Below are 91,434 nucleotides of genomic sequence, written 5' to 3'. Positions count from 1 at the left end.
CGAATTTCGTGACCTTCAACACCTTTCCGAACCGTTTGGCAATCCCCCTTTTCAGGAAAATCACCAGTTCGCAGCGCGAAGGATTTCGTCGCCAGCGGCACCGCCGCCGTCGTTGGAGCGGTTTATAAGGGGGGCCCGGCGCCCCGTCAACAGCCATCTCGAAGTTTTTTGCGCCGCATCGAAGATTTCTCGGCGAACATGAAAAATCGCACGAAATCAAAAGGTTGTCTCTGTGGATAAATTCTGCGCTCGAAGACGCCCCCGATCGCGGCACGAAATCCGGGCTTTTCACCCCTGCTCGGCCCCTCCCCCGTCCGGTCCTCTCTCCCGCTCTCCCCCGTGACGAGGTGTCGCCGCCCCGCCCCTCGCGCATACGCGTGCAGGCGCACGTTTCGTTCCTCCCTCTCCCCGGGTTCGCATTGACGGATCGTCCCCCAGGGGCCAATTTGGGTCCTGCTTCGCCACGAGTTCGCCCCATCCGCTTGCGATCCGTGACGCCGGCACCGAGCCCGCCGCTCTCACCTCGTCCGCATTCGAACGGCCGACGCTCGCACGAGAGAACGGGACAGACCCGCCACCGACGAGACGAGATGCGATACCGCCGACACGCCCACCCGCGCGACACCATCGACCTGGGATCCGAACTGCCGTTGCTCGTCGACGGCGGCGTCGGCCGTCTCGATCGGCGCGCCCTGTCGCTGCGCTGGCTGGCCGGCACTCTCCTGACGGCCTGCACCTCGACCTTCCTGATGGGCGGCGCGCTCTATGTCGCGCTCGACGGACGCCATACGCTCGCCGCCGTTCCGCGTGAGCTCGTCGCGCGCCCGGTCGATGCCCCCCCGGCGCTCGAGCGCACCGTCAATGCCGACACCGGCGTCCTCGCCAAGGGCGATCGTCTGCGCATCGGCCCCGACAAGGGCGTCACCCGACAGGTCCTCAACCTCTCGACCATGACCCGCATCGGCGACCGCGACCTCGTCCGCGTCCGTCCCTTCGTGCGCATCGCCGCCGGCCTCAGCCTGAAGAAGACCGAGGCGACGGCGGACATTCCGCCCTTCAATCCGCTGAAGGTCTTCGCCGACACCGAGATCCTCTCCGGCCGCGGCTCGACCGCGCGCAACCCCGCCTTCTACGACGCGACCGTCGAGGGCGAGATCACCCTGCGCACCCGCGATCTGCCGATGGACCCCGCCTCCTTCGATCCCGACGTGATCATGGCCTCCAACGAGGTCGAGCTGATCGTCGGCGATCAGGCGCGCTTCCTCTCCGACGGCTCGATCCAGGTCGCCTCGCTTCCGGTGATGTCGGACGCGGCCTTCTCCACAGCCACCGGCCCCGGCGGCATCGCCTCGGCGCTCGCCATGCGGATCGTGCCGGAGAACGTGTCCTTCTTCCCGAAGTCCGACGTCGAGCGCGCCGGCGCCGCCACCGGCAACGGCCTCGACGAGAAGACCTCGACCATCGACAAGGGCGACACGCTGCGCGCGCTCCTCAAGGATGCCGGCGCCGACGAGAAGACGATCACCGACGCGCTGCGCGCCCTCGCCAAGAGCATCGAGCTGAAGTCGATCGAGCCGGGCTATCGCATCCGCATCGGCACCGCCAAGATCGACACGACCGACAAGCTGAAGCCGGTCCGCATCACCCTCTACGGCAAGGACAACGCCCACATCGCCACCATCGCCCTCGACGACTACGGCAATTTCGTCACCGCTCAGGAGCCCGGTCTCGGCGAGGACGACATCACGCCCGAGGAGGAGGACGAGACCGTGGCCGCGGCGAGCGGCGTGCCCTCACTCTATTACAGCCTCTATCAGACCGCGATCGACAATCAGATTCCCCGCGCCCTGATCAAGAAGCTCGTCGAGATCTATTCCTTCGACGTCGACTTCAATCAGCGCGTCCGCCACGGCGATCAGTTCGAGGTTCTCTACGCGGCCGAGGACGAGAACGACCCGAAGGCGGGTCAGGAGATCCTCTACGCGGCGATCAACACCAATGGCATCCCGAAGCGATACTATCGCTACCGCTCCCCCGACGACGGGACCGTCGATTACTACGACGAGAGCGGCAAGAGCGCGAAGAAGTTCCTGATGCGCAAGCCGATGGACGGCGGCGTGTTCCGCTCCGGCTTCGGCGGCCGCCGCCACCCGGTTCTCGGCTATTATCGCATGCACACCGGCGTCGACTGGGCCGCCCCCACCGGCACCCCGATCTTCGCCTCGGGTAACGGCACCGTCACCGAAGCCGGCTGGAAGGGGGGCTACGGCCGCTACGTCCGCATCCAGCACGCCAACGGCTACGAGACCGGCTACGGCCACATGTCCGGCTTCGGCAAGGGCATCGAGAAGGGCGTCCGCGTCCGCCAGGGCCAGATCATCGGCTATGTCGGCTCGACCGGCGTCTCCACCGGCCCGCATTGCCACTACGAGGTGCTGATCAACTCCGCCTTCGTCGACCCGATGCGCGTGAAACTGCCGCGCGGCAAGGAACTCGGCGGCGGCATGCTCGCCGAATTCGGCCGTGAGCGCGATCGCATCGACGCGCTGATGGCCAAGTCGAGCACCACCAAGACCGCCGCGAACTGATCATACCGATCACGGGAAATTCCGACTCGTCGGAATTTCCCGTGGTTGCGGCCTGACCGGCCGACGCCCGTTCGGGCTTGCCTTCGCCTACGAAATTTCGAACAGGTCGAAACTTCGTAGGCTCGGTATCAAAACCCGAGATAGCGCCCGGCGCGGTGATTGACGGCGAGCACCAGGTTCATCGTCACCGCCCCGAGCAGCGACAGCGCCACGTGCGGCGCGTCGAGCACGAACACCGTGCCCGAGAGGATCACCGCGTCGATCGCCATCTGCACCTTGCCGGCCGACCAGCCGCGCCGCTCCTGCAGCCACAGCGCGACGATGCCGACGCCGCCGAGGCTCGCCTTGTGGCGGATCAGGATCAAGAGCCCGACCCCGACCAGGAGCCCGCCGAACCCCGCCCCGAAGATCGGCTCGAGCCGCGCGATCTCGAGCAGGCGCGGCAACCCCCAGGTCTCGGCCGCGAGCAGGCTCACCGCCGCCACCGTCTTCAGCGTGAACCGCCACCCCATCCGCCAGATCGAGAAGAGGTAGAATGGCAGATTGACCAGCAGCAGCGCCACCGGAAGACTCACCCCGCCGGCATAGGTGACGAGAAAGGCGAGCCCGGGCGCGCCACCCGTGCCGACCCCGGTGCGATGGAACATCTCGAGCCCGGCCGCCACCAGCAGGGTTCCCGTCACCAGCGCGAAGAGATCCTCGACCGGCGTGTGGCGCACCGCTCCCGCGTCCGTCATCTGCGAGGATCCTCCGCTCGCGACGGCGTCCCCACTTCGGATCGCCTCGTCGCGGCAGTCCTATCGGCTCGGCGCCCTCCCGTCGACCGTCCTGAACGCGAGGAGGCCGCGCCTCTCGCGAAGCGCGGCCTCCTCTTCTCTCCTGGATCTTCCGATCACGCCGCCTCGGCCACCGGCCCGGCGACGTGGAACTGCAGACGATCGCCGCCGGTCGTGACGTCGACGCGCACGCCTTCGCCGATCTCGCCCATCAGAATCTTCTCGGCGAGCGGATCCTGCACCTCGCGCTGGATCACCCGCTTCAACGGCCGCGCCCCATAGGCCGGGTCGTATCCGCGATCGGCGAGCCACTCCCGCGCGCCCGGCTCCAGCTCGAGCTCGATGCGCCGATCGGCGATCAGCTTCTGCAACCGCGCGAACTGGATGTCGACGATCCGGCCCATCTCCGACCGCTTCAGGCGGTGGAACAGCAGGATGTCGTCGAGCCGGTTCAGGAACTCGGGCCGGAAGTGGGCCCGGACCATCGCCATGACGTCGTCGCGCGCCTTGTCGACGTCGTCGAGTTCACCCAACTCGACCAGGAACTCCGCCCCGATGTTCGAGGTGAGCACGATGATCGTGTTGCGGAAATCGACCGTGCGTCCCTGCCCGTCGGTGAGCCGCCCGTCGTCGAGCACCTGGAGGAGCACGTTGAAGACGTCGCCGTGCGCCTTTTCGACCTCGTCGAACAAGATCACCTGATAGGGCCGCCGCCGCACCGCTTCGGTGAGCGCGCCGCCCTCCTCGTAGCCGACGTAGCCCGGAGGGGCGCCGATCAGCCGGGCGACCGAGTGCTTCTCCATGTATTCCGACATGTCGATGCGCACCATCGCCTGATCGTCGTCGAAGAGGAACGCCGCCAAGGCCTTGGTCAGCTCGGTCTTGCCGACGCCGGTCGGGCCGAGGAACATGAACGAGCCGATCGGCCGGTTCGGATCCTGGAGCCCGGCACGGGCGCGCCGCACGGCGGTGGAGACCGCGTGCACCGCCTCCGCCTGGCCGACCACCCGCTTGGCGAGTTCGTCTTCCATGCGCAGCAGCTTGTCCTTCTCCCCCTCGAGCATCTTGTCGACCGGGACCCCGGTCCAGCGCGAGACGACCTGCGCCACCATGTCGGCGGTGACCGCCTCCTGCGCCGGCTTGCCGCCGTCCTCGCCCTTGGCCTCGATCTCCTTCAGCTTGGTCTCGAGGCCCGGGATCACGCCATAGGCGAGCTCACCCGCCCGGTCGAACCGGCCGGTGCGCTGCGCCTGCTCGAGCTCGAGGCGGGCCTGATCGAGGCTCTCCTTGAGCTTGGTGGCCGAAGCCATCTGGTCCTTCTCGCTCTGCCATTTCGAGGTGAGTTCGGCCGATTCCTCCTCGAGGTCGGAGAGTTCCCGCTCGAGCCGCGCGAGCCGATCCTTGGAGGCCTGATCGGTCTCCTTCTTCAGCGCCTCGCGCTCGATCTTGAGCTGGATCACCCGGCGATCGAGTTCGTCGAGTTCCTCGGGCTTCGAATCGACCTGCATCCGAAGCCGCGCCGAGGCCTCGTCGACCAGATCGATCGCCTTGTCGGGCAGGAAGCGATCGGTGATGTAGCGGTTCGAAAGCGTCGCGGCGGCGACGATCGCCGAATCCGCGATCCGGACGCCGTGATGCAGCTCGTACTTCTCCTTCAGGCCGCGCAGGATCGAGATCGTGTCCTCGACCGTCGGCTCGGAGACGAAGACCGGCTGGAACCGGCGGGCGAGCGCGGCGTCCTTCTCGACGTGCTTGCGATATTCGTCGAGCGTGGTCGCGCCGACGCAGTGGAGTTCACCGCGCGCGAGCGCCGGCTTCAAGAGGTTGGAGGCGTCCATCGCCCCGTCCGACTTGCCGGCACCGACCAGCGTGTGCATCTCGTCGATGAACAGGATCACGCCACCCTCGGCCGCCTGAACCTCGTTCAAGACGCCCTTCAACCGCTCCTCGAACTCGCCGCGATATTTCGCGCCGGCGATCAGCGCGCCCATGTCGAGCGCCATCAGGGTCTTGTCCTTGAGGCTCTCGGGCACGTCGCCGTTGAGAATGCGCAGCGCCAACCCCTCGACGATCGCCGTCTTGCCGACGCCGGGCTCGCCGATGAGGACCGGATTGTTCTTGGTACGCCGACTCAGAACCTGGATGGTCCGACGGATCTCCTCGTCGCGGCCGATCACCGGGTCGAGCTTGCCGTCACGTGCCGCCTGGGTCAGGTCACGACAGTATTTCTTGAGTGCGTCGTACTGGTTCTCGGCCGAGGCGGTGTCGGCGGTGCGGCCCTTGCGCAGATCGTTGATCGCGGCATTGAGCGCGTTCGGGGTGACCCCGGCGGCGGTGAGGATCTTGCCGGCCTCGCTCTCCTTGTCGAGCGCGACCGCGACCAGCAGCCGCTCCACGGTGACGAAGCTGTCGCCCGCCTTGTCGGCGATCTTCTCGGCATTCTCGAAGATGCGCGCCGTCGCCGGCGCCATGTAGAGCTGGCCGGATCCGCCCGAGACCTTGGGCAGCTTGTCGAGCGCCTTCTGCGTCGCGGCGAGCGCCTCGCGCGAACGGCCGCCGGCGCGGTCGATGAGACCGGCGCAGAGCCCCTGATCGTCGTCGAGCAGGACCTTGAGGACGTGCTCCGGCGTGAACTGCTGATGACCGGCCGAAAGAGCGGCGGTCTGCGCCGACTGGAGGAAGCCGCGGGCGCGTTCGGTATATTTCTCGAGATTCATGGTTGCCCTCCTGGCCCGCCGCCTCACCGCCCCTCTGGGCACGGTCCGCGCGGCGTCTGGATTCTGGGGTGGCGCCTCCCGCTCCCCCGGGGCGGAGACGGGAAACGACCTTCGTCTCCCATGTGGGAAGCCTTCACCGCTCTGTGAAGAGGGGAATTGCGCGAACTCTGCTTGACGCCTCGTCCGGCCGGTCGGACAACCGGCCACCGACGACCGTCGATCCTCGAGAGGACCCCGCATGAGCGCTCGCGTCACCACCTTGTGGCGGTATCCCGTCAAGGGCTTCTCGCCCGACACGCTCGCCGCCGTCGACCTCGTCCCCGGCGAGACCATGCCCTTCGATCGCGCCTACGCGGTCGAGAACGGCCCCTCCGGCTTCGACCCGGCCGCGCCGGTGCACATGCCGAAGATCAAATTCCTCTGCCTGATGCGCAACGAGGGACTGGCGCGGCTCGCGACCCGTTTCGACCCCGAAACGACCCTCTTCACCATCGCCGAGGCCGGCGCGACCCTCGCCGAGGGGCGCCTCGACACCGAGGAGGGGCGCACGGCCATCGAGACCTTCCTCGCCGCCCGCTTCGCCGACGTCCTGCGCGGTCCCCCGAAGGTGCTCCGCGCCTCTGGCCATTCCTTCTCCGACGTGGCGAAGAAGGTGCTGCATCTCGTCAATCGCGAGACCGTGCGGGCCCTCGGCGCGGAGCTGGGCGTCACCCTCGCCCCCTTGCGCTTCCGCCCCAACCTCGTCGTCGACGGCCTCGCCCCCGGCGCCGAGCTCGGCTGGCCGCGCGACATGCCGCTCTCGATCGGCGGGATCGACTTCGAGGTGGTCAAGCGCACCGAACGCTGCGCCGCCACCAACGTCGATCCGGCGACCGGCCTCCGCGATCTCCAGATCCCACGCCATCTGATGCAGACCGTCGGCCATGCCGACTGCGGCGTCTATCTGCGCGTCCTCTCCCCCGGCCGCCTCGCCGTCGGCGACGAACTCGCCGTGTGAGACCGAACTCACGACCGCCGGACGCCTTCGAATTTCCTGAGCCCGCAAGACCCCCGAAACGACGAAGGCCCGAACCGTCGCCGGTCCGGGCCTTGGAACGTGCCTTCCGCGACGATCACTCGTCGGCGGCCACCGTCGGCGCGGGCGTCGGGGTCTCCGCGGCGGGGGCCTCGCCCGCCTCGTATTCGGGCCGGCGACCACGGCCGCGCCCACCACGGGTGCGCTTGCGCGGCGCCTCGTCCGCGACCTCGCCGGGGGCGGCTTCGGGCACCGGGGTCTCGGCCGCCACCGGCGCCTCGACCGGGGTCGGGGCCGGAGCGGGGGCCGGAGCCGGCGTCGCGGCGCGGGTCGGAGCGGCGGTCAGGAAGGCCGGCAGCGCCGCCAGATCGGTCTCGACCTCGGCCTCGACGCGGGCGGCCTCGACGCGCGGCGCGCGCTCGGCCCGGGGCGGACGCGACGGCGCCTCGTGACGGTTGTCGCGCGGCTCACGGGCTTCGCGAGGCTCGCGCGCCTCACGCGCCGGCAGATCCGGACGATCGCCGCGTGTCCCGGAGCGAAAGCCCCGGCCGCGATTGCGATCGCCGCCGCGATCCTGCAGGCGCTCGGGACGATCGCCACGCGGACGCTCGTCGCGGCTCCGTCCCTCGACCGGACGGTCGCCGACGGGCAGATCGTCGACGAAGGGCTGCGGCATGTCGGCCGACATGAAGCCGTCCTCGCCGATCGCCGGACGCGGCTCGCCGCGCATTTCGAACCGAGCCTCCTGCTGAGCCTCCTCGAAATCCTCCTCGTCCTCCTCGACCTGAATGTCGGAGCGGACGATCGCCACCGGCTGCGGCGACGACGCCTGGGCGGCGGCGATGATGCGATAATAGTGTTCGGCGTGCTGGAGATAGTTCTCGGCCAAGACGGGATCGCCGCTCGACTGGGCGTCGCGCGCCAGGGCGACGTACTTCTCGGCGATGTGCAGCGCCGTGCCGCGGATCTTGACGTCGGGACCCGTCGATTCGTAGCTGCGGCTCAGCGGATTGGGACCCTTGCGGCCACCGCCACCATTGCCGCCGTTGTTGCCACCGCCACCACGACCGCGCATGCGCTTGTTGGAATTTCCCTGTCTCATACCCGTGCGATCTTTGCCGAGGAACATGTTACGTGATCTCATCCGTCCGAGGGGTATGGCGGTTCCGCTCCCGAGCCCCTGCCCCGGGCGCCGACGCTTCCATCCGTTCCGTATTTCGATCGAGCCGCGCCGCGACGACGTCACGCGCCCGGCGAAGACACCGTTGCCGGTGGATCGATACGTTTCGGATCAATTCGGGCGTTCCAGCCCCTGGAAGTGTTGGACGGACCGAAGATCAGGGGACCAGTCCGCTTCGGATCTCGCCCCCACGTCCGACGGGATCGGACCCACTGGAGCATTCTCCAGGGAGAGCGTGAATGACGCTCCTCGGATCCCCATCCGTCGACGATTTGCTTCGGTGCTCGGAAACTAGCGATTTCTCGGTCGCATTCCAAGATTTATTTTACGGTGACGCTCGAGAACCCGGCGCCCGCGCGCTGACCACCCGGTCGCGACCGGCGAGATCGGCCGTCGTCTCGACCGCGACGAAGCCCGCCGCCGAGAAGAGCGCCGCGACGCTTCTCCCCTGTTCGTGACCGATCTCCACCGCCAGGAGCCCGCCCGGCCGCAGCGCCGCGCGCGCCTCCTCGACGATCACCCGATAGGCGTCGAGCCCGTCGGCGCCCCCGTCGAGCGCGGCGAGCGGATCATGGAGACGCACCTCCTCGTCGAGCTGCGCGATCGCCGCCGTCTCGATATAGGGCGGGTTGGAGACGATCGCGTCGAAGGCCCGCGGCGCCAGCATCGAGGCATAGGAGCCGCGGACGAAGAGCGCCCGCGCCGCCACCCCGTGACGCTCGGCATTGCCGCGCGCGGTCGCGAGAGCCTCGCCGAAAAGATCGCTCGCCACCCCCCGGGCATCGCTGCGGACATGGAGCAGCGCCACCAGGATCGCCCCCGATCCGACCCCGAGATCGGCGAGGACCGGCGCCGAAACCCCCTCGAGCCGCGCCAGGACCGCCTCGACCAGCGTCTCCGTATCCGGCCGTGGCACCAGCGTTTCCGGCGTCAGAGCGAAGGCGAGACCGTAGAAGTCCGCCTCGCCGATCAGCCGCTGCACCGGCTCGCCGTCGAGCCGCCGAGAGGCGAGTTCGACGATGCGGGCGAGCGCGGCGCTCTCGATCACCCGGTCGCCGCCGAGGATCAGCCCGCCGAGATCGAGCCCGAGCACATGGCCGACGATCATCCGCGCCTCCGCCCGCGCCCCCTCGCCCGATCCGGCGAAGACCGCGCGCAGCGCCCGCAGCGTCGCCTCGACGGTCGGCGCCGGCTCCGCCGTCAGCCGCTCCAGCATCGCCCGGCTCACGTCTCCGCCTCCGCCAAGAGGGCCGCGCGATGGTCGGTGATCAGCGCGTCGATGATCTCGTCGAGCGCCCCCCCCTCAAGCACCTCCGGCAACTTGTACAAGGTGAGGTCGATGCGGTGATCGGTGACCCGACCTTGCGGGAAATTGTAGGTGCGGATCCGCTCCGACCGATCCCCCGACCCGACTTGGCCGCGACGATCCGCCGCGCGCGCCGAGGCCGCCTTCTCCCGCTCGATCTCGAAGAGACGGGTGCGCAGCAGGGCCAGCGCCTTGGCGCGATTCTGATGCTGCGACCGCTCCTCTTGGACCGCGACCGCGATCCCCGTCGGCAGATGGGTCACCCGGACCGCGCTGTCGGTCTTGTTGACGTGCTGGCCGCCGGCCCCGGAGGCGCGGAACGTGTCGAAGGAGAGATCGGACGGGGCGATCGTCACATCGACCTCCTCCGCCTCCGGCAACACCGCCACGGTCGCGGCCGAGGTGTGGATCCGCCCGCCCGATTCGGTCGCCGGCACCCGCTGCACCCGGTGCACCCCGGATTCGAACTTGAGCCGCCCATAGGCGCCGGCGCCGGAAATCTCGGCGATGATCTCCTTGTAGCCGCCGAGTTCGCTCTCGCTCGCCGAGAGGATGGTCATCCCCCAGCCGTGCGCGGCGGCGTGGCGGGCATACATCCGAAAGAGATCGCCGGCGAAGAGCGCCGCCTCGTCGCCGCCGGTTCCGGCCCGCACCTCGAGGATGACGTTGCGCGCGTCGGCCGTGTCCTTCGGCAGCAGGGCCAGCCGCACCGCCTGATCGAGCGCCTCGACCCGCGCCACGGCGGCGGCGCGCTCCTCGGCCGCCAACGCCCGCATCTCCGCGTCCGTGCCGGGATCGGCCAGCAACTGATCGAGCCCGGCGAGCTCGCTCTCCGCCGCCCGCAACGCCTGGATCTCCTCCACGAGCGGCTCCAACTCGGCCCGGTCGCGGGCGAGCGCCACATAGTCGCCGCCGCCGGCGCCCATGCGCGCGTCGAGAACGGCGAAACGATCGAGGACCGCGTCGAGTTTGGCGGAAAGGGACATCGGGACCGAGGCGCGTGGAGGAAGGGAGCGGGCGGGGGCGATCGAACCACCCCGCTAGGGCTGGACCGGCACGCCCTGCTCCTCGGCGAAGGTGCGCAGCATCGCCCGGATGTCCTCGTTCGGCCGCCCCGGCTCGAGCCGCGGCAGGAGCCGCGCCCTGAGCTTCGCCACGTCGAGTTCGAGCAGCATCGTCTTGACCGGACCGACCGACGACGACGACATCGACAAGGAGCGATAACCGAGCGCGATCAGCGCCATCGCCTCGAGCGGCCGGCCCGAGAGCTCGCCGCACAGCGTCAGCGGCACGTGATGCTCGTTCGCCTTGTCCTGGATCAGCTTGAGCACCCGGAGGAACGACAGCGACATGGCGTCGTAGCGCCCGGTCATCCGCGTGTTGCCGCGATCGGAGGCATAGGCGAACTGGAAGAGATCGTTCGACCCGACCGAGGCGAAATGCACCTTGCCGAACAGCTCGTCGAGCTGGAACAGGAGCGACGGCACCTCGATCATCACGCCGAGCTTGATCGTCTCCGGCAATTCGTAGTCGAGACGCTTGAGGAAGTTCTTCTCCCGCTCGACCAGCGCCTGGGCCCGCTCGAACTCGGAGATGTCGGCGACCATCGGGAACATCAGCCGAAGCTCGCGCCCGGCCGCCGCCTTCAGGAGCGCGCGCACCTGGATGCGCAGGAGCCCCGGCCGGTCGAGCCCGATGCGGATCGCCCGCCAGCCCATCGCCGGGTTCTCCTCCTCCTCGAGCCGCTGGGCATAGGGCAGCACCTTGTCGCCGCCGATGTCGAGCGAGCGGAAGGTGACCGGCTTGCCGCCGGCCGATTCCAGCACCCGGGCGTAGAGCGCCTCCTGTTCGCCGATGCGCGGGAACGCCGTCGCCACCATGAACTGGAGTTCGGTGCGGAAGAGGCCGATGCCCGATGCGCCGCTCTCCTCCAGATGCGGCAGGTCGAGGAAGAGACCGGAATTCAGCAGAAGCTGGACGTGGTGCCCATCCTTGGTGATCGACGGCCGCGACTTCAGGCGCCGATACTGCGCCTGCTTGCGCGCGCGGAACCGCACCTTCTCCGCGAAGGCGCTCTCCACGTCCGGTGCCGGGCGGAGATGGACCGCCCCGCTCTCGCCGTCGACGATGATCGAATCGCCGGTCTCCACCAGCGAGACCACGCCCTCGACCTGCCCGACCACCGGAATGCCCATCGACCGCGCCACGATCGAGATGTGGCTGGTCGGCGCGCCCTCCTCGAGCACCAGACCCTTGATGCGGTCGCGGTCGTAGTCGAAGAGATCGGCCGCGCCCATGTTGCGGGCGACGATCACCGCGTCCTTGGGCAATTCGCCCGCCATCGGCCCGTGCGGCCGTCCCATCAACTCGCGGATCAGCCGGTTGGCGAGCGCGTCGAAGTCGTGCAGCCGTTCGCGCAAGTAAGGGTCGGTCTGGCGCAGCATCCGCGCGCGGGTGTCCGACTGGACCTTCTCGACGGCGGCCTCGGCGGTCAGGCCGTTCTTGACCGCTTCTTCCATCTTGCGCACCCAGCCGCGATCATAGGCGAACATGCGATAGGCCTCGAGCACGTCGCGGTGCTCGCCGACCTGATCGAGTTCGGAGCGCGACAGGAGCGCGTCGACCGAGAGCCGCAGCTTCTCGATCGCCGTGTCGAGCCGGTTCGCCTCGCGCGGCACGTCGTCGGCGATCAGCGCCGAAACGACGATGCGCGGCTCGTGCAGGACCACGTGACCGAGCCCGACGCCCTCGCCGAGGCCGACGCCCTTCAACTGCATCGGCCGCTTCACGTCGAGCGACGACCCCGGCTTCAGGAGCCGTTCGAGCCCACCGGCGGCGATCATCTCGGCGATGATCATCGCCGTCGTCTGGAGGATCTCGACCTCGTCTTCCTGATAGGTGCGATGCGCCTTGTTCTGCACCACCAGGACGCCGAGGATGCGGCCGGCGCGCAGGATCGGCACGCCGAGGAAGGCGTTGAACATTTCCTCGCCCGTCTCCGGCTTGTAGGCGAAGGCGGGATGGGACTGGGCGTTGGGCAGGTTGAGGCAGCGCGCCTCCGAGGCGATCAGGCCGACCAGACCCTCGCCGACCTTGAGGCTGGTCTGATGCACCGCCTCGCGCTTGAGGCCGACGGTGGCGGCGAGTTCGAGCACGTTGTCGTCGCGCAGAACGTAGACCGAGCACACCTCGGCGACCACGTTGGTGGCGATCTGCTCGACGATCTTGTCGAGGCGTTCCTGCGGATTGATGGGTTCGGCCATCAACTCGCGGAGCTTGCGGAGAAGAATGCGCGGCGCGCCCAGAGATCCACGCATCTCCGTTCTCCTACTCGACGGGTCCGCTCGAGGCGACACACCCCGGTCGGCACCAGCATGTCACCGAACCGTCCGAAAAATCAATCGGATCGGTACACCCAGGTGAAGACGGACGGGCGTCGTCGCCCGTCCGCGCCGTTCACGCCTTGTCGAGACCGTAGGCGGTGTGCAGCGTGCGCACCGCCAGTTCGGTATAGGCGGCGTCGATCAGCACGGAGATCTTGATCTCCGAGGTGGTGATCGCGCGAATGTTGATGCCCTTGGAGGCGAGCGCGGTGAAGGCCTGGGAGGCGACGCCTGCATGGCTGCGCATGCCGATGCCGATCACCGAGACCTTGACCACGTCGGCGGAGGACTCGATCAGCGTCGGGCCGATCTCGGCCTGGGCCGCCTCCAGCACCGAACGGGCGCGCGCCTCGTCGATCGCCGGCACCGTGAAGGTGAGGTCGGTCGTCGAGCCGTCGGCGGAGGTGTTCTGCACGATCATGTCGACGTTGATGTTGGCCTCGGCCAGGGCGCCGAACACGGCCGCCGCGACGCCCGGCTTGTCGGCGACGCGACGCAGCGAAATCTGGGCTTCGTCCTTGGAATAGGCGATCCCGGTGACGACCTGAGTTTCCACGATCTCGTCCTCGTCGCAAATGAGAGTTCCCGGCGGATTGCCGTGGGCATCGACCCCGACGGTGTCGGGATCGTCGAAGCTCGAGCGGACGAAGGTGCGCACCTTCTTGACCATCGCGAGCTCGACGGAGCGGACCTGCAGCACCTTGGCGCCGAGCGAGGCCATCTCCAGCATTTCCTCGAAGGCGACCTTCTCCAACCGCCGCGCCTTCGGCACGATGCGCGGATCGGTCGTGTAGACGCCGTCGACGTCGGTATAGATGTCGCAGCGATCCGCGTTCACCGCGGCGGCGATCGCCACCGCGCTGGTGTCGGAGCCGCCGCGCCCCAGCGTCGCGATGCGGCCGGTCGGGCCGACGCCCTGGAAGCCGGCGATCACCGCGACCTCGCCGCGGCTCATCACCTCGATCATCTTGGCACCGTCGATGTCCATGATCCGGGCCGAGCCGTGGGCGTCGTCGGTGGTGAGCGGGATCTGCCAACCCTGGAACGAGCGCGCCGGAATGCCCATCGCCTGCAGAACGATGGCGAGGAGGCCCGACGTCACCTGTTCGCCGGAGGCGACCACGGCGTCGTATTCCATCTGATCGAAGATGTGGCCGTCGCGGTTGCCGGTCGAGGCGGCGTCCTGGACGTAGCCGACCAGCGTGTTGGTGACGCCCGACATCGCCGAAACCACGACCGCGACCTGATGGCCGGCCTTGACCTCGCGCGCGACATGGCGCGCCACGTTGCGGATGCGTTCGACGTTGGCGACGGAGGTGCCGCCGAATTTCAGGACCAGACGGGCCATCGTGCCACTCGAGATCTGTACCGAAGACGGAAGAGCCGCGACGGGAGGGCCCGCACGGCTCGGATCGCGCGCTTGATACTGGAAAGCCGGGGCCCGCGCAACGCCGCCGACCCTCGTGAGAACCCGAGGTCGCACGCATTTCGCCGCCGGCCCGAACCCGCTCTTGACCGGGAACCCGCGCCGGATACCTTGACGCTCGACACGAGGATCCATCCATGACCATCCCCCATGCCCACGGCACCGTCGATTCCACCGAGATCGGCAATTTCGAAGCCATGGCCGCCGACTGGTGGGACCCGAACGGCCGTCTCCGGCCGCTGCACGACCTCAACCCGGTCCGCCTCTCCTATCTGAAGCGCGAGATCTGCCGCCGCTTCGGCCGCGACGAGACCGACACGCGCGCCCTCGAGGGGCTCGGGATCCTCGACATCGGCTGCGGCGGCGGCCTCCTGACGATCCCGCTCGCCCGCCTCGGCGCCGCCATGGTCGGCGCCGATGCCGGTGCCGCCAACGTCGAGGCCGCCCGGGTCCAGGCGGAGAAGGTCGGCGTCGAGGTCGACTGGCGCTCCACCACCGCGGAAGCGATCGCCGAGGCCGGCGAGACCTTCGACGTGGTGATCGCCATGGAGATCGTCGAGCACGTCGCCGACCTGCCGCTCTTCCTGCGCGAGATCGCCAAGCTCGTGCGCCCCGGCGGGCTCCTCTTCCTCGCCACCATGAACCGCACGCTGAAGAGCTTCGCGCTCGCCATCGTCGGCGCCGAATACGTCCTGCGCTGGCTGCCGCCCGGCACCCACACCTGGTCGAAGTTCGTCACCCCGAAGGAGCTGGAGCGCGCCGTCGAGGCGACCGGGCTCGAGGTCCTCGACGCCTGCGGCATGGTGTTCGATCCGCTGCGCGGATCGTGGTCGCTGAGGAACGGCGATCTCGACGTCAATTATCTGATGCTGGCCGAACGGCCCGCCTGATCCCTGCCTTCTCTTCCGCCTTCCCACCTTCTCCCCGAGAGGAGACGAGCATGACGAGATCCCGTATCTTCGCCACGATCGCCGCCGTGTGTCTCGTCGCCTCGGGCGCGGCGCGGGCGCAACAGGTCGGCAAACCGATCAAGACCATCGGCCAGTGGTCGATCGAGCACGTCACCGAAAACGGCAAGTTCTTCGGCTGCCGCGCCAACACCAAGACCCCGACCGGCATCGTCGGCGTCCTGCAATATGCCAACGGCTCCTGGGTCGTCACCCTGCCCGACATGAACTTCCCCGACGGGCAGAAGCTCTCCGGCATGCTGGAGATGAACCGCGCCTCCGAGCCCTTCACCCTGACGGTGTCGCGCAAGGGTCTGCGCGAGGCGATCAAGATCAATGCCGGCATTCTCGACGCGCTGCGCCAGGGCGGCAATCTCATGGCGAACGTCGGCGGCAAGACCTTCAGCTGGCGGATGGACAACGGCGCCGGCGCCATCGGCGCCGTTCAGGATTGCCGCAATCTCGGCGCCGCCGGCGGCGGCCCCGCCGCGGCGCCAACTCCCACCCGCGCCAAGGAGGTCTACACGCCGTGGCGAGACGTCGGTCCGTGGAAGGTCTCCACCGTGACCGTCGGCCCGAAGTTCAACCGCTGCCGCGCCGGACTGAAGACCAGGGACGGCGAGCTCTCCCTGATCCAATGGGAGAACGGCAAATGGTCGATCGGCATCCCCAACCTGGGCTGGCCGACCGGCCGGAAATTCGACGGGATGCTCGAGTTCAATCGCGCCTCGCTGCCCTTCGAGATCACCACCACCGCGGGGCTCCGCCCGACCGTCACCATCGACGACGGGATGCTCTCCGCGCTGCGCGACGGCGGTTTCCTCCAGGTGAACGTCGGCGGCCAATCGCGCTCCTGGCGCCTCGATCAGACCGCCTCCGCCATGGGCGGCGTCCAGGACTGCCGCAGGGAGGGCGTGAACCGCTGATCCCCGGCCGAGCGGCCCGTCAGAACCGGCCGAAATGCCGGGCGATCAGAAGCCCGATCAGGATCGCCGCCAGAAGTCCCGACACCGCCTTCCAGAACAGCACCGGATGGCGGGTCATCAACGGTGGCGGCCCGGCGCGCAGAGGGATCGCCCGGGGGTGGCGCAGATCCTCGACGAATTCCGACAGCGCCTCCTGGCGCCGCGACGGATCGGGATCGACCGCCCGCTCCAGCACCCCGTCGATCCACAGCGGGATCCGCCCCTGCGGATCGAGCGCCGAGACGTAGCGCAGCCGCCGCTGCTCGGCCCGGGTCCGCGCCCGCGCCACCTCCGCCCCGCAGGGCAATCGTCCGGTCAGCATCTGATAGGTGACGACCCCGAGCGAGAACAGGTCCGACCGGGTCGTGCCGCGCTCTCCGAGGAAATATTCCGGCGCCGTATATTGCGCCGTGCCGAGGATCTCCTCGTCCTCGATCGGCGAGATCTCGGCGAGCCCTGCCACCCGGGTCGAGCCGAAGTCGATGATCTTCACCGTCCCCGCCGCGTCGATCATGACGTTGTCGGGACGCAGATCCTGATGCAGCATCTCCTTGCGATGAGACGCCCGGAGCCCCTTGGCGATCTGCTCGACGATGCCGCGCACCGTCTCGAGATCGGGGTGCGGATGGTCGATCATCCACTGGGTCAGGGTCCGCCCTCGAGCGGCTCCATCACCACGTAGAGATGATCGCGCCGCCGGTCCGGCGCCCGCGCCTTCACCACATGGGCACTGTCGATCCGCCGGGCGATCCACTCCTCCATCATGAACCGCTTGAGCCGCTCCGGCTCGGCGCCCGCGTCGACCGACGGCGTCTTGAGCACCACCGTCTCGCCGGTCTCGACGTCCTCGGCGAGAAGGATGTGACTGCGATGGGTCGCCTTCAGCTCGCGCAGGATCCGGTAGCCCTCGAAGACCATCCGCGCCGAGAGCGGCGGCGGCGGCGCCAGATCCGCCGCCCGCCCCAACACCTCCTCGGCGTGCCCGTCCGACAGCGCGTCGACGCGCACGACCTGCACCGTCAGATTGTCCGGACTGCCGCGCGCGAAGGGCCTCCTCGACGATCGCCCGCGCCGCGCCGTCGAGATCGCCACCCGCGGCCTGGATCGCATCGGCGACGAACCCGGCGGCGACGTGTTCATGGACCCCGTCGGTCGCCAGCACGAAGACGTCGCCGATCTCGACCGGCACCGCCCGCGTCTCCACCTCGACGAAGGGATCCGACCCCAGCCCCGCGCGAGCAGGCTCTCGCCGCCGGCGACGATGCGATGATCGGTCGTCAGGGGGTCGAGCGACCGCCCCTCGAGCCTGAGGATGCGCGCGTCGCCGACGTGGAAGAGATGCGCCGTCCGCGACTTCACCACCATCGCCGAGAAGGCGCAGACGTGACCGCAATCGCGATCGACGCGGGCACGCTGGGTCTCGGCATGGAGCCACGCGTTGGTCGCGGCCAGCACTCTGAGCCCCGAGGACTTCACCGACCAGGCCTCGGAGGTGCAGTAATAGTCGGAAAGAAAGCTCTTCACCGCCGTCTCGGCGGCGATCCGACCATGGAGCGACGTCGAGATGCCGTCGGCGAGCGCGATCGCCACGCCCTTGGTCGCCGCGAGCGGCGGCTCCGGCACCACGAAACCGTCGAAATCCTGATTGGACGCCTTGGCGCCGGCCGCGGAATGGCGGCCGATCGAAAGGGAGAGGATTGCGGCCATCGACGCCCCCGGCGCATGGAGCGAGGCCCCGCCGTCGGCGGGACCTCGCGTCGCTCGATCAGCCGATCGCGCGCTTCGGCGCCGTCTTCACGTGGGTCGAATAGAGAGTCAACCCGACGAAGGTCAGACCTCCGACGAGATTGCCCACGACCGTCGGGATCTCGTTCCAGATCATGTAGTCCATGATCGAGAACTTGCCCCCCAGCATCAGCCCCGACGGGAACAGGAACATGTTCACGATCGAATGCTCGAACCCCATGTAGAAGAACAGCATGATCGGCATCCACATGGCCATGATCTTGCCGGACACCGAGGTCGACATGATCGCCGCGACGACGCCGGTCGACACCATCCAGTTGCAGAGCACGCCACGAATGAACAGCGTCAGCATGCCGGCCGCCCCATGCGCCGCATAGCCGACCGTGCGCCCCTCGCCGATGTGGCCGATCGCCTTGCCGACCGCGTTGGGTTCCGTGTCGAAGCCGAAGGTGAAGATGATCGCCATGAACAGCGCCACCGTCAGCGCCCCGGCGAAATTGCCGACGAAGACGAGTCCCCAGTTGCGCAGCACCCCGCCGATGGTCACCCCCGGCCGCTTGTCGATCAGGGCGAGCGGCGTCAGCGTGAAGACGCCGGTGAGCAGATCGAAGCCGAGCAGATAGAGCAGGCAGAAGCCGACCGGGAACAAGATCGCGCCCGCCAGCGGCTGGCCGGTCTGGACGTTGATCGTGACCGCGAAGGCGGCGGCGAGCGCCAGGATGGCCCCGGCCATATAGGCCCGGATCACCGTGTCCCGCGTCGACATGAGGACTTTCGATTCCCCCGCGTCCACCATTTTGGCGACGAATTCCGAAGGCGCGAGATAAGCCATGTGAGACCCCCGATTGCACATCGGCGAAATCACCCGACCGAAGTGTTCGTCACCGCCCTGCACGACGGTGACCCGATGAACACCTTCGCTTCGAGCGACCTCCCCCAGAGAGATACGTCGATGGCTCGATCCGTCCCCGATCGAACGTGACGCTCTTCATCAAGCTTCGTGCCATCTCGGGAAGGCGCGGAAATCATGCACTTTCCCGTAGGGTCACCTTCGGCAGCATATTGCACCTGCTCATTCGCGATGCAGCGCACATAGAGTTTCATCGCGGCCGTCGGGAACGCCGCCCGCCGACGACCCGTGGAAACGAAGACGGCCCCGGATCGCTCCGGGGCCGTCGAAGATCGGATCGCGAGAAAGCCTCGGATCAGTCCTGCAGTTCCCACACCGCCGGCGAGCGCTCGAGGCGCGCCGCGAAGAGCTGACGATGCAGCTCCATTTCCTTCGGCAGCTTGGCGCCGAACTGAGCGAAGTGCGCGACCTGCTCCTCGGCTTCCGCCAGACCCTTCTCCCGGTCGACCTTGACGATGGCGTCGTACTTGGCCTTCGGGAAGTCGAGACCCTTCCAGTTCAGGTCGGAATAGCGCGGCACCCAGCCGTAGGGGCTCTCGACCGCCTCGGCGTGACCGTGGACGCGCGCGACGATCCACTCGAGGGCACGCATGTTGTCGCCGTAGCCCGGCCAGATGAACTTGCCGTTCTCGTCCTTACGGAACCAGTTGACCCGGAAGATGCCCGGCGCGCTCGGCAGGTTGCGGCCGAGATCGAGCCAATGCGCCCAGTAGTCGCCCATGTTGTAGCCGCAGAACGGCAGCATGGCGAAGGGATCGCGACGCATCGCCGCCTGACCGACGGCCGCGGCGGTGGCTTCCGAGCCCATGGTGGCGGCGAGATAGACGCCGTGGCTCCAGTCGAACGCCTGGAACACCAGCGGGAACGCCTTGGAGACGCGGCCACCGACGATGAAGGCCGAGATCGGCACGCCCGCCGGATCTTCCCAGGCCGGGTCGATCGAGGGAACCTGGCTCGCCGGCGCGGTGAAGCGGGAGTTCGGATGCGCCGCCGGACGGCCGCAGCCCGGGGTCCAGTCCTGGCCGGTCCAGTCGATGAGGTGCGAGGGCGCCTCGTCGGTCAGACCTTCCCACCACACGTCGCCGTCATGGGTCATCGCCACGTTGGTGAAGATGCAGTTGGCGTAGAGCGTGGCGAGGGCGTTCGGGTTGGAGACGTCGTTGGTGCCGGGAGCGACGCCGAAGAGGCCGTTCTCCGGGTTGATCGCATGCAGCACGCCCTTGGCGTCCGGCTTGATCCAGGCGATGTCGTCGCCGATCGTCGTGACTTCCCAGCCCTCGTAGCCCTTGGGCGGGATCAGCATGGAGAAGTTGGTCTTGCCGCAGGCCGACGGGAAGGCGGCCGCCACGTAGGTCTTCTCGCCCTGCGGGTTCTTCACGCCGAGGATGAGCATGTGCTCGGCGAGCCAGCCCTCGTCGCGCGCCATCACCGAGGCGATGCGCAGCGCGAAGCACTTCTTGCCGAGCAGCGCGTTGCCGCCGTAGCCCGAGCCGTAGGACCAGATCTCACGGGTCTCGGGGAAGTGGACGATGTACTTGGTGTCGTTGCAGGGCCAGGTGGAATCCTTCTGACCCGGCTCGAGCGGCGCGCCGACCGAGTGGATCGCCGGAACGAAATCGTCGTCGCCGAGCACGTCGAGCACCTTCTGACCCATCCGGGTCATGATGCGCATGTGGACCGCGACATAAGCCGAGTCGGTCAGTTCCACGCCGATCTGGGCGATCTTGGAGCCGAGCGGACCCATGGAGAAGGGGATGACGTACATGGTACGCCCCTTCATGCAGCCGTCGAACAGGCCGGTCATGGTCGCGCGCATCTCGTCCGGATCCGCCCAGTTGTTGGTCGGGCCGGCGTCTTCCTTGAGCTTCGAGCAGATGAAGGTGCGATCCTCGACACGCGCCACGTCGGACGGCGACGAGCGCGCCAGGAAGCTGTTCGGGCGCTTGTCGGGGTTGAGGCGCGTGAACACGCCCGCATCCACCAGTTCCTGGCAGAGAGCGTCGTATTCTTCCTGCGAACCGTCACACCAATGGATCTTGGCGGGCTTGGTCAGCTTGGCGACCTCGTCGACCCAGGCGATCAATTTGGCGTTCATGGTGGGAGCTCGAGACATCAAGGTTCTCCGGTGGAGGTGTCGCGCTCTCGCCCCGCCCGGGCTTCGACCTGACGGGGACCGGGAGCGCGTGTCGATAGGGCTTGCGATTCGCCGGTGGAGGCAAACGACTTCGGAGGGCGGCACGAAGACCACCCGAGGACGGAAACGCCCCTATTCGAGATGGATTCTGCTCGGGCTCACGAGGCGTTCGCGATGGAACGCTCCCCCCTCGACCCCCGAACGCGATCCCCCGATCCGCATCAAAAAAACGACTCCACCCTGAACAGCGACGTCGGTTCGGCGCCCTTTTTCGAAGTCTTCGAAATCGGGGCTCGGCCCACGCCCTGTCGGTTGACTATCCTTTTGCGCTCGTTCCATCGAGCGCGCGCAAAATACTACATCGTTCCCGATGTAAACAAGGGAGTCGTAAGTCGGATCGAATGCGTAGTGCGAACTACAACGATTTAAGAAATTTATTGCAAGATACTGGATTCTTCCCAACGACGCAGCGCCGCCTCGAAATCCGCGCCCGTGTGCGCGATTTCGCCGAAGGTGAGGCGTCGAAACGCTCGATACGGCCCATCGCCGGTGGCGAGATCGAGCCCCTCGGGGTCGAGACCCACGACGTGCCAATCGCCGGCCGGCGCCCCGAGCCTCGCCGCCAGGCGCGACGCGCCCCGCCTCCGCCTCGATCGCCGCCACCACCGCCGCCTCCGCCGCGACGAGCGCCTCACAGCCGGTCGGATCGAGCAGCAGATCCTCGCGCCGCACCCGCATCGCCCGGCCGAATCCGGCGACGAGATGGGCCTCCTCCACCACCAGCCGGAAGAAGGCGAAATCGCCGAATCCGGCATAGAGCGCCGCCTCCGGCAGTCGCGCCAGATAGCGCCGCGCCGCCTCCGTCGCCGCCTCGATCCGCTCGATCCGTCCGACCACGGTGACGCGGCCACCCTGCTGCGGATCCGGCACGGTGCGATCCTCGTAGAGGAGCGAGGCGCGCGGATCCTCGGCGAGATTGCGCGAATGCGCCGCCAGCGTCGACATCAGCAGGATCGGCGTTCCGTCCGGCTCGCAGGCGACCGAGACCATCGATCCGAACGGATGGCCGGTGCGCCGCGCGATCGTCGCCAGCGCGGCGGTGCGCGCCTGCCGGATCAGGCGGCGCGAGGTCTCGACGGGAGAGAAGGCGGGCTCGGTCATCGGACGTCCTCGAAGCGAAGCGGGCGGCGTCCATGTCGGACGAGGCGCGCCCCCGCGTCAATCCGCGCGGGGGCGAGGCCCGTCCCGGCCCGCAACCGATTCTCGCGGCGGTGGCGGGACTTGACGGTCTCGGTTATGATCACCGCCATGATTTGCGCGCATTCGCCGTGGTATTGGGCCCCGAATGACGCCCCCCGCACGGAGATCGGCATACCCATGCCCACCATCGCCCTCGTCGACGACGACCGCAACATCCTGACCTCCGTCTCCATCGCGCTCGAGTCCGAAGGCTACCGGGTCCAGACCTATACCGACGGCGCCTCCGCGCTCGACGGTCTCAAGGCCAATCCGCCCGACCTCGCCATCTTCGACATCAAGATGCCGCGCATGGACGGCATGGAGCTTCTGCGCCGCCTGCGCCAGAAGTCCGAGCTGCCGGTGATCTTCCTCACCTCCAAGGACGACGAGATCGACGAGCTGTTCGGCCTCAAGATGGGCGCCGACGACTTCATCCGGAAGCCCTTCTCCCAGCGGCTTCTGGTCGAGCGGGTCAAGGCGGTTCTGCGCCGGGTCGCTCCGAAGGGCGAGGGCGCGGTCAAGCCGACCGACGCCGCCCGGATCCTGGAGCGCGGCCCGCTGTCGATGGACCAGGAGCGCCACACCTGCACCTGGAAGGGCGAGCCGGTGGTGCTCACCGTCACCGAGTTCCTCATTCTCTATTCTCTCGCCCAACGCCCCGGCGTGGTGAAGAGCCGCAACGCCCTGATGGATGCCGCCTACGACGATCAGGTCTACGTCGACGACCGCACCATCGACAGCCACATCAAGCGGCTGCGCAAGAAGTTCAAGGCGGTCGACGACGACTTCGAGATGATCGAGACGCTCTATGGCGTCGGCTACCGCTTCAAGGAGATGTGACGGTCCAGTGGCGGTCGAGATCGACGACGACCCGGCGGCGACGCTCCCGCGGCCTCGACGTGGCACGCGGGTGTTGCGGCTGCTCGCCCGCCGCCTCCTGCGCCTGTTCGGCGACACCGCCTTCTCGAGCCTGACCCGCCGCATCGTTCTCCTGAACTTCACCGGCCTCTTCGCGCTGGTGCTGGCGATCCTCTATCTCAATCAGTTCCGCGCCGGCCTGACCGACGCCCGCATCGAGAGCCTCCAGACCCAGGGCGAGATCATCGCCGCCGCGATCGGCGCCTCCTCTCAGAAGGAATCGGGCGCCTCCGGCATCGATCTCGACGCCCTGCTCCGGGCCGAGATCGGCGACAAGAGCGAACAACCCGACACCGGCGACGAGATCTCGCCGCTCGAATTCCCGATCGACCCGATGCGCGTCGCGCCGATCCTGCGCCGCCTCATCTCCCCGGCCAAGACCCCGGCCCGCGTCTGGGACCGCGACGGCTTCCTGGTGCTCGACAGCCGCACGCTCTACCGCGCCGGCGGCTTCTTCTCGCCCGAACTGGTGGCGCCGGCGCCGGCGCCCGATCCCGGCCTCTTCCACCGCACCCTCGAGGTGGTCTCGCGCTGGATGCGCGGCGGTCACGATCTGCCGGTCTATCGCGAATTGGGCATCTCCGCCGGCAAGGACTATCCGGAGGTCGCCGCCGCCCTCGCCGGCACGACCACACCGATCGTCCGCGTCACCACCCACGGCGAGATGATCGTCACCGTGGCGGTGCCGATCCGCCGCGGCCGCACCATCCTCGGCGCCCTTCAACTCTCCACCCCCGGCGGCGACATCGACGCGATCGTGCGCAACGAGCGCATGGCGATCCTGCGCGTCTTCCTGGTCGCCGCGATCGTCATCGTGCTCCTGTCGACCCTGCTCGCCGGCACCATCGCCGCGCCGCTGCGCCGCCTCGCCGCCGCCGCCGACCGGGTCCGCCGCTCGGTCAAGGCGCGCGAGGAGATCCCCGACTTCTCCGAGCGCAGCGACGAGATCGGCCATCTCTCGCGGGCGCTGCGCGACATGACCAATTCGCTCTATGGCCGCATGGACGCGATCGAGAGTTTCGCCGCCGACGTCGCCCACGAATTGAAGAACCCGCTGACCTCGCTCAGGAGCGCCGTCGAGACCCTGCCGCTCGCCCGCAACGACACCTCGCGCGCCCGCCTGATCGAGATCGTCCAGCACGACGTCAAACGCCTCGACCGCCTGATCACCGACATTTCCGACGCCTCCCGCCTCGATGCCGAACTCGCCCGCCAGGACAGCGCCCCGGTCGACGTCCAGGCTCTGGTCGAGGCGGTCGTGTCGCTGCAGAACGACCTCGCCGCCAAGCGCGATCAGAAGGTGACGCTCTCCGCCCGTCCGCTCGGCGCGCCCCATCTCGCCTTCTTCGTGATGGGCCACGACAGCCGCCTCGGTCAGGTGCTGACCAATCTCGTCGACAACGCCCGCTCCTTCTCGCCCGACGGCGGCGAGGTGCGGGTCGAACTGGTCGCCACCGGCGGCCGCGTCGAGATCGTCGTCGACGACGACGGCCCCGGCATCCGCCCCGATCAGGCCGAGCGCATCTTCGAGCGCTTCTACACCGACCGCCCCGACAGCGAGGGCTTCGGCAACAACTCCGGCCTCGGCCTCGCCATCTCCCGCCAGATCGTCGAGGCGCACGGCGGCACGCTGATCGCCCGCAACCGCACCGCCGCCGACGGCACCGTCTCCGGCGCCCGCTTCACCGTGTCCCTTCCCGGCGGAGCGGTGACCTGACATGGCCGACGGCGCGACCATCCATGCCTGCGCCGTTCTCTACGAGGGGCGCGGCGTGCTGGTACGCGGGGCCTCCGGCGCCGGCAAGTCGTGCCTGGTGCTCGATCTCCTCGACGACGCCCTGGCGCGCGGCCGCGACGCCGCGCTGATCGCCGACGACCGCGTCGTGGTCGGCGCCGCCCACGGGCGCCTCGTCGCCCGCACGCCGACGACCATCGCCGGCCTGATCGAACTGCGCGGTCTCGGCATCGTCACCCTGCCCTACGAGCCGGCCGCCGTGATCGCCCTGGTGGTCGACATCGAGGCGACCCTGCCGCCGCGCATGCCCGAGGACGAGGCGCGATTCGCCGTGCTCGACGGCCTCCGCCTGCCCTGTCTCAGGCTCTGGCGCGACGATCGCCGCGCGGTTTTGCGTGTGCGAAACGCCCTGCGCGCGCTCGACGAAAACCCGTGACGCACTGCAGGATTTTGCAATATCCGAACATTCTCACTTGAACTTCGCGCTCGTCCCGCCCATTTTTGCGCGCTACCCGGAAGCGGGTGTGGCGTGGTCCTCTCGCGAGAGAGACGCGCCGGCTCGCCTCCCCGTCGGCCCGCAGGAGCGCACTCCATGATCGGTCTCGTCCTCGTCACGCACGGGGATCTCGCCAAAGAGTTCGTCAAGGCTCTGGAACACGTCGTAGGCCCTCAACGCCAGATCGCCACGATCTGCATCGGCCCGGAGGACGACATGGAGCAGCGGCGCGGCGACATCCTCGCCGCCGTGACCTCCGTCGACACCGGCGAGGGCGTCGCCATTCTCACCGACATGTTCGGCGGCACGCCTTCCAACATGGCGATCTCGGTGATGAACGGCGGTTCGATCGAAGTGGTCGCCGGCATGAATCTGCCGCTCCTGGTCAAGCTCGCCAAGGTCCGCAGCGAGCGCAAGTTGCTCGACGCGGTGATCGAGGCCAAGGAGGCCGGTCGCAAGTACATCAACGTGGCCAGTCAGGTTCTCCAGGGCTGAGGAACGCATGAGCGCAGACGCGACGGCCGGCATCGAACGCGACATCCCCATCACCAACAAGCGAGGCCTCCACGCCCGCGCCTCGGCCAAATTCGTCCAGACGGTCGAATCCTTCGACGCCGAGGTCGAGGTCTCCAAGGACAATCAGTCGGTCTGCGGCACCTCGATCATGGGTCTGATGATGCTCGCCGCCTCGATCGGCACCTCGATCCACGTGACCACCCGCGGCCCCCAGGCCGCCGAGGCGATGCAGGCCATCGTCGATCTGGTCGAGGCCCGCTTCCACGAGGAATGAGGCGGCGGAGGCGACGCGCTCCCGCGCGGCCGGACCGTCTCGCAAACCTGGGTTCGCCATGACCGTCTTCACTCTCGATCCGCGCCTCGCCGCCGACACCCGGCCGCTCTGCGATCTCGCCCTCTCACGCGTGCTGGCGATGCGGCCGAGCGATCACCCCTGGCTGATCCTGGTGCCGCGCCGCGCCGATCTGGTCGAGATCCTCGACCTCGAGCCGGCCGACCGCGCCCTCCTCTTCGACGAGATCACTCGCGTCGCCGACGCCCTGCGCGCCGAGACCGGCGCCCACAAGCTCAACGTCGCCGCCCTCGGCAACGTCGTCGCCCAGCTCCACGTTCACGTGATCGCCCGCTTCCGCGACGATCCCGCCTGGCCGAACCCGGTCTGGGGGCGCCCACTCGCGCGTCCGCTCGCCGACGCCGCGCTCGACGATCTCGCCGACCGCCTCACCCGCCGGCTCGCCTGAGCCGCCCGACGCGAAGAGGTCGACGCATGCTCCCGCCCGCTCCGCCGTCCGAGCCGTCGCTCGACTTCCGCTTCGCCCGCACGGCGCTCGACCGCCGCGCCGACCTGCGCGACGACGTTCCCGCCCTCGCCGCGCTCGCCGCCGACCGCCGCGCCCGAACCCTGGTGACCTCCGGCAGCCGCGTCGTCGTCGCCCGCCGCTCGGACGGTGGCCTCGACGCCGCCCTCGACGGCGACCTCGCCGCCCGCCTCGCCCCCTCCGACGCCGAGCCGATCTTCCTCGGCACCGACGCCGGTGTCGGCTGGTTCGCCCTGCCTCTCGCCGACCCCGACCGCGCGGCAGCCGCCGGCCTCGAACTGATCGAACTGCGCGCCCTGGCGATCGCCGGCACGCTCCCCGACACGCATTACGGCGCCCTCGCCGCCGCCCGCGCCCTCCACCATTGGCACGAGGGACATCGCTTCTGCGCCCGTTGCGGCGCCGCCTCGCGGCCGACCTCGGCCGGGTGGAAACGCGTCTGCCCGTCGTGCTCGACCGAGCATTTCCCGCGCACCGACCCGGTGGTGATCATGCTGGTGGAGGACGGCGAGCGCTGCCTGCTCGGACGCGGCCACGCCTTTCCGGAGGGGATGTGGTCCTGCCTCGCCGGGTTCATGGAACCGGGCGAGACCATCGAGGGGGCGGTGCGCCGCGAGACCCTCGAGGAGGCCGGCATCGCCGTCGGCGCGATCGCCTATGTCGCCAGCGAACCCTGGCCCTTTCCCGGCTCGCTCATGATCGGCGTGCGCGCCCACGCCCTCGACCGCACGATCCGGATCGATCCGAAGGAACTGGCCGATTGCCGCTGGTTCGACCGCGACGAGGCCCGCCTCCTCCTCGACCGGCGCCATCCCGACGGCCTCGTCGCGCCGCCGCCGATCGCCATCGCCCACCACCTGTTGCGGACGTTCGTCGAAACGCGGTGAACGTTTCCTCAACCATACGTGCCCCTACCCCGACGCAACCCACCCTTGGAAAGGGCTCCTTAAATGGTCGCGGCGTAGAACGGACCGGATCGGTCGTGGAACGTGCCGCGACGCGAGGAGCCCGCTCGATGAGTCGTCTGAAGTCCGTCCTCGTACCGTCCGGAAGACGATCGCTCTCGGCGACCGGCGAACGGATCGTCCTGCTCGGCATCATCGCGCTGCTCTTCTTACTCGACTACCGCTTCGGAGTTCTTCACCGAACCGTCGCCATGCTCGAATCCGCCGACACGACGCTGGGTTCGGCGTTGATGGCGCTGTTCGTCGCCTCCTGGGCCGGTGTCTTCTCCTATGCCTTCCGCCGCCGCCACGAGCTGAACCAGGCGATGGTGGCGAAGGCCGAGGCCGAGCAGAACGCCGAGACCGCCGAGATCTGCGATCGCCTGACCGGGCTGCCCAATCGCGTCGGCCTGAAGGCGGCGCTGCGCGCCCGCCTCGCCGCCCCCGTCGCGTCCGGCGACCTCGGCTGCGTCGTCGCCATCGACATCGTCCGCTTCAAGTCCCTGAACGAGGTGAGCGGCCACCTCGTCGCCGATCGCGTCCTGATCGAATTCTCAGATCGCCTCGCCATGGCGGTCGGCCCCGAGGATTTCGTCGCGCGGGTCGGCCCCGACGAGTTCCACATCCTGACCACCGTGCCGGACGTCGAGACCGCCGAGGCCCGCGCCGCCCGTCTGGTGGCCGCGGTCGCCATGCGGCTCGAGGATTTCGACCCGCCGCTGCCGATCACCGCCGACGCCGGCGTCACCCTCTGGGGCGGCGCCTACGGCACCGCCGAGGTCGACGTGATCATGCGCCGCGCCGACATCGCCCTGCAGAACGCCAAGAAGCGCGAGAATTCGATCGCCGTCTTCGAGCCGGAGATGGAAGAGGCGATCCGCGAGCGCGCCGAGCTCGAGACCGCGCTCGAATCGGCCATCGATTCCGGGCAGATCACCCCGCATTTCCAGCCCGTCATCGATCTCTCGTCGAGCCGCCTGACCGGCTTCGAGGTGCTGGCGCGCTGGGCCCATCCGACGCGCGGCCAGATCCCGCCCGGCGTCTTCATTCCGATCGCCGAGGAGACCGGGCTGCTCTCGCGCCTGACCACCTCGCTCCTGCGTCAGGCCTGCACCAGCGCCCGCGACTGGCCGGACCACATCAAGATCGCCGTCAACATCTCCCCGGTGGACTTCAAGAACCCCTGGCTCGCCCAGGAGATCCTGGCGATCCTGGTCGAGGTCGGCTTCCCCCCGCGCCGTCTCGAGATCGAGATCACCGAGAGCGCCCTCGTCGTCGACCACGATCAGGCCACCCAGACCCTGCTGTCCCTGAAGAACCAGGATCTCGATCGCCCTCGACGACTTCGGCACCGGCTATGCCAGCCTCCATCAGCTGCGCATGCTGCCGTTCGACAAGATCAAGATCGACCAGTCCTTCGTGAAGACCATGCGCGAGAATTCCGACAGCCGCATGATCGTCAAGGCGATCATCGGCCTGTCCGGCAGTCTCGGTCTGCCGACCACCGCCGAGGGCATCGAATCCTCCGGCAACGCCGACATCCTCCGGGATTTCGGCTGCACCCTCGGCCAGGGCTTCCTCTATTCCGAGGCGGTGCCCGCCCAGGCCGTCCCCGGTCTGATGGCCGAGATCGAAGGTCAGGTCGAGCACATCGCCGACGCCGAGGGACTGGGCGAACACGCCATCGTCCTGACCCGCGCCCAGCCGGCCGAAACGCCGAAGGCCGCGGCCGAGACTCCGGCGGTGGACGCCACCGCCGAAGGCGAGACCGAGGCGCTCGAGATGAGCGCCTGAGGCCGCCCCCCGTCGTCCGGGGGCGGCCCTGGGCGAGCGATCAGGCCGCCCGCTTCAGCACTTCGGTGAGCTTGCCGAACAGTTCGTCGATCTCCGCCTTCTCGATGATCAGCGGCGGCGACAGCGCGATGATGTCGCCGGTGGTGCGGATCAGCAGGCCGCTCTCGAACGCGTCGAGGAAGCAGGAGAAGGCCCGCTTGGTCGGCTCGCCGGCGATCGGCTCCAGCTCGATCGCGCCGATCAGGCCCGTGTTGCGCAGATCGATCACGTGCGGCAGGCCCTTCAGCGAGAACAGCGCGTCCTCCCAATAGCCGGCGAGCTCGGAGGCGCGCGTCAGAAGCCCCTCCTCGGCATAGGTGTCGAGTGTGGCGATGCCGGCGGCGCAGGCGATCGGGTTGCCCGAATAGGTGTAACCGTGGGCGAACTCGATCATGTGCTCGGGGCCGGACATGAAGGCGTCGTGGATCTTCGACGACACGAATACGCCGCCCATCGGGATGACGCCGTTGGTCATGCCCTTGGCGACGGTGAAGAGATCCGGCTTCACGCCGTAGTGGTCGACCGCGAAGGGGCTGCCGAGACGGCCGAAGCCGGTGATGACCTCGTCGAAGATCAACAGGAAGCCGTACTTGTCGCAGATCGCCCGGAGCCGCTCGAGATAGCCCTTCGGCGGCATCAGCACGCCGGTCGAGCCGGCCATCGGTTCCACCATCACGGCGGCGATGGTGGAGGGGTCGTGCAGCGCGCAGATCCGCTCGAGCTCGTCGGCGAATTCCGCGCCGTACTCGGGCTGGCCGCGCGTGAAGGCGTTGCGGGCGGGATCGTGGGTGTGGCGGATATGGTCGACGCCCGGCAGCAGCTGTCCGAACATCTTGCGATTGCCGCCGATGCCGCCGACCGACATGCCGCCGAAGTTGACGCCGTGATAGCCGCGCTCGCGGCCGATCAGGCGGGTGCGCTGCGCCTCGCCGCGCATGCGGTGATAGGCGAGCGCCATCTTCAGCGCGGTGTCGGCCGATTCCGAACCCGAATTGGTGAAGAAGACGTGATCGAACCCGTCCGGCGCGATCGAGGTCAGCCGGTTGGCGAATTCGAACGCCTTCGGATGACCCATCTGGAAGGCCGGGGCATAGTCGAGCTCACCCGCCTGGGCGCGGATCGCCTCGACGATCTTCGGCCGGTTGTGGCCGGCGTTGCAGCACCACAGACCCGCGGTGCCGTCGAGGACCTCGCGTCCGTCGTCGGTGCGATAGCGCATCCGGTCGGCGCTCACGAACATGCGCGGCGCCTTCTTGAACTGCCGGTTGGCGGTGTAGGGCATCCAGAAGGAGGCGAGATCGTTGGGGCGCGGCATGTCGGTCATGAAGAACCTCGGGGTCGAAACAGTTCGCTAAATCGAACGTTAGAAGCCTCTCGGCCCCCCGACAATCCCTGGACGCTGTTCGATCCGTTCCGTATTCTGAACATATGAACACACCCTCGGACATCGACGTCGGCCTCCGCCTGAAGGAGCTGCGCCTCGCGCGCGGCCTGTCGCAACGCGCGCTCGCCAAGCGGGCCGGCGTCTCCAACGCCACCGTCTCGATGATCGAGGCGAACCGCGTCAGCCCCTCGGTGGCCGCGCTGAAACAGATCCTCGCCGGTTTCCCGATCGGCCTCTCCGCGTTCTTCTCGACCGAGGAGGCCGAGCACGAGAAGGTGGTGTGGCGCGCCGACGAACTGACCGAGATCGCCGGCGGCCCGATCTCCTACCGCCAGGTCGGCGGCGACCTCAGCGGACGCTCGCTGCAGATGCTGCACGAACGCTACAAACCCGGCGCCGTCTCCGGCCGGGCCCTCCTCTCCCACCAGGGCGAGGAGGCCGGACTGGTGGTGCGCGGTCTGCTCGAGCTCGAAGTCGACGGGGTCCGCCACACGTTGCGCACCGGCGACGCCTATTTCTTCGACAGCCGCCGCCCCCATGCCTTCCGCAATCTCGGCGACGACGATCTGGTGGTGGTCTCCGCCTGCACACCGCCGAGCTTCTGAGCGCGACGAAACGTCCCGAGAGCGCGTTGGCGCGACGAGACGCTCGACGAGAGCGCGTCGGCGCGACGAAACGTCCGAGAAGAGCGCTTTTTCGTCCGGTCACGCGCTCGTGACGTGGACAGGGGCTCGAACCCGGCCTAAGGACGCCGATTGCGGGCCGAGCGCCGTCCCGCCCGTGCCTCCCCCCCGACCTGCGGACGACGACGATGAGACGCGAGCAGCTGATCGCGGAGGTGATCCGCAATCTCGAGACCCCGCCGGGGGTCCTCGCCTTTTCGCCGACGCTCGAGGAACACTACCGCACCGCCATTTCCGACCGCCGCCGCCGCTCGATGATCATCGCCTCGAGCATCGGTCTCTCGGTCCTCGCCGCCTTCGTCGTTCAGCGCGCCTTCTTCACCGACACCTCCGCCGATCCCGAGACCTTCCGGCGCTGGCTGGCGACGATGGCGGCGATCGGCGCCGTGAGTTTCCTCACCCTCGTCGTCACGGCGCTGTCGCGCACCCATCGCGCCATCGATCGGGCCACGATCTCCGGCGTCGTCGCGGTCGGCGCCCTGGTCTGCGTCGGTTTCCGGGTCGAGAGCGGCGCCGCCGCGACCGTCGGCATCTATTGTTTCATGATGGTGCCGCTCGCCGCCGCCGACCTCGCCTCGCTGCATTTCCGGCAGGCGCTGACGGCCATCGTCGTCGTCGACGTGATCTACGCGGTCGCGCTCGTCGGCGATCCCGAATTCGACATGACGCTGCACGTGCCGGCGTTGCTCCTGGTGATCTCGGTCAGCGCCATGACGCTCTGGGGCAACTGGCGCGACGATCGCGACCACCGCGCCCTCTTCCTGTTCCTCACGCGCGAGCGCCTGCTCTCGGAGGACACGGCCGAACGGAACGCCGAGCTGCGCGAGATGACGACGCTCGACCCCCTGACCGGCATTCCCAACCGCCGCGCCTTCGAGGAGCGCTTCGCCGAGACGATGGCCGCCCCGCACGACGCCACCCTCGCCGTGGTGATGATCGACATCGATCACTTCAAGGCGTTCAACGACCATTACGGCCATGTCGAGGGGGATCGCTGCCTGATCGCCGTGGCGCGCGCGCTCGCCGCCGAGATGCGCGGCAACGCCGACTTCATCGCCCGCCTCGGCGGCGAGGAGTTCGTGGCGCTCGCCCCCGGCCTCGGCCGCGACGACGTCGTGACCGTGCTGGAGCGTCTGCGCCGCGCCGTGGAGAAACTGTCGATCCCCCACGCCGGCATCGACGGCGCGGACGGCCTCGTCACCGTCTCGCTCGGCTGCGCCCTCGTCGAGAACGGCGACCCGCGCGCGCGACGCCGGGTGCTGGAGCGCGCCGATGCCGCGCTCTACGCCGCCAAACACGCCGGGCGCAATCGTTGGACGATCGCTCCCGACGCCGCCGCCGATCAGACCGGAAAGCCGGCCTGACGCACGAGATCGGCGAGATCGGACTGCGAGCGCGCGCCGATGTGGCCGATGATCTCCGCCGCCAGCAGGCCGCCGAGCTCGGCGCAGGTGGCGTGATCGAAACCGTGGGTGAGACCGTAGAGGAAGCCGGCCGCGTAGAGATCGCCCGCGCCGGTGGTGTCGACCACCGCCGCGGCCGGCGCGGCGGCGACCCGCACCACCCCGTCGCGGCTCGCCACCAGCGACCCTTCTTCCGACAGCGTCACCGCCGCCAGACCGACGTCGGCCCGAAGCGCCGCCACGCCCGCGTCGATGTCGGCGGTCTCGTAGAGCGCCTTCACCTCCGCCTGATTGGCGAAGACCACGTCGACGAAACCGCCGCGCATCAGTTCCAGGAACTCGGGGCGCCAGCGCTCGACGCAGAAACTGTCGGAGAGCGTCAGCGCCACCCGCCGGTCATGGGCATGGGCGATGCGCGAGGCCTCGCGGAACGCCTCCTTGGCCGCCGGCGGATCCCACAGATAGCCCTCGAGATAGACGATCTTCGAGGCGGCGACCGTCTCCACGTCGATGTCGGCCGGCGTCAGATGGGTGCAGGCGCCGAGGAACGTGTTCATGGTGCGCTCGCCGTCGGGCGTCACCAGGATCATCGACCGTGCGGTCGGCGCGTGATCGGGGGCGATCCGCATCAGCGGCGCGGTCTCGAAATGGACGCCGACGGCGCGAATGTCGTGGGCGAAGGCCTTGCCGAGATGATCGTCCGAGACCTTGCCGAAATAGGCCGCCTTCCCGCCGAGCCCCGCCAGCGCGGCGATGGTGTTGCCGGCCGATCCGCCCGAGACCTCCTTGGTCGGCCCCATGTGCTCGTAGAGGCGTTCGGCCTCCTCCGCGTCGATCAGGCGCATCGACCCTTTGACCAACCCCTCGCGCACCAGGAAGTCGTCCGTCGTGCGGGAGATGACGTCGACGATGGCATTGCCGATGCCGAGAACGTCGAAACGGGTGTCGGTCATGAGGGGAACCTACCGGCGCAAGGGACTGGGAACGGGACCGTCCGAGCCGGAGCGACGACCGTCGACCGCCGTGGTACAAGGAAAAGCGATCCCCATGCAACCACGCCTCACCCGACGGGAGGAACGCGGATTGCGGACCGGATGACCTTGAGTTCGCGCCGCCCCTGCCCTATTTCGCGAGGGTGGCCGTAGAGACGAGCGCCGAAGAGGAAGCGATCATGGGCAGAGAAGGGTCGTTCCCGTCGGCCGACACCACGCAGCGCTTCGTCGCCCGGACCGGGCTCGCCGCCGAATTGGCCGCCCTCGAGGAGGCCGGCGGCGCGATCCGCATCGGCCTCGTCGGCGTCGGCGAGATGGGGACCGACATCGTCACCCAGGTCGCGCTGATGAAGGGTCTCCGGATCACCGTCATCGCCGTGCGCGACCCCGCCAAGCGTCACGCCGAACACGCCCATGTGATCGCCGGGCTCGACCCGGAGCGTGTCCGCGTCGTCGAGAGCCGCCCGGCGATCGCCCGCGCCGTCGAGGCCGGTTACACCGCCGTCACCACCGACGTCGAGGCGCTCTACACGTCCGATCACGTCGACGTCGTCATCGACGCCACCGGCAAGCCGGAGATGGGCGCGATCATCGCGCTGGGCGCCATCGAGGCCGGCAAGCACGTCGTGATGATGAACGTCGAGGCCGACGTGACCGTCGGCGCCTGGTTGCAGAACCGCGCCCGCGAGGCCGGGGTGGTCTACACGGTCGGCGCCGGCGACGAGCCCTCCTCGACCATGGAACTGATCGAATTCGTCACCGCGCTCGGCTATCCCGTGATCGCCGCCGGCAAGGGCAAGAACAACCCGCTCGACATCACCGCCACCCCCGACCAGTACGTCGAGGAGGCGACCCGCCGCAACATGAACCCGCGCATGCTCGTGGAGTTCATCGACGGGTCGAAGACCATGGTGGAGATGGCCAACATCGCCAACGCCACCGGCCTCGTCCCCGACGTCGCCGGCATGCACGGCCCCGAGGCGACGCTCGAGAACCTCCACACCATCCTCTGCCCGAGGCAAGACGGCGGCATTCTCTCGCGCAAGGGCGTGGTCGACTACACCATCGGCAAGGGCGTCGCGCCGGGCGTCTTCGTCGTCGCCGAGATGAGCCACCCGCGCCTGCGCGAGCGCATGAACGACCTGAAGCTCGGCCCCGGCCCCTATTACACCTTCTACCGGCCCTATCACCTGACCAGCCTCGAGGTGCCGCTGTCGGCCGCCCGCGCGGTGCTCCACGGCCGCGTCGACATGCGCGCGCTCGCCAAGCCCTCGGCCGAGGTCTCCGCCCTCGCCAAGCGCGACCTCGCCCCCGGTGAGAAGCTCGATGCGATCGGCGAATGGTGCTACCGCGCCTTCACCCTCGAATACGAGGCGGCCCGCGCGGCCGGCGCCATGCCGATCGGCCTGATCGAGGGCGGCACGGTGGTGAAACCGATCAAGCGCGGCGAATTGCTGACCCGCGCCAACGTCGCCCCGCCGGTCGGCTCCAAGATCGTCGAGCTGCGCCGGTTGCAGGACGAGATGGTCCACGGCCCCGCCGGGGTCGCCCCCGGTGAGGCGGCGGCCTGACCATGGCGTCCTCGCTCGACCATGTCGGCGCCGCGATCCGCGACGGTGTCGCCGATCTCGCCTCGCCGCCCTTTCGCGGCGTGGCGATCCGCTCGCTCGGCGTGACCCTGCTGATCGTCGTGGTGCTCTGGGCGCTCGGCACGCGGCTCTTCACCGGCTATGCCGGCGACATGGCCGGGGCCCATCCGTTGAACGTGCCGTTCTTCCTCGACGGGGTGTTCTGGATCGCCGGGATCTTCTCCGGCCTCGCCCTGATGATCGGCTTCTCGTTCCTGATCGCGCCGATCACCGCCGCCGTCGCCGGCCTCTTCCTCGACGAGGTCGCCGAGGTGGTGGAGAAGACCCATTACCCGAGCGCGCCGCCCGGCCGCGCCATGCCGCTCGGCGAAAGCCTGATTCAAGCCGCGCGCTTCACCGCGCTGTCGCTCGTCGTCAACCTCGTCTGTCTGGTTCTTCTGCTGATCCCCGGCGTCAATCTCGTCGCCTTCTTCATCGGCAACGGCTGGCTGATCGCCCGGGAATATTTCGCCTTCGCGGCGCGTCGGACGATGGGGAAAGAAGAGGCGAAGCGGCTGGCGCACGCCCATTCGGGAGCCGCGATGCTGGCCGGCCTCGCCTCGGCGCTCGTGCTCTCGATCCCCTTCGTGAACTTCCTCACGCCCCTCTTCGCCACCGCCGTGATGGTGCACTTGGTGAAGCGGGTGAGCGGCGCCCGGATGGGGTGAGATCCGACGTCGGAAGCTCACCCCTCTTCGGCCGGTTCGGATTCACCCTGAGGCGCACGGTCGAAGACCGTGCCTCGAACCGTGCCGCTCGGCCCTTCGCCCTTCGAGGCGAAGCTTGCGCTCGCACCTCAGGGTGAAGGACCTCCGATCGACACCCGAGTCGTCGGAACGTCGCGCCGTCGGATTTCTTCTCCCACGAGGGGAGAAGGACGCGCCGAGCCCCTCGCTCACCTCACACCCGCTCCAGCACCACCGCGATGCCCTGGCCGACGCCGATGCACATGGTGGAGAGCGAATACCGCCCGCCGGTCAGCGCCAGTTCGAGCGCCGCCGTGCCGGTGATGCGCGCGCCCGACATGCCGAGCGGATGGCCGAGCGCGATGGCCCCGCCGTTGGGGTTCACCCGCGCGTCGTCGTCGGCGATCCCGAGATCGCGCAGCGTCGCGAGGCCCTGGCTCGCGAAGGCCTCGTTGAGTTCGATCACCGAGAGATCGTCGACCGTGAGCCCGAGCCGGGCGAGCAGCTTCTTCGAGGCCGGCGCCGGGCCGATGCCCATGATGCGCGGCGGCACGCCCGCCGCCGCCCCGCCGACGATGCGGGCGATCGGCGTCAGCCCGTGCGCCTTCGCCGCCGCCTCCGAGGCGACGATCAGCGCCGCCGCGCCGTCGTTGACGCCGGACGCGTTGCCCGCCGTCACCGACCCGCCCTTGCGGAACGGGGTCGAGAGCCCGGCGAGCACCTCCATCGTGGTGGCGCGCGGATGTTCGTCGCGATCGACCACGACCGGATCGCCCTTGCGCTTGGGGATCGTCACCGGGACGATCTCGCGCGCCAGACGGCCGTTGGCCTGCGCGGCGGAAGCCTTGGCCTGCGAGCGCAGAGCGAAGGCGTCCTGATCGACCCGCGAGATCGAAAAGTCCTCGGCGACGTTCTCGCCCGTCTCAGGCATCGAATCGACGCCATACTGCGCCTTCATCAGCGGGTTGACGAAGCGCCAGCCGATGGTGGTGTCGTGGACCTCGGCAGCGCGCGAGAAGGCCGTCTCCGCCTTGGGCATCACGAAGGGCGCCCGCGACATGCTCTCGACGCCGCCGGCGATCATCAGCTCGGCCTCGCCCGCCTTGATCGCCCGCGCCGCCTGGATCACCGCGTCCATGCCCGAACCGCACAAGCGGTTGATGGTGGTGCCGGAGACCGAGACGGGGAAGCCGGCGAGCAGCAGGCTCATCCGCGCCACGTTGCGATTGTCCTCGCCGGCCTGATTGGCGCAGCCGAAGATCACGTCGTCGACGCGCTCGAGATCGAGCCCGGCGTGCCGCCCCATCAAGGCCTTCAGCGGCACCGCGCCGAGATCGTCGGCTCGGACCGAGGAGAGCGAACCGCCGAAACGGCCGATCGGCGTGCGGACGTAGTCACAGATATAGGCCTCGGCCATGGTCACTTGCCCCCCTGATGGGCGATGCGGGTGCGCTCCTTGAGATCCCGGAGCGTCGTCAATTCGAGCGCGGAAGGCCGCGGCGTCTCCTCCACCGTGTCGGCGAAGCGCACGGTCCAGCCGCAGGTCTCCTGGACCTCTTCGCGGGTCGCACCCGGATGGATCGAGACCACGGTGAATTCCTTGGTGACCGGATCGGGCTTCCACACCGCCAGATCCGTCACCAGGAGCGCCGGTCCGGCGGTGGTGATGCCGAGCCGCTGGCGGTGATCGCCGCCCTCGCCGTGGCCGAAGGAGGTGTAGAAGTCGATGGTCTCGACCATGCCCCGTTTCGACTGCTTCATGGTGATGAAGATCCGCCCGCACGAGGTGGCGATCTCCGGCGCCCCGCCACCGCCGGGCAGCCGCACCTTGGGATGGGCATAGTCGCCGATCACCGTGGTGTTGATGTTGCCGAAGCGATCGAGCTGGGCGGCGCCGAGGAAGCCGGTCTTGATCCGCCCGCCCTGGAGCCAATAGCGGAACATCTCCGGGACCGAGACCGTGGTCAGCGCGGTGTCGCAGAGTTCACCGTCGCCGATCGAGAGCGGCAACACCTCCGGCGCGGTGCCGATGGTGCCGCTCTCGTAGATCAGCGTGATGTCCGGCGCGTGCGTCAGCCGCGCCACGTTGCAGGCGGCCGACGGCGCGCCGATGCCGACGAAGCAGACGTCGTCGTTCGACAACGCCCGCGCCGCGGCGATGGTCATCATCTCGTCGGGCGTGAAGCCGAGGTCCGAGGTCGCGGTCATTTGCGCAGGCCCTCCACACGGGCGGCGAACACGTCGGGGCCGACGTCGAGGACATTGGCCTTCATCCAGGCGAGGAACGTGTCGCGATCGCCCGAGATCTCGTTCCAGGCGAGATAGGCGGCGTTGTCGCGGGCGTAATAGCCGTGGGTATAGGAGGGATGGGCCCCGCCCGGCACCACGACCACCGCCGTCACCGTCCAATGCGGCAGGATGCAGAGATTGGGGTGAGCGTCGTCGAAATGGTCGACCACCTCCTCGACCGTGACGATCGAGCGTTTCGCCGCGAGCACCGCCTCCTTCTGGACGCCGATGATGCCCTCGATCAGCACGTCGCCCTTCCGGTTCGCCTTCTGGGCATGGATGATCGTGACGTCCGGCCGGTTCGCCGGGATCGCCGCGAGCTCCTCGCCGGTGAAGGGGCAGACGACCGAACGGATGTTCGGGTTGACCGCCTTCAGCCCGGCGCCGCGATAGCCGCGGAAGATCGCGCAAGGCAACCCCGCCGCGCCTGCCTCGTAGGCGTTGGCCATGCCGGCGTGGGAATGTTCCTCGGTCTCGATCGAGCGCGGCCAACCGTTCTCGAGCGCGTCGCGCATCCGCTTCAGAAGCCCCACGCCCGGATTGCCGGCGTAGGAGAAGACCGCCTTCTTCGCCAGCCCCATGCCGATCATCTGATCGTAGATCACGTCGGGCGTCATGCGGATCAGCGTCAGATCCTTCTTGCCCTGCCGGATCACCTCGTGGGCGGCGGCATGCGGAATGAGATGCGTGAATCCCTCGAAGGCGACCGTGTCGCCGTCGTGCACGAGATCCCGCACGGCGCTCGCGAGCGTCGTGATCTGGGCCATCGAACCTGCCTCGATCGATCGAGACGGGTCTCGATCCTTCGCGTTTTCCTCGCGCCGGCCCCGATCTCGCGGGATCGCGCCGACACCCGCTCCACTGGCCGACGGCCGGGGAACGCCGGCAAATCGTTCCACGCACGCGTCCGACCCGCAATCGCGATGTTCGGATCTCGCATGATAGTTCGACATACGAACATGAAACACGTCGTCTCTCCACGAGGGGAGAGGGAGACGCGGGAGGGGATGGGTCCTGGCGGGAGGGGGCCCTGGTCGGAGGAGGAGGGCGACCGCCGGAGCGGAGGGGGACGAGCGCCGGCTCGGAGACGACCGGCGCGGAGGGAGGCCGCGAGCCGAGGGACGGCGCGAGGAGGCGACGAAGAGCGCGGAAAGAGCGACCGAGGGTCGAAGAGCCGAGACCCGGACGAACGCCGACCGACCACGCGCCGGTGCCCTCCCGCGCGTCCCTCGCCACCGAAGCCACGCCTCGGGCCGGCGCCGCGATGTCACACCCGCCCGCGCTTGCCCGCCGGAGGTGGGATGCGAAAATGCCGCCGCCCTCGAATCGCGGTTTCCCCATGTCCATGCTCCTCCTGCGCATCCTGCCGATCTTCCTGCTGCTCGGGCTCGGCTGGGGCCTCAGGGTGTCGCGATGGGTCGACGAGGCGACCGGCAACGCACTGAAGCTGCTGGTCGTGCGGGTGGTGTTGCCGTCGGTCCTGTTCCTCTCCTTCGTCGACCTCGACCTGCGCCCGGACTACGGGGCGCTGATCGCGCTGGTCTTCGCCGTCTGCCTGATCGGCCTCGTCGTCGGGCCGCGCCTCTTGCGCGCCGCCGGCATCGACCGGCCCTGGGCGAAGTTCCTGATGACCGGCTACGAATACGGCATGCTCGGCATCGGCCTCTTCGCCGGCGCCTATGGCCTCGGCGCGGTTCCGACCATCGCCGTCGTCGCGCTCGGCCACGAGATCTTCATCTGGTTCGTCTTCTTCGCGCTGTTGATCGCCGCCCGCGACGGCCGCCCGAGCTTCGCCGCGCTGCTGAAGCGCTTCCTGACCAATCCGGTGATCGTGGCGATCGTCGCCGGCCTCGTCCTCGACGCCTTCGGCATCCATGCCGCCGATCTCGAGCGTCTGCCCGTGATCGACGCGCTGATGGCGACGCTGCGCCTGCTCGCGCCGATGACCGTGCCGCTGATCCTGATCGTCGTCGGCCACGGCTTCCATTTCGAGGGCGGCGCCTTCGGCGAAGTGGCGAAGATCGTCGCCCTCCGGCTGGCGCTCCAGATCCCGCTGGCGATCGCCGCCGCCTGGGGGATCGTCCATCTCGCCCTCGGCTTCGAGCCGCGCTACGCCGTCGCCCTCTTCACGCTGATGATCCTGCCGCCGCCCTTCATCGTGCCGCTGTTCATGCCCGAGGGGCGCGAGAGCGACGAGGAACGCCGGCTCGTCCACCGCGTCCTGACCGTCCACACCCTGGTCTCGCTGGCGATCTTCTCCGGCCTGCTGGCCGTCGCGCCCACGCTCTGACGCCCCCCCCCTCGAGCCGATTCGCGCGGCCCGCGCACGCCGATCGATCCCGCCGACACGAATCGGCGAGAGCGGACGATCACGAGATTTTTCGGGGAAGAGCAGCCGGAACGAACGCGCTCTCGCGCCGCCGGACGAACACGCCGGCGCGGCGAAGAAGAAGACGCCGAAAACCCTGAAACTCGGACGCGAAACACGATCTCTCGGGAGAGATGGTGCCCAGGAGAGGCGTTGAAAAAGGCAAGCCCGCCAAAGATGTTGGCAGCGAGTGGGACGAAAAATCACGGACTGATTTCATTGGGTTTTCTGATGGCGTCGTCCCACCCGAGGAGGGCGGGAGATGACCGACTTCGTCGACCTCATCGAACCCGTCGCGCGCCAGCTTCTCGGCGAACCGAACCGCCTCCTCTCGACCGCCGTCGAGTGGCGCGCCGCGCCCGCATCTTCGAGGAGGCCGAGCGCCGTGCCGAGGCCGAGCCGGTCGCCGGTGGCCGCGACACCCTCGCCGACGTCGAGCGTCGCTTCTCGATCGGTCGGGCTCTCGCCGACTTCTCCGAGCGCGGCCGCCTCTCCGGCGCCGAGGCCGAATGGAACGCCGAGAACCGCTCGGGCCGCCCGGGCGCCATCAACGTGCCGACCTCGATCCTGCTCGAGACCCGCGCCGCCACCGTCGGCGGCACCGCCGGCAACCTCGTCGCGACCGACCTCGGGCCGACCATCGACCGCCTGCGGCCCATGCTGGCGATCCAACGTATGGGCGCGACGGTGCTCTCCGGCCTGACGTCCTTCCTCGACCTGCCGCGCATGACCGGCTCGGGCTCGGTCGGTTGGGTCGCCGAGGGTGGCGCCGCCACCCGCTCCGACGTCGCCTTCGACAAGGTCTCGCTCGCCCCGAAGACCGTCACCGGCGAGTACGAAATGTCCCGCCGCATGATGATTCAGGCGCCGCAGATCGAGGCCATCCTGCGCAAGGATCTCGGTTGGCTGATCGCCCAGGCGCTCGACTCGGCCGCGATCAAGGGCGGCGGCACCAACGAGCCCGTGGGCATCCTCGCCAACGCCTCGGTTCCGGTGGTGGAGATGGGGACCGACGGCGCCGCCCTCGACCTCGACGTCGTGCCCAACATGATCCGCACTCTCGATCTCGCCAACTGCGACGAGACTTCGCTCGCCTTCCTCACCAACAACAAGGTGAAGTCGGCGGCGATGAAGATGAAGGACGCTCAGTCGCGGTTCTACGGGATCGGGCAGGTGTTCCAGAACGAGCCCGTCACCTTCTCCAATCAGGTGCCGTCGAACCTGACGAAGGGCACCGGCGCCGATCTCTCGGCGATGATCTACGGCGGGTGGGCCGACCTCGTCCTCGCCTACTGGTCGGGGGTCGACATCCTGCTGAACCCCTACCACTCGGACGTCGCGTCCAAGGGCGGCGCTCTGCTGCATGCCTTCCTCGACACCGACATCGCCTTCCGTCACCCGGAATGCTTCGTCGTCGCGAAGGACATCATCGCATGATCGACGCGGCCACCCTCGAAAAGCGGGCGGGAGCCCTCGAAGTCCGGTCGAAGGGCCGGACGCTCGAGGGTTACGCCGCGCTCTTCGGCGCCGAGGCGCGGATCGGTTCCTTCTCCGAGACGATCCGGGCCGGTGCCTTCACCAAGAGCCTCGAGCGGCGGGGCGACGTCCTCGCCCTCGTCGACCACGACCCGAGCCGCGTCCTCGCCCGCACCCGGTCGGGGACACTGCGCCTCGCCGAGGACACGCGTGGCCTCGCCTTCGCCCTCGACGTGCCCGACACCCAGGCGGGCCGCGACGTTCTCGCGCTCGCCGAGCGCGGCGACCTCGGCGGCATGAGCTTCGGCTTCCGGGTGCCGGCCGGCGGCGACGTCTGGTCGGGCGAGGCGCGCGAGCTCGTCGCCGTCGACCTCGTCGAAATCTCCGTCGTCCAGGCGTTCGCCGCCTATGACGGCACGATCGTCAACGCGCGGGCGCGTGGGTCTGGCGGCGTCATGCCGCTCGCCCTCGCGCGCTTCCGCCTCGCCGCCGTGGGGGTGTGCTGATGGGCTTCCTCGATCGCTTCTTCCGCCGCGAGACGCGCTCCGCATCGCCCGACGCCTTCCTCGCCGAGCATCTCGCGACGCGTGGTCTCGGCGGCGCGGCGTCTCCCGACGTCACTCTGTCGAGCCTCGCCGTCGCAGCGCGCTGCGTCGGCATCCGTTCCGAGATGCTGGCGAGCGTCGGCCTCTTCGCCTTCCGCCGCACCGCTGACGGCGGGCGCGAGCGGGCCGACGATCTTCCGCTCTATGCGGTACTGCACGACCAGATGAATCCGAACCTCGCGGCCTTCGAGGGTCGCGAATTCCTCCTCCGCGAACTCGACACCCGCGGCAACGCCTTCGCCCGGATCGAGCGCAACGCGCGTGGCCAAGTGGTCGCGCTCTGGCCTGAGCCGTGGGGCAACGTCGGCGTCGAACGCCTCGCCGGCGGGCGCCTGCGCTATCGGATCTCGTCGCCCTATGGCGGGACGGAAGTCCTGCTGCAGGACGAGGTGTTGCACGTTCGCGGACCGACCCGCGACGGCATGATGGGCCTCTCGCCGCTCCACATCGCCCGCGAGGCGATGGGCTTCGCCGTCGGGCAGGCCGAGACCGCCGAGGGCTTCATCCGAAACGCGCTACGGCCGTCGGGCGTGATCTCCTTCCCCGACAAGTTCGTGCAGAACCAGGAACAGGCCGCTCGCGTTCGTCAGACGCTGAGGGAGAAATACCAGGGCATCGGCAAGTCCGGCGAGATGATGATCCTCGACGGCGGTGCCAAGTTCGAACGGATCTCGTGGACGCCGCAGGACGCCGAATTCCTCGCGAGCCGCAAGCTCGCGAACGAGGATGTCGCCCGCGTCTTCGGTATCCCGCCGACGTGCGTCGGCATCACCGATCGCGGCACCTATTCCAATACGGAACAGGAGGCGCGCGCCCTCGTGCAAAATGCACTGGGGCCGCTCGCCGCGCGGATCGAAGCGGCCATGATGCGCTGCCTCCTCTCCGATGCCGCCCGCCGGTCGATCTACGTCGAACACGACCTGTCGGCGCTGCTGCGCGGCGACGTGCAGGCGCGGTTCGAAGCGTACCGGATCGGCCGCGAGATCGGCGCGCTCTCGCCCAACGACGTCCGCCGCCGTGAGAACGAACCGCCGATCGCGAACGGCGACGTCTACCACCAACCCGCCAATTGGGTGCCCCTCGGCACCCAGGCGACGCAGACGGGGGTGTGACCATGGCGAGACAACCCGCTCGCTTCAAGACGTCGGACATCACGCGCGCCTTCAAGGGCGCGCTCGCGGCAGGTGTCGAATGCCCGCGCGTCGAAGTCGAGCCGAACGGCCGAATCGTCGTTCTGGTCGATCGGCCCGCCCCCTCGGCTCCCCAAGAGCCGGAAGTCGTCAATCCTTGGGACGAGGCCGTCTGACCCATGGTGCGCCGAAACCCGCCCCACCTCTCGCGCGACGTCGACCGGCACGGAAAGGTGCGCTGGTACGTTCGCCCGTCGGGCAAGGCGAAAATCCGCATCCGTGAAGAGTACGACACCCCGGCATTCTGGTCGCTCTACCGCGACGCCCTCGCCGGCAAGGTGAAGCCGACACCGAAGAGGAAGGGGAAGGACTCCCCGGCTGCACCGGGATCGTTCCGTTCCTTGTGCGAACGCTACTATGCCAGCGCCGAATTCAAGGGGCTCGATGCCTCGACACGCCGCGTCCGCCGATCACTCCTCGATCGCTTCTGTCTGATGGAGGCCAAGGACGGGCGCGAGTTCGGGACTTTGCCCTATCGTGCGATGTTGCCGCGCCACGTCCGCGCGGTACGGGACCGCTTGTCGGAGACGCCGGGGGCGGCGAACGGCATGATCAAGGCGCTCCGCCAGCTCTACAAGCACGCCGTGGTCAACGATCTCGCCGACACCAACCCGGCCGCCGTCGTGCCCTATTTCCCCGCCGTTCGTGCGGGCGGCATTCCTGCATGGTCGAAGGCCGACGTCGAACGATTCGAAGCGCGTCACCCCATGGGCTCCATGGCCCGGCTGGCGCTCGTCCTCTTCACCGAATTCGGACAGCGGATCTCCGACGTTCATCGCCTCGGCCCACCCATGATCGATGACGGCACCATCACCTTCACTCAGTGGAAGAACCGCAACCGCAATCCGGTCTCGCTCACCTTGCCGCTGAGCGACGCGCTGAAGGAAGCGCTCGTCGTGACGGCGCACGGCGCCGAGACGTTTCTCGTGACCGACTACGGGCGTCCCTTCGCCTCGACGGCAGCCTTCGGCAACAAGTTCAGAGACTGGTGTCGCGAGGCGGGATTGAAGGATCGATCGGCGCACGGGCTGCGCAAATTCTTCTCGGCGACGCTCGCCGAACAGGGCGCCAGCGACCGCGAAATCATGTCGTTCACAGGTCACAAGACCTCGAAAGAGGTCGACCGCTACACCCGCTCGGCTGATCAGAAGAGGTTGGCGCGCAACGCGCGGAAGCGCCTGGACGAAGGCGACTTTGTCCCACCGAAAACGGCGCCCACGGCAAGTGGGACGGAAACGCCGTCTAACGCTTTGGTGGAACTCACCTCGTCTGAGGTGTTGGTGCCCAGGAGAGGACTCGAACCTCCACTCCTTGCGGAACACGGACCTGAACCGTGCGCGTCTACCAATTCCGCCACCTGGGCAACGGCGGCGTGATTAAGCGGTCCCCGGACGCTTGTCAATCGCCCCGATGAAACGAATTTCGCTTTCCACCAAGGACGAGTGCGCGAGGCGCTTCACAGGACGCCCGGGGAGGGCTAAGAACCGAACGGGTTTCAAGGCCGCACACGACAGTCGACGAGGTTTCGCATGACCGCTCCTCTCCTCCCCTCCTCCGAGGCCAAGCTCGTCACCGTGTTCGGCGGCTCCGGCTTCCTCGGTCGTCAGGTCGTGCGGGCGCTGGCGCGGCGCGGCTGGCGCATTCGCGTCGCCTGCCGCCGTCCCGATCTCGCCGGTCAGAATCAGCCCTCCGGCGCCGTCGGTCAGATCATGGGTGTCCAGGTCAACATCCGCCGCGACCATCGCTGGTCGATCGACCGCGCCCTCGAGGGCGCCGACGCCGCGATCAATCTGGTCGGCATTCTCGCCCCCACCGGCAAGCAGTCCTTCGCCGACGTCCAGGCCGACGGCGCCCACATGATCGCCGAGGCCGCCAAGTCCGCCGGCATCCCCTCGATGGTCCACGTCTCCGCCATCGGCGCCGACGAGGCCTCCACCTCCGAATACGCCCGCACCAAGGCGCTGGGCGAAGGCGCGGTGCTCCACGTCCTGCCCGACTCGGTGGTGCTGCGGCCGTCGGTCCTGTTCGGACCCGACGACGACTTCTTCAACAAGCTCGGCCTGATGGCCTCGCTCTCGCCGATCCTGCCGCTCATCGGCGGCGGCAAGACCCGGTTCCAGCCCGCCTATGTCCGCGACGTCGCCGAAGCCGTGGCGATCGCCGTCGAGGGCGGCGCGAAGGCCGGCACGACCTACGAACTCGGCGGCCCCGAGGTGAAGACCTTCCGCGAATGCCTCGAGCTGGTCTGCGCCACCGCCCACCGCAAGCGCCTGATGGTGCCGGTGCCCTTCGGCCTCGCCAAGCTGAAGGCCAAGGTGCTGCAGCTCCTGCCCAACCCGCTCCTCACCGAGGATCAGGTCGAGTTGCTCAAGACCGACAACGTCGTCTCCGAGGCCGCCGTCGCCGAGGGCCGCACCTTCGCCGGCCTCGGCATCGAGCCGACCGCGATCGAGGCGGTCCTCGAAGGTTATCTCTGGCGCTTCCGCCCGACCGGCCAGTTCGACCGCCGCGCGGCTTGAGGCGCGGGGATCGCGGGGCGGCGCGGCCGGGTTTCCACCGCGTCTCTCCGGCTCGGCTTGTCGGGTCTCCCGCGTGAGCCTATAGGAAGGATTCTCGTCGGAATCCGTCCCCGGCGCCTGATACGGATCGCGATGCTCACGCTCTTCCACCATCCCTTCTCCACCTCGAGCCGCTTCGTGCGCCTGGCCTGCGCCGAATACGGCATCGTGCCGGACCTCGTGGTGGAAAAGCCCTGGGAGCGGCGCCGCGACTTCCTCTTGATGAACCCGGCCGGTTCCCTGCCGGTCCTGGTCGAGAACGACGGCCCGCCGATCTGCGGCGCCTCGGTCATCATGGAATATCTCGACGAGACGCGCGGTTACGCCATGGGCGACCGCCGCCTGATGCCCCAGCACGCCGAGACCCGCGCCGAGGTGCGCCGCCTCGTCGACTGGTTCCTCGGCAAGTTCGACGGCGAGGTCGTCGGCTATCTGGTGCACGAGAAGATCTTCAAACTGGAGATCCCCCGCGCCCAGGGCGGCGGCGAGCCCGATTCGGCGGTGCTGCGCGCCGCCCGCGCCAACATCCGCCATCATCTCAAATACATCGGCTGGCTGACCATGACCCGCGACTGGCTCGCCGGCGGCCGCCTCACCTTCGCCGATCTCGCCGCCGCCGCCGCGCTCTCCTGCGTCGACTATCTCGGCGAGGTGCCCTGGGCCGAGGACGACACCACCAAGGCCTGGTACGGACTGGTCAAGTCGCGGCCCTCGTTCCGCACGCTCCTCGCCGATCGCATCCTCGCGATCCCGCCGGCCGCCACCTACGCCGACCTCGATTTCTGAACCTCGAGAGATCCGCCCGTGACGAACGACGTTCCTTCCGCCCGACCCTTCGTCGTCGCGATCGACGGCCCGGCGGCCGCCGGCAAGGGCACGCTGGCCGAACGCCTCGCCGCCGCGCTGCGCCTCCCCTATCTCGACACCGGCCTGCTCTATCGCGCCATCGGCAAGCTGATGGACGAGCGCGGGTTCGATCTCGACGATCCCGTGCTCGCCGGCCAATTCGCCGAGGCGCTCGACCCCGAGGACCTGAAGCGCGGCGATCTGCGCGGCCGCGAGGCGGGCGAATTGGCGAGCCGCGTCGCGGTCCACCCCGCCGTCCGCGCCGCCCTGGTCGACTTCCAGCGCGCCTTCGCCTCCCGCGCTCCCGGCGCCGTGCTCGACGGCCGCGACATCGGCACGGTCATCTGCCCCGACGCCGACGTGAAGATCTTCGTCACCGCCTCGCCCGAGGTGCGCGCCCGCCGCCGCACCGACGAGTTGCTCGCCAAGGGCCGCGACGTCGTCTACGAGACGATCCTCGCCGAAACCCGCGAACGCGACGAACGCGACAGCGGCCGCGCCGTCGCCCCGTTGAAGCCGGCCGCCGACGCGATCCTCCTCGACACCTCCGACCTCGACCGCGACGCCGCCTTCGCCCGCGCCCTCGCCATCGTCGAGGCGCGCCGCGGCTGACCTCCGCGAGCGGCGGCGAGGGCCCGAAATCGTCGGTTCCCCCCCGCTTTCGCTTGCCCGCGCCGGCCTCTTCGGCTATGGAACGCCGGTTCGGACGGCTGCCTCGCCTCGCGCGGGGTGTCCCTTCCTTATCCCCGGCGTCCGACACGCCGACCCGCACCCGCGGGGGATGGGAAGAGCGGTTCGGACGACAGAAGCGATTTCGATCGATGTTCGCCGGCGCCGGCACCTCGGGGGAGACCTCGGGGCTGTTTCTCGACCAACGAGAAACCGGACGCGATCGAGACCGTCCCCGAACACCAGCCCCCGCCGGCGCAGCCGTTTTCGGCACCAGGAGTTTGAATGTCTCAGATGAACCCCACCCGCGACGAGTTCGCGGCCCTCCTCGAAGAGTCCTTCGAGACCTCGAACCTCTATGAAGGTTCGGTCGTCAAGGGCAAGATCGTCGCGATCGAGAAGGATCTCGCGGTGATCGACGTCGGCCTCAAGGTCGAAGGTCGCGTCGCGCTCAAGGAATTCGGCGCCCAGGGCCGCGACGGCGGCCTCAAGGTCGGCGACGAGGTCGAGGTCTATCTCGATCGTGTCGAGAACGCGCTCGGCGAAGCCGTCATCTCCCGTGAGAAGGCGCGCCGCGAGGAGAGCTGGACCCGTCTCGAGGAGGCCTTCGCCAAGAACGAGAAGGTCACCGGCCTCATCTTCAATCAGGTCAAGGGTGGCTTCACGGTCGACCTCGACGGCGCCGTGGCGTTCCTGCCGCGCTCCCAGGTCGACATCCGTCCGGTCCGCGACGTCGGCCCGCTGATGCACGTTCCGCAGCCCTTCCAGATCCTCAAGATGGACAAGCGCCGCGGCAACATCGTCGTGTCGCGCCGCACCGTCCTCGAGGAGACCCGGGCGGAGCAGCGTTCCGAGCTCGTCCAGAGCCTGCAGGAAGGCCAGATCGTCGACGGCGTGGTCAAGAACATCACCGACTACGGTGCGTTCGTCGACCTCGGCGGCATCGACGGCCTGCTGCACGTCACCGACATCGCGTGGCGCCGCATCAACCATCCCTCCGAGGTGCTGTCGATCGGTCAGACCGTCAAGGTCCAGATCATCCGCGTCAACCCGGAGACCCACCGCATCTCGCTCGGCATGAAGCAGCTCGAGGCGGATCCGTGGGAGGGCATCGTCGCCAAGTATCCGGTGAACGCGAAGTTCGCGGGTCGCGTGACCAACATCACCGACTACGGCGCCTTCGTCGAGCTGGAGCCGGGCATCGAGGGCCTGATCCACGTCTCCGAGATGAGCTGGACCAAGAAGAACGTCCATCCGGGCAAGATCGTTTCGACCTCGCAGGAAGTCGAAGTGATGGTGCTCGAGGTCGATCCGGTCAAGCGCCGCATCTCGCTCGGCCTCAAGCAGACGCTCGCCAACCCCTGGGAGACCTTCGTCGAGAAGTATCCGGCGGGCACCGTGGTCGAGGGCGAGGTCAAGAACAAGACCGAGTTCGGTCTGTTCGTGGGTCTCGACGGCGACGTCGACGGCATGGTCCACCTCTCCGACCTCGACTGGAACCGTCCGGGCGAGCAGGTCATCGAGGAGTTCCGTCGCGGCGACAAGATCAAGGCCGTGGTCCTCGACGTGGACGTCGACAAGGAGCGCATCTCGCTCGGCGTGAAGCAGCTCGCCGGCGACCCCTTCGAGAAGGCCGGCGACATCCGTCGCGGCGCGATCGTGACCTGCGAAGTCACCGAGGTGAAGGATTCGGGCATCGACGTGAAGATCGTCGACAGCGAGTTCACCACCTTCATCAAGCGCTCCGAGCTCGCTCGCGAGCGTGGTGATCAGCGTCCCGACCGCTTCGCCGTCGGCGAGCGCCTCGACGCCCGCGTCATCCAGTTCGACCGCAAGACCCGCAAGGTCTCGGTGTCGATCAAGGCGCTGGAAATGGCCGAGGAGAAGGAAGCGATCGCTCAGTTCGGTTCGTCCGACTCGGGCGCCTCGCTCGGCGATATCCTCGGCGCGGCGCTGCGCGCCCGCACCGAAGACAAGTGATAGGTCGGCCGGCGCGATCCGCGCCGGTCGCCCCGTGATCGCAGAGACCCGCGCCGGGGAACCGGCGCGGGTCTTTTTCGTTTCACTCGCGACATGCGACCGAAGACCGCGCGCCGTCGACGGGGTTGAAGGCCGTCGCCGGGGCTGATACCCCTCGGACCTCGGATCCACCGGCGGAGACCCATTCGATGATGCTCGACCCGGACGCGATCGCCGATCGGCGTCGCCTCGAGCGCAGGCTCGGTCGCTGGCGCATCTTCGCCATTCTCCTCGCGGTCGTCGCCTGCGCCGCGCTCGCGGTGCGCTTCGACCTCGTCGGCGGCGGCACCTCCAAGACCCGGCCCCATGTGGCGCGCATCGCCGTCAAGGGCCTGATGCTGCCCGACCGCGCGCTCATCGCCACCATCGACCAGATGGCCGAGTCCGACGCGGTCAAGGGCGTCGTCGTCGACATCGACAGCCCCGGCGGCGCCACCACCGCCGGCGAGGCGCTCTATCAGGCGCTGCGTCGTCTCGCCGCGAAGAAGCCGACCGTCACCCACGTCGGCTCGCTCGCCGCCTCCGCCGGCTACATGGCGGCCCTCGGCACCGACCACATCGTCGCCCGGCGCTCGGCCCTGACCGGCTCGATCGGCGTCCTCGTGCAATGGGGCGACGTCTCCGAACTGATGAAGACCGTCGGCGTGAAGCTCGAGGAGGTGAAGTCCTCGCCCATGAAGGCCGAGCCGACCCCCTTCAAGCCGACCTCGCCGGAGGCGCGCGCCATGCTCGATCGCGCCATCCGCGACACCTACGACTGGTTCGTCGGCCTCGTCGCCGAGCGCCGCGGCCTCACCCGCGAGCGCGCGCTCGAACTCGCCGACGGCCGCGTCGTCACCGGACATCAGGCGCTCGACCTGAAACTCGTCGACGAAATCGGCGAGGAGAGTGTCGCGGTCGAGTGGTTGCACGCCAAGGGTGTGGCGAGCGGCCTGCCGATCCTCGACTGGAAGCCGAAGGCCGAGGGCGTCGGCTGGCCGCTCGCCGAGAGCCTCGCCGCCGCCGCGACCCGTGGCGTCACCTCCGCCCTCGGTCTCGAAGGCTCGATCGCGACCCTTCGCTCGCTTGACGGACTGCAGTCCGTTTGGCACCTTGGGCGTGACGAAAATCCGAGTAATTCCGAGGGGATCGGTCGATGATCAAGTCCGAGCTGGTGAGCCGGTTGGCCGAGCGCAATCCGCACCTCTACCAGCGCGACGTCGAGCATATCGTCAATGCGGTGCTGGACGAGATCACCGGCGCCCTGACGCGCGGCGATCGGGTCGAATTGCGTGGCTTCGGGGCCTTTTCGGTCAAGAATCGACCCGCCCGCACCGGCCGCAACCCCCGCACCGGCGAAAAGGTGGCGGTGACCGAGAAATACGTGCCGTTCTTCAAGACCGGCAAGGAAATGCGCGAACGCCTGAACGACGGCGTCGATCTCGGCGACTGAGCCTCGCGCGAGTCGCATCACACCCAGCGGGACGAGAACCGATGAAGCGTTTTCTGACCTGGCTTCTGGCGCTGCCGATCGGCATCGTCGTCGTCGCCCTCGCGGTCGCCAACCGTCGCCTCGTCACCCTGTCGCTCGATCCGTTCCGGCCCGACGATCCGGCGCTGTCGATCGCCCTGCCGCTGTTCCTCCTGCCGCTCGGCGCCCTCATCCTCGGCGTCCTCGTCGGCGGTGTCACCGTGTGGTGGCGTCAGGGCAGCTATCGCAAGGCCGCCCGCGCCGGCCGCCGCGAGGCCGCCAAGCTCGAGGCGGAGCGCTCGCGCCTCGCCGCGGAGGTCGCCGCCCGCGACGGCGTCGTCTCCGGCCTCGTCACCTTGCCCGGTGCCGGCCAGACCCGCGCCGCCCTTCCCACCCCCGACACCGGCCGCGCCGCCTGACGCGCGCCGTCCGAGCGGAGAAGACCCGATGATCGGCATCGATGCCGACGCGATCGATCGCGTCGCGACGCGCGCCTCCATGGTCGAAGCCCTGCGCGCCGGCTTCCGCGAGGCCTTCGTCACCCCCGTCCGCCATCACCATCCGATGCGTCGCGCCGGCGAGGACGACGCCATGCTCCTCTTGATGCCGGCCTGGAGCGACACCTCCTCGACCATGACCGAGGACGCGGTGATGGGCGTCAAGATCGTCTCCGTGGTCCCCGGCAACGCCACCCGGGGCGTCGCCTCGGTGATCGGCGCCTATGTGCTGATGTCCGGCGTCACCGGCGCGCCGCTGGCCGTGCTCGACGGCACCCGCCTGACCCTGTGGCGCACCGCCGCCGCCTCGGCCCTCGCCGCCGACTACCTCGCCCGCCCCGACGCCCGCCGCCTCACCATGGTCGGCGCCGGTTCGTTGAGCGAACATCTGATCGAGGCGCACGCGGCGATTCGCCCCATCGAGGTGGTGACGATCTGGAACCGCTCGCTCGCCAAGGCCGAGGCCCTGGCCGCCCGCTTCGCCGGCCGCCCCTTCCGGGTGCGCGCCACCTCCGATCTCGAGGCGGCGGTCCGCGACGCCGACGTCGTCTCCGCCGCCACCATGTCGAGCGAGCCGCTGGTCCGTGGCGCGTGGCTCGCCCCCGGCACTCACGTCGATCTGGTCGGCGGCTACACCCCGACCATGCGGGAGGCCGACGACGCCACGATCGCCCGCGCCCGCGTCCATGTCGACACCCGCGCCGGCGCCCTGAAGGAGGCCGGCGACCTCACCCAGCCGCTCGCCTCCGGCGTCCTCACCGAGGCGGCGGTCGCCGGCGAACTCGCCGAGCTCTGCCGGGGCGCCGTCGCCGGCCGCGCGAGCGCCGAGGAGATCACCCTCTTCAAGTCGGTCGGCACCGCGCTCGAGGATCTGGTCGCGGCGCGGCTCGTCTATCGCGCGGTCGCCGCCGCGTGAACATGGTCGACGATTCGTAAAGATCCCGCCTGTAGGATCCTGCGACGTTCCTCCCGCCTCGAGGCCCGCCATGCGATCGACCCTTCCGCTCGTCGCCGCCGTGCTCCTCGCCTCGCTCGCCCCCGCCGCCGCCCAATCCTCGGGCACGGAAGGGCGGAGCGAGATGGAGAAGGCCCGCGACGCCCTTCCCGCCGATGCCGCCAAGGTCTTGTTCGGGGCCGCCGCGGCGCCCGCGCCGCTCGAGGCCCGGTCGATCGGCGCCTATGCGCGCGGCTGCCTCGCCGGCGCGGTGGCGCTGCCGGTCGACGGCAACGCTTGGCAGGTGATGCGCCTGTCGCGCAATCGCAATTGGGGCCACCCGGCGCTGATCGCCTTCCTCGAGCGCTTCGCCGCGAAGGGCCGCGCCGTCGGCTGGCCCGGCCTTCTCGTGGGCGACATGTCGCAACCGCGTGGCGGCCCGATGCTGACCGGACACGCCAGCCATCAGCTCGGCCTCGACGCCGACATCTGGTTCTCGCCCATGCCCGATCGCACCCTGTCGTCGCAGGAGCGCGAGACCATCTCGGCGGTGTCGATGGTGAACATGGCAGCGCGCGAACTCGACCGCACCAGATGGACCGAGACCCGGGCGAAACTGATGCGCGAGGCGGCGCGCGATCCGGAGGTGGCGCGCATCTTCGTCAATCCGCCGATCAAGAAGGCACTGTGCGACTGGGCGACCGGCGACCGTCATTGGCTCGCCAAGGTCCGCCCCTGGTACGGCCACAACTACCATTTCCACATCCGCCTCGCCTGCCCCCACGGCGAGACCGCCTGCAAGGATCAGCCGGCCCCGCCCGACGGCGACGGCTGCGGCGCGGATCTGGCGTGGTGGCTCGGCCCCGAGCCGTGGAAGCCGAGCCCGCCGGAAAAGCCGAGCCCGCCGCTCACCCTCGCCGACCTGCCCTCGGCCTGTCGCGAGGTGCTGGTGGCGCGCTGAGGCGAGCCGCGGCGCGGCCGGAGATCAGTGCAGCGCGCCTTGCGTCTCGTGGGCGCCGTGGATCTTGTCCATCAGCGCCAGGAGAACGCCGGACACGACGAAGACGACGTGGATGATCGTCATCCACATGATGTCGCGATCGGTGAATTTCCCGATGTCCATGAAGATCTTCAAAAGGTGAATACCCGAGATCGCCACGATGGAGGCGATCAGCTTGATCTTCAGGGCGGCGAAATCGACCTTGCCCTTCCAGTCCGGCTGATCCTCGTGATCGCCCACGTCGATCTTGGAGACGAAGTTCTCGTAACCGGAGAAGATGACGATCAGCAGAAGATTGCCGGCGAGCGTCAGGTCGATCAGCGACAGGATCGCCAGCACGGTCTGCGCCTCGCTCGCCGTCACCGCGTGCAGCGCGAATTCGACCAGCCCCTGCAGGAACTTCAACATCAGCACCAGCAGCGCGCCGACGAGCCCCACATACATCGGCGCCATCAGCCAGCGGCTGGCGAAGAGGCCGCGTTCGATGAATTTCTCGGCCATCGCCGTCTCCGTGATCGCTCCGGCGCGACGGCGCCGGGAACATGTTGCGTTGCGAAAGCCCTATCAGAGTTCCCGCAGGGCCTCCAGATCCCGGGCGAAGGCCCGCGTGCGCAGATCGTAGAGTTCGCCGCCGAGATCGAGCGCCACCTTCCTGAGCTTGCGCCGCCGCCGCGCGATCAGCTCGAGCAGGTCGTCGCGGCCCTCGCTCGGCGCCAGGAAGCCGGGCTCGGTCTCGAGATGATGCCGCATCACCGCCAGATCGTGCTCCTCGCCGAGGATTTCGCCGAGTTGCTCGAGATCGGTCTGGATCGAGCGGCTGGTCACCGCGGTCGCGATCGGCACGATCGCCGAGAGATGGCGCCGCTGCTTGACCCGTTTGCGCCAGTCGTGCAGCGCCTTGCCGGTCGCCCCGTCGTCGATCTCGCGCCAGTCCTTGCGGCCGCGCCGATAGCTCGCCACCAGCGCCTCGACGAGGAGCGGCCCGCCCTCGAAGACGAGCGGCAGCGACCGCGCGTCGGCCTCGCAGGCGCGCAGCCGCGCCGCCACTTCGTCGAACGGCGGCACCTCGAGATGCGCCCGTTCGGCCCGCGCCGCGCAGCGCGCCTCGAGCAACTTCGCCGCCGGATCGGCCCGCCCCGCCGCCCGCTCCACGAGCCGGCTCGCCTCCGCCGCCATCACGTCGGCGTCGCGGGCCTCGGCGAGCAGACGGCCGGCGTCGCGCACCTGACGGATCCGCCCCTCGCGATTGGCCCCGGGCAGAGGCTCCAGCACCGCCCACAGACTGCGCACCCGCTTCAAGGCGCGCCGGGTCCGGTGCACCCTCTCGGCGCGGGAGAGATCGGGATCGCAGACGATGGCGCGCGCGCCGGTGATCTCGTCGATCAGGATACGGCGCAGCGCCCCCGCCAGGGTCTCGCCGGAGCGCGGCAGGTAGCGCGCCTTGCCGACCGGGGAGTGGGCGAAGACGTCCTCGGGAGGCGCCGTCGGCCCGGTGTCCATCGCGGGCTGGGTCATGCCGCCCTCCCGATCCGCGCCGCGCCGGTGGCCACGACGGTGCCGTTCACCGAGCCGCCGCGACGTCCGACGGCGTCCCGACACGGCGCGATGGTACGAGAGCCGAATGGGTTCAACGGGGTCTCCTCGCTCGACGCGGTCTCGTGATCCCGAACGCGACGATCAGTCTATCACGGTCCGGGCGGGCGTCGTCTTCGAGGAGATAAGATGCTTGTTCGACGGTTCCATGACGGTCCGTCACGCGGGACCCGTGCCGAGCGCGGCACGCCTCACGGCGGCGGCAGGGCCTCGTCCTCCACCGGCAGCGCCACCGCCACCAGCAGCGCGCCGACGACGCCGAGCAGCACCCAGGTCGGAAGGGTCGTCAGCGCGGACTTCATCGCCGCCCAGACCCCTTCGCCGAGACGCCCCTCGACGAAGGCGGCGACGGCGGCGAGCGAACCCGGCGCCAGCTCGCTCCAGGTGTCCGCCGCCGTGCTCATGGCGACCTTCGAGGCGGCGATGCTCTTCATCCCGTCGATCATCGCCGCGGCGAAGCCGCCGGCGAGACACCACAGGCCGAGCACGCGAACCATGAAACGAAACATGCCGACCGTCCCCTTCGACCCGGTTCGATCCTCGCGGCGCCCGTCGACGACGACGGCGCCACCACCCCTGTTTACGGTGCGGCAGCGACACGCGCAACGCGCCATCACGCCGCGCAACCCGCCTCGTGTTGCGATGCAGCATGAAATGAATTGATTTTTCAATCGATTACGAGGCATTTCATGCGAAGTGACGACTTGCTCCCGCCGGATTGGGGCGCTAACGCTTGCGGCCCGTGGTCGCAGTCGAAAGTCGAGTTTTCGAGACTTTCATTCGGAATCGGTTCGAGAACGAGCCGACGTCGCGCACGGGCCACGCACACGGGAGCACCCGATGACGACCGAGCCGACCAGCGAGAGCGCCAAGACCTTCAGCCAGCGTTCGCACAACGACGAACTCTCGGACGCCGCGCTCTACTTCCACAAATACCCGCGGCCCGGCAAGCTCGAGGTTCAGCCGACCAAGCCGCTCGGCAACCAGCGCGACCTGGCGCTCGCCTATTCGCCGGGCGTCGCCGCCCCGTGCCTCGCCATCGAGGCGGATCCCGAACGCGCCGACGACTACACCGCCCGCGCCAATCTGGTCGCCGTGGTCTCCAACGGCACCGCCGTTCTCGGCCTCGGCAACATCGGTCCGCTCGCTTCCAAGCCGGTGATGGAGGGCAAGGCCGTCCTCTTCAAGAAATTCGCCGGCATCGACGTCTTCGACATCGAGATCGACGCCCCCGAGGTCGACCGCATGGTCGAGGTCGTCTCGGCGCTGGAGCCGACCTTCGGCGGCATCAACCTCGAGGACATCAAGGCCCCCGAGTGTTTCGAGGTCGAGCGTCGCCTGCGCGAGAAGATGAAGATCCCGGTCTTCCACGACGATCAGCACGGCACCGCCATCATCGTCGCCGCCGCCATCCTCAACGGCCTCGAAGTGGCCGGAAAGACCCTCGCCGACGTCAAGATCGTCGCCTCCGGCGCAGGTGCTGCGGCGCTCGCCTGTCTCAACCTCCTGGTCTCGCTCGGCGCCACCCGCTCCAACATCTGGGTCTGCGACCTCGAGGGCCTCGTCTGGGAAGGCCGCACCGTCCACATGGACCAGTGGAAGGCGGTCTATGCGCAGCCCTCCGACAAGCGCACCCTCGCCGAGGTGATCGACGGCGCCGACGTCTTCCTCGGCCTTTCCGCCGGCGGCGTGCTGAAGCCGGAACTGCTGAAGCAGATGGCCGATCGTCCGATGATCATGGCGCTCGCCAATCCGACGCCGGAAATCATGCCCGACCTCGCCCGCGAGGTCCGCCCCGACGCCATGATCTGCACCGGACGCTCCGATTTCGCCAATCAGGTCAACAACGTCCTCTGTTTCCCGCACATCTTCCGCGGCGCCCTCGACGTCGGCGCCACGGCGATCGACGAGAACATGAAACAGGCGGCGGTGCGCGCCATCGCCGAACTCGCCCACGAGGAGGCCGGCGATCTCAGGAACGCCGACGGCGGCCCGGTCGTGTTCGGTCCGGACTATCTGATCCCCTCGCCCTTCGATCGCCGTCTGATCCTGCGCATCGCCCCCGCCGTCGCCAAGGCGGCGATGGAATCGGGCGTGGCGCGCCGGCCGATCCGCGACTTCGACGCCTATGTCGAGGAGCTGACCCGCTTCGTCTTCCGCTCCGGCCTGATCATGAAGCCGATCACCGCCGCCGCGAAGGCGACCCGCGAGAAGGCCCGCATCGTCTATTCCGACGGCGAGGACGAGCGCGTCCTGCGCGCCGCCCAGGTGCTGCTCGAGGAGGACATCGCTCAGCCGATCCTGATCGGCCGCCCCAAGGTGATCGAGGCGCGCTGCGAGCGGTTCGGCCTCAAGATCCGTCCCGGCGTCGAATTCGAGGTGGTCGATCCGGCCAACGACCGGCGCTTCAACGAGTACACCCAGACCTATTTCGCCAAGGTCGGCCGCAAGGGCGTCACCCCCGACGGCGCCAAGACCATCGTGCGCTCCAACACCACGGTGATCGGCGCCATCGCCGTCGAGCGCGGCGACGCCGATGCCCTGATCTGCGGCCTCGAGGGCGGTTTCGAACGCCATCGCAAGGTGGTCAGCGACGTCGTCGGTTTCGACAGCCCCGACATGGACTTCTCGACCGTGTCCCTGCTGATCGCCCAGAAGGGCGCCTGGTTCCTCACCGACACCTATGTGACGCCGGATCCGACCTGCGAGGAGATCGCCCACGCCACCATCCTCGCGGCGCGCCACATCCGCCGATTCGGCCTCGAGCCCAAGGCGGCGCTCCTGTCGGCCTCGAACTTCGGCTCGCGCGACCTGCCTTCCGCCCGCAAGATGCGCAAGGCCCTCGATCTCGTCCGCGCCCTCGATCCCGGCCTCGAGATCGACGGCGAAATGCACGGCGACGCGGCGATCGTCCGCGCCATCCGCGAGCGAATCATGCCGGACTCGACCCTGAAGAGCGACGCCAACCTCCTGGTCTTTCCCTCGCTCGACTCGGCCAACATCGCCCTCAACCTGATCAAGGCGATGACCGACGCCCTCCACGTCGGCCCGATCCTGCTCGGCGCGGCGAAACCCGCCCACATCCTCACCCCCTCGGTGACCTCGCGCGGCGTCGTCAACATGTCGACGCTGGCCGCCGTCGAGGCGATGTCGCGCAAATTCGCCGAACGCGCCTGACGACGAGGACGGGGAGCCGCCCGGCCCCCCGCCCCCGGATCGCTCTCGGTTAACCTCGCCTTAAAACGCCCCCAATACCCTCCCATCAGGGAGACCGTCGCCGAAGAGGGGACGATCGCGAGGGTTGGAGGGACGGTGTGGCGAAGCGAGCGGATCGACGTCGAGATCCCGTCTTCGAGGACGACGAAGAGGCCCCCGATCGCCTCGATCTGCGCCTGCGCCCCGAGGATCGCCCCACCGCCGGCCGCGGCCCGGTGCGCCGTGGCCCGCCCCGCGAAGTCGGGCGCGGCCGCATCGAACCCACCCTCTACATCGAGGAACGGCCGCTCTCCGCCCAGCGCGACGACGATTTCGATCGCCCCCGCCGGCGCGAGCGCGTCGCCCGGGACGAGGAGGCCTCCGAGATGACCGACGCTCCCGAACCCCGGCGCCCGCGCCGCGGCGGCTCCGGCCGCCCGCCCGGCGGTTTCGGCCGATTCGTCCGCCGGGCCTTCTACTGGGGCTTCGTTCTGATGATCTGGGGCGCCATCGGCGTCGGCGGGATCGTGCTCTACTACGGCGCGCGCCTGCCGCCGACCTCCGAATGGGCGGTGCCCAAGCGCCCGGCCAACGTCAAGATCGTCTCCGCCGACGGCAAGCTCGTCGGCAATCGCGGCGACACCGGCGGCGAGGCGGTCAAGATCAAGGACCTGCCGCCGTGGCTGCCCGGTGCCGTCATCGCCATCGAGGACCGCCGTTTCCGCGATCACTTCGGCATCGACCCGATCGGTCTCGCGCGTGCCGTCGTGGTGAACCTGACCGCGCGCGGCGTCTCCCAGGGCGGCTCGACGCTGACCCAGCAGCTCGCCAAGAACCTGTTCCTGACCCAGGAACGCACCTTCGGCCGCAAGGTCCAGGAGGTCCTGCTCGCCCTGTGGCTGGAGCACACCTACACCAAGGATCAGATCCTCGAACTCTACCTCAATCGCGTCTACATGGGCGCCGGCGCCTATGGCGTCGACGCCGCCGCCCGCCGCTATTTCGGCAAGTCGGCCCGCGACGTGACGCCGATGGAGGCGGCCATGCTCGCCGGCCTGCTCAAGGCCCCGTCGCGCTACGCCCCCTCGCGCGATCCCGATCGCGCCAAGGCGCGCGCGCAGACCGTGCTCGCCGCCATGGTGGAGACCGGCGTCATCTCCGAGGAGCAGCGTCAGGCGGCGATCGCCCAGCCGCGCATGATCTTCACCCAACCCAACTCCGGCTCCGAGAACTACGTCGCCGACTGGGTGATGGATCAGGTGCCGAGCTACATCGGCTCGATCGACAAGGACATCGTCGTCGAGACCACGATCGATTCCTCGCTCCAGATCCTCGCCGAGGCGGCGCTCCAGGCCGGCATGGCCCAGTTCGGCGACAAGAAGGACGTGAGCCAGGGCGCGATCGTCTCCCTCGACCCGAACGGCGCGGTGAAGGCCCTCGTCGGCGGCATCGACTACACCAAGTCGCAGTTCAACCGCGCCGTCGCCGCCAAGCGTCAGCCGGGCTCCGCCTTCAAGCCCTTCGTCTATCTGACCGCGATGGAACACGGGCTGACCCCGGACACCGTCCGCGACGACACCCCCTTCACCTACAAGGGCTGGAGCCCGAAGAACTACGAGAAGGAGTTCCGTGGGCCGGTGACGCTGAAGGACGCGCTCGCCCATTCGATCAACACCGTCGCCGCCAAGCTCGCCATCGAGGTCGGCCCGAAGAACGTCGCCGAGACGGCGATGCGCCTCGGCATCACCTCGCCGCTGATGGCGACCCCGTCGATCGCGCTCGGCACCTCGGAGGTGACCCCGCTCGAGATCACCGGCGCCTATGTTCCCTTCTCCAACGGCGGCCAGGGCGTGGTGCCCCACGTCATCACCACCATTCGTGGCGCCGACGGCAAGATCCTCTACAAGCGGAAGGGCACCGGCATCGGCCGCGTCATCGAACCCGTGCCGCTCGCCGAGATGAACACCATGCTCGCCGAGACGCTGGCGACCGGCACCGGCCGCAAGGCCCAGATCCCCGGCTGGCCCGCCGCCGGCAAGACCGGCACGAGCCAGGATTTCCGCGACGCCTGGTTCATCGGCTACACCGGCCTTCTCACCACCGGCGTCTGGCTCGGCAACGACGACGGCGCCCCTACCAAGCGCGGCACCGGCGGCACGCTCGCCGCCGTGGTGTGGCAGCGTTTCATGCTGGACGCCCATCGCGGCCGTCAGGCCATGGCGATCCCCGGCACGACCGGCCGCGCCTATGCCCGCGACGACACCGGAGCACCCGACCGCCCCGCGCCCCAGGACGCCATGTCGGGGGGACGCGCCGAAGCGATCCCGATGGTCGATGCCGGCCGGCAGGTCGCCGTGCCGCTGGCGCCACCGCGCCCGCGCGCCCGGCCCGCCGACCCCGAGACCACCGGCTCGCTCCCCAGGCGCTCCTACGAGCGCGATCCGCAGACGCTCGGCGAATTCCTCGGCGGCCTCTTCGGACGGTGAAGGATCAGACCGGCGGCGTGCCGTTCTCGCGCAACACCTCGCCGGCGAGATAGAGCGAGCCGCCGATCAGAATGCGCTGCGGCGTCGCGTCCGCCCCCGCCCGCAGATCGTCCAACGCGCCGCCGACGCTTCCCGCCGCCGTCGCCGCCAGCCCGAGGCGGTCGCGTAGAAGCGCCGCCAGAGCCTCGGGATCACGGCCCGGATGCTCGCCGCCGGTGATCGGCACCGTCGTCACCGTGTCGACGAGCCCGGCGAAGGGCGCGAAGAAGCCGAACGGATCCTTGGTCTCGAGCAGACCGGCGATCAGGTGGAGCGGTCGCGGGGCTCGGCGCCCGAGCGCCGCGAGCGTCGCGGCGATCCTCACCCCCGCCCCCGGATTGTGGCCGCCGTCGAGCCAGATCTCGGCGCCGGGCGGGGCGCGGTCGACCAGAGCCCCGCGCGTCAGCGGCTGCATCCGCGCCGGCCAATCGACCGAAGTGAGCCCGCGCCCGATCGTCTCGGCGTCGAGATCGAACCCCGCCGCCTCCAGCGCCGCGATCGCCGTGCCGGCGTTCTCGACCTGATGCGGTCCGAGGAGACGCGGCATCGGCAGATCGATCAGCCCGCGCTCGCTCTGGAAGATCAGACGTCCGCCGTCCTCGCTCGCGCTCCACTCTCGCCCGCCGAGCGCGAGCCGCACCCCGGCCCGTGCCGCCGCGCGCTCGAGCACCGCGACGACGGCGTCCTCCTGCGGGCTCGCCACCACCGGCCGGCCGCGCTCGACGATCCCCGCCTTCTCGGCGGCGATCTTCTCGAGCGTGTCGCCGAGAAAGGCCTCGTGATCCATCGAAATCGGCGTGATCACCGAGACGAGACGGTTCTCGACCACGTTGGTCGCGTCGAGCCGCCCGCCGAGCCCGACCTCGAGCAGGGTGACGTCGGCCGGGGTCTCGGCGAAGAGCAGGAAGGCGGCGATGGTCGCCAGTTCGAAGAAGGTGATCGGCTCGCCGTCGTTGGCCGCCTCGGCCCGCGCGATCGCTTCCGCCAGCGCCGCGTCGGTGGCGATGGCGCCGGCGACCCGTACCCGTTCGGCGAAGCGCACCAGATGCGGCGAGGTATAGACGTGGACCCGGCGTCCCGACGCCTCGAGCATCGCCCGCAGAAAGGCCGTGGTCGAGCCCTTGCCGTTGGTCCCGGCGACGTGGATCACCGGCGGGATCGCCCGTTGCGGATCCCCGAGCCGGGCGAGCACCCGTCGCATCCGGTCGAGACCGAGGTCCCAACCGGCCGGCACGGTCTTGGCGAGCCGCGCCAACAGCGCGTCGAGCGACGACGGCATCGGACCTCCGGAGCGCCTCAGGCGGCCTCGTCCGCGACCGGCACCACGGCGGTGCCGTGCTTGGGCCGATCCTTCTTCATGAAGAGATGGGCGAGATTGGCGATCGTCCCACGGATCTGGTGGCGCGGCACCACCATGTCGACCATGCCGTGATCGAACAGATATTCGGAGCGCTGGAAGCCCTCCGGCAGCTTCTCGCGGATCGTCTGCTCGATGACGCGCGGCCCGGCGAAGCCGATCAGCGCGCCCGGTTCGGCGATGTGGACGTCGCCGAGCATCGCGTAGGAGGCGGTGACGCCGCCGGTCGTCGGATTGGTCAGCACGACGAAATAGGGGAGCTTCGCCCGCCGCAGCGCCTGCACCGCCACCGTGGTGCGCGGCATCTGCATCAGCGACAGGATGCCCTCCTGCATGCGCGCGCCGCCCGAGGCGACGAACAGCACGAAGGGCGTGCCGCGATCACGCGCCGTGAGCATCGCCGTCACGATCGCCTCGCCGGCCGCCATGCCGAGCGAGCCGCCCATGAACTCGAAGTCCTGGACCGCGGCGGTGAGCACGAGCCCCTCGACGGTGCCGAAGCCGATCTGCACCGCGTCGTCCTTGCCGGTCTTGGCGCGGGCGTCCTTGATGCGATCGACGTAGCGGCGCTCGTCACGGAACTTGAGCGGATCGGGGGTGACCGTCGGCGACGGGATCGCGGTCCATTCGCCGCGATCGAACAGCGTGTCGAGCCGCGCCTTGGCCGGCATCCGCATATGGTGCCCGGACGACGGCACGACATAGAGATTGGCCTCGAGATCGCGGTGGAACACCATCTCGCCGGTCTCCGGACACTTGATCCAGAGGTTTTCCGGCGTGTCCTTCTTGGTCAGAAGGCTCTTGATCTTCGGGCGGACGACATTGGTGAGCCAGTTCAAAGGGCTTCTCCATGATCGGTCGCGACCCCAGGGGGCGCGCGACCCGAAAACTCACTCGGCGGCACGGGCGGCGGCGACGCCCCGCGCCAGATCGGCGACCAGAGTCGTCACCGCGGCGACGGTCGCCGGGCTCGCCTTGCCGTCGACGAGGCTTCCCGCGATCGCCTGGACGATCGCCGAGCCCACCACGACGCCGTCGGCGTTGCGGCCGATCTCGCGCGCCGTCTCCGCGTCGCGCACCCCGAAGCCGACCGCGACCGGCAGGCTGGTGTGGCGCTTGATGCGGCCGACGGCCTCCGCGACCCGGGCGGCGTCGGGCTTGGCCGCGCCGGTGATCCCGGTGATCGATACGTAATAGACGAAACCGGAGGTGTTCGCGAGCACTCTGGGCAGACGATGGTCGTCGGTGGTCGGCGTCGCCAGACGGATGAAGTTGAGACCGGCCGCCAAGGCCGGCGTGCACAGCTCGTCGTCCGCCTCCGGCGGCAGGTCCACGACGATCAGCCCATCGACCCCGGCCGCCTTCGCGTCCGTCAGGAACCGCTCGGGTCCATAGACGTAGATCGGGTTGTAATAGCCCATCAGCACGATCGGCGTCTCGGCGTCGGCCGCGCGGAAGCGGCGCACCAGTTCGATCGTCTTGACGAGCGTCTGGCCACCGTGGAGCGCACGCAGGCCCGCCGCCTGGATCGCCGGCCCGTCGGCCATCGGATCGGAGAAGGGCATGCCGATCTCGATCACGTCGGCGCCGGCCGCCGGCAGCGCCGAGACGATCGAGAGCGCGGTGTCGAAATCGGGGTCGCCGGCCATCACGAAGGTGACGAGCGCCGGACGGCCCTGGGCGGCGACGGCGGCGAAGCGGCGGGAGATGCGGGTTTCGGTCATCGCTTCGCTCACATCTCGCTCATCGTCTCGCCGAGGTAGCCCGCGACCGAGAACACGTCCTTGTCGCCGCGACCGGAGAGGCACAGCACGATCGATTTGTCCTTGTCCATGGTCGGAGCGAGCTTCAACACATGGGCGAGCGCATGGCTCGGCTCCAGCGCCGGAATGATGCCCTCGAGCTTGGAGCAGAGCACGAAGGCGTCGAGCGCCTCCTTGTCGGTCGCCGGCACATAGGTGACGCGGCCGGTGTCCTTCAGCCAGGAATGTTCCGGCCCGACTCCGGGATAATCGAGCCCGGCGGAGATCGAATGCCCCTCGAGGATCTGCCCGTCGCCGTCCTGCAGGAGATAGGTGCGGTTGCCGTGCAGCACGCCCGGACGCCCGCCCGTCATCGACGCGGCATGACCGTTCGGCACGTCGACGCCGTGGCCGCCCGCCTCGACGCCGTAGATCGCGACCTCCGGGTCGTCGAGGAAGGGATGGAAGAGACCGATGGCGTTCGAGCCGCCGCCGATGCAGGCGATCACCGCGTCGGGGAGCCTGCCCTTGGCTGCGTGGAACTGCTCCTTGGTCTCGGTGCCGATCACCGACTGGAAGTCGCGCACCATCGCCGGATAGGGATGCGGCCCCGCCGCCGTGCCGATCAGGTAATAGGTGTCCGCGACGTTGGTGACCCAGTCGCGCAGCGCCTCGTTCATCGCGTCCTTGAGCGTGCCCGCGCCCGACGTCACCGGGTTGACCTCGGCGCCGAGCAGCTTCATGCGGAACACGTTGGGCTTCTGCCGCTCGACGTCGGTGGCGCCCATGTAGACGACGCAGGGCAGCCCGAACCGGGCCGAGACGGTGGCCGACGCCACGCCGTGCTGGCCGGCGCCGGTCTCGGCGATGATCCGCGTCTTGCCCATGCGGCGGGCGAGCAGGATCTGGCCGAGGCAGTTGTTGATCTTGTGCGAGCCGGTGTGGTTCAGCTCCTCGCGCTTGAACCAGATCTCGGCGCCGAACTTGCCGCCGGTCAGCGCCCGGCAGTGCTCGGTCAGCCGTTCGGCGTAATAGAGCGCGCTCGGCCGCCCCGCGTAATGGGTCGAGAGCGACGCCAGCTCCGCCTTGAAGGCGGGATCCTTGCGGGCGTCGTCATAGGCCTGTTCCAGCTCGAGGATCAGCGGCATCAGAGTCTCGGCGACGAAGCGTCCGCCGTAGAGGCCGAAGAACCCGCGCTCGTCCGGTCCGTTGCGCAGCGAATTGGGCATGGTGGTCACGGGCGGGAACCTCGAGTTCTCTCGCGAAGCCGGTCGGCCTCGCGCGCGTGGGCGATGAAGGCGCGGATCCTCTCGGGATCCTTGACGCCGGGGGCGCTCTCCACGCCCGACGAGACGTCGACGCTCGACACGCCGGTGATCGCCAGGGCTTCAGCCACGGTCTCCGGCGTGAGGCCCCCCGATAGCATGACCGGCCGACCCGGGTCGAGATCGCGGATGAGCCGCCAGTCGAAGGAGAACCCGTTGCCGCCGGGCAGCGCGTCCGGTCGCCGCGGCGGCTTGGCGTCGAAGAGGATGCGATCGACATGCGGCACGAACGAGGCGACGACCTCGAGATCCTCCGGCTCGGCGACCGCGAGCGCCTTCATGACCGGCACCCCCGTCGCCGCGCGGATCGCCGCCGACCGCTCCGGGCTCTCGTGCCCATGCAACTGGAAGAGATCGGGACGAACCCGCGCCGCGATCGACGCGATCGCCGCATCGTCGGCATCGACGACCAGCGCCACGACCCGCGCCCGGCCGCGCGCGCGTTCCGCCAACACCACCGCCTCGTCGAGCGAGACGTTGCGCGGGCTCTTCGGGAAGAAGACGAGACCGACGAGATCGGCGCCCGCCTCGAGCGCCGCGTCGAGCGCCTCGATCGTCTTCAGGCCGCAGATCTTCACCTCGAGCGTCATCGTCACCTCTGGCGGGCACGGGCCCCGGGAGTCCGCGGATCTCTGCCACGCGACGGCCTCCGAGTCCATGGGCGGAGGCGCCCGACCGGATCGTGACGAGCGCCCCCGCGCCCTGCTAGGGTGCGCGCCCATGAAGGCCGAGGCACCATCGGCCACCTCCCTCGGGGACAAACGGTCCATGCTCGCGTCGAAGCGCATTCTTCTCGTCATCGCCGGCGGCATCGCCGCCTACAAATGCCTCGAACTGATCCGCCGCCTGCGCGAGCGCGGCGCCCACGTCCGCGTGGTGATGACGAAGGCGGCGCAACAGTTCGTGACGCCCCTGTCCGTCGGCGCCCTCTCCGAGGACCGCGTCTATACCGACCTCTTCGATCTCACCGCCGAGCACGAGATCGGCCACATCCGCCTCTCCCGCGAGGCCGACCTGATCGTGGTGGCGCCCGCGACCGCCGATCTCCTCGCCAAGATGGCGAACGGCCTCTGCGACGACCTCGCCTCGAACGTCCTGCTCGCCACCGACAAGCCGGTGCTGGCCGCCCCGGCGATGAACCCGCGCATGTGGGGCCACCCGGCGACGCGGCGCAACGTCGCCCGTCTGGTCGCCGACGGCATCCGCTTCGTCGGCCCCAACAGCGGCGCCATGGCCGAGCGCGGCGAATTCGGCGCCGGCCGCATGGCCGAGCCGATGGAGATCCTCGCCGCGATCGAGGCGCAGTTCGAGGCGGCGGGCGAAGGCCGCCCGCTCGCCGGCCGCCGCGTCGTCGTCACCGCCGGCCCGACCCACGAGCCGATCGACCCGGTCCGCTACATCGCCAACCGCTCCTCGGGCAAACAGGGCTTCGCGATCGCCGCCGCACTGGCGCGTGCCGGCGCCACGGTGACGCTGGTCGCCGGCCCCGTCGGCCTCGCCGATCCGGAAGGCGTGACGGTGATCCGCGTCGAGACCGCGCGCGAGATGCTGGCGGCGGTCGAAGGCGCGCTGCCCTGCGACGTCGCGGTGATGGCCGCCGCCGTCGCCGACTGGCGGGTCGCCTCCGAGGCCTCGGAAAAGATCAAGAAGGGCCCGGAAGGCACCCCCTCGCTCGCCTTCGTCGAGAACCCCGACATCCTCGCGACCGTCGGCCGCCACCCGACGCTGCGCCCGAAACTCGTCATCGGCTTCGCCGCCGAGACGGAGAACCTGCTCGCCAACGCGCAGGCGAAACTCGCCAAGAAGGGCGCGGATCTGATCGTCGCCAACGACGTCTCCCCCGAGACCGGCATCATGGGCGGCGACCGCAACACCGTCCGCCTCGTCGAAGCCTCGGGCGTGACGGACTGGCCGGACATGGCCAAGGACGAGGTCGCGGAGAAGCTGGTGGCGGTGGTGGTGGAGAGGGTGTGAAGAGGGGAGGCTTTGCGCCGAATGCGACCGCGCGATCCCTGTCGTCGTGAAATGGTTTCATCGCGAAGGGTCGCGATGCCGCGACGCTCGGTCCATTGACCGCCCTTCCCACCTGCCCGACAATGCCGGAAATGCATGCATGTCGGTCGAGGGTGACTTCCTATGGCGCGCGGGGATGGGCTGATCGATTGGGTGAGCCCGCTCGTGCCGGGTGCCGAGCCCTACTATCTGCAGATCGTCCAATTCATCGAGGAGGCGGTCGAAGTCGGTCGGCTCCACCCCGGCGATCGGCTGCCTCCCCAGCGACGGCTCGCCGATGTGCTCGGCGTGGACTTCACCACCGTCACCCGGGCCTATGGAGAGGCACGGCGGCGCGGGCTTCTCGAAGCGGTGACGGGGCGTGGGTCGTTCGTTTCGCCCCGGCGTGAGACGGCCGGTCCACCGATCGATCTCGGTATGAACATCCCGCCACCGCCCACCGGCATGCGTCTGGGGGACGCGATCCGCGACGCCATCGGCGAAATCCTGACACGTACGGACGCCAATCTGCTGATGGCCTATCACGCCGGCGCGGGCTCACGGGCGGAGAGGGCCGCCGCAGCGATCTGGCTGCGGCCGCTCTGGCCGGAGGTCGACGCCGACCGGATCGTGGTCTGCGCGGGTGCTCAGACGGCACTCGTCGCTCTCCTCTGCAGATTGGTCCCCGACGGCGGCTCGGTTCTCTGCGAGGCGCTCACCTATCCCGGCCTGATCGCGGCGAGCGTCGAGACGAAGCGGAAGACCATACCCGTCGCCATCGACGGCGAAGGGATGGTGCCGGAGGCGCTCGCGGAGGAGGCGCAGCGCACCGGGGCGAAGGTGGTGGTGATCACGCCGACCATCCACAATCCGACCACCGCGACCATGTCGGAGGCCCGACGCGAGGCGATCGTCTCCGTCGCCCGCCGGCTCGATCTCACGATCGTCGAGGACGACCCCTACGCCCTGCTGGCTCTGAAGAGCGCACCGGCGCCGCTCGCCGCGCGGGCGCCGGAGCGGACGTGGTACGTCGCTTCACTCTCGAAGACACTGTCGCCGGGTCTGCGTACGGCCTATCTGGTCGCACCCGTGACGGCGGACCTCGACCCGTTGCTGTCCCTCCTGTCGGCGTTGGCACGGATGCCCGCGCCGTTGATGACGGCGCTCGCGACCCATTGGATCACCATCGGTCTCGCGCGTGACATCCTCGAGCGTGTCCGGGCCGAGGCGGAACAGCGTCAGGCGCTCGCCCGCCGCGTCCTGCCGCAAGCGCTCGGTCATCCCAGTGGCCTGCACGTGTGGTTGGCGCTGCCGGCCGACTGGGACCGCCACCGGCTGATCCAGACGGTTCGCCGCGAGGGGCTCGGCATCGTCGCCTCCGACGCCTTCGCCGTCGCACGGCCGACGACCGACGCCGTGCGATTGGCGCTCGGCGGCGTCGGCGATCGCGCCCGTCTCGCGGAGGCCCTGACGCTGATCGCCCGGACGATCTCGCGCGCCCCCGAAGAGGGCCGCGCGATCGTCTGATACCGAGCCTACGAAGCTTCGACCTTTTCGAAACTTCGTAGGCGAAGGCAAACCCGAACGGGCGTCGGCCGGTCAGGCCGTGACCTCGTGAGATGCCGACGGGTCGGAATTTCATGAGACTGGTACGAGCCCCCTCGGCGGGCGCGGCGGCGGCTCTCAGGGAACCGCGAAATGGTCCTCGACCGTGAGATCGCGCGCGTCGGCGCTGCGGGCGGTCACCCACAACGACATGCGCGGCGAGGTGACGCCGTCGGCCGGCACCGTGACCAGCAAGCGGACGTCGCGCCCCGAATCGGCCGGCACCGTGACCACGAGCCCGCCGGACGGCGACGGGGTCGCCGTCGCCGCCTCGATGCGCGCGCCCTTCGGCAAGGGCGAGACCGAGATCTCGAAGGATCGTTCCACCGCCGCCATGTTCGACAGACGCAGGGTGTAGGCGTTGCGGATCGAGCCGTCGGAGTTGACGACAGCGATCGGATTGCGATCGTGAAGCACCGCCAGCATTTCCGCCGGCCGCGTCGCGAGCCGCCAGACCAGCACGCCGGAAACCAGGACGATCAGCGCCGCGTACATCACCGTCCGCGGTCTGACGAACCGATGGACCGGAGTTTCGCCGCGAACGCGCGCTTCGAGCGCCGCGTCGGAGTCGTAGGCGATCAACCGCGTCGGCCGACCGATCCGTGTCATGACCTCGTCGCAGGCGTCGATGCACAGGCCGCACTGGATGCAGCCCATCTGGAGCCCGTCGCGGATGTCGACGCCGGTCGGACAGACCGCGACGCAGCGTCCACAGTCGACGCAGTCACCCGCGCGGCCGCCCTCCGCGCGCACCCGCTCGCCCGACTTCAGCCGACCCCGCGGCTCGCCGCGATCCCAGCGGTAGGTGACGTTGAGGGCCCATTCATCGGTGAGCGCGGCCTGAATGCGAGGCCACGGGCACATGTAGAGGCAGACCTGTTCGCGCGAGAACCCCGCCAGCAGGTAGGTCGTGGTGGTCAGAATGCCGATCCAGACGAGCGCGACCGCCGGGGGCTCGCCGCGCGCGAAGGCGGCGACGAGCTTCGGCGCGTCGGTGAACCAGAAGACGAAGGCGCCGCCCGTGGCCATGGCGATCACCAGCCACGCGGCGTGGGTCGCGGCCTTGCGCAAGAGCCGATCGAAGGTCCACGGACCCGCGTCGCGGCGCATCTGTTCGCGTCGCTCGCCCTCGATGGCACGCTCGACGCGCCGAAAGAGATCGGTCCAGACGGTCTGCGGGCAGAGGTATCCGCACCACGCCCGGCCGACCAGCGCCGTCGTCAGGAACAGGGCGAGCGCCGCGACGATCATCAGTCCGGTGACGTAATAGACCTCCTGCGGCCAGATCTCGAGACCGAAGAACCAGAAGCGTTGCCCGACGAAGTCGAAGAGAACCGCCTGATCGGGACGCCCCGGACCCCGATCGAAACGCAGGAACGGCACCAGATAGTAGACTGCGAGCGCCGCGAACGTCAGCACCCACTTCAGCCGTCGATAGGGTCCGTGGACCGTCGCCGGATAGATCTTCGTCTCCTCGAGGCGAAGCGGGACCCCGCCTCTTTCATCGGCACCGAACGCGCGCATGGACTCCCCCCGCCCTCCCGAACCGCCGCCGGGAGGCTGACATCTACGAATACATACATTTCATAATTTGCATGCAGTCAATTTCAAATGCGACTGTATGTCGCCCTGCGCCCGCGCGAACCGAGCGGCGCGGGCACACCGAATTCAACGTCCTCTCCGAAGCGAGCGAAGCCCCTCACCCAGATCGCCCGAACGCCTTCACCGCCCTCGGAAACACGTCACCGAACCGCGTCGGCTTCGCCGCGCCGGCCTCGTGGAGCGTCGCCATCTCGCTCCGCGTCGTCGGGCGAAGCTCGGCCATTTCGATGAGCGTGCGGTCGACGAAGGCCCCATGGGGGCGCGTTCGGTTCGCGGGCGACCACGCCGCGCACCGTCTCAGGGCCACGAGCCCTCGCGTCCTCACCCGATCGATCTCCGGCGCCGTGGTCGAGGCCTCTCGGCCTCGAGCCGCGCGAAGTCGGCGCGGGCGGTCCTGAAGATCACCCCGCCGGATACCGCGCCTTCAGCACCGCCGTCATCGCCGGGCTCAGGACCTTCACCAATTCGGCGTTGTAGGATCCCATCGGCATCAGATGGATGGTCGGATCCTCGGTCGGATTGGCGGTGCGGATGTCGGCCTTGACGATCTGCTGCGCCGCCACCGCGTAGTCGCGCGATTTCGCCGCCGGCGTGCCCTTGGCGACCGCCGGGTCGACGTTGGTGGTCACGATCGAGATCGTCTGATCGGCGTTGACGTAGATCTCGAAGGTCCGGAACTGCTGCGGGAAGTCGCGCAGCGACGAGGTCTCGACGTGCCAGAAGCCCTTTTCCGGGGCGCCGGCGGGATCCGGCGAGACGAAGGCCTTGACCGTGTTGAGGTGGCGATGCCCGGCGACCCACATCAGGAGGTTCGGGTGGGCGTGCAGCTCGGCGACCAGATCCGGCAGCGTCACCGCGTTCTGCGGATCCATCCACCAGCCCATCTCCGAATGCGGCGCCGTCGGCTCGACGCCGATCGGGATGTGCGCGGCGATGATCATCAACTGACCCGCCGCGTCGCCGTCGGCCAGTTCCTTCTTGAGCCAGGCCCACCGCTCCGCGTCGAGGAAGCCGTGGCCATGGATGTCGAGCGACCGATCGTCGTCGAGCTGGGTGTCGTCGAGCGCGATGATCTTGATCGGCACGTCCGACTTCGGAACGAAACTGTAGCAGGCGAAGCCCTTCTCGGCCGCCGCCGCGTCGAAGCCGTGGCCGGCCGGCGCGCTCGTCGTCGTGAAGAACTCCTTCATCCATTCGACCCGCGTCAGCGAGCGGCGATCGGGATCGGCCGCGACCTTCGGCGGAGCGTCGAAATCGGCGGCGACCCCGGTATGGACGACGTCGCCGAGCGGCTTCGAGCCGTCGAGCACGCCCATGTAGAAGGTCCGCTCGCGGATCCGCGTGGGATCGGCGAGGACGTCGCCGGCCGCGAACACCTCGTCGGCGACATAGGAGGCGCGCAGGTCCTTGCGCGGACCGTGGTCGACCGAGACCGAGCCGAGCCAGAAGTGATCGTGATTGCCGAGCACCTGATACCAGGGGATCGACGCGTCCAGGCCGACCGCCTTGAACGGCTTCTGGAAGTCGATCGTCTTCGCCCCGAGATGGGCGCCCGAACTCGGCCGGATCGTCTTGCCGTCGAGAACGTCGATGTACCAGCGCAGCTCGTTGTACTGCGTGCTGTTGCAGACGTCGCCGAGCGACAGACCGAAATCGAACGGCGTCTTGCGATGCAGGGCGTTGATCGTCTGGACGGCGGCGTCGAGCACATGGGTCGTATAGAGCATCACGCCCGAATAGAGCGAGGTGCCGACCGGGGTCGTCGGATGCATGCGCTGGATGTAGATGCCCTGGTTGGGCGCTTCCTTGTCGGTGATGTGGATGTCGGTGATGGTGAAGAAGGAGAGGAGCTTCCTCCGCCCGGCCGTCGACGGGGCGACGGCGCCGGGCGCCGTCAGGTCGGTGCGCCGGACATGGGCGAGCGGGGCGCCCCAGGTCCATTTGCCCGCGCCGAATTTCCCGTAATGGGCGATGTCCTGGAGCCGGACCGGGCCCGAGGGGCCGGCCCCCGGCACGATGGTCCGCTCGGCCGTCGTCGACACGTCGGAGGCGATCGCATGGACCTTCGGCGCCTTCGGCATCGCCGCCTCGGCTCGGCCCCAGCCGAGGGGGGTGAGCGTCATCGCGCAGAAGAGCGCGCCGAAGTCGCGACGTGACAGGTCGTCCATGGCCAGCCTCTCGATCCGCCCCGCCGCGCGAGCGACGCGGGGCGAAGGCGGAGGCATCGGCCGTCATCGATCGGAAGATCGCCCGTACCCGGGTCGATCAGGGGCGGAGCACGGCCGGCATCTCCGCGAGAATTCGTTCGTTTCGGGGCGCAGTCTCGGATGAAATCGTATCGGTTTTGCTAAGACGCGCGTTCACATCCGCCGCGCCACACCTAGAAGGAGACCCGCATCCCGACGACCGGCCCGTATTGGAGCGCGTCGTAGACATAGCTGCCCCGCTCGTAGTCGACCTTGAAGGCGCGATAGCCGGCGAAACCGCCGATCCGCTCGCCGAAGCGATAGCCGACGCCGCCGAAGAGGTCCCATTCGTAGCGAGCGCCGCCGGTTCCGACGAAGCCCATCGCGGTCACCGACAGTCGATCGGTGAACGCATGGGTGACCCGCGCGCCGGCGACCGCGTCGACCCATTGCCGGTCCTTGCCGTAGGAGAGCCCGAACGGCGCCACCGCCACGGCGATCGTGTTCGACAGCGCGAAGCCGCGGACGCCGCCGAGCAGGTCGACCGCGAGGGTCGGCTCGTCGACGATCCTGTACCCCGCCGTCGCGAGGCCGACGACGCTGGAACTGGCGAGCGACACGCTGCCCGGATAACCTTGCGCAGTGAAGGTCTTGCCGGCGGAGAGCCGCGACACCATCACGTCGGAGAAGACCACGAAGCGGCCGCGCCGCGCGTCGAGCGAGACCATCAGCGCGCCGTCGAGATCGTCGAGAATGTCGGCGAAGCCGAGATGGACCTTGACCGCCTGGCCCGGCGGCAACGTGCGGAAACGGCCGTCCATCGACGTGGCCCAGGCATAGGAATGGACGCCGACGACCCAGGTCTCCTCCGGCGCCGGAACCGGCACCACGGGAACGAGGGGCGCCGCGTCGCCCCTGTCGGCGGCGAAGGCCGAGGAGGCCGCGCCGAGAAGAACGATACCGGCGAAGATCCCGAATCGATGCCGTCGCGAGGTCATTGGCGCCGCCCGTCTCCGGTCACCGGCCGAGACCGGATCCCCATGATGATTCTCTCCCGACGGATCATAGCCCGCATTGCGTGGAGACGAGCCCGCGTATCACCCCTCACGCGACGGCGGAGACGCCCTCGGCGGGCGGCGCTTCAGCCCTCGAAGTCCCGGATCGCCCGGAGGAACACGTCGCCGAAGCGCTCGAGCTTCGCCGCGCCGACGCCGTGCACCGTCGCCATCTCGGTCCGCGAGGTCGGGCGCGACTTCGCCATCTCGATCAGCGTGCGGTCGGCGAAGACCACATAGGCCGGCGCGTTGAGCTCGCGCGCGAGATCCGCGCGCACCGCCTTCAGCGCCGTGAGCAGACGCGTCTGCGTCGCGTCGAGCCCGGCGGCGGTGATCTTCTCCGCCCGCGCCGCCTTCTTGGAGCCCTTCTCCCGCGCCGCCTCGACCACGTCGGCGCGGAACACCACCGAGCGGCGCCCCTTGAGCACCTCGCCGCCGGCTTCCGTCACGTACCATGCCCCATGCGCGGTCATGTCGACGTCGGCGAGGCCCGAGGCCAGCATCTGCCGGAAGATCGCCCGCCACTGCGACTTGGTGAACTCCTTGCCGACCCCGAAGGTCTTCAGCTTCTCGTGACCGAAACGCGCCAGCCGTTCGGTGGCGTCGCCGACCAGAACGTCGACGAGATGCACCTCGCCGAAGCGCTGTTCGGTGCGCACGATCGCCGACAGCGCCTTCTGCGCCGCGAGCGTCCCGTCGAAGGTCTCGACCCCGTCGCGGCAGACGTCGCAATGCCCGCAGGGTTCGCTCTCCTCGCCGAAGAAGGCGAGCAGCACCTGCCGCCGGCAGCGCGGCGTCTCGGCGAGCGCGACGAGCGCGTTGAGCCGCTGCCGCTCGATCCGCTTCTGCTCGTCGGAGGCCTCCGATTCGTCGATCTGGCGACGGCGCAAGAGAATGTCGTCGGTGCCGTAGAGGGTGAGCGTGTCGGCGGGGAGCCCGTCGCGGCCGGCGCGGCCGATCTCCTGATACCAGGCCTCGATCGACTTCGGCAGCGAGGCATGCGCCACGAAACGCACGTCCGGCTTGTCGATGCCCATGCCGAAGGCGACCGTCGCCACCATGACGATCCCGTCCTCGCGCAGGAACTCGTCCTGCCGCTCGGAGCGGACGCCCGCCTCGAGGCCGGCGTGATAGGCGAGCGCGCGATGGCCGGCGGCCTCGAAGGCGGCGGCGAGATCCTCGGTCTGCTTGCGCGAGGAACAATAGACGACACCGCTCTCGCCGGTATGGCTCTCGAGGAAGCGCAAGAGCTGCCGCTTCGGCTCGGCCTTCGGCCGCATCGCCAGGAACAGGTTGGGCCGGTCGAACCCATGCACGAAGATCCGCGGCTCGCGCGCGAAGAGCCGCTCTCGGATCTCCTCGCGGGTGGCGGCGTCGGCGGTCGCGGTCAGCGCCAGGATGCGCGGGTTGCCGAGCCGCTCGGCGAAGGCGCCGATGTCGCGATATTCCGGCCGGAAGTCGTGGCCCCACTGCGAGATGCAATGCGCTTCGTCGACCGCGATCATCGCGACCTTCGCCCGCGCCAGCATGTCCTGGGTGTCCGGCCGGGCGAGACGCTCCGGCGCGACATAGAGGAGACGCAGCCGCCCGGCGTTCATGTCGTCCATGATCGTCCGCCATTCGGCGGTGTCGGTGGTGGAGTTGAGCGCCCCGGCGGCGATGCCGTTCGCCCGCATCTGCGCCACCTGATTGCGCATCAAGGCGATCAGCGGCGAGACCACCACGACCAGTTCCTCGCGCACCAGGGCGGGGAGCTGATAACACATCGACTTGCCGGCGCCGGTCGGCATCACCGCCAGCACGTCGGACCCTTCGAGCACCGCCGCGACGATCTCGTCCTGTCCGACGCGCAGATCGGGATAGCCGAAGACGTCGCGCAGGATCGCGCGGGCGCGGGTCAGATCGGACGACACGGGGGAGGACATCGGCGGGGGAACCTCTCGAAAGCCTCCCCGGGGTAGCCCGCCCCGGCCCGGACCGTCAATCGCCGGCCGCGTCACGATCGCGGCCGCGTCACCCGCCGGAGCGTCAGATTGATGCGTCCACCCTCGGCGAGCAGCGTCGAGGTGGCCGGCACGATCCGGTCGATGCCGTGATGGGCGAGCCGGAGCGGCCCCGTGAGCATCATCACGTCACCGGACGCGAGCGGAAACGACCGCGTCGGATCGCCCCGCTCGACCCCGCCGAGGCGGAACCGCGCGGTGTCGCCGAGCGAGACGGAGAGGAGCGGCGCCTCGAAATCCTCCTCGTCGCGATCCTGATGCAGCCCCATCTTGGCTTGCGCGCCATAGAAGTTGACGAGACAGGCCTCCGGCGGCGCGGCATATCCGGTGATCTCCTCCCAGAGCGCCAGCACCGCCGCCGGCATCGCCGGCCATGGACGTCCGGTCACCGGATGCGTCGCCTGATAGCGATAGCCGGCCCGGTCGGAGACCCAGCCGAGCGGCCCGCAATTGGTCATGCGGACGGAGAAGGGCTTGCCCGTTCGCGGCATGACCGGCGTGAAGAGCGGCGCCGCCCGAACCACTGCGCGGAGATCCTCGATCAGCGCCTGCTGTGCGGAGCGATCGAGACGACCGGGAAGGAGCGTGAGGCCGGCCGGACATCCCGAGGGGCGAGACGAAGCGGTCATGGTCGATCAGTCGCCTCCCCCACCGCCGTCACCACCCCCGCCGCCGTCGGAGGCTCCGTCGGCCGTCCACCAGACCTCGAGCGGACCTCCGACGTCGCTCGACCCGCCCCCGGCGGACGGCCCCGCCCCCCGCCATGCCGCGACGAGATCGAAGACGAACCCGACCATCGGGTAGACGAAGAGAAAGGCCGCGATCGCCTCGGTCGCGATCAGCCCGAGCGCGGCGGTCTCCTCGGGGGCGTCGGCGATCAGGCCGAACGGGTCGACGCCGACCGCGAGCCCGATCGAGGCCGCTAGCGCGATCCCCGCCGCCGCGATCCGCCGTCCGACCGACGGCGGCGACGAACGGGTGACCGGCGGTGCGGAACGGAACGTCGAGGGCATGGCGGACCTCCAGGACCGGGGAGACGGGGCTTCGATCGGACCGGCGGCCCCACGCCGCCGGCGCCGCCGCCGCGCTCGGGGGGCGACGCGAGGAGATTCCCGCGCCCTTCCCTCCTTGCGGCCCCGAAACGCCCCACTTATATACCCCGGCGAAGCACGTCGTGACCGGGTTCCCCGCGGGACGGCGTGCAAGAAACCCGAAACGACGGGATCCGCTCGACGAGCGGGTCCATCTGGGGGCCGTGAGCGGGAACGCTCGTGCCGAAACGCCCGACAGGGGTTCGGACGGCCTGCCGAAAGGAGAAGCATCATGGGTAAGGTGATCGGTATCGACCTCGGCACGACCAACTCGTGCGTCGCCGTGATGGACGGCAAGACCGCCAAGGTCATCGAGAATTCCGAAGGCGCGCGCACCACGCCGTCGATCGTCGCCATGAACGACGACGGCGAGCGTCTGGTCGGCGTCGCCGCCAAGCGTCAGGCCGTGACCAATCCGGAGCGCACCTTCTTCGCGGTGAAGCGCCTGATCGGCCGCCGCTACGAAGATCCGATGGTGGAGAAGGACAAGCACCTCGTCCCCTACAAGATCGCCAAGGCCGGCAACGGCGACGCCTGGGTCGAGGCCGACGGCAAGTCCTATTCGCCCTCGCAGATCTCCGCCTTCACCCTCGGCAAGATGAAGGAGACGGCGGAAGCCTTCCTCGGCCAGCCGGTGACCCAGGCGGTCATCACCGTCCCGGCCTATTTCAACGACGCCCAGCGTCAGGCCACCAAGGACGCCGGCAAGATCGCCGGTCTCGAGGTGCTGCGCATCATCAACGAGCCGACCGCGGCCGCGCTCGCCTACGGCCTCGACAAGAAGACCTCGGGCACCATCGCGGTCTACGACCTCGGCGGCGGCACCTTCGACGTGTCGATCCTCGAGATCGGCGACGGCGTCTTCGAGGTGAAGTCGACCAACGGCGACACCTTCCTCGGCGGTGAGGACTTCGACATGCGGCTGGTCGGCTATCTCGCCGACGAGTTCAAGAAGGAGTCGGGCATCGATCTCCGGAACGACAAGCTCGCCCTCCAGCGCCTGAAGGAGGCGGCAGAGAAGGCCAAGATCGAGCTCTCCTCGACCAACCAGACCGAGATCAACCTGCCGTTCATCACCATGGACGCGACCGGGCCGAAGCATCTCAACCTGAAGCTCACCCGCGCCAAGTTCGAGGCGCTGGTCGACGATCTGATCCAGCGCACCGTCGAGCCCTGCAAGGCGGCGCTCAAGGATGCCGGCCTCACCGCCGGTCAGATCGACGAGGTGGTCCTGGTCGGCGGCATGACCCGCATGCCCAAGGTCCAGGAGATCGTGAAGTCGTTCTTCGGCCGCGAGCCCCACAAGGGCGTCAACCCGGACGAGGTCGTCGCCATCGGCGCCGCGATCCAGGGCGGCGTGCTCCAGGGCGACGTCAAGGACGTGCTGCTGCTCGACGTGACCCCGCTGTCGCTCGGCATCGAGACCCTCGGTGGCGTCTTCACCCGTCTGATCGATCGCAACACCACCATCCCGACCAAGAAGTCGCAGGTCTTCTCGACCGCGGAAGACGGCCAGACGGCGGTGACGATCAACGTGTTCCAGGGTGAGCGCGAGATGGCCCAGGACAACAAGAGCCTCGGCCGCTTCGACCTGCAGGGCATCCCGCCGGCGCCGCGCGGCGTGCCGCAGATCGAGGTCACCTTCGACATCGACGCCAACGGCATCGTCCAGGTCTCGGCCAAGGACAAGGGCACCGGCAAGGAGCAGCAGATCCGCATCCAGGCCTCCGGTGGTCTCTCCGACGCCGACATCGAGAAGATGGTCAAGGACGCCGAGGCCCATGCGGCCGAGGACAAGAAGCGCAAGGAAGTGGTCGAGACCAAGAACCACGCCGAAGGCCTCGCCCACTCCGCCGAGAAGGCGCTCAAGGACTACGGCGACAAGGTCTCCGGCGCCGACAAGTCGGTGATCGAGGCGGCCATCGCCGAGACCCGCAAGGCGCTCGAGGGCGACGACGTCGAGGCGATCAAGGCCGCCGCCAACAAGCTGGCGGAAGCCCAGATGAAGCTCGGCGAGGCGATGTACGCCGCCGGTCAGGCCGAGGCGGGCGCCGCCCCCGAAGGCGAGACCAAGCGCGACGACGTGGTCGACGCCGACTTCGAGGAAGTCAAGGACGACAAGAAGAAGGGCTGAGGCCCCGCTTCTTGATCTCGAAAGCGCGGGCGACCCGGTGTGAGGCTTCACGCCGGGTCGCCTCGCATCTCAGAGGCATCGCCGCCCCGCCCGCCCGAAAGACGGACCGACCATGGCCAAGCGCGACTACTACGAGGTTCTCGGCGTCTCCAAGACCGCCGACGAGAAGGAGCTGAAGAGCGCCTTCCGCAAGCTCGCCATGCAGTATCATCCCGATCGAAACCCCGGCGATCACGCTGCCGAGGCGTCGTTCAAGGAGATCAACGAGGCCTACGACGTCCTCAAGGACGGGCAGAAGCGCGCCGCCTACGACCGCTACGGCCACGCCGCCTTCGAGAACGGCGGCGCGGGAGCCGGTGCCGGCGGGTTCAACGGCGACTTCGCCCAGACCATGTCGGACATCTTCGAGAACTTCTTCGGCGGCGACATGGGCGGCCGGCGCGGCGGCGGTGGCCGCGAGCGCGGCTCCGACCTGCGCTACAACATGGAGATCACCCTCGAGGAGGCCTACGCCGGCAAGCAGATCGAGATCAAGGTGCCGACCACGGTCACCTGCGAGGCCTGCTCCGGCTCCGGCGCCAAGGCCGGCACCTCCGCCCAGACCTGCCGCACCTGCGGCGGCCTCGGTCGGGTTCGCGCCGTCCAGGGCTTCTTCACCATCGAGCGCACCTGCCCGACCTGCCAGGGTCGCGGTCAGGTGATCCCCGACCCCTGCAAGGTCTGCGGCGGCTCCGGCCACACTTCGGTGGAGAAGGCGCTCGCCGTCAACATTCCCGCCGGCATCGAGGACGGCAACCGCATCCGTCTCGCCGGCGAGGGCGAGGCCGGCGTGCGCGGCGGCCCGGCCGGCGATCTCTACATCTTCGTCTCGATCAAGCCGCACGCCTTCTTCCAGCGCGACGGCGCCGACGTCTTCTGCGCCGTGCCGATCTCGATGACCACCGCCGCGCTCGGCGGCTCGATCGAGGTGCCGACGCTCTCCGGCGAGGTCGCCAAGGTCAAGATCCCCGAGGGCACCCAGAACGGCAAGCGCATCCCGTTGCGCGGCAAGGGCATGCCGATCCTGCGCACCCGCGGCCACGGCGATCTCTACATCCAGGTCGGCGTCGAGACCCCCCGCCATCTCACCAAGCGCCAGCGCGAGCTTCTGGAGGAGTTCGAGAAGGACTGCTCCAAGGAGACCCACCCCGACGCGCACGGCTTCTTCGCCAAGATGAAGGGCTTCTTCGACAATCTCGGTGGCTGATCGAGCGGTCGCCTCGACCGCATCGCCATGGTAACGTCACATCTTCGAAGCAGGGTCACGCCACCCGAAGCCCTTTCCTCCTCGGAGCCTTTCATGGGACAAGCCAAGAAGCGTGCCGTCACCGACGGCATCGGTCACAAGGTTCTCGACGAGGTCAGATTTCTCAAGAACTGGATCGACAAACCCCTGATGACCGGGGCCGTGGCGCCGTCCTCGCCGCAATTGGCCCGGCTGATGGCGTCCTATGTCGACCCCACCCGTCCCGGCCTCGTGGTCGAGCTCGGACCCGGCACCGGCGTCGTCACCCAGGCGCTGCTCGAGCGCGGCATCGAGCCCGAACGGATCGTCTCGATCGAATACAACGCCGATTTCTGCAGCCTCCTGCGCCAGCGCTACCCCGGCGTCCACTTCATCCAGGGGGATGCCTATCGTCTGCCCCAGGCGATCACCGGCCTCGTCGGCGCCGAGCCGTTCCCGCTCGCGGCCGTGGTGTCGAGCCTGCCGCTCTTCACCCGCCCCCTGCCCGAGCGCACCCGCCTCCTCGACGACGCCTTCCACCGCATGGAACCGGGCGCGCCCTTCATCCAGTTCTCCTATGCGCTGGTCTCGCCGGTGCCGCACGGCGCCACCCGCTTCGAGATCGAACGCTCCGGCTGGGTGGTGCGCAACCTTCCGCCCGCCCGCGTCTGGATCTACCGCCGCCCCGCCTGAGCGACGGCCCGCCACGAGCCCCCTCGAGCCGATCCCGCGTGGAAAGCGGCTCGAGGACGCGCTAAGACGTCGAGACCTTCCGTACGGAGCTCTCGACCATGGCCTTCACCGCTTCCCATCCCCGCGACCGTCTGATCCTCGGCCTCGACCTCCCCTCGGTCGAGGAGGCCGCCCGCGCCGTCGCCGAAACCCGCGGCGCGGTCGGCGTCTACAAGATCGGCTATCGGCTGGTCTTCGCCGGCGGTCTCGCCCTGGTCGAGCGCCTCGTCGGCGAGGGCGAGAAGGTCTTCCTCGACGTCAAACTGCTCGATATCGACAACACCATCGCCGAAGGCATCGAATCGATCCTGAAGCTCGGCGTCGACTGGGTCACGCTCCACGCCTACCCCAAGGCGATGCGCTCCGCCGTCGCCGCCCGTGACGCGGAGGCGAACGAGCGCACCAAGCTGCTCGGCGTCACCGTACTCACCTCCATGGACGACGCCGACCTGAAGGCCGCCGGCTACGCGACCCCGGTCGCCGATCTGGTCGAGGCGCGCGCCCGCGACGCGGTCGCCGCCGGCATGGACGGCATCGTCTGCTCCGCCGCCGAGGCCGCCCGCCTGCGCGCCGCCGTCGGCCCCGGCCTCACCCTGGTGACCCCGGGCGTGCGCCCCTCCGGCGCCGCCGCCGGCGACCAGAAGCGCGTCACCACGCCGGGCGCCGCGATCCGCGCCGGCGCCGACCTCCTGGTCGTGGCCCGCCCGATCCTCGGCGCGAGCGACCGCCGCGCCGCCGCCGCGGCGATCGTCGAGGAGATCGCCGAGGCATGCGAAAACCGATGACGTCGTTTCGTCATGTAGTCTCGAAGCGCAGCACAATAGAAATTGTGCAACGCAATAGCTCGATATGGCAGATAACTTTCTGAGTCTTAAGTAGCTATACGAAGGGTGGGCTATCGCGAAAGATTGCCAAAAGGCAAATTTCCGTCATGGCGGCTCGCTTCAGGGGGCGAGTCCGTTCGTATCCGGGGGGAGACCGGCGACCGACGAGTTCGTTTTGCACGACGAGTCCGTTCATCTCGAGATGACGGGATCGCGGATGGTGGCTCGTCGCCGTGACTCCTCGCACAAGAGAATCAGGGAGGTATCCACGTGAGTACCGACATCGCAAAGAAAGTACGGGCCAATCCGAAGTTCGCCGAGCTGGTCCGGAAGCGCAACAGCCTGGCGCTGACGCTGACGATCACCATGCTCGTCATCTACTACGGCTTCATCCTCCTCGTCGGCTACGCCAAGTCGTTCCTGGCGACGCCGATCGGCACGAATCTGATGACCTACGGCGTGCCGATCGGCGTCGGCGTCATCGTCTCGGCCTTCGTGCTGACCGGCATCTACGTTCTGCGCGCCAACGCCGAATTCGACACGCTGACCGCTCAGATCGTCGAGGAGACCAAGTGATGAACCGCGCTCTGACCCTCCTCACGACCGCCGCGATCTCGGCACTGCCGACGTTCGCGATGGCCGCCGGCGTCGACGCCACCGACATCAAGAAGCAGGCGACCAACTTCCCGGCGATCATCATGTTCGTGATCTTCGTCGGCATCACGCTCGGCATCACCTACTGGGCGGCCCGTCAGACCAAGTCGGCCGCCTCGTTCTATACCGCCGGCGGCGGCATCACCGGATTTCAGAACGGTCTGGCCATCGCCGGCGACTACATGTCGGCGGCTTCGTTCCTCGGCATCACTGGTCTCGTCTACGGCTCGGGTTACGACGGCCTGATCTTCTCGGTGGGCTGGCTGGTCGGTTGGCCGATCGTCACCTTCCTCGTCGCCGAACAGCTGCGCAACCTCGGCAAGTTCACCTTCGCCGACGTGGCCTCGTTCCGCTTCGCCCAGACCCCGATTCGCACGCTGGCCGCCTGCGGCTCGCTGGTCACCGTGGCCTTCTATCTGATCGCTCAGATGGTCGGCGCCGGTAAGCTGATCCAGATCCTTTTCGGCCTGCCCTACCTCTGGGCCGTCATGATCGTCGGCGTGCTGATGATCGTCTACGTGACCTTCGGCGGCATGACCGCGACCACGTGGGTCCAGATCATCAAGGCCTGCCTGCTCCTCGGCGGTGCCACCTTCATGGCCCTCATGGTCATGATCTCCTTCGGCTTCTCGCCCGAGAAGCTGTTCAAGGCGGCCGTCGACATCCATCCCAAGCACGTCGCCATCATGGGCCCCGGCTCGCTGATCTCGGATCCGGTCTCGGCGATCTCGCTCGGCATGGCGCTGATGTTCGGCACCGCCGGTCTGCCGCACATCCTGATGCGCTTCTTCACCGTGAAGGACGCCAAGGCCGCGCGTAAGTCCGTGTTCTACGCCACCGGCTTCATCGGCTACTTCTACATCCTCACCTTCATCATGGGCTTCGGCGCCATCGCCCTCATCGCGGGCAACACGCCGACCCCCGCCACCAACCCCTTCATGGACCAGTCTCTGATCGCGGCCGGCAAGGACGTGATCGCCGGCATCCGGGGCGGTTCCAACATGGCGGTCATGCATCTGGCCAACGCGGTCGGCGGCGAGTACTTCCTCGGCTTCATCGCCGCGATCGCCTTCGCCACCATCCTCGCGGTCGTCTCGGGCCTCGCGCTCGCCGGCGCCTCGGCGATCTCCCACGACCTCTACGCCTCGGTGTTCCGTCGCGGCCGGGTCAACGAGGTCGACGAGATGCGCGTCTCCAAGATGGCGTCCGTCGGCCTCGGCATCCTCGCCGTCGGCCTCGGCGTCGTCTTCGAGAACCAGAACGTCGCCTACATGGTGGGTCTGGCCTTCGCGGTCGCCGCCTCGTGCAACTTCCCGGTTCTGCTGATGTCGGTGTTCTGGAAGGGCATGACCACCCGCGGCGCCTTCATCGGCGGCTTCCTCGGCCTGATCTCGGCCGTCGGCCTTGTCGTCACCGGCCCGACCGTGTGGGTCAAGATCCTCGGCAATGCCGCGGCTCTGCAGCCCTACGACAACGTCGCGATCTTCTCGATGCCCATCGCCTTCATCGGCATCTGGCTCTTCTCCGTGCTGGACGGTTCGGCCCGCGCGCAGGAAGACAAGGACGGCTTCGAGGCTCAGTACATCCGCTGCCAGACCGGCATCGGTGCCCAGGGCGCCGCGTCGCACTGACCTCGTCTTCGGCCGAGGCGGGTCTCCCGCCTCGGTCCTCTTCCGATCGGCCGGGCGGCTCCTCGACGAGCCTTCCGGCCGTTCGTTCGTCGGAGGATCGTTGCCGGGGGGCCTCGATTGCCGACCGTGACGTCGAGACCGCCCGCGACCGCGCGCATCGCGCCGTCCGACCCTCGCACTCACCCGATCGCCGCGGCCGGAGACGGGGCCCGCGCATCGCCGAAGGGGGCATCGCCACCTTCCGCTTCAACCGATCGCTCGTCGCGCCGACGCGGCGTCGCGATCTCGTCGCCCCACGCGACGCGACCGTCCGGTGACCGCATGCCTCGCTCCTTCGACACCGCCAGTCCCCCGTTCGACCGCCTCTCCGAGGCCGAAGCCGCCGAACTCGTCGCCGCGCTCGACATCGGTTATTGGCCCGCCGGCCAGACCATCCTGATGCGCGGCGCCGCCTCCGACCACTATCACGTGGTCCTGAAGGGTGCGGTCGAGGAGCGCGACGAGGACGAGAACGTCGTCGCCATCCTCGGTCCGAAGGAGACCTTCGGCGCCCGCGCCGTGGTCCACGGCGGCGCGGGCGCGCGCTATGTCGCCTGTGAGGAGACGCTGACCTATCTGATGCCGCGCGACACGCTGCTGTCGCTGATCCACCGCAATCCAGGCTTCGCCGCCTTCTTCTATTCCGACATCTCGCGCAAGCTCGCCGAAGTCGCCAAACACGATCGCGGCCAGGGCCTCGAGGGCGTGCTGCGCGCCCGCATCTCCGAGGCGCGGCTGCGCCCGCCCGTCTTCATCGACGCCTCCACGACGATCGAGGAGACCGAGCAGCGCATGTCCGACACCGACACCAACTCGCTCCTGGTCCGCGACGGCGCCCGCGTCGGCATCGTCACCCGCACCAATCTGTCCAAGGCGGCGATCCTCGCCAAGCTGCCGCTGACCACCCCGATCGGCGAGTGCACCAGTTGGAACCTGATCACGGTCGAGGACGACGAATTCGTCTTCGACGCGCTGATCACCATGACCCGCAACAACAAGCGCCGGCTGGTGGTCAAACGCGGCGGCGAGAAGGTCGGCATCCTCGAGGACATCGACATCCTCGGCATGTTCGCCGGCAACTCGCAGCTCATCCCCGGCCGCATCGATCGCGCCAAGACCGTCGACGACCTCGCCGGCGCCGCCGCCGACATCCAGTCCCAGGTGGTTCGCCTCAACCATCAGGGCGTCAAGGTGCGCGACATCGCCGCCATCACCTCCGACCTCAATCGCCACCTCTTCCGCAAGCTCTTCGCGCTGATCGCGCCGGAGAGCATCCAGGAGGCCGGCTGCCTGATCGTCATGGGCTCGGAGGGGCGCGGCGAACAGACCGTGCGCACCGATCAGGACAACGGCCTCCTCCTCGCCGACGCGGTGCCGGAGGCCGATCTGTCGCGCTTCCGCGTCGAGTTCCAGGGCGCGCTCGCCACCTTCGGCTTCCCGCCCTGCCCCGGCAACGTGATGGTCTCCAATCCGCTCTGGTCGCAGACAATCGATGACTTCGTCATGCAATTGAAGCGCTGGGTGCACAGCCCCGACGCCGACAGCCCGATGCATCTCGGCATCTTCTTCGACGCCGTCTGCGTCGCCGGCAACGCCGATCTCCTGACCCGCGCCAAACGCGAGTTCATCGCCATGATGAGCGGCGAGACCGCGGCCATCGCTCATTTCGCCAAGGCGATCGATCAGTTCCCCGGCCCCGGCGGCGTCATCAACTCGATCCTCGCCACCGTCGGCCGCGAGGAGCCGATCGACATCAAGAAGTCCGGCACCTTCCCGATCGTCCACGGCGTGCGCTCCCTCGCCATCGAGAAGGGCATTTCCGCCACGTCGACCGTCGAGCGCATCCTGGCCATCGCCGAGACCCGCTTCTTCGACGAGACCTTCGCCCGCGAGCTCTCCGACGCGCTCGGCTACTTCATGGAACTGCGGTTGAAGTCGCAACTCCGCGCCCATCTCGCCGGCACCACCGAGGGCGAATCCCTGTTGCGCCCCTCGGACCTCACCACCCTCGACCGCGACCTCCTGCGCGACGCGCTGCGCGTGGTGAAGCGCTTCCGCGAAATCGTCCGCAACCACTTCAAACTCGGCATGTTCTGAAGGGGCGCCCATGTTCCGCTGGCTGAGGCATCGCTACGACCGGATGCGCCTGAAGGACCCGCGTTGGCTGCCGCTCTTCCGGGAGGATCCCTCCGGCGAGGTGGTGTCGGTCGATTGCGAGACGACCGGCTTCGACACCCGCACCGACGACATCATCTCGATTTCGGCGATCCGGATCGCCGGCAATCGGATCCTGACCTCGCAGGCCTTCAACGCCTATGTCCGCCCCGACGCCGAGATGCGCGCCGACGCCATCCGCGTCCACCAGCTGCGCGCCGTCGACGTCGCCGGCGCCCGGCCGATGCGCGAGGTGCTGCCGGACTTCCTCGACTTCCTCGGCGGGCGCCCGCTGGTCGGCTACTGGATCGACTACGACGCCGCCATGCTCGACCGCTACGTCTCCGCCTATTACGGCTTCCACCTGCCCAATCGGCGCATCGAGGTTTCCGGCCTCTATTACGAGCGCAAATACGGCGACGCGCCGCAGGGCACCCAGATCGACCTCTCCTTCGCCGCGATCACCCGCGATCTCGGCCTGAGGACGCTGGCGCTCCACGACGCCTTCAACGACGCGCTCTCCGCCGGCGAGATGTACGTGCAGTTGACGGACATGAAGGCCCGCAACGTGCGCATCGCGCGCGAGCACGGCCACGACGCCAGCGCCGCGATCACCGTCGGTTGACGGTCTTCAGGCCTGAAAAAATGCGAGCTTTCCCGCCCCGGCTCTTGCGTCGAGGAACGGGAGAGGTCAAGGTCGACGCCCCCGGTCCCGGCGACCAGATCAAGACACGAGGAGCATGTCCGCACCCGCGTGGCGGCTCCGATCCAGCCTTCGGAAGACATCGATGAAAGTGACAGTCGAGCGGGCGCAACTCGTGAAGTCCCTGACCCACGTGCATCGGGTCGTGGAGCGGCGCAATACGATTCCGATCCTTTCCAATGTGCTTCTGCGCGCCGAAGGCGGCGAGCTGAAGCTGAAGGCCACCGACCTCGACATCGAGATCTCCGAGTCGATCCCGGCAATGGTGGAGACGACCGGCGCCACCACCGTGCCCGCCCACATGATCCACGACATCGTCCGCAAGTTGCCGGACGGCGCCCAGGTCGAGCTCGCCACCCGCGCCGACGGCGCCACCCTCGACATCCGCTCGGGTCGGTCCAAGTTCTCGCTGCAGATGCTGCCGGAGAGCGACTTCCCCGACCTCACCGCCGGCACCTTCTCCCACACCTTCACGCTCGCCGCCGCCGATCTGAAGCGTCTGGTCGACCGCACCTGGTTCGCGATCTCCACCGAGGAGACCCGCTACTATCTGAACGGCATCTATTTCCATGCCGTGGCGAACGACGGCGAATTGAAGTTCCGCGCCGTCGCCACCGACGGCCACCGTCTCGCCCGCGCCGAGATCGTCGCGCCGCACGGCGCCGAGGACATGCCCGGCGTGATCGTGCCGCGCAAGACCGTGGGCGAGATCCAGAAGCTCGTCGACGACCCCGAAGCCGTGGTCACGGTCGAGCTGTCGGACTCCAAGATCCGCCTGACCTTCGCCGCGCCGGTGAAGGACGGCGACCCCGCCCCGGTCGGCATCGTGCTGACCTCCAAGCTGATCGACGGCACCTTCCCCGACTACGGCCGCGTCATCCCCCAGGGCAACGACAAGCTCATGCGCGTCGAGCGCGGCGATTTCGCCACCGCCGTCGACCGCGTCTCGACCATCTCCTCCGAGCGCGGCCGCGCGGTCAAGCTGACCATGGCCGAGGGACGTCTGGTGCTCTCCGTGACCAACCCCGACAGCGGATCGGCCTCGGAAGAACTGCCGGTCGAATACGATCAGGAGCCGCTCGACATCGGCTTCAACAGCCGCTACCTGCTCGACATCGCCTCGCAGCTCGAGACCGAGACGGCGCTGTTCCGCTTCTCCGACCCCGGTTCGCCGACCCTGATCTCCGACGACGTCGAGCCCTCCAGCGCCCTCTACGTGCTGATGCCGATGCGCGTGTGATCCCCGTCACCGGGACGCCACGAAAAAAGGCCGGACGCTCGCGCGCTCCGGCCTTATTCGTTTCATTCCGTCCCGGCCCGACCGGCCGGCGCCCGTTCCCGTCCGCCGGCGCTCACGCCTCGACGAACTCGGCGCCGAGCCCTTCCATCAGCCCTCGGAACGACGGGAACGACGTCGCGATCATCGTCGTGTCGTCGACCGTCACCACCGCGTCCGCGGCCATGCCGAGCACCAGGAAGGCCATGGCGATGCGATGGTCGAGATGGGTCGCGACGCGCCCTCCGCCGATCCTGACGCCCGCCCTGAGCCCCTCCACGACCAGACTGGCCTCGCCCTCGGTGCACGCCACGCCGTTGGCCTCGAGCCCGCGCGCCACCGCCGCCAGACGGTCGCTCTCCTTGACCCGGAGCTCCTCGAGCCCCTCCATCACCGTCGGCCCCTCGGCGAAGGCCGCCGCGATCGCCAGGATCGGATATTCGTCGATCATCGACGGCGCCCGTTCCGGCGGAACCACCACGCCCTTCAGCCGCGAGGCGCGCACATGGACGTCGCCGACGCGCTCGCCGCCCGAGAGACGCTCGTTCTCGATCGCGAGATCCGCGCCCATCTCGACGAGCGTCTGGAAGAGGCCGGTCCGCTGCGGATTGAGCAGCACGTTCTCGACCGTGACGTCCGAGCCCGGCACGATGAGCCCCGCCACCACCGCGAAGGCCGCCGAGGACGGGTCCCCGGGCACCACGACATGCTGGGCCTTCAACTCCGGCCGCCCCTCGAGACGGATGATTCGCTCCCCCGCCACGCCGATCTCCACGCTCAAGGCCGCGCCGAACCCCTGGAGCATGCGCTCGGTGTGATCGCGGGTGGCGACGGCCTCGATCACCGTGGTGACCCCGGGCGCGCCGAGCCCGGCGAGCAGCACCGCCGACTTCACCTGCGCCGAGGCCATCGGCACCCGATAGGTGATCGGCGTCGGCGTCTTCGGCCCCCGCAACGTCAACGGCAGACGGTCGCCGGCCCGCGCGATCACCTCGACGCCCATCTCGCGCAGCGGGTTCAGGACGCGCCCCATCGGTCGGCGCGACAGCGAGGCGTCGCCGACGAAGGTCGCGGCGATGGCGTGACCGCCGACGAGCCCCATGGTCAGCCGCGAGCCGGTGCCGGCGTTGCCGAAGTCGAGCACGCCCTCCGGCTCCAGGAGACCGCCGCAGCCGAGCCCGCCGACCCGCCAGGCGCCCTCGCCGTCCCGGGTCACGGTGGCCCCGAGGGCCGCCATCGCGCGGCCGGTGGCGAGCACGTCGTCGGCCTCGAGCAGCCCCTCGATCCGGGTCTCGCCGAGCGAGACGGCGCCGAACATCAGCGAGCGATGCGAGATCGACTTGTCGCCGGGCACGCGGATCCGGCCGGTGAGGGCGGAACCGGCGCGGGCGGCGAGCGGCGCGGGAAGGGCGTCGTGGCTCATGGATCTCGTCTCTCGAGGCGGGCGATGGCGAACGGAGGCCTCTCCTATCACGCGACGCCCCGGGCGTCATCCGCGAGGGCGGCCGCGACTGCGACGTTCGCGGCGCGATTCGCTTTTGACAGGGCGCCGGCTTCGGACTAGACGGGAACGATCCTTTTTTCCTCTTTTCGCGAGACGATCCGTGGCGAAACCTGAACTCGGCACCAAGCGCCTCTGCCCGAACTGCGGCACGAAGTACTACGACCTGAACAAGGACCCGATCCTGTGCCCGAAGTGCGGCACGACCTTCACCCTCTCGGCGATGGCGCTGCGCGCCAAGGCCGCGGCGGTCGAAGAGGAGGAAGAGGCCGAGACCGAGGAAGCCCAGGTCGACTTCGTCAGCCTCGAGGAGGCCGACGCCGAACAGGGCGGCGGTGCCGTCGACGCGCCGGAGATCGAGGACGAGGAGATCGCCGACATCGGCGACGACGACGACACCTTCCTCGAGCCGGAAGACGAGGACGAGGACATCGACGGCATCGATATCGACGTCGAAACCGAGGACGAGGAGCGCTGAGGCGCGCGCCCCTCCGCGTCGTCGGCTTTTTCCACAGACTTTTCCGAGACTTCGGAAAAAAAAGCCGACGAGAGTGCGAAAGGGGCTTGATCACCGGCCGCGATGCCTTTAGAGATCGCCGCCGTCGCCGAGGCAACCCAAGCCCGGCCGGAGAGAGTGGGGCCATAGCTCAGTTGGGAGAGCGCTTGAATGGCATTCAAGAGGTCAGGGGTTCGACTCCCCTTGGCTCCACCAATTCTCCTCAAGAAAACCACGGATCTACGCGGTTTTTGCTTTTCTGGGGCTGATTTCTCCCACCAAGTTGATCTGGATAACGGTGCATGGCGGTGATCTGCCGCGGACGCATATTCGGTTGATGGTGACGTTGCCCCTCGGGCCTAGGTCCTGTTGACGAATAGGATTCCCCTTCGGGTCGTGGAGTGATTCAACGTCGCTTTCGGAGGGAGGCGACGTTGATTCGAGACCTGATGAGCGACGAGGAATGGGCGTTCTTCGAGCCGTTCG

Annotated in this window: 76 protein-coding genes, 2 tRNA genes and 3 pseudogenes; 47 read left to right on the top strand and 34 right to left on the bottom strand. The window is 68.8% G+C overall.

Annotated features, from left to right (window positions below; genetic code table 11):
• Positions 1-590: 590 nt before the first annotated feature.
• Positions 591-2,588, top strand: coding sequence for a M23 family metallopeptidase (locus J3S89_RS02420; protein WP_217925882.1), 1,998 nt, complete (start codon positions 591-593; stop codon positions 2,586-2,588).
• Positions 2,589-2,716: 128 nt separating this feature from the next.
• Here the strand turns inward: J3S89_RS02420 and J3S89_RS02415 are convergent, their stop codons facing one another.
• The gene (locus tag J3S89_RS02415) at positions 2,717-3,325 is read right to left on the bottom strand and encodes a YitT family protein (RefSeq protein ID WP_217925881.1); all 609 of its coding nucleotides are present in this window, start codon (positions 3,323-3,325) and stop codon (positions 2,717-2,719) included.
• A gap of 155 nt (positions 3,326-3,480) precedes the next feature.
• Entirely contained in the window at positions 3,481-6,081 is a 2,601-nt protein-coding gene (gene clpB / locus J3S89_RS02410; protein ID WP_217925880.1) for an ATP-dependent chaperone ClpB, read from the bottom strand.
• 238 nt (positions 6,082-6,319) lie between these two features.
• Here clpB and J3S89_RS02405 point away from each other — a divergent pair, with 238 nt between their 5' ends.
• Positions 6,320-7,078 (top strand): MOSC domain-containing protein, encoded by a 759-nt coding sequence (locus tag J3S89_RS02405; protein WP_217925879.1) that lies wholly within the window; start codon positions 6,320-6,322, stop codon positions 7,076-7,078.
• A gap of 115 nt (positions 7,079-7,193) precedes the next feature.
• Here the strand turns inward: J3S89_RS02405 and J3S89_RS02400 are convergent, their stop codons facing one another.
• The 5 genes from J3S89_RS02400 to J3S89_RS02380 all read right to left on the bottom strand — a co-directional run bounded on the left by J3S89_RS02400 (position 7,194) and on the right by J3S89_RS02380 (position 14,313).
• Complete coding sequence (locus J3S89_RS02400) at positions 7,194-8,198, bottom strand: DUF4167 domain-containing protein (RefSeq protein ID WP_217925878.1); 1,005 nt, start codon at positions 8,196-8,198, stop codon at positions 7,194-7,196.
• 403 nt (positions 8,199-8,601) lie between these two features.
• Positions 8,602-9,504, bottom strand: a complete 903-nt coding sequence (prmC, locus tag J3S89_RS02395) for a peptide chain release factor N(5)-glutamine methyltransferase (RefSeq protein ID WP_230489154.1) — start codon at positions 9,502-9,504, stop codon at positions 8,602-8,604.
• Positions 9,501-10,568, bottom strand: coding sequence for a peptide chain release factor 1 (gene prfA, locus J3S89_RS02390; protein WP_217925877.1), 1,068 nt, complete (start codon positions 10,566-10,568; stop codon positions 9,501-9,503). Before prfA ends, prmC begins: the two co-directional genes overlap by 4 nt.
• A gap of 54 nt (positions 10,569-10,622) precedes the next feature.
• Positions 10,623-12,899, bottom strand: a complete 2,277-nt coding sequence (gene ptsP, locus J3S89_RS02385) for a phosphoenolpyruvate--protein phosphotransferase (RefSeq protein WP_217925876.1) — start codon at positions 12,897-12,899, stop codon at positions 10,623-10,625.
• 139 nt (positions 12,900-13,038) lie between these two features.
• Positions 13,039-14,313 (bottom strand): aspartate kinase, encoded by a 1,275-nt coding sequence (locus J3S89_RS02380; protein WP_217925875.1) that lies wholly within the window; start codon positions 14,311-14,313, stop codon positions 13,039-13,041.
• Between the two features lie 215 nt (positions 14,314-14,528).
• Between J3S89_RS02380 and ubiG the strand changes: the two genes are divergently transcribed.
• Positions 14,529-15,281 (top strand): bifunctional 2-polyprenyl-6-hydroxyphenol methylase/3-demethylubiquinol 3-O-methyltransferase UbiG, encoded by a 753-nt coding sequence (gene ubiG, locus J3S89_RS02375; RefSeq protein WP_217925874.1) that lies wholly within the window; start codon positions 14,529-14,531, stop codon positions 15,279-15,281.
• A gap of 50 nt (positions 15,282-15,331) precedes the next feature.
• Positions 15,332-16,264: a hypothetical protein gene (locus J3S89_RS02370; RefSeq protein ID WP_217925873.1), complete on the top strand. Its 933-nt coding sequence runs from the start codon at positions 15,332-15,334 to the stop codon at positions 16,262-16,264.
• A 19-nt stretch (positions 16,265-16,283) separates the two neighbouring features.
• Here J3S89_RS02370 and J3S89_RS02365 read toward each other — a convergent pair.
• From J3S89_RS02365 to J3S89_RS02350, 4 genes and pseudogenes are all read right to left on the bottom strand, one after another.
• Positions 16,284-18,010: pseudogene (locus tag J3S89_RS02365) on the bottom strand (bifunctional protein-serine/threonine kinase/phosphatase).
• 58 nt (positions 18,011-18,068) lie between these two features.
• Positions 18,069-18,881: a formate/nitrite transporter family protein gene (locus tag J3S89_RS02360; protein WP_217925872.1), complete on the bottom strand. Its 813-nt coding sequence runs from the start codon at positions 18,879-18,881 to the stop codon at positions 18,069-18,071.
• Between the two features lie 373 nt (positions 18,882-19,254).
• A complete protein-coding gene (locus tag J3S89_RS02355) occupies positions 19,255-21,198 on the bottom strand; it encodes a phosphoenolpyruvate carboxykinase (GTP) (RefSeq protein WP_338020043.1) in 1,944 nt (647 codons plus the stop codon).
• 27 nt (positions 21,199-21,225) lie between these two features.
• A complete protein-coding gene (locus tag J3S89_RS02350) occupies positions 21,226-22,254 on the bottom strand; it encodes a HugZ family pyridoxamine 5'-phosphate oxidase (RefSeq protein ID WP_217925870.1) in 1,029 nt (342 codons plus the stop codon).
• Positions 22,255-22,470: 216 nt separating this feature from the next.
• Between J3S89_RS02350 and J3S89_RS02345 the strand changes: the two genes are divergently transcribed.
• The 7 genes from J3S89_RS02345 (at position 22,471) to nudC (ending at position 27,702) form a co-directional block, all read left to right on the top strand.
• Positions 22,471-23,172, top strand: coding sequence for a response regulator transcription factor (locus tag J3S89_RS02345; protein ID WP_217925869.1), 702 nt, complete (start codon positions 22,471-22,473; stop codon positions 23,170-23,172).
• Positions 23,141-24,967, top strand: coding sequence for a stimulus-sensing domain-containing protein (locus tag J3S89_RS02340; RefSeq protein WP_217925868.1), 1,827 nt, complete (start codon positions 23,141-23,143; stop codon positions 24,965-24,967). Before J3S89_RS02345 ends, J3S89_RS02340 begins: the two co-directional genes overlap by 32 nt.
• A 1-nt stretch (position 24,968) precedes the next feature.
• On the top strand, positions 24,969-25,421 hold the full coding sequence (locus J3S89_RS02335; RefSeq protein ID WP_217925867.1) for an HPr kinase/phosphorylase: 453 nt from the start codon (positions 24,969-24,971) through the stop codon (positions 25,419-25,421).
• Positions 25,422-25,577: 156 nt separating this feature from the next.
• The gene (locus J3S89_RS02330) at positions 25,578-25,976 is read left to right on the top strand and encodes a PTS sugar transporter subunit IIA (RefSeq protein WP_217925866.1); all 399 of its coding nucleotides are present in this window, start codon (positions 25,578-25,580) and stop codon (positions 25,974-25,976) included.
• Between the two features lie 7 nt (positions 25,977-25,983).
• Positions 25,984-26,271: an HPr family phosphocarrier protein gene (locus J3S89_RS02325; protein WP_217925865.1), complete on the top strand. Its 288-nt coding sequence runs from the start codon at positions 25,984-25,986 to the stop codon at positions 26,269-26,271.
• A 58-nt stretch (positions 26,272-26,329) separates the two neighbouring features.
• Positions 26,330-26,737, top strand: coding sequence for an HIT domain-containing protein (locus J3S89_RS02320; protein WP_217925864.1), 408 nt, complete (start codon positions 26,330-26,332; stop codon positions 26,735-26,737).
• A gap of 26 nt (positions 26,738-26,763) precedes the next feature.
• Positions 26,764-27,702 carry an NAD(+) diphosphatase gene (nudC, locus tag J3S89_RS02315; protein WP_217925863.1) on the top strand — a complete coding sequence of 313 codons (939 nt, stop codon included), beginning with the start codon at positions 26,764-26,766 and terminating at the stop codon, positions 27,700-27,702.
• A 227-nt stretch (positions 27,703-27,929) separates the two neighbouring features.
• Here nudC and J3S89_RS23005 read toward each other — a convergent pair whose 3' ends face one another.
• On the bottom strand, positions 27,930-28,283 hold the full coding sequence (locus J3S89_RS23005; RefSeq protein ID WP_230489159.1) for a hypothetical protein: 354 nt from the start codon (positions 28,281-28,283) through the stop codon (positions 27,930-27,932).
• Between J3S89_RS23005 and J3S89_RS23590 the strand changes: the two are divergent.
• Positions 28,170-29,015, top strand: a pseudogene (locus J3S89_RS23590) (EAL domain-containing protein); the annotation flags it as partial. The gene J3S89_RS23005 and the pseudogene J3S89_RS23590 sit on opposite strands and share 114 nt — an antisense overlap.
• 124 nt (positions 29,016-29,139) lie before the next feature.
• Positions 29,140-29,553 carry an EAL domain-containing protein gene (locus tag J3S89_RS23325; protein ID WP_274383253.1) on the top strand — a complete coding sequence of 138 codons (414 nt, stop codon included), beginning with the start codon at positions 29,140-29,142 and terminating at the stop codon, positions 29,551-29,553.
• A 40-nt stretch (positions 29,554-29,593) separates the two neighbouring features.
• Here J3S89_RS23325 and aptA read toward each other — a convergent pair whose 3' ends face one another.
• The gene (aptA, locus tag J3S89_RS22995; RefSeq protein ID WP_230489155.1) at positions 29,594-30,916 is read right to left on the bottom strand and encodes an omega-aminotransferase AptA; all 1,323 of its coding nucleotides are present in this window, start codon (positions 30,914-30,916) and stop codon (positions 29,594-29,596) included.
• Positions 30,917-31,020: 104 nt separating this feature from the next.
• Here aptA and J3S89_RS02305 point away from each other — a divergent pair, with 104 nt between their 5' ends.
• Positions 31,021-31,581 carry a cupin domain-containing protein gene (locus J3S89_RS02305; RefSeq protein WP_217925861.1) on the top strand — a complete coding sequence of 187 codons (561 nt, stop codon included), beginning with the start codon at positions 31,021-31,023 and terminating at the stop codon, positions 31,579-31,581.
• 206 nt (positions 31,582-31,787) lie between these two features.
• On the top strand, positions 31,788-33,023 hold the full coding sequence (locus tag J3S89_RS02300) for a GGDEF domain-containing protein (protein WP_217925860.1): 1,236 nt from the start codon (positions 31,788-31,790) through the stop codon (positions 33,021-33,023).
• Here the strand turns inward: J3S89_RS02300 and J3S89_RS02295 are convergent.
• Positions 33,002-34,015: an adenosine kinase gene (locus tag J3S89_RS02295; protein WP_217925859.1), complete on the bottom strand. Its 1,014-nt coding sequence runs from the start codon at positions 34,013-34,015 to the stop codon at positions 33,002-33,004. The two genes, J3S89_RS02300 and J3S89_RS02295, sit on opposite strands and share 22 nt — an antisense overlap.
• A 218-nt stretch (positions 34,016-34,233) precedes the next feature.
• Between J3S89_RS02295 and J3S89_RS02290 the strand changes: the two genes are divergently transcribed.
• Both J3S89_RS02290 and J3S89_RS02285 read left to right on the top strand, forming a co-directional pair.
• A complete protein-coding gene (locus J3S89_RS02290) occupies positions 34,234-35,625 on the top strand; it encodes an NAD(P)H-dependent oxidoreductase (protein ID WP_217925858.1) in 1,392 nt (463 codons plus the stop codon).
• A gap of 2 nt (positions 35,626-35,627) precedes the next feature.
• Positions 35,628-36,350, top strand: a complete 723-nt coding sequence (locus J3S89_RS02285) for a sulfate transporter family protein (protein ID WP_217925857.1) — start codon at positions 35,628-35,630, stop codon at positions 36,348-36,350.
• 232 nt (positions 36,351-36,582) lie between these two features.
• Here J3S89_RS02285 and pcaF read toward each other — a convergent pair whose 3' ends face one another.
• From pcaF to J3S89_RS02270, 3 genes are read right to left on the bottom strand one after another with little or no spacing between them, the layout of a single operon-like run.
• Positions 36,583-37,785 (bottom strand): 3-oxoadipyl-CoA thiolase, encoded by a 1,203-nt coding sequence (pcaF, locus tag J3S89_RS02280; protein ID WP_217925856.1) that lies wholly within the window; start codon positions 37,783-37,785, stop codon positions 36,583-36,585.
• Between the two features lie 2 nt (positions 37,786-37,787).
• Complete coding sequence (locus J3S89_RS02275; protein ID WP_217925855.1) at positions 37,788-38,576, bottom strand: CoA-transferase subunit beta; 789 nt, start codon at positions 38,574-38,576, stop codon at positions 37,788-37,790.
• The gene (locus J3S89_RS02270; protein ID WP_217925854.1) at positions 38,573-39,424 is read right to left on the bottom strand and encodes a CoA transferase subunit A; all 852 of its coding nucleotides are present in this window, start codon (positions 39,422-39,424) and stop codon (positions 38,573-38,575) included. Before J3S89_RS02270 ends, J3S89_RS02275 begins: the two co-directional genes overlap by 4 nt.
• 572 nt (positions 39,425-39,996) lie before the next feature.
• Between J3S89_RS02270 and J3S89_RS02265 the strand changes: the two genes are divergently transcribed.
• The 6 genes and pseudogenes from J3S89_RS02265 to J3S89_RS23465 all read left to right on the top strand — a co-directional run.
• Entirely contained in the window at positions 39,997-40,947 is a 951-nt protein-coding gene (locus J3S89_RS02265; RefSeq protein WP_217925853.1) for an AEC family transporter, read from the top strand.
• Positions 40,948-41,370: 423 nt separating this feature from the next.
• Entirely contained in the window at positions 41,371-42,462 is a 1,092-nt protein-coding gene (locus tag J3S89_RS02260) for a phage major capsid protein (RefSeq protein WP_217925852.1), read from the top strand.
• The gene (locus tag J3S89_RS02255; protein WP_217925851.1) at positions 42,459-43,007 is read left to right on the top strand and encodes an HK97 family phage prohead protease; all 549 of its coding nucleotides are present in this window, start codon (positions 42,459-42,461) and stop codon (positions 43,005-43,007) included. Before J3S89_RS02260 ends, J3S89_RS02255 begins: the two co-directional genes overlap by 4 nt.
• The gene (locus J3S89_RS02250) at positions 43,007-44,218 is read left to right on the top strand and encodes a phage portal protein (protein ID WP_217925850.1); all 1,212 of its coding nucleotides are present in this window, start codon (positions 43,007-43,009) and stop codon (positions 44,216-44,218) included. Before J3S89_RS02255 ends, J3S89_RS02250 begins: the two co-directional genes overlap by 1 nt.
• 2 nt (positions 44,219-44,220) lie before the next feature.
• Positions 44,221-44,412, top strand: coding sequence for a hypothetical protein (locus tag J3S89_RS02245; protein WP_217925849.1), 192 nt, complete (start codon positions 44,221-44,223; stop codon positions 44,410-44,412).
• A 3-nt stretch (positions 44,413-44,415) separates the two neighbouring features.
• Positions 44,416-45,384: pseudogene (locus tag J3S89_RS23465) on the top strand (tyrosine-type recombinase/integrase); the annotation flags it as partial.
• A 190-nt stretch (positions 45,385-45,574) separates the two neighbouring features.
• On the opposite strand, the gene J3S89_RS02235 reads toward J3S89_RS23465, so the two are convergent.
• Positions 45,575-45,659, bottom strand: a tRNA-Leu gene (locus J3S89_RS02235).
• Between the two features lie 166 nt (positions 45,660-45,825).
• On the opposite strand from J3S89_RS02235, the gene J3S89_RS02230 reads away from it, so the two are divergent.
• The 9 genes from J3S89_RS02230 (at position 45,826) to mepA (ending at position 54,230) form a co-directional block, all read left to right on the top strand.
• A complete protein-coding gene (locus tag J3S89_RS02230) occupies positions 45,826-46,815 on the top strand; it encodes a complex I NDUFA9 subunit family protein (protein WP_217925848.1) in 990 nt (329 codons plus the stop codon).
• Between the two features lie 132 nt (positions 46,816-46,947).
• Positions 46,948-47,640, top strand: coding sequence for a glutathione S-transferase family protein (locus J3S89_RS02225; RefSeq protein WP_217925847.1), 693 nt, complete (start codon positions 46,948-46,950; stop codon positions 47,638-47,640).
• Between the two features lie 18 nt (positions 47,641-47,658).
• Positions 47,659-48,312: a (d)CMP kinase gene (cmk, locus tag J3S89_RS02220; RefSeq protein WP_217925846.1), complete on the top strand. Its 654-nt coding sequence runs from the start codon at positions 47,659-47,661 to the stop codon at positions 48,310-48,312.
• Positions 48,313-48,654: 342 nt separating this feature from the next.
• Positions 48,655-50,349, top strand: coding sequence for a 30S ribosomal protein S1 (gene rpsA / locus J3S89_RS02215; protein WP_217925845.1), 1,695 nt, complete (start codon positions 48,655-48,657; stop codon positions 50,347-50,349).
• A 188-nt stretch (positions 50,350-50,537) separates the two neighbouring features.
• Complete coding sequence (gene sppA, locus J3S89_RS02210; protein ID WP_217925844.1) at positions 50,538-51,527, top strand: signal peptide peptidase SppA; 990 nt, start codon at positions 50,538-50,540, stop codon at positions 51,525-51,527.
• Positions 51,524-51,820 (top strand): integration host factor subunit beta, encoded by a 297-nt coding sequence (locus J3S89_RS02205; protein WP_217925843.1) that lies wholly within the window; start codon positions 51,524-51,526, stop codon positions 51,818-51,820. Before sppA ends, J3S89_RS02205 begins: the two co-directional genes overlap by 4 nt.
• A gap of 41 nt (positions 51,821-51,861) precedes the next feature.
• A complete protein-coding gene (locus J3S89_RS02200; protein WP_217925842.1) occupies positions 51,862-52,257 on the top strand; it encodes a lipopolysaccharide assembly protein LapA domain-containing protein in 396 nt (131 codons plus the stop codon).
• Positions 52,258-52,285: 28 nt separating this feature from the next.
• The gene (gene lhpI, locus J3S89_RS02195; protein ID WP_217925841.1) at positions 52,286-53,251 is read left to right on the top strand and encodes a bifunctional Delta(1)-pyrroline-2-carboxylate/Delta(1)-piperideine-2-carboxylate reductase; all 966 of its coding nucleotides are present in this window, start codon (positions 52,286-52,288) and stop codon (positions 53,249-53,251) included.
• A 70-nt stretch (positions 53,252-53,321) separates the two neighbouring features.
• Positions 53,322-54,230: a penicillin-insensitive murein endopeptidase gene (mepA, locus tag J3S89_RS02190; RefSeq protein ID WP_217925840.1), complete on the top strand. Its 909-nt coding sequence runs from the start codon at positions 53,322-53,324 to the stop codon at positions 54,228-54,230.
• A gap of 24 nt (positions 54,231-54,254) precedes the next feature.
• Here mepA and J3S89_RS02185 read toward each other — a convergent pair whose 3' ends face one another.
• From J3S89_RS02185 to J3S89_RS02175, 3 genes are all read right to left on the bottom strand, one after another.
• Positions 54,255-54,770: a TIGR00645 family protein gene (locus J3S89_RS02185; RefSeq protein ID WP_217925839.1), complete on the bottom strand. Its 516-nt coding sequence runs from the start codon at positions 54,768-54,770 to the stop codon at positions 54,255-54,257.
• Between the two features lie 63 nt (positions 54,771-54,833).
• Positions 54,834-55,784, bottom strand: a complete 951-nt coding sequence (locus J3S89_RS02180) for a CHAD domain-containing protein (RefSeq protein WP_217925838.1) — start codon at positions 55,782-55,784, stop codon at positions 54,834-54,836.
• Positions 55,785-56,053: 269 nt separating this feature from the next.
• Positions 56,054-56,371, bottom strand: coding sequence for a hypothetical protein (locus J3S89_RS02175; protein WP_217925837.1), 318 nt, complete (start codon positions 56,369-56,371; stop codon positions 56,054-56,056).
• A gap of 331 nt (positions 56,372-56,702) precedes the next feature.
• Between J3S89_RS02175 and J3S89_RS02170 the strand changes: the two genes are divergently transcribed.
• A complete protein-coding gene (locus J3S89_RS02170; protein ID WP_217925836.1) occupies positions 56,703-59,039 on the top strand; it encodes an NADP-dependent malic enzyme in 2,337 nt (778 codons plus the stop codon).
• A gap of 512 nt (positions 59,040-59,551) precedes the next feature.
• A complete protein-coding gene (locus J3S89_RS02165) occupies positions 59,552-61,543 on the top strand; it encodes a transglycosylase domain-containing protein (RefSeq protein WP_230489158.1) in 1,992 nt (663 codons plus the stop codon).
• 4 nt (positions 61,544-61,547) lie between these two features.
• On the opposite strand, the gene J3S89_RS02160 is transcribed toward J3S89_RS02165, so the two are convergent.
• From J3S89_RS02160 to J3S89_RS02140, 5 genes are read right to left on the bottom strand one after another with little or no spacing between them, the layout of a single operon-like run.
• Entirely contained in the window at positions 61,548-62,861 is a 1,314-nt protein-coding gene (locus J3S89_RS02160; RefSeq protein ID WP_230489156.1) for a bifunctional folylpolyglutamate synthase/dihydrofolate synthase, read from the bottom strand.
• A gap of 17 nt (positions 62,862-62,878) precedes the next feature.
• The gene (accD, locus tag J3S89_RS02155; RefSeq protein WP_217925835.1) at positions 62,879-63,778 is read right to left on the bottom strand and encodes an acetyl-CoA carboxylase, carboxyltransferase subunit beta; all 900 of its coding nucleotides are present in this window, start codon (positions 63,776-63,778) and stop codon (positions 62,879-62,881) included.
• A gap of 51 nt (positions 63,779-63,829) precedes the next feature.
• Positions 63,830-64,663: a tryptophan synthase subunit alpha gene (gene trpA / locus J3S89_RS02150; RefSeq protein WP_217925834.1), complete on the bottom strand. Its 834-nt coding sequence runs from the start codon at positions 64,661-64,663 to the stop codon at positions 63,830-63,832.
• An 8-nt stretch (positions 64,664-64,671) separates the two neighbouring features.
• Positions 64,672-65,910, bottom strand: a complete 1,239-nt coding sequence (gene trpB / locus J3S89_RS02145) for a tryptophan synthase subunit beta (protein ID WP_217925883.1) — start codon at positions 65,908-65,910, stop codon at positions 64,672-64,674.
• A gap of 5 nt (positions 65,911-65,915) precedes the next feature.
• The gene (locus J3S89_RS02140) at positions 65,916-66,596 is read right to left on the bottom strand and encodes a phosphoribosylanthranilate isomerase (protein WP_217925833.1); all 681 of its coding nucleotides are present in this window, start codon (positions 66,594-66,596) and stop codon (positions 65,916-65,918) included.
• Positions 66,597-66,774: 178 nt separating this feature from the next.
• Here J3S89_RS02140 and coaBC point away from each other — a divergent pair, with 178 nt between their 5' ends.
• A complete protein-coding gene (gene coaBC / locus J3S89_RS02135; RefSeq protein ID WP_217925832.1) occupies positions 66,775-67,980 on the top strand; it encodes a bifunctional phosphopantothenoylcysteine decarboxylase/phosphopantothenate--cysteine ligase CoaBC in 1,206 nt (401 codons plus the stop codon).
• Between the two features lie 162 nt (positions 67,981-68,142).
• Positions 68,143-69,525 carry an aminotransferase-like domain-containing protein gene (locus J3S89_RS02130; RefSeq protein ID WP_217925831.1) on the top strand — a complete coding sequence of 461 codons (1,383 nt, stop codon included), beginning with the start codon at positions 68,143-68,145 and terminating at the stop codon, positions 69,523-69,525.
• A gap of 156 nt (positions 69,526-69,681) precedes the next feature.
• On the opposite strand, the gene ccoG is transcribed toward J3S89_RS02130, so the two are convergent.
• The 7 genes from ccoG to J3S89_RS02095 form a co-directional block, all read right to left on the bottom strand.
• Complete coding sequence (ccoG, locus tag J3S89_RS02125) at positions 69,682-71,127, bottom strand: cytochrome c oxidase accessory protein CcoG (protein ID WP_217925830.1); 1,446 nt, start codon at positions 71,125-71,127, stop codon at positions 69,682-69,684.
• A 175-nt stretch (positions 71,128-71,302) separates the two neighbouring features.
• Positions 71,303-71,512: an HRDC domain-containing protein gene (locus J3S89_RS23585; protein WP_420801578.1), complete on the bottom strand. Its 210-nt coding sequence runs from the start codon at positions 71,510-71,512 to the stop codon at positions 71,303-71,305.
• 94 nt (positions 71,513-71,606) lie between these two features.
• On the bottom strand, positions 71,607-73,373 hold the full coding sequence (locus tag J3S89_RS02115; protein WP_217925828.1) for a TIGR03768 family metallophosphoesterase: 1,767 nt from the start codon (positions 73,371-73,373) through the stop codon (positions 71,607-71,609).
• Positions 73,374-73,585: 212 nt separating this feature from the next.
• The gene (locus J3S89_RS02110; protein ID WP_217925827.1) at positions 73,586-74,389 is read right to left on the bottom strand and encodes a hypothetical protein; all 804 of its coding nucleotides are present in this window, start codon (positions 74,387-74,389) and stop codon (positions 73,586-73,588) included.
• Between the two features lie 143 nt (positions 74,390-74,532).
• The gene (recQ, locus tag J3S89_RS02105) at positions 74,533-76,371 is read right to left on the bottom strand and encodes a DNA helicase RecQ (RefSeq protein WP_217925826.1); all 1,839 of its coding nucleotides are present in this window, start codon (positions 76,369-76,371) and stop codon (positions 74,533-74,535) included.
• Between the two features lie 71 nt (positions 76,372-76,442).
• Positions 76,443-77,078, bottom strand: coding sequence for an alpha-ketoglutarate-dependent dioxygenase AlkB family protein (locus J3S89_RS02100; RefSeq protein WP_217925825.1), 636 nt, complete (start codon positions 77,076-77,078; stop codon positions 76,443-76,445).
• Positions 77,079-77,084: 6 nt separating this feature from the next.
• Positions 77,085-77,462 carry a hypothetical protein gene (locus tag J3S89_RS02095; protein ID WP_217925824.1) on the bottom strand — a complete coding sequence of 126 codons (378 nt, stop codon included), beginning with the start codon at positions 77,460-77,462 and terminating at the stop codon, positions 77,085-77,087.
• A 310-nt stretch (positions 77,463-77,772) separates the two neighbouring features.
• Here J3S89_RS02095 and dnaK point away from each other — a divergent pair, with 310 nt between their 5' ends.
• The 9 genes from dnaK (at position 77,773) to dnaN (ending at position 88,915) form a co-directional block, all read left to right on the top strand.
• On the top strand, positions 77,773-79,674 hold the full coding sequence (gene dnaK, locus J3S89_RS02090; RefSeq protein WP_217925823.1) for a molecular chaperone DnaK: 1,902 nt from the start codon (positions 77,773-77,775) through the stop codon (positions 79,672-79,674).
• Positions 79,675-79,786: 112 nt separating this feature from the next.
• A complete protein-coding gene (gene dnaJ / locus J3S89_RS02085) occupies positions 79,787-80,920 on the top strand; it encodes a molecular chaperone DnaJ (RefSeq protein WP_217925822.1) in 1,134 nt (377 codons plus the stop codon).
• A gap of 93 nt (positions 80,921-81,013) precedes the next feature.
• The gene (locus tag J3S89_RS02080) at positions 81,014-81,631 is read left to right on the top strand and encodes a class I SAM-dependent methyltransferase (RefSeq protein WP_217925821.1); all 618 of its coding nucleotides are present in this window, start codon (positions 81,014-81,016) and stop codon (positions 81,629-81,631) included.
• 98 nt (positions 81,632-81,729) lie between these two features.
• Positions 81,730-82,455, top strand: coding sequence for an orotidine-5'-phosphate decarboxylase (gene pyrF, locus J3S89_RS02075; protein ID WP_217925820.1), 726 nt, complete (start codon positions 81,730-81,732; stop codon positions 82,453-82,455).
• 309 nt (positions 82,456-82,764) lie between these two features.
• Positions 82,765-83,070 carry a DUF485 domain-containing protein gene (locus J3S89_RS02070; protein ID WP_217925819.1) on the top strand — a complete coding sequence of 102 codons (306 nt, stop codon included), beginning with the start codon at positions 82,765-82,767 and terminating at the stop codon, positions 83,068-83,070.
• Positions 83,070-84,779: a cation acetate symporter gene (locus J3S89_RS02065; RefSeq protein ID WP_217925818.1), complete on the top strand. Its 1,710-nt coding sequence runs from the start codon at positions 83,070-83,072 to the stop codon at positions 84,777-84,779. The genes J3S89_RS02070 and J3S89_RS02065 overlap by 1 nt, the downstream gene beginning before the upstream one ends.
• A gap of 321 nt (positions 84,780-85,100) precedes the next feature.
• A complete protein-coding gene (locus J3S89_RS02060; protein ID WP_217925817.1) occupies positions 85,101-86,915 on the top strand; it encodes a putative nucleotidyltransferase substrate binding domain-containing protein in 1,815 nt (604 codons plus the stop codon).
• Positions 86,916-86,925: 10 nt separating this feature from the next.
• Complete coding sequence (locus J3S89_RS02055; RefSeq protein WP_217925816.1) at positions 86,926-87,597, top strand: 3'-5' exonuclease; 672 nt, start codon at positions 86,926-86,928, stop codon at positions 87,595-87,597.
• Positions 87,598-87,760: 163 nt separating this feature from the next.
• Positions 87,761-88,915, top strand: a complete 1,155-nt coding sequence (gene dnaN, locus J3S89_RS02050) for a DNA polymerase III subunit beta (protein ID WP_217925815.1) — start codon at positions 87,761-87,763, stop codon at positions 88,913-88,915.
• A 112-nt stretch (positions 88,916-89,027) separates the two neighbouring features.
• Here the strand turns inward: dnaN and aroA are convergent, their stop codons facing one another.
• Positions 89,028-90,374, bottom strand: a complete 1,347-nt coding sequence (gene aroA / locus J3S89_RS02045; RefSeq protein ID WP_217925814.1) for a 3-phosphoshikimate 1-carboxyvinyltransferase — start codon at positions 90,372-90,374, stop codon at positions 89,028-89,030.
• A 181-nt stretch (positions 90,375-90,555) separates the two neighbouring features.
• On the opposite strand from aroA, the gene J3S89_RS02040 reads away from it, so the two are divergent.
• Together J3S89_RS02040 and J3S89_RS02035 are read left to right on the top strand one after the other, a co-directional pair.
• On the top strand, positions 90,556-90,930 hold the full coding sequence (locus J3S89_RS02040; protein ID WP_217925813.1) for a TIGR02300 family protein: 375 nt from the start codon (positions 90,556-90,558) through the stop codon (positions 90,928-90,930).
• Between the two features lie 158 nt (positions 90,931-91,088).
• A tRNA-Ala gene (locus J3S89_RS02035) sits at positions 91,089-91,164 on the top strand.
• Positions 91,165-91,434 lie beyond the last annotated feature (270 nt).

It is taken from the genome of Pinisolibacter aquiterrae (assembly GCF_019160155.1).
Taxonomy (GTDB): domain Bacteria; phylum Pseudomonadota; class Alphaproteobacteria; order Rhizobiales; family Ancalomicrobiaceae; genus Pinisolibacter; species Pinisolibacter aquiterrae.
Note: the sequence above shows the minus strand (reverse complement) of the source record. Positions and strands in the feature narration are given on the sequence as shown.

Coding starts and splice junctions, on each gene's coding strand:
- J3S89_RS02420 (WP_217925882.1), top strand. CDS start 591: ATGCGATACCGCCGACACGCCCACCCGCGCGACACCATCGACCTGGGA.
- J3S89_RS02415 (WP_217925881.1), bottom strand. CDS start 3,325: ATGACGGACGCGGGAGCGGTGCGCCACACGCCGGTCGAGGATCTCTTC.
- clpB (WP_217925880.1), bottom strand. CDS start 6,081: ATGAATCTCGAGAAATATACCGAACGCGCCCGCGGCTTCCTCCAGTCG.
- J3S89_RS02405 (WP_217925879.1), top strand. CDS start 6,320: ATGAGCGCTCGCGTCACCACCTTGTGGCGGTATCCCGTCAAGGGCTTC.
- J3S89_RS02400 (WP_217925878.1), bottom strand. CDS start 8,198: ATGAGACAGGGAAATTCCAACAAGCGCATGCGCGGTCGTGGTGGCGGT.
- prfA (WP_217925877.1), bottom strand. CDS start 10,568: ATGTCCCTTTCCGCCAAACTCGACGCGGTCCTCGATCGTTTCGCCGTT.
- ptsP (WP_217925876.1), bottom strand. CDS start 12,899: ATGCGTGGATCTCTGGGCGCGCCGCGCATTCTTCTCCGCAAGCTCCGC.
- J3S89_RS02380 (WP_217925875.1), bottom strand. CDS start 14,313: ATGGCCCGTCTGGTCCTGAAATTCGGCGGCACCTCCGTCGCCAACGTC.
- ubiG (WP_217925874.1), top strand. CDS start 14,529: ATGACCATCCCCCATGCCCACGGCACCGTCGATTCCACCGAGATCGGC.
- J3S89_RS02370 (WP_217925873.1), top strand. CDS start 15,332: ATGACGAGATCCCGTATCTTCGCCACGATCGCCGCCGTGTGTCTCGTC.
- J3S89_RS02360 (WP_217925872.1), bottom strand. CDS start 18,881: ATGGCTTATCTCGCGCCTTCGGAATTCGTCGCCAAAATGGTGGACGCG.
- J3S89_RS02350 (WP_217925870.1), bottom strand. CDS start 22,254: ATGACCGAGCCCGCCTTCTCTCCCGTCGAGACCTCGCGCCGCCTGATC.
- J3S89_RS02345 (WP_217925869.1), top strand. CDS start 22,471: ATGCCCACCATCGCCCTCGTCGACGACGACCGCAACATCCTGACCTCC.
- J3S89_RS02340 (WP_217925868.1), top strand. CDS start 23,141: ATGGCGTCGGCTACCGCTTCAAGGAGATGTGACGGTCCAGTGGCGGTC.
- J3S89_RS02335 (WP_217925867.1), top strand. CDS start 24,969: ATGGCCGACGGCGCGACCATCCATGCCTGCGCCGTTCTCTACGAGGGG.
- J3S89_RS02330 (WP_217925866.1), top strand. CDS start 25,578: ATGATCGGTCTCGTCCTCGTCACGCACGGGGATCTCGCCAAAGAGTTC.
- J3S89_RS02325 (WP_217925865.1), top strand. CDS start 25,984: ATGAGCGCAGACGCGACGGCCGGCATCGAACGCGACATCCCCATCACC.
- J3S89_RS02320 (WP_217925864.1), top strand. CDS start 26,330: ATGACCGTCTTCACTCTCGATCCGCGCCTCGCCGCCGACACCCGGCCG.
- nudC (WP_217925863.1), top strand. CDS start 26,764: ATGCTCCCGCCCGCTCCGCCGTCCGAGCCGTCGCTCGACTTCCGCTTC.
- J3S89_RS23325 (WP_274383253.1), top strand. CDS start 29,140: ATGCTGCCGTTCGACAAGATCAAGATCGACCAGTCCTTCGTGAAGACC.
- aptA (WP_230489155.1), bottom strand. CDS start 30,916: ATGACCGACATGCCGCGCCCCAACGATCTCGCCTCCTTCTGGATGCCC.
- J3S89_RS02305 (WP_217925861.1), top strand. CDS start 31,021: ATGAACACACCCTCGGACATCGACGTCGGCCTCCGCCTGAAGGAGCTG.
- J3S89_RS02300 (WP_217925860.1), top strand. CDS start 31,788: ATGAGACGCGAGCAGCTGATCGCGGAGGTGATCCGCAATCTCGAGACC.
- J3S89_RS02295 (WP_217925859.1), bottom strand. CDS start 34,015: ATGACCGACACCCGTTTCGACGTTCTCGGCATCGGCAATGCCATCGTC.
- J3S89_RS02290 (WP_217925858.1), top strand. CDS start 34,234: ATGGGCAGAGAAGGGTCGTTCCCGTCGGCCGACACCACGCAGCGCTTC.
- J3S89_RS02285 (WP_217925857.1), top strand. CDS start 35,628: ATGGCGTCCTCGCTCGACCATGTCGGCGCCGCGATCCGCGACGGTGTC.
- pcaF (WP_217925856.1), bottom strand. CDS start 37,785: ATGGCCGAGGCCTATATCTGTGACTACGTCCGCACGCCGATCGGCCGT.
- J3S89_RS02275 (WP_217925855.1), bottom strand. CDS start 38,576: ATGACCGCGACCTCGGACCTCGGCTTCACGCCCGACGAGATGATGACC.
- J3S89_RS02270 (WP_217925854.1), bottom strand. CDS start 39,424: ATGGCCCAGATCACGACGCTCGCGAGCGCCGTGCGGGATCTCGTGCAC.
- J3S89_RS02265 (WP_217925853.1), top strand. CDS start 39,997: ATGTCCATGCTCCTCCTGCGCATCCTGCCGATCTTCCTGCTGCTCGGG.
- J3S89_RS02255 (WP_217925851.1), top strand. CDS start 42,459: ATGATCGACGCGGCCACCCTCGAAAAGCGGGCGGGAGCCCTCGAAGTC.
- J3S89_RS02250 (WP_217925850.1), top strand. CDS start 43,007: ATGGGCTTCCTCGATCGCTTCTTCCGCCGCGAGACGCGCTCCGCATCG.
- J3S89_RS02245 (WP_217925849.1), top strand. CDS start 44,221: ATGGCGAGACAACCCGCTCGCTTCAAGACGTCGGACATCACGCGCGCC.
- J3S89_RS02230 (WP_217925848.1), top strand. CDS start 45,826: ATGACCGCTCCTCTCCTCCCCTCCTCCGAGGCCAAGCTCGTCACCGTG.
- J3S89_RS02225 (WP_217925847.1), top strand. CDS start 46,948: ATGCTCACGCTCTTCCACCATCCCTTCTCCACCTCGAGCCGCTTCGTG.
- rpsA (WP_217925845.1), top strand. CDS start 48,655: ATGTCTCAGATGAACCCCACCCGCGACGAGTTCGCGGCCCTCCTCGAA.
- sppA (WP_217925844.1), top strand. CDS start 50,538: ATGATGCTCGACCCGGACGCGATCGCCGATCGGCGTCGCCTCGAGCGC.
- J3S89_RS02205 (WP_217925843.1), top strand. CDS start 51,524: ATGATCAAGTCCGAGCTGGTGAGCCGGTTGGCCGAGCGCAATCCGCAC.
- J3S89_RS02200 (WP_217925842.1), top strand. CDS start 51,862: ATGAAGCGTTTTCTGACCTGGCTTCTGGCGCTGCCGATCGGCATCGTC.
- lhpI (WP_217925841.1), top strand. CDS start 52,286: ATGATCGGCATCGATGCCGACGCGATCGATCGCGTCGCGACGCGCGCC.
- mepA (WP_217925840.1), top strand. CDS start 53,322: ATGCGATCGACCCTTCCGCTCGTCGCCGCCGTGCTCCTCGCCTCGCTC.
- J3S89_RS02185 (WP_217925839.1), bottom strand. CDS start 54,770: ATGGCCGAGAAATTCATCGAACGCGGCCTCTTCGCCAGCCGCTGGCTG.
- J3S89_RS02180 (WP_217925838.1), bottom strand. CDS start 55,784: ATGACCCAGCCCGCGATGGACACCGGGCCGACGGCGCCTCCCGAGGAC.
- J3S89_RS02175 (WP_217925837.1), bottom strand. CDS start 56,371: ATGTTTCGTTTCATGGTTCGCGTGCTCGGCCTGTGGTGTCTCGCCGGC.
- J3S89_RS02170 (WP_217925836.1), top strand. CDS start 56,703: ATGACGACCGAGCCGACCAGCGAGAGCGCCAAGACCTTCAGCCAGCGT.
- J3S89_RS02165 (WP_230489158.1), top strand. CDS start 59,552: ATGATCTGGGGCGCCATCGGCGTCGGCGGGATCGTGCTCTACTACGGC.
- J3S89_RS02160 (WP_230489156.1), bottom strand. CDS start 62,861: ATGCCGTCGTCGCTCGACGCGCTGTTGGCGCGGCTCGCCAAGACCGTG.
- trpA (WP_217925834.1), bottom strand. CDS start 64,663: ATGACCGAAACCCGCATCTCCCGCCGCTTCGCCGCCGTCGCCGCCCAG.
- trpB (WP_217925883.1), bottom strand. CDS start 65,910: ATGCCCAATTCGCTGCGCAACGGACCGGACGAGCGCGGGTTCTTCGGC.
- J3S89_RS02140 (WP_217925833.1), bottom strand. CDS start 66,596: ATGACGCTCGAGGTGAAGATCTGCGGCCTGAAGACGATCGAGGCGCTC.
- coaBC (WP_217925832.1), top strand. CDS start 66,775: ATGCTCGCGTCGAAGCGCATTCTTCTCGTCATCGCCGGCGGCATCGCC.
- J3S89_RS02130 (WP_217925831.1), top strand. CDS start 68,143: ATGGCGCGCGGGGATGGGCTGATCGATTGGGTGAGCCCGCTCGTGCCG.
- ccoG (WP_217925830.1), bottom strand. CDS start 71,127: ATGCGCGCGTTCGGTGCCGATGAAAGAGGCGGGGTCCCGCTTCGCCTC.
- J3S89_RS02115 (WP_217925828.1), bottom strand. CDS start 73,373: ATGGACGACCTGTCACGTCGCGACTTCGGCGCGCTCTTCTGCGCGATG.
- J3S89_RS02110 (WP_217925827.1), bottom strand. CDS start 74,389: ATGACCTCGCGACGGCATCGATTCGGGATCTTCGCCGGTATCGTTCTT.
- recQ (WP_217925826.1), bottom strand. CDS start 76,371: ATGTCCTCCCCCGTGTCGTCCGATCTGACCCGCGCCCGCGCGATCCTG.
- J3S89_RS02100 (WP_217925825.1), bottom strand. CDS start 77,078: ATGACCGCTTCGTCTCGCCCCTCGGGATGTCCGGCCGGCCTCACGCTC.
- J3S89_RS02095 (WP_217925824.1), bottom strand. CDS start 77,462: ATGCCCTCGACGTTCCGTTCCGCACCGCCGGTCACCCGTTCGTCGCCG.
- dnaK (WP_217925823.1), top strand. CDS start 77,773: ATGGGTAAGGTGATCGGTATCGACCTCGGCACGACCAACTCGTGCGTC.
- dnaJ (WP_217925822.1), top strand. CDS start 79,787: ATGGCCAAGCGCGACTACTACGAGGTTCTCGGCGTCTCCAAGACCGCC.
- J3S89_RS02080 (WP_217925821.1), top strand. CDS start 81,014: ATGGGACAAGCCAAGAAGCGTGCCGTCACCGACGGCATCGGTCACAAG.
- pyrF (WP_217925820.1), top strand. CDS start 81,730: ATGGCCTTCACCGCTTCCCATCCCCGCGACCGTCTGATCCTCGGCCTC.
- J3S89_RS02065 (WP_217925818.1), top strand. CDS start 83,070: ATGAACCGCGCTCTGACCCTCCTCACGACCGCCGCGATCTCGGCACTG.
- J3S89_RS02060 (WP_217925817.1), top strand. CDS start 85,101: ATGCCTCGCTCCTTCGACACCGCCAGTCCCCCGTTCGACCGCCTCTCC.
- J3S89_RS02055 (WP_217925816.1), top strand. CDS start 86,926: ATGTTCCGCTGGCTGAGGCATCGCTACGACCGGATGCGCCTGAAGGAC.
- dnaN (WP_217925815.1), top strand. CDS start 87,761: ATGAAAGTGACAGTCGAGCGGGCGCAACTCGTGAAGTCCCTGACCCAC.
- aroA (WP_217925814.1), bottom strand. CDS start 90,374: ATGAGCCACGACGCCCTTCCCGCGCCGCTCGCCGCCCGCGCCGGTTCC.